At 33.9% G+C, this 115,343-nt stretch carries 106 protein-coding genes, 16 tRNA genes, 6 rRNA genes, 1 other RNA gene, 4 pseudogenes, 1 riboswitch and 3 other annotated features (1 of these 137 running past the window's edge); of the genes and pseudogenes, 114 read left to right on the top strand and 19 right to left on the bottom strand.

What is annotated here, in order from left to right:
* The 33 genes and pseudogenes from dnaA to ACYUJ6_RS00165 all read left to right on the top strand — a co-directional run bounded on the left by dnaA (position 1) and on the right by ACYUJ6_RS00165 (position 28,836).
* Positions 1-1,353 carry a chromosomal replication initiator protein DnaA gene (gene dnaA, locus ACYUJ6_RS00005; protein ID WP_461843897.1) on the top strand — a complete coding sequence of 451 codons (1,353 nt, stop codon included), beginning with the start codon at positions 1-3 and terminating at the stop codon, positions 1,351-1,353.
* 259 nt (positions 1,354-1,612) lie between these two features.
* Entirely contained in the window at positions 1,613-2,716 is a 1,104-nt protein-coding gene (gene dnaN, locus ACYUJ6_RS00010; RefSeq protein ID WP_461843898.1) for a DNA polymerase III subunit beta, read from the top strand.
* A gap of 27 nt (positions 2,717-2,743) precedes the next feature.
* On the top strand, positions 2,744-2,950 hold the full coding sequence (yaaA, locus tag ACYUJ6_RS00015; protein WP_461843899.1) for a S4 domain-containing protein YaaA: 207 nt from the start codon (positions 2,744-2,746) through the stop codon (positions 2,948-2,950).
* A gap of 69 nt (positions 2,951-3,019) precedes the next feature.
* A complete protein-coding gene (gene recF / locus ACYUJ6_RS00020; protein WP_461843900.1) occupies positions 3,020-4,111 on the top strand; it encodes a DNA replication/repair protein RecF in 1,092 nt (363 codons plus the stop codon).
* A gap of 20 nt (positions 4,112-4,131) precedes the next feature.
* A complete protein-coding gene (gene remB / locus ACYUJ6_RS00025; protein WP_369704615.1) occupies positions 4,132-4,395 on the top strand; it encodes an extracellular matrix regulator RemB in 264 nt (87 codons plus the stop codon).
* 19 nt (positions 4,396-4,414) lie between these two features.
* The gene (gene gyrB / locus ACYUJ6_RS00030; RefSeq protein ID WP_461843901.1) at positions 4,415-6,328 is read left to right on the top strand and encodes a DNA topoisomerase (ATP-hydrolyzing) subunit B; all 1,914 of its coding nucleotides are present in this window, start codon (positions 4,415-4,417) and stop codon (positions 6,326-6,328) included.
* A 16-nt stretch (positions 6,329-6,344) separates the two neighbouring features.
* A complete protein-coding gene (gyrA, locus tag ACYUJ6_RS00035; RefSeq protein WP_461843902.1) occupies positions 6,345-8,786 on the top strand; it encodes a DNA gyrase subunit A in 2,442 nt (813 codons plus the stop codon).
* Positions 8,787-9,519: 733 nt separating this feature from the next.
* A 16S ribosomal RNA gene (locus tag ACYUJ6_RS00040) occupies positions 9,520-11,030 on the top strand.
* 15 nt (positions 11,031-11,045) lie between these two features.
* Positions 11,046-11,171 carry a hypothetical protein gene (locus ACYUJ6_RS00045; protein ID WP_461843903.1) on the top strand — a complete coding sequence of 42 codons (126 nt, stop codon included), beginning with the start codon at positions 11,046-11,048 and terminating at the stop codon, positions 11,169-11,171.
* A gap of 93 nt (positions 11,172-11,264) precedes the next feature.
* Positions 11,265-11,340, top strand: a tRNA-Ala gene (locus ACYUJ6_RS00050).
* A gap of 3 nt (positions 11,341-11,343) precedes the next feature.
* Positions 11,344-11,420, top strand: a tRNA-Ile gene (locus tag ACYUJ6_RS00055).
* Between the two features lie 529 nt (positions 11,421-11,949).
* Positions 11,950-14,845, top strand: a 23S ribosomal RNA gene (locus ACYUJ6_RS00060).
* 396 nt (positions 14,846-15,241) lie between these two features.
* A 5S ribosomal RNA gene (gene rrf / locus ACYUJ6_RS00065) occupies positions 15,242-15,358 on the top strand.
* Together the 16S, 23S and 5S rRNA genes with 4 tRNA genes alongside form the textbook arrangement of a ribosomal RNA operon.
* An 8-nt stretch (positions 15,359-15,366) precedes the next feature.
* Positions 15,367-15,443 (top strand) — tRNA-Ile (locus ACYUJ6_RS00070).
* Between the two features lie 3 nt (positions 15,444-15,446).
* Positions 15,447-15,522, top strand: a tRNA-Ala gene (locus tag ACYUJ6_RS00075).
* Between the two features lie 103 nt (positions 15,523-15,625).
* Positions 15,626-16,126, top strand: coding sequence for an HD domain-containing protein (locus ACYUJ6_RS00080; protein WP_461843904.1), 501 nt, complete (start codon positions 15,626-15,628; stop codon positions 16,124-16,126).
* A 132-nt stretch (positions 16,127-16,258) separates the two neighbouring features.
* Entirely contained in the window at positions 16,259-16,774 is a 516-nt protein-coding gene (locus ACYUJ6_RS00085) for a 3H domain-containing protein (protein WP_461843905.1), read from the top strand.
* A gap of 104 nt (positions 16,775-16,878) precedes the next feature.
* Complete coding sequence (locus tag ACYUJ6_RS00090; RefSeq protein WP_461843906.1) at positions 16,879-19,593, top strand: UPF0182 family protein; 2,715 nt, start codon at positions 16,879-16,881, stop codon at positions 19,591-19,593.
* A gap of 54 nt (positions 19,594-19,647) precedes the next feature.
* Positions 19,648-21,039 (top strand): FAD-dependent oxidoreductase, encoded by a 1,392-nt coding sequence (locus ACYUJ6_RS00095; RefSeq protein WP_461843907.1) that lies wholly within the window; start codon positions 19,648-19,650, stop codon positions 21,037-21,039.
* Positions 21,040-21,057: 18 nt separating this feature from the next.
* A complete protein-coding gene (locus ACYUJ6_RS00100) occupies positions 21,058-21,423 on the top strand; it encodes a DUF1667 domain-containing protein (RefSeq protein WP_461843908.1) in 366 nt (121 codons plus the stop codon).
* Positions 21,424-21,538: 115 nt separating this feature from the next.
* Positions 21,539-21,737, top strand: a binding site (T-box leader).
* 59 nt (positions 21,738-21,796) lie between these two features.
* The gene (gene serS / locus ACYUJ6_RS00105; protein WP_461843909.1) at positions 21,797-23,077 is read left to right on the top strand and encodes a serine--tRNA ligase; all 1,281 of its coding nucleotides are present in this window, start codon (positions 21,797-21,799) and stop codon (positions 23,075-23,077) included.
* Between the two features lie 168 nt (positions 23,078-23,245).
* Entirely contained in the window at positions 23,246-23,413 is a 168-nt protein-coding gene (locus ACYUJ6_RS00110) for a hypothetical protein (protein ID WP_461843910.1), read from the top strand.
* 98 nt (positions 23,414-23,511) lie between these two features.
* Positions 23,512-23,712, top strand: coding sequence for a hypothetical protein (locus ACYUJ6_RS00115; protein WP_461843911.1), 201 nt, complete (start codon positions 23,512-23,514; stop codon positions 23,710-23,712).
* Between the two features lie 125 nt (positions 23,713-23,837).
* A pseudogene (locus ACYUJ6_RS00120) lies at positions 23,838-24,221 on the top strand (hypothetical protein).
* A gap of 59 nt (positions 24,222-24,280) precedes the next feature.
* Positions 24,281-24,457, top strand: a complete 177-nt coding sequence (locus ACYUJ6_RS00125; protein WP_461845395.1) for a hypothetical protein — start codon at positions 24,281-24,283, stop codon at positions 24,455-24,457.
* A gap of 52 nt (positions 24,458-24,509) precedes the next feature.
* Entirely contained in the window at positions 24,510-25,907 is a 1,398-nt protein-coding gene (locus tag ACYUJ6_RS00130) for an amino acid permease (protein ID WP_461843912.1), read from the top strand.
* 221 nt (positions 25,908-26,128) lie between these two features.
* Positions 26,129-26,602, top strand: a complete 474-nt coding sequence (locus tag ACYUJ6_RS00135; RefSeq protein WP_461845396.1) for a transposase — start codon at positions 26,129-26,131, stop codon at positions 26,600-26,602.
* Positions 26,592-26,759 (top strand): transposase, encoded by a 168-nt coding sequence (locus ACYUJ6_RS00140; protein ID WP_461843295.1) that lies wholly within the window; start codon positions 26,592-26,594, stop codon positions 26,757-26,759. The genes ACYUJ6_RS00135 and ACYUJ6_RS00140 overlap by 11 nt, the downstream gene beginning before the upstream one ends.
* A gap of 410 nt (positions 26,760-27,169) precedes the next feature.
* Positions 27,170-27,260: transfer RNA gene (locus ACYUJ6_RS00145), tRNA-Ser, on the top strand.
* Positions 27,261-27,284: 24 nt separating this feature from the next.
* Positions 27,285-27,375, top strand: a tRNA-Ser gene (locus ACYUJ6_RS00150).
* Between the two features lie 381 nt (positions 27,376-27,756).
* The gene (locus ACYUJ6_RS00155; RefSeq protein ID WP_461843913.1) at positions 27,757-28,194 is read left to right on the top strand and encodes a hypothetical protein; all 438 of its coding nucleotides are present in this window, start codon (positions 27,757-27,759) and stop codon (positions 28,192-28,194) included.
* Positions 28,148-28,498 carry a hypothetical protein gene (locus tag ACYUJ6_RS00160; protein ID WP_461843914.1) on the top strand — a complete coding sequence of 117 codons (351 nt, stop codon included), beginning with the start codon at positions 28,148-28,150 and terminating at the stop codon, positions 28,496-28,498. Before ACYUJ6_RS00155 ends, ACYUJ6_RS00160 begins: the two co-directional genes overlap by 47 nt.
* Positions 28,498-28,836: a transposase gene (locus tag ACYUJ6_RS00165; protein ID WP_461843915.1), complete on the top strand. Its 339-nt coding sequence runs from the start codon at positions 28,498-28,500 to the stop codon at positions 28,834-28,836. The genes ACYUJ6_RS00160 and ACYUJ6_RS00165 overlap by 1 nt, the downstream gene beginning before the upstream one ends.
* A 274-nt stretch (positions 28,837-29,110) precedes the next feature.
* Here ACYUJ6_RS00165 and ACYUJ6_RS00170 read toward each other — a convergent pair whose 3' ends face one another.
* On the bottom strand, positions 29,111-30,223 hold the full coding sequence (locus ACYUJ6_RS00170; protein WP_461843916.1) for a hypothetical protein: 1,113 nt from the start codon (positions 30,221-30,223) through the stop codon (positions 29,111-29,113).
* 170 nt (positions 30,224-30,393) lie between these two features.
* On the bottom strand, positions 30,394-31,785 hold the full coding sequence (locus ACYUJ6_RS00175; RefSeq protein ID WP_461843917.1) for a transposase: 1,392 nt from the start codon (positions 31,783-31,785) through the stop codon (positions 30,394-30,396).
* A 230-nt stretch (positions 31,786-32,015) separates the two neighbouring features.
* Between ACYUJ6_RS00175 and ACYUJ6_RS00180 the strand changes: the two genes are divergently transcribed.
* The 12 genes and pseudogenes from ACYUJ6_RS00180 to ACYUJ6_RS00235 all read left to right on the top strand — a co-directional run bounded on the left by ACYUJ6_RS00180 (position 32,016) and on the right by ACYUJ6_RS00235 (position 39,596).
* On the top strand, positions 32,016-33,179 hold the full coding sequence (locus tag ACYUJ6_RS00180) for an MFS transporter (RefSeq protein ID WP_461843918.1): 1,164 nt from the start codon (positions 32,016-32,018) through the stop codon (positions 33,177-33,179).
* An 11-nt stretch (positions 33,180-33,190) separates the two neighbouring features.
* Positions 33,191-33,748, top strand: coding sequence for a TetR/AcrR family transcriptional regulator (locus tag ACYUJ6_RS00185; protein ID WP_461843919.1), 558 nt, complete (start codon positions 33,191-33,193; stop codon positions 33,746-33,748).
* Between the two features lie 919 nt (positions 33,749-34,667).
* The gene (locus ACYUJ6_RS00190; protein WP_461843920.1) at positions 34,668-34,841 is read left to right on the top strand and encodes an aspartyl-phosphate phosphatase Spo0E family protein; all 174 of its coding nucleotides are present in this window, start codon (positions 34,668-34,670) and stop codon (positions 34,839-34,841) included.
* Positions 34,842-35,042: 201 nt separating this feature from the next.
* On the top strand, positions 35,043-35,231 hold the full coding sequence (locus ACYUJ6_RS00195; RefSeq protein WP_461843921.1) for a hypothetical protein: 189 nt from the start codon (positions 35,043-35,045) through the stop codon (positions 35,229-35,231).
* Positions 35,232-35,407: 176 nt separating this feature from the next.
* The gene (gene splB / locus ACYUJ6_RS00200) at positions 35,408-36,415 is read left to right on the top strand and encodes a spore photoproduct lyase (RefSeq protein ID WP_461843922.1); all 1,008 of its coding nucleotides are present in this window, start codon (positions 35,408-35,410) and stop codon (positions 36,413-36,415) included.
* Positions 36,416-37,106: 691 nt separating this feature from the next.
* On the top strand, positions 37,107-37,661 hold the full coding sequence (locus tag ACYUJ6_RS00205; RefSeq protein ID WP_461843923.1) for a hypothetical protein: 555 nt from the start codon (positions 37,107-37,109) through the stop codon (positions 37,659-37,661).
* A 143-nt stretch (positions 37,662-37,804) separates the two neighbouring features.
* A complete protein-coding gene (locus ACYUJ6_RS00210) occupies positions 37,805-38,620 on the top strand; it encodes an alpha/beta fold hydrolase (protein ID WP_461843925.1) in 816 nt (271 codons plus the stop codon).
* 44 nt (positions 38,621-38,664) lie between these two features.
* A pseudogene (locus tag ACYUJ6_RS00215) lies at positions 38,665-38,805 on the top strand (GNAT family N-acetyltransferase); the annotation flags it as partial.
* A complete protein-coding gene (locus tag ACYUJ6_RS00220; RefSeq protein ID WP_461843926.1) occupies positions 38,795-39,049 on the top strand; it encodes a UPF0236 family transposase-like protein in 255 nt (84 codons plus the stop codon). The pseudogene ACYUJ6_RS00215 and the gene ACYUJ6_RS00220, both read left to right, overlap by 11 nt.
* A 30-nt stretch (positions 39,050-39,079) precedes the next feature.
* A pseudogene (locus ACYUJ6_RS00225) lies at positions 39,080-39,167 on the top strand (hypothetical protein); the annotation flags it as partial.
* Positions 39,167-39,400, top strand: a complete 234-nt coding sequence (locus ACYUJ6_RS00230) for a hypothetical protein (RefSeq protein WP_461843927.1) — start codon at positions 39,167-39,169, stop codon at positions 39,398-39,400. The pseudogene ACYUJ6_RS00225 and the gene ACYUJ6_RS00230, both read left to right, overlap by 1 nt.
* A 119-nt stretch (positions 39,401-39,519) precedes the next feature.
* A tRNA-Arg gene (locus ACYUJ6_RS00235) sits at positions 39,520-39,596 on the top strand.
* 139 nt (positions 39,597-39,735) lie between these two features.
* Here the strand turns inward: ACYUJ6_RS00235 and ACYUJ6_RS00240 are convergent.
* The 3 genes and pseudogenes from ACYUJ6_RS00240 to ACYUJ6_RS00250 all read right to left on the bottom strand — a co-directional run.
* Positions 39,736-39,957: pseudogene (locus ACYUJ6_RS00240) on the bottom strand (tyrosine-type recombinase/integrase); the annotation flags it as partial.
* Between the two features lie 18 nt (positions 39,958-39,975).
* Positions 39,976-40,179, bottom strand: coding sequence for a hypothetical protein (locus tag ACYUJ6_RS00245; RefSeq protein ID WP_461843928.1), 204 nt, complete (start codon positions 40,177-40,179; stop codon positions 39,976-39,978).
* 392 nt (positions 40,180-40,571) lie between these two features.
* A complete protein-coding gene (locus tag ACYUJ6_RS00250) occupies positions 40,572-41,066 on the bottom strand; it encodes a hypothetical protein (protein WP_461843929.1) in 495 nt (164 codons plus the stop codon).
* 212 nt (positions 41,067-41,278) lie between these two features.
* Between ACYUJ6_RS00250 and ACYUJ6_RS00255 the strand changes: the two genes are divergently transcribed.
* Complete coding sequence (locus ACYUJ6_RS00255; protein WP_461843930.1) at positions 41,279-41,533, top strand: polysaccharide deacetylase family protein; 255 nt, start codon at positions 41,279-41,281, stop codon at positions 41,531-41,533.
* A 207-nt stretch (positions 41,534-41,740) separates the two neighbouring features.
* Here ACYUJ6_RS00255 and ACYUJ6_RS00260 read toward each other — a convergent pair whose 3' ends face one another.
* A complete protein-coding gene (locus ACYUJ6_RS00260; protein WP_461843931.1) occupies positions 41,741-41,992 on the bottom strand; it encodes a hypothetical protein in 252 nt (83 codons plus the stop codon).
* 463 nt (positions 41,993-42,455) lie between these two features.
* Positions 42,456-43,346: a phosphatidylserine decarboxylase gene (locus ACYUJ6_RS00265; protein ID WP_461843932.1), complete on the bottom strand. Its 891-nt coding sequence runs from the start codon at positions 43,344-43,346 to the stop codon at positions 42,456-42,458.
* Between the two features lie 304 nt (positions 43,347-43,650).
* Here ACYUJ6_RS00265 and ACYUJ6_RS00270 point away from each other — a divergent pair, with 304 nt between their 5' ends.
* Positions 43,651-44,235, top strand: a complete 585-nt coding sequence (locus ACYUJ6_RS00270) for a TetR/AcrR family transcriptional regulator (RefSeq protein WP_461843933.1) — start codon at positions 43,651-43,653, stop codon at positions 44,233-44,235.
* A 7-nt stretch (positions 44,236-44,242) separates the two neighbouring features.
* On the opposite strand, the gene ACYUJ6_RS00275 is transcribed toward ACYUJ6_RS00270, so the two are convergent.
* The gene (locus ACYUJ6_RS00275; protein WP_461843934.1) at positions 44,243-45,808 is read right to left on the bottom strand and encodes an ABC1 kinase family protein; all 1,566 of its coding nucleotides are present in this window, start codon (positions 45,806-45,808) and stop codon (positions 44,243-44,245) included.
* Between the two features lie 67 nt (positions 45,809-45,875).
* Entirely contained in the window at positions 45,876-46,181 is a 306-nt protein-coding gene (locus ACYUJ6_RS00280) for a phasin family protein (RefSeq protein ID WP_461843935.1), read from the bottom strand.
* Between the two features lie 170 nt (positions 46,182-46,351).
* Here ACYUJ6_RS00280 and ACYUJ6_RS00285 point away from each other — a divergent pair.
* From ACYUJ6_RS00285 to tnpA, 5 genes are all read left to right on the top strand, one after another.
* Positions 46,352-46,428, top strand: a tRNA-Arg gene (locus tag ACYUJ6_RS00285).
* A gap of 196 nt (positions 46,429-46,624) precedes the next feature.
* Entirely contained in the window at positions 46,625-47,062 is a 438-nt protein-coding gene (locus ACYUJ6_RS00290; protein WP_461843936.1) for a nucleoside deaminase, read from the top strand.
* 20 nt (positions 47,063-47,082) lie between these two features.
* Positions 47,083-47,176: transfer RNA gene (locus ACYUJ6_RS00295), tRNA-Ser, on the top strand.
* A 47-nt stretch (positions 47,177-47,223) separates the two neighbouring features.
* A tRNA-Val gene (locus tag ACYUJ6_RS00300) sits at positions 47,224-47,300 on the top strand.
* 182 nt (positions 47,301-47,482) lie between these two features.
* Positions 47,483-47,956, top strand: a complete 474-nt coding sequence (gene tnpA, locus ACYUJ6_RS00305) for an IS200/IS605 family transposase (RefSeq protein ID WP_461843937.1) — start codon at positions 47,483-47,485, stop codon at positions 47,954-47,956.
* A 548-nt stretch (positions 47,957-48,504) separates the two neighbouring features.
* Positions 48,505-48,592: riboswitch (cyclic di-GMP riboswitch) on the bottom strand.
* Between the two features lie 47 nt (positions 48,593-48,639).
* Here tnpA and ACYUJ6_RS00310 read toward each other — a convergent pair.
* The 8 genes from ACYUJ6_RS00310 to ACYUJ6_RS00345 form a co-directional block, all read right to left on the bottom strand.
* Positions 48,640-49,503, bottom strand: a complete 864-nt coding sequence (locus ACYUJ6_RS00310; RefSeq protein WP_461843938.1) for an SDR family NAD(P)-dependent oxidoreductase — start codon at positions 49,501-49,503, stop codon at positions 48,640-48,642.
* 167 nt (positions 49,504-49,670) lie between these two features.
* Positions 49,671-50,219, bottom strand: a complete 549-nt coding sequence (locus tag ACYUJ6_RS00315) for an RICIN domain-containing protein (protein WP_461843939.1) — start codon at positions 50,217-50,219, stop codon at positions 49,671-49,673.
* Between the two features lie 4 nt (positions 50,220-50,223).
* Entirely contained in the window at positions 50,224-50,982 is a 759-nt protein-coding gene (locus tag ACYUJ6_RS00320) for an EFR1 family ferrodoxin (protein WP_461843940.1), read from the bottom strand.
* Between the two features lie 413 nt (positions 50,983-51,395).
* Positions 51,396-52,265: an SDR family NAD(P)-dependent oxidoreductase gene (locus tag ACYUJ6_RS00325; RefSeq protein ID WP_461843941.1), complete on the bottom strand. Its 870-nt coding sequence runs from the start codon at positions 52,263-52,265 to the stop codon at positions 51,396-51,398.
* Between the two features lie 111 nt (positions 52,266-52,376).
* Positions 52,377-52,910, bottom strand: a complete 534-nt coding sequence (locus ACYUJ6_RS00330) for an RICIN domain-containing protein (RefSeq protein ID WP_461843942.1) — start codon at positions 52,908-52,910, stop codon at positions 52,377-52,379.
* Between the two features lie 107 nt (positions 52,911-53,017).
* Complete coding sequence (locus ACYUJ6_RS00335; RefSeq protein ID WP_461843943.1) at positions 53,018-53,536, bottom strand: Rossmann-fold NAD(P)-binding domain-containing protein; 519 nt, start codon at positions 53,534-53,536, stop codon at positions 53,018-53,020.
* Positions 53,496-53,876 carry an SDR family NAD(P)-dependent oxidoreductase gene (locus ACYUJ6_RS00340; RefSeq protein ID WP_461845397.1) on the bottom strand — a complete coding sequence of 127 codons (381 nt, stop codon included), beginning with the start codon at positions 53,874-53,876 and terminating at the stop codon, positions 53,496-53,498. The genes ACYUJ6_RS00335 and ACYUJ6_RS00340 overlap by 41 nt, the downstream gene beginning before the upstream one ends.
* A gap of 122 nt (positions 53,877-53,998) precedes the next feature.
* Positions 53,999-54,571, bottom strand: coding sequence for a TetR/AcrR family transcriptional regulator (locus ACYUJ6_RS00345; RefSeq protein ID WP_461843944.1), 573 nt, complete (start codon positions 54,569-54,571; stop codon positions 53,999-54,001).
* 202 nt (positions 54,572-54,773) lie between these two features.
* Here ACYUJ6_RS00345 and ACYUJ6_RS00350 point away from each other — a divergent pair, with 202 nt between their 5' ends.
* Positions 54,774-56,489: an IS1634 family transposase gene (locus ACYUJ6_RS00350; RefSeq protein WP_461843945.1), complete on the top strand. Its 1,716-nt coding sequence runs from the start codon at positions 54,774-54,776 to the stop codon at positions 56,487-56,489.
* A 623-nt stretch (positions 56,490-57,112) separates the two neighbouring features.
* Here ACYUJ6_RS00350 and ACYUJ6_RS00355 read toward each other — a convergent pair.
* A complete protein-coding gene (locus ACYUJ6_RS00355) occupies positions 57,113-57,274 on the bottom strand; it encodes a hypothetical protein (RefSeq protein ID WP_461843946.1) in 162 nt (53 codons plus the stop codon).
* A 310-nt stretch (positions 57,275-57,584) separates the two neighbouring features.
* On the opposite strand from ACYUJ6_RS00355, the gene ACYUJ6_RS00360 reads away from it, so the two are divergent.
* The 39 genes from ACYUJ6_RS00360 to disA all read left to right on the top strand — a co-directional run bounded on the left by ACYUJ6_RS00360 (position 57,585) and on the right by disA (position 94,672).
* Complete coding sequence (locus tag ACYUJ6_RS00360) at positions 57,585-57,914, top strand: iron-containing alcohol dehydrogenase (RefSeq protein WP_461845398.1); 330 nt, start codon at positions 57,585-57,587, stop codon at positions 57,912-57,914.
* A 504-nt stretch (positions 57,915-58,418) separates the two neighbouring features.
* Positions 58,419-59,537, top strand: a complete 1,119-nt coding sequence (locus ACYUJ6_RS00365) for an ISAs1 family transposase (RefSeq protein WP_461843947.1) — start codon at positions 58,419-58,421, stop codon at positions 59,535-59,537.
* A 282-nt stretch (positions 59,538-59,819) separates the two neighbouring features.
* Positions 59,820-60,029: a hypothetical protein gene (locus ACYUJ6_RS00370; protein ID WP_461843948.1), complete on the top strand. Its 210-nt coding sequence runs from the start codon at positions 59,820-59,822 to the stop codon at positions 60,027-60,029.
* A gap of 204 nt (positions 60,030-60,233) precedes the next feature.
* Positions 60,234-60,323: transfer RNA gene (locus ACYUJ6_RS00375), tRNA-Ser, on the top strand.
* A gap of 11 nt (positions 60,324-60,334) precedes the next feature.
* Positions 60,335-60,600: signal recognition particle sRNA large type (gene ffs, locus ACYUJ6_RS00380), an RNA gene on the top strand.
* Between the two features lie 91 nt (positions 60,601-60,691).
* On the top strand, positions 60,692-62,350 hold the full coding sequence (gene dnaX / locus ACYUJ6_RS00385; RefSeq protein ID WP_461843949.1) for a DNA polymerase III subunit gamma/tau: 1,659 nt from the start codon (positions 60,692-60,694) through the stop codon (positions 62,348-62,350).
* Positions 62,351-62,454: 104 nt separating this feature from the next.
* Entirely contained in the window at positions 62,455-62,799 is a 345-nt protein-coding gene (locus ACYUJ6_RS00390) for a YbaB/EbfC family nucleoid-associated protein (protein WP_461843950.1), read from the top strand.
* Positions 62,800-62,849: 50 nt separating this feature from the next.
* Positions 62,850-63,446, top strand: a complete 597-nt coding sequence (gene recR / locus ACYUJ6_RS00395) for a recombination mediator RecR (protein WP_461843951.1) — start codon at positions 62,850-62,852, stop codon at positions 63,444-63,446.
* 89 nt (positions 63,447-63,535) lie between these two features.
* Positions 63,536-63,823 (top strand): DUF2508 family protein, encoded by a 288-nt coding sequence (locus ACYUJ6_RS00400; RefSeq protein ID WP_461843952.1) that lies wholly within the window; start codon positions 63,536-63,538, stop codon positions 63,821-63,823.
* Positions 63,824-63,933: 110 nt separating this feature from the next.
* The gene (locus ACYUJ6_RS00405; protein WP_461843953.1) at positions 63,934-64,194 is read left to right on the top strand and encodes a pro-sigmaK processing inhibitor BofA family protein; all 261 of its coding nucleotides are present in this window, start codon (positions 63,934-63,936) and stop codon (positions 64,192-64,194) included.
* Positions 64,195-64,263: 69 nt separating this feature from the next.
* Positions 64,264-64,956, top strand: a complete 693-nt coding sequence (gene sfsA / locus ACYUJ6_RS00410; protein ID WP_461843954.1) for a DNA/RNA nuclease SfsA — start codon at positions 64,264-64,266, stop codon at positions 64,954-64,956.
* Positions 64,957-65,373: 417 nt separating this feature from the next.
* Entirely contained in the window at positions 65,374-65,925 is a 552-nt protein-coding gene (locus ACYUJ6_RS00415; protein ID WP_461843955.1) for an NAD(+) diphosphatase, read from the top strand.
* Between the two features lie 56 nt (positions 65,926-65,981).
* Positions 65,982-66,665, top strand: coding sequence for a beta/alpha barrel domain-containing protein (locus ACYUJ6_RS00420; protein WP_461843956.1), 684 nt, complete (start codon positions 65,982-65,984; stop codon positions 66,663-66,665).
* A 102-nt stretch (positions 66,666-66,767) separates the two neighbouring features.
* Complete coding sequence (locus tag ACYUJ6_RS00425; RefSeq protein ID WP_461843957.1) at positions 66,768-67,538, top strand: EFR1 family ferrodoxin; 771 nt, start codon at positions 66,768-66,770, stop codon at positions 67,536-67,538.
* 114 nt (positions 67,539-67,652) lie between these two features.
* Positions 67,653-67,838: a hypothetical protein gene (locus ACYUJ6_RS00430; RefSeq protein WP_461843958.1), complete on the top strand. Its 186-nt coding sequence runs from the start codon at positions 67,653-67,655 to the stop codon at positions 67,836-67,838.
* Positions 67,839-67,864: 26 nt separating this feature from the next.
* Positions 67,865-68,053 (top strand): hypothetical protein, encoded by a 189-nt coding sequence (locus tag ACYUJ6_RS00435; RefSeq protein ID WP_461843959.1) that lies wholly within the window; start codon positions 67,865-67,867, stop codon positions 68,051-68,053.
* Positions 68,054-68,228: 175 nt separating this feature from the next.
* Positions 68,229-68,430, top strand: a binding site (T-box leader).
* Between the two features lie 81 nt (positions 68,431-68,511).
* Positions 68,512-68,709, top strand: a binding site (T-box leader).
* Positions 68,710-68,797: 88 nt separating this feature from the next.
* Positions 68,798-69,868 (top strand): pyridoxal-phosphate-dependent aminotransferase family protein, encoded by a 1,071-nt coding sequence (locus ACYUJ6_RS00440; protein WP_461843960.1) that lies wholly within the window; start codon positions 68,798-68,800, stop codon positions 69,866-69,868.
* Between the two features lie 19 nt (positions 69,869-69,887).
* Positions 69,888-70,814 carry a D-2-hydroxyacid dehydrogenase gene (locus ACYUJ6_RS00445; RefSeq protein WP_461843961.1) on the top strand — a complete coding sequence of 309 codons (927 nt, stop codon included), beginning with the start codon at positions 69,888-69,890 and terminating at the stop codon, positions 70,812-70,814.
* Positions 70,815-70,825: 11 nt separating this feature from the next.
* Positions 70,826-72,073 (top strand): DUF1015 domain-containing protein, encoded by a 1,248-nt coding sequence (locus tag ACYUJ6_RS00450; RefSeq protein WP_461843962.1) that lies wholly within the window; start codon positions 70,826-70,828, stop codon positions 72,071-72,073.
* A gap of 223 nt (positions 72,074-72,296) precedes the next feature.
* The gene (locus tag ACYUJ6_RS00455) at positions 72,297-73,232 is read left to right on the top strand and encodes a GNAT family N-acetyltransferase (protein WP_461843963.1); all 936 of its coding nucleotides are present in this window, start codon (positions 72,297-72,299) and stop codon (positions 73,230-73,232) included.
* Between the two features lie 727 nt (positions 73,233-73,959).
* A 16S ribosomal RNA gene (locus tag ACYUJ6_RS00460) occupies positions 73,960-75,470 on the top strand.
* A gap of 734 nt (positions 75,471-76,204) precedes the next feature.
* A 23S ribosomal RNA gene (locus ACYUJ6_RS00465) occupies positions 76,205-79,100 on the top strand.
* A 423-nt stretch (positions 79,101-79,523) separates the two neighbouring features.
* Entirely contained in the window at positions 79,524-80,669 is a 1,146-nt protein-coding gene (locus ACYUJ6_RS00470) for an amidohydrolase (protein ID WP_461843964.1), read from the top strand.
* A 76-nt stretch (positions 80,670-80,745) separates the two neighbouring features.
* Complete coding sequence (locus ACYUJ6_RS00475; RefSeq protein ID WP_461843965.1) at positions 80,746-81,774, top strand: methionine ABC transporter ATP-binding protein; 1,029 nt, start codon at positions 80,746-80,748, stop codon at positions 81,772-81,774.
* Positions 81,775-82,428, top strand: coding sequence for a methionine ABC transporter permease (locus tag ACYUJ6_RS00480; RefSeq protein WP_461843966.1), 654 nt, complete (start codon positions 81,775-81,777; stop codon positions 82,426-82,428).
* 23 nt (positions 82,429-82,451) lie between these two features.
* A complete protein-coding gene (locus tag ACYUJ6_RS00485) occupies positions 82,452-83,291 on the top strand; it encodes a MetQ/NlpA family ABC transporter substrate-binding protein (RefSeq protein WP_461843967.1) in 840 nt (279 codons plus the stop codon).
* 162 nt (positions 83,292-83,453) lie between these two features.
* A 5S ribosomal RNA gene (gene rrf, locus ACYUJ6_RS00490) occupies positions 83,454-83,570 on the top strand.
* Positions 83,571-83,577: 7 nt separating this feature from the next.
* Positions 83,578-83,654: transfer RNA gene (locus tag ACYUJ6_RS00495), tRNA-Ile, on the top strand.
* 3 nt (positions 83,655-83,657) lie between these two features.
* Positions 83,658-83,733: transfer RNA gene (locus tag ACYUJ6_RS00500), tRNA-Ala, on the top strand.
* 57 nt (positions 83,734-83,790) lie between these two features.
* A tRNA-Asn gene (locus ACYUJ6_RS00505) sits at positions 83,791-83,865 on the top strand.
* A gap of 189 nt (positions 83,866-84,054) precedes the next feature.
* The gene (fusA, locus tag ACYUJ6_RS00510; protein ID WP_461843968.1) at positions 84,055-86,145 is read left to right on the top strand and encodes an elongation factor G; all 2,091 of its coding nucleotides are present in this window, start codon (positions 84,055-84,057) and stop codon (positions 86,143-86,145) included.
* A gap of 118 nt (positions 86,146-86,263) precedes the next feature.
* On the top strand, positions 86,264-86,503 hold the full coding sequence (locus ACYUJ6_RS00515) for a hypothetical protein (RefSeq protein WP_461843969.1): 240 nt from the start codon (positions 86,264-86,266) through the stop codon (positions 86,501-86,503).
* Between the two features lie 91 nt (positions 86,504-86,594).
* Positions 86,595-87,227, top strand: a complete 633-nt coding sequence (locus tag ACYUJ6_RS00520; RefSeq protein ID WP_461843970.1) for a histidine phosphatase family protein — start codon at positions 86,595-86,597, stop codon at positions 87,225-87,227.
* A gap of 171 nt (positions 87,228-87,398) precedes the next feature.
* On the top strand, positions 87,399-87,881 hold the full coding sequence (locus ACYUJ6_RS00525) for a CtsR family transcriptional regulator (RefSeq protein ID WP_461843971.1): 483 nt from the start codon (positions 87,399-87,401) through the stop codon (positions 87,879-87,881).
* Between the two features lie 61 nt (positions 87,882-87,942).
* Entirely contained in the window at positions 87,943-88,491 is a 549-nt protein-coding gene (locus ACYUJ6_RS00530; RefSeq protein WP_461843972.1) for a UvrB/UvrC motif-containing protein, read from the top strand.
* 8 nt (positions 88,492-88,499) lie between these two features.
* Positions 88,500-89,537: a protein arginine kinase gene (locus ACYUJ6_RS00535; protein ID WP_461845399.1), complete on the top strand. Its 1,038-nt coding sequence runs from the start codon at positions 88,500-88,502 to the stop codon at positions 89,535-89,537.
* Between the two features lie 19 nt (positions 89,538-89,556).
* Positions 89,557-92,019 (top strand): ATP-dependent Clp protease ATP-binding subunit, encoded by a 2,463-nt coding sequence (locus ACYUJ6_RS00540; protein WP_461843973.1) that lies wholly within the window; start codon positions 89,557-89,559, stop codon positions 92,017-92,019.
* Between the two features lie 218 nt (positions 92,020-92,237).
* Complete coding sequence (gene radA, locus ACYUJ6_RS00545; RefSeq protein ID WP_461843974.1) at positions 92,238-93,593, top strand: DNA repair protein RadA; 1,356 nt, start codon at positions 92,238-92,240, stop codon at positions 93,591-93,593.
* A gap of 14 nt (positions 93,594-93,607) precedes the next feature.
* Positions 93,608-94,672 (top strand): DNA integrity scanning diadenylate cyclase DisA, encoded by a 1,065-nt coding sequence (gene disA / locus ACYUJ6_RS00550; protein ID WP_461843975.1) that lies wholly within the window; start codon positions 93,608-93,610, stop codon positions 94,670-94,672.
* 37 nt (positions 94,673-94,709) lie between these two features.
* On the opposite strand, the gene ACYUJ6_RS00555 is transcribed toward disA, so the two are convergent.
* Positions 94,710-95,111, bottom strand: a complete 402-nt coding sequence (locus tag ACYUJ6_RS00555; protein WP_461843976.1) for a DUF1573 domain-containing protein — start codon at positions 95,109-95,111, stop codon at positions 94,710-94,712.
* Positions 95,112-95,431: 320 nt separating this feature from the next.
* Here ACYUJ6_RS00555 and ACYUJ6_RS00560 point away from each other — a divergent pair, with 320 nt between their 5' ends.
* The 22 genes from ACYUJ6_RS00560 to fusA (ACYUJ6_RS00665) form a co-directional block, all read left to right on the top strand.
* Positions 95,432-96,535, top strand: a complete 1,104-nt coding sequence (locus ACYUJ6_RS00560) for a PIN domain-containing protein (RefSeq protein ID WP_461843977.1) — start codon at positions 95,432-95,434, stop codon at positions 96,533-96,535.
* Between the two features lie 3 nt (positions 96,536-96,538).
* Positions 96,539-97,234, top strand: coding sequence for a 2-C-methyl-D-erythritol 4-phosphate cytidylyltransferase (gene ispD / locus ACYUJ6_RS00565; protein WP_461843978.1), 696 nt, complete (start codon positions 96,539-96,541; stop codon positions 97,232-97,234).
* A 69-nt stretch (positions 97,235-97,303) separates the two neighbouring features.
* A complete protein-coding gene (locus ACYUJ6_RS00570; RefSeq protein ID WP_461843979.1) occupies positions 97,304-97,729 on the top strand; it encodes a Mini-ribonuclease 3 in 426 nt (141 codons plus the stop codon).
* Positions 97,730-97,942: 213 nt separating this feature from the next.
* The gene (gene rlmB, locus ACYUJ6_RS00575) at positions 97,943-98,722 is read left to right on the top strand and encodes a 23S rRNA (guanosine(2251)-2'-O)-methyltransferase RlmB (protein ID WP_461845400.1); all 780 of its coding nucleotides are present in this window, start codon (positions 97,943-97,945) and stop codon (positions 98,720-98,722) included.
* The gene (locus tag ACYUJ6_RS00580; protein ID WP_461843980.1) at positions 98,719-99,231 is read left to right on the top strand and encodes an NYN domain-containing protein; all 513 of its coding nucleotides are present in this window, start codon (positions 98,719-98,721) and stop codon (positions 99,229-99,231) included. The genes rlmB and ACYUJ6_RS00580 overlap by 4 nt, the downstream gene beginning before the upstream one ends.
* A gap of 83 nt (positions 99,232-99,314) precedes the next feature.
* Positions 99,315-99,947 (top strand): RNA polymerase sporulation sigma factor SigH, encoded by a 633-nt coding sequence (sigH, locus tag ACYUJ6_RS00585; protein ID WP_461845401.1) that lies wholly within the window; start codon positions 99,315-99,317, stop codon positions 99,945-99,947.
* 83 nt (positions 99,948-100,030) lie between these two features.
* A tRNA-Gly gene (locus ACYUJ6_RS00590) sits at positions 100,031-100,105 on the top strand.
* A gap of 9 nt (positions 100,106-100,114) precedes the next feature.
* Positions 100,115-100,190, top strand: a tRNA-Thr gene (locus ACYUJ6_RS00595).
* Positions 100,191-100,269: 79 nt separating this feature from the next.
* Positions 100,270-101,463, top strand: coding sequence for an elongation factor Tu (tuf, locus tag ACYUJ6_RS00600; protein WP_369705927.1), 1,194 nt, complete (start codon positions 100,270-100,272; stop codon positions 101,461-101,463).
* 180 nt (positions 101,464-101,643) lie between these two features.
* On the top strand, positions 101,644-101,793 hold the full coding sequence (gene rpmG / locus ACYUJ6_RS00605) for a 50S ribosomal protein L33 (RefSeq protein WP_461843981.1): 150 nt from the start codon (positions 101,644-101,646) through the stop codon (positions 101,791-101,793).
* A gap of 42 nt (positions 101,794-101,835) precedes the next feature.
* Positions 101,836-102,066: a preprotein translocase subunit SecE gene (gene secE / locus ACYUJ6_RS00610; RefSeq protein WP_369705839.1), complete on the top strand. Its 231-nt coding sequence runs from the start codon at positions 101,836-101,838 to the stop codon at positions 102,064-102,066.
* A gap of 46 nt (positions 102,067-102,112) precedes the next feature.
* Complete coding sequence (gene nusG / locus ACYUJ6_RS00615) at positions 102,113-102,634, top strand: transcription termination/antitermination protein NusG (protein WP_369705838.1); 522 nt, start codon at positions 102,113-102,115, stop codon at positions 102,632-102,634.
* A gap of 73 nt (positions 102,635-102,707) precedes the next feature.
* Entirely contained in the window at positions 102,708-103,133 is a 426-nt protein-coding gene (gene rplK / locus ACYUJ6_RS00620; protein WP_461843982.1) for a 50S ribosomal protein L11, read from the top strand.
* Between the two features lie 55 nt (positions 103,134-103,188).
* Entirely contained in the window at positions 103,189-103,878 is a 690-nt protein-coding gene (gene rplA / locus ACYUJ6_RS00625) for a 50S ribosomal protein L1 (protein WP_461843983.1), read from the top strand.
* Positions 103,879-104,075: 197 nt separating this feature from the next.
* A complete protein-coding gene (gene rplJ, locus ACYUJ6_RS00630; protein ID WP_461843984.1) occupies positions 104,076-104,576 on the top strand; it encodes a 50S ribosomal protein L10 in 501 nt (166 codons plus the stop codon).
* A 28-nt stretch (positions 104,577-104,604) separates the two neighbouring features.
* Entirely contained in the window at positions 104,605-104,976 is a 372-nt protein-coding gene (gene rplL, locus ACYUJ6_RS00635) for a 50S ribosomal protein L7/L12 (RefSeq protein ID WP_461843985.1), read from the top strand.
* A 413-nt stretch (positions 104,977-105,389) separates the two neighbouring features.
* Positions 105,390-109,118, top strand: coding sequence for a DNA-directed RNA polymerase subunit beta (rpoB, locus tag ACYUJ6_RS00640; RefSeq protein ID WP_461843986.1), 3,729 nt, complete (start codon positions 105,390-105,392; stop codon positions 109,116-109,118).
* Positions 109,119-109,135: 17 nt separating this feature from the next.
* Positions 109,136-112,663: a DNA-directed RNA polymerase subunit beta' gene (rpoC, locus tag ACYUJ6_RS00645; RefSeq protein ID WP_461843987.1), complete on the top strand. Its 3,528-nt coding sequence runs from the start codon at positions 109,136-109,138 to the stop codon at positions 112,661-112,663.
* A 124-nt stretch (positions 112,664-112,787) separates the two neighbouring features.
* Positions 112,788-113,030 carry a ribosomal L7Ae/L30e/S12e/Gadd45 family protein gene (locus tag ACYUJ6_RS00650; protein ID WP_461845402.1) on the top strand — a complete coding sequence of 81 codons (243 nt, stop codon included), beginning with the start codon at positions 112,788-112,790 and terminating at the stop codon, positions 113,028-113,030.
* A 73-nt stretch (positions 113,031-113,103) separates the two neighbouring features.
* A complete protein-coding gene (gene rpsL / locus ACYUJ6_RS00655) occupies positions 113,104-113,481 on the top strand; it encodes a 30S ribosomal protein S12 (protein ID WP_461843988.1) in 378 nt (125 codons plus the stop codon).
* A 149-nt stretch (positions 113,482-113,630) separates the two neighbouring features.
* Positions 113,631-114,101: a 30S ribosomal protein S7 gene (gene rpsG / locus ACYUJ6_RS00660; protein WP_461843989.1), complete on the top strand. Its 471-nt coding sequence runs from the start codon at positions 113,631-113,633 to the stop codon at positions 114,099-114,101.
* Positions 114,102-114,179: 78 nt separating this feature from the next.
* A protein-coding gene (fusA, locus tag ACYUJ6_RS00665) for an elongation factor G (protein WP_461843990.1) crosses the window boundary here: on the top strand, positions 114,180-115,343 show its 5' portion. The gene runs 906 nt beyond the window's last position; the window shows 1,164 of its 2,070 coding nt (coding positions 1-1,164); its start codon is at positions 114,180-114,182; its stop codon lies beyond the right edge, outside the window.

The following is a 115,343-nucleotide window of genomic DNA, read 5'->3' on the forward strand; positions in this document are numbered from 1 at the left end:
ATGAATGCCCATCCAAAAGAAATATGGGAAAAATCTTTAAATATAATAAAAGGTGAAATTACCGAAGTAAGTTTTAACACATGGATTAAAAGTATTACTCCTGTATCCATTGAAAATGACACTTTTATATTAAGCGTACCAAATGATTTAACTAAAGGAATATTATCTAGTAAATATACAAATTTAATATCAAATGCATTAAAATTAATTACTTCAAAAAAATATAGTATTAAATTTTTAGTTTTATCTCAATCTGAAGAAGCTTTAACATCAGATGATAAACCTAAAAGATATAACAAGAAATCTGTATTGATAAATGACGAAATGTCTACCATGTTAAACCCCAAATATACTTTTGATTCTTTCGTTATAGGAAACAGCAATAGATTCGCCCACGCTGCATCTCTTGCTGTAGCTGAATCTCCTGCTAAAGCATATAATCCATTATTTATATATGGAGGAGTAGGTCTGGGAAAAACCCATTTAATGCACGCTATAGGCCACTATGTATTAGATAATGATAATAAATCTAAAGTAACTTACGTTTCATCTGAAAAATTTACAAATGAACTTATAAACTCAATAAAAGATGATAAAAATGTAGAATTCAGAAACAAATACAGAAATGTAGATGTTCTATTAATAGACGATATTCAGTTTATAGCAGGTAAAGAAAGAACTCAGGAAGAGTTCTTCCATACTTTTAATGCCTTATATGAAGCAAATAAACAAATAATACTATCAAGCGACAGGCCACCAAAAGAAATTCCTACACTGGAAGACAGACTTAGATCCAGATTCGAATGGGGACTTATAGCAGATATTCAACCACCAGATTTTGAAACTAGAATGGCTATATTAAAAAAGAAAGCTGATGTAGAAAAATTAAACATCCCAAATGAAGTTATGGTATATATAGCTACAAAAATTAAATCAAATATCAGAGAACTAGAAGGTGCCTTAATACGTATAGTTGCCTTTTCTTCACTTACAAACAAAGAAATAAGCATAGATCTAGCTATAGAAGCATTAAAAGATATAATTTCAAGTAAACAGTCGAAACAAGTTACAGTAGATCTAATACAAGATGTAGTGGCAAATTACTACAACTTAAAAGTATCTGATTTCAAATCAGCCAGAAGGACCAGAAATGTAGCTTTTCCACGACAAATAGCAATGTATTTATGTAGAAAACTTACAGATATGTCTCTACCCAAAATAGGAGAAGAATTTGGAGGTAGAGATCATACTACTGTAATACACGCTTATGAAAAAATATCAAGTAATCTAAAACAAGATGAAAGTCTACAAAATGCTGTAAGTGACTTAACAAAGCGTCTAAATCAAAAATAATTATCAACAGATGTTATTAATTATTTTATGATACATTGTTGATATTATGATATATTTATTATTTTTTTTTATCATGTGGATAATGTTATTTTTCAATACTTATTTATCCACAGTTATTTTTTTCATTTTTTTCAGTGATATTAACGCTTTTATGACTTATCAACATACTAACAGCCTCTACTACTATTATTACTAATAATAAGTTAATTATCTATCTCTATCTAGAAAATATATTGTTAATAAAGGAGATGCTATAAAAATGAAAATCATATGCAATAAAACATATTTACAAGAAGCTATATTTATAGCTCAAAAAGCAATAACTGGAAAATCCAGTATGCCTATTCTGAACGGATTAAAAATAACTGCCTCTAACAACCAAATTACATTAATAGGATCAGATATAGATTTAAGTATAGAAACTAAAATAAATGCAGAAGTTGAAGAAGAAGGAACAATCGTAATTGACGCCAGATTATTTGGAGAAATTATAAGAAAATTACCTGATGACAATATAAGTATCTCAACTATAGAAAATAATTCTATAGAAATATTATGCCAAAAATCAAAGTTTAATCTCATACATATGAATGCTGAAGATTTTCCTGAAATACCTAATATAAATGAAAATATGATTTTTTCAGTACCTCAAAAAATATTAAAAAATATGATAAAAAGTGTTATATTTGCTACAGCTCAAGATGAAACAAGGCCTATTCTTACAGGGGTCTTATTTGAAATAAAAAATAAAAAATTAAATTTAGTAGCTTTAGATGGATATAGGTTGGCTTTAAAATCAGAGTATTTAAATACCGACAATATAATAAATGCTGTGATTCCGGGAAAAACACTTAATGAAGTCTCTAAAATCTTGGAGGATAATGAAAAAGATGTGAATATAACATTTACACCCAATCATATACTTTTTAATTTAGTTAATACAAAAATTATATCCAGACTTTTAGAAGGTGAGTTTATAAAATATAATTCCATAATTCCTGAAGAATTTAATATGATAGCTACTGCTAAGAAAGATGAACTTTTAAATTGTATTGAAAGGGCATCTTTAATGGCTAAAGACAGCAATACTAATTTAGTAAAATTCCAATTGGAAGAAAATACCATGATAATAACATCTAATTCTCAATTGGGAATGGTAAGAGAGGAGTTAAATATAATTTTGCAGGGAGATAATTTACAAATTGCATTTAACTCAAAATACTTAATGGATGTTTTAAAAATAATGGATGAAGAAGAAATTGTATTGGAATTTTCAAGCAGTGTAAGCCCATGCATAATTAAAAATAAAATTAAAGATAATTGTACTTACCTAGTTTTGCCGGTTAGACTTTTAAATAGTTAAAAATAAATAAATTGGAGATAATAGAAAATGGATGAAATTAAAATTAATACAGAAGTAATAAGATTAGACTCATTTTTAAAATGGTGTGGGGCGGTTTCACAAGGATCTGAAGCTAAGCTTTTTATAAAAGAAGGTATGGTAAGGGTAAATGGAGAAGTGGAAACAAGGCGGAGTAAAAAACTTTATAAAGGATTTACCGTTGAATTTAAAAAGGAAACTTATAAAATTATTTAACTGCACTAAAAATTTATTATTAATTGTATATGACATATTGTGATATAATTATAAATAGGTGTTTTTTAAATGTATATTAAATATTTAAAACTTAGAAATTTTAGAAATTATAAAAACCTGGATATTGAATTCAGTAAAGGTGTGAATATATTTACAGGAGATAATGCCCAAGGAAAAACAAATTTACTTGAAAGTATATATTACTGCAGTATAGGTAAATCTCCCAGGACAAACAAAGATAAGGAATTAATAAATTGGGAAGGCAAAGAAACTTATATAGAAGCTTATATAGAAAAAAAATCACTGGATAAGAATATAGAAATAAAGATATTTAAAGAAGGTAAAAAGGGAATAAATATAAATTCTATAAAAGTAAATAAGTTGTCTCAACTTATGGGAGTTTTTAATGTAGTAATGTTCTCTCCTGAAGATTTAAAAATAGTAAAAGAATCGCCGGTTTTTAGAAGAAAATTTTTAGATATCGAGCTTTGTAAATTCAGTAAAAAATATTATTTTAATTTGGTTCAATACAATAAGACTTTAAATGAAAGAAATACTTTACTTAAAAAGTGGAGAAATTACAATGATGATATTCTTCAGGTATATGACAGACAATTATCTAAATATGGTGGAATTATAATAGATATGAGAAATAAATATATAAAAAGGCTTAGTGAAAAAGGAAAAGTTATTCATAATGACATAACTTCTGGAGCTGAAGATATAGAATTTAAATATATAACACCTTTAGAAAATTTAAATAAAACAGAAGATAATTTATTTAAAATATTAAAAATTAATAGAAAAAATGATATAGATAGAGGTACTACACTTTATGGTCCACATAGGGATGATTTTGTTACAACAATAAATGGTATTAATGTTAGAAACTTTGGTTCTCAAGGCCAACAGAAAACATCAGTGTTAACTATAAAATTTGCTTCTCTTGAGATAATAAAGGAAATTATAGGTGAATATCCTGTTTTGCTATTAGATGATGTTTTATCTGAATTGGATGCAAATAGACAAAGATATATACTAGGATCTATAAATAAAATACAAACATTTATAACTTGTACAGGAATTGATGACATTAAAAAGGATTCTAAGGATAAGGCATGTTTGTTTGTTGTAAAGAATGGTAAAGTAATTATGACTTAGTTTTTGAAAGGAGATTATTTATGTTTTTACATTTAGGTGAAAATATAGTTGTTCCAATAAAGGATGTAATAGGAATATTTGATGTTGAAACTTCAACATATAACTCTGATACAACTCAATTTTTAAGGATGGCTGAAGAAGATGGATTTGTTCAGAAGATCACAAAAGATAAACCTAAATCTTTTATCATTGCTGAAGTAAATAAAAAGAGTAAAATTTATTTATCGCCTATATCTTCATCAACGTTAACTAAAAGATCAAAAGCTTTAGATTATAGACTTTAAGATAAATAGGAGGATAGGTATGCTACAAGAAAAAAAACAAGTTTATGATGAAAATCAAATACAGGTATTAGAAGGTTTGGAAGCTGTTAGAAAAAGACCCGGAATGTATATTGGAAGTACCAGTTCAAGGGGACTTCATCATTTAGTATATGAGATAGTTGATAATAGTATAGATGAAGCATTGGCAGGATACTGTGATAGAATAGAAGTAACTATACATGAGGATAATTCTATAACAGTTATTGATAACGGTAGGGGAATGCCTGTTGGAATCCATCATAAAATGAAAAAACCAACGGTAGAAGTAATAATGACTATACTTCATGCAGGAGGAAAGTTTGGCGGCGGCGGATACAAAGTTTCAGGAGGACTTCATGGAGTAGGTGCATCAGTTGTAAATGCCTTATCTGAGATTTGTGAGGTTGAAGTAAAAAGAGAAGGTCATATATGGAAACAGGTATTTAAAAAGGGGAAAGTAGTAACTGGATTAGATATTATAGGTAATAGTGAAGAAAGTGGGACAAAAATACATTTTAAACCTGATTCAGAAATATTTGATGAAGTAGAATTTGATTTTGACGTATTATCTCAAAGACTTAGAGAACTGGCCTTTTTAAATAAGGGAATAAAGATATCTTTAAAAGATAGAAGAGATGATAGAGAAGAGATTTTCCACTATGAAGGTGGAATAAAATCATTTGTGACTTATCTTAACAGAAATAAGCAGACAATTCATAAAGATCCCATATATGTGGAAGGTAAAAAAGATGACTACTCTGTAGAAATTGCTATTCAATATAATGATGGATATAATGAAAATATTTTTTCCTTTGCCAATAACATAGATACAGTAGAAGGGGGAACTCATTTAGCTGGATTTAAATCTGCATTAACTAGAGTTTTTAATGATTATGCAAAAAAATTTGGCATATTAAAAGAAAATGATAAAAATTTGTCAGGTGAGGACATAAGAGAAGGACTTACTGCTGTTATATCTATAAAACTTATAGATCCCCAATTTGAAGGTCAAACAAAAACAAAGCTTGGAAATAGTGAGGTACGTGGTATAGTTGATAGTATAATGGGAGAAGCGCTTAATAATTTTCTACAGGAAAATCCCCAAATAGCAAAATTAATATTGGATAAATCATTAATGGCTTCTCGTGCTAGAGAAGCAGCAAGAAAGGCAAGAGAATTAACGAGACGTAAATCTATACTTGAGAATACATCTCTTCCAGGAAAACTTGCAGATTGCTCATCTAAAGATTCATCTGAATGTGAGATATATTTGGTAGAGGGTGATTCAGCAGGCGGATCGGCTAAACAGGGCAGGGATAGAAAGTTTCAGGCCATACTTCCACTTAGAGGAAAAATAATGAATGTGGAGAAACAGAGATTGGATAAAATACTTGGATATGAGGAAATAAGGGCTATGATAACAGCCTTTGGAGCAGGTATAGGAAAAGAATTTGATATTACTAAAATAAGGTACAACAAAATAATAATAATGACAGATGCAGATGTAGACGGAGCACATATAAGAACATTATTGCTTACGTTTTTTTATAGATATATGCAGGAATTAGTTGAAAAATGTCATGTTTATATAGCTCAACCACCCTTATATAAGATATCTAAAAGTAAAAAAGAATATTATGCATATTCAGATAAGGAACTAGAAGTGTTGTTGAATGAAATAGGAGGAAAAGATAATAATGTTGACATTCAAAGATATAAGGGGCTTGGAGAAATGGATTCTGAACAGCTTTGGGATACTACAATGAACCCTGAAACTAGGACACTTATTCAAGTAAATGTAGATGATGCCATGGCTGCTGATGAAATTTTCACTATACTTATGGGCGATAAAGTAGAACCTCGTAGAGAATTTATACAGCAAAATGCTAAAAAGGTTGTAAACTTAGATATATAGTAAAGAGGTGTAGTTGATGTTTGATGAAGGTAAAATTTTACCAGTAGACATAAGCAAGGAAATGAAAAAAAGTTATATAGATTATGCTATGAGCGTTATTGTAAGCCGTGCACTTCCAGATGTACGTGATGGGTTAAAGCCAGTTCATAGAAGAATATTATTTTCTATGTATGAATTGGGATTGACTCCTGAAAAAGGATATAGGAAATGTGCAAGAATTGTTGGAGATGTATTAGGTAAATATCATCCGCATGGTGATACTGCTGTTTATGATGCTTTAGTTAGAATGGCACAGGAATTTTCAATTAGATACACTTTAGTTGATGGTCATGGAAATTTTGGTTCAGTAGACGGAGATAGTGCTGCAGCTATGAGGTATACTGAAGCTAAAATGAATAAAATAACCCTTGAAATGTTAAGGGATATAAATAAAAATACGGTAGATTTTGTTCCAAATTTTGATGGTGAAGAAAAAGAACCTTCGGTTCTTCCATCTAGATTTCCGAATTTGCTTGTAAATGGATCTGCTGGAATAGCTGTTGGTATGGCTACCAATATACCACCTCATAATTTAACTGAAGTTGTAAATGGCGTGATAATGATAATAGATAATCCGCAAGTTACAATTGATGAACTTATGACATGTATAAAAGGTCCGGATTTTCCAACAGCAGGATTAATAATTGGTACATCTGGTATAAAAAGTGCTTATGAAACTGGCAGAGGAAAGATATTAGTAAGAGCAAAAACTGAAATTGAAGAGATAAGTGGAAGAAATAGAATATTGATAACTGAAATTCCATATCAAGTTAATAAGTCAAAACTTATAGAAAATATGGCTGAACTTGTGAAAAATAAAAAAATAGATGGAATATCAGATATTAGAGATGAATCAGATAGAGATGGAATGAGGGTTGTTATTGAATTAAAAAGGGATGCAAATCCCAATGTAACTCTCAATCAATTATATAAACATACAAGAATGCAGGATACTTTTGGAATCATAATGCTGACTCTTGTAAATAATGAACCTAAGGTATTAAATTTAAAGCAGATACTTGTGTATTACCTGCAGTTTCAAGAAGAGATTATAACAAGAAGGACTAGATTTAATTTAGATAAGGCTCAAGCTAGAGCTCATATTCTTGAGGGATTAAAAATAGCATTAGATCATATTGATGAAGTAATAAATTTAATAAGGGCATCTAAAACTACAGAAAATGCTAGAAATGGTTTAATGACTAAATTTAATCTTTCAGAAAAACAGGCTCAAGCCATCTTGGATATGAGACTCCAAAGGCTTACTGGACTTGAAAGAGAGAAAATTGAAAATGAATATAACGAATTGATGGAAACAATAAAACATCTTAATGAAATCTTGGAAAATAAGTCTCTTTTGTTGGGTATAATTAGAGATGAATTAATTGAAATAAGGAATAAATATGGCGATGAAAGAAAAACTGAGATACAAATAAGCAATGATGATTTAAATATTGAAGATCTTATTGAAGAAAAAGAAGTGGTAATAACTTTAACCCATGAGGGATACATAAAGAGAATTTCTGCTGATACCTACTCTTCACAAAGAAGAGGAGGAAGAGGAATACAGGCCATGGCTACAAAAGAAGATGATTTTGTTGAACATATATTTATCACTTCAACTCATAGTCATATTTTGTTTTTTACCAATAAGGGTAAAGTATATAAATTAAAAGGATACGAGATCCCAGAAGCAGGTAGAACCGCTAAAGGTACAAATTTAGTTAATTTACTGCCTTTAGATGTAAGTGAAAAGATCCAGGCTGTTATAGCTTTTAAAGAAATTGACCAAGATAAAGATAATTATTTTATAATGGCAACTAAAAATGGTTTGATTAAAAAAACTAAAATAAGCCAATATGCTTCTATAAGAAAAAGCGGTTTAAATGCTATAAATTTAAAAGATGAAGATGAACTTATACAAGTTAAAATGACTACTGGACAGAGTGAAATACTTGTTTTTACTAAAAATGGATATGCAATAAGATTTAGTGAAAAAGATGTAAGATCTACAAGTAGAAATACTACAGGCGTAAAGGCCATAACTTTGAGGCATGGAGATATAGCTGTTTCTATGGATATTGTAGATGAAAGTCAGGATGTTCTTGTTATAAGTGAAAATGGATTTGGTAAGAGAACTCCTATAGGTGAATACACTATCCATAGAAGAGGTGGAAAAGGTATTATAACTTATAAGGTTACAGAAAAAACAGGATTAATGGTTGGGGCTAGAATTGTAAAGGATGAAGATGAAATTATGCTTATAAATAGCAGTAATGTAGCTATAAGGCTCAATGTATCCGAAGTATCAACTACAAGTAGAAATACTATGGGTGTTACACTTATGAAAACAGGAGAGGAACAAAGAGTTGTTGCAATTGCTAAAATAAATTGTAGCGATGAAATTAAAGATGAATAATTTTTTACAATAATAATAAAAATAGCTTGTTTAATAGTGAAATATTTTAACTTTATTAAAATATTTCACTATTTATTTTTGAGTGTAAAAATTCATCTGTAAATCAGGATGATCAACTTTTAAAATTAATACAAATAAATCAAAAAATATGTTGACTCCACTTAATTAAGGTGATAGAATATAAAAGCTGTATAAATTAAAACTTTGTTAAAAGTTTGTGTTTATAAGGTATTGATAATCTTAAACTAATGTGGTAAACTAAAATAGTTCTTAATTATTGAAGGTGATCCTTGAAAATTAAACAGAATAAAATATAAGGAAAACTTATATAAGAATAAACCAGCAATTCTTTTGAGCTGCAGCAGCAGCAAAGAAAGTAATTTCGTAATATTTTGTATGTTATGTTCAGCAGTAAAGCATCATTTATGATGTTATACATACTTAGCGTAATGTATCTAAAATTAATAATAACGAGCAGTTCCAGGAAAACCTTGAGCCAGGAGCAGAGTTTACTTAAGTAAATGAGCACCGCAGGGTCGGGTTTGACGAAGAAATGCGAAGTTAGTATTAATTTTCTAAAGAGGCAATAAGCCTGAAATTGGCAGTAACGAGTACAGCAAGGAAAAGGCTGAATGAGGAGCAGAGTTTACTTACGTAAATGAGCACCGGAATGAAGCATTTGACGCAGCTGGACGAAGTTAATGGCAATTTTAAACAGAGCCATATAAACTTTTAAATTAAGAGTTTGATCCTGGCTCAGGACGAACGCTGGCGGCGTGCTTAACACATGCAAGTCGAGCGATGAAGCTCCTTCGGGAGTGGATTAGCGGCGGACGGGTGAGTAACACGTGGGTAACCTGCCTCAAAGAGGGGGATAGCCTCCCGAAAGGGAGATTAATACCGCATAACAAGTATGATTCACATGGATGGTACTTTAAAGGAGCAATCCGCTTTGAGATGGACCCGCGGCGCATTAGCTAGTTGGTAGGGCAACGGCCTACCAAGGCAACGATGCGTAGCCGACCTGAGAGGGTGATCGGCCACATTGGAACTGAGAGACGGTCCAGACTCCTACGGGAGGCAGCAGTGGGGAATATTGCACAATGGGCGAAAGCCTGATGCAGCAACGCCGCGTGAGTGAAGAAGGTTTTCGGATTGTAAAGCTCTGTCATCTGGGACGATAATGACGGTACCAGATGAGGAAGCCACGGCTAACTACGTGCCAGCAGCCGCGGTAATACGTAGGTGGCAAGCGTTGTCCGGAATTACTGGGCGTAAAGGGTGCGCAGGCGGACATTTAAGTGAGATGTGAAATACCCGGGCTTAACCCGGGCAGTGCATTTCAAACTGGGTGTCTGGAGTGCAGGAGAGGAGAACGGAATTCCTAGTGTAGCGGTGAAATGCGTAGAGATTAGGAAGAACACCAGTGGCGAAGGCGGTTCTCTGGACTGTAACTGACGCTGAGGCACGAAAGCGTGGGTAGCAAACAGGATTAGATACCCTGGTAGTCCACGCCGTAAACGATGAGTACTAGGTGTAGGAGGTATCGACCCCTTCTGTGCCGCAGTAAACACAATAAGTACTCCGCCTGGGAAGTACGATCGCAAGATTAAAACTCAAAGGAATTGACGGGGGCCCGCACAAGCAGCGGAGCATGTGGTTTAATTCGAAGCAACGCGAAGAACCTTACCTGGACTTGACATCCCCTGAATATCTTAGAGATAAGAGAAGCCCTTCGGGGCAGGGAGACAGGTGGTGCATGGTTGTCGTCAGCTCGTGTCGTGAGATGTTAGGTTAAGTCCTGCAACGAGCGCAACCCCTGTTGTTAGTTGCTAACAGTAAGATGAGCACTCTAACAAGACTGCCGCGGTTAACGCGGAGGAAGGTGGGGATGACGTCAAATCATCATGCCCCTTATGTCCAGGGCAACACACGTGCTACAATGGGTAGGAACAACGAGACGCAAGACCGCAAGGTGGAGCAAACCTCAAAAACTACTCTCAGTTCGGATTGCAGGCTGAAACCCGCCTGCATGAAGCTGGAGTTGCTAGTAATCGCGAATCAGCATGTCGCGGTGAATACGTTCCCGGGCCTTGTACACACCGCCCGTCACACCATGAGAGCTGGCAACACCCGAAGTCCGTAGTCTAACGAAAGAGGACGCGGCCGAAGGTGGGGTTAGTGATTGGGGTGAAGTCGTAACAAGGTAGCCGTAGGAGAACCTGCGGCTGGATCACCTCCTTTCTAGGGAGTCGAAAGATGATTGTAATGATTGTCTTAAAAAAAATTGGTAGTAACGAGCAGATCAAGGAAAGGCTTGAGCGAGGAGCAGAGCTTACTAGTGTAAGTGAGCACCACAGCGAAAGACTTGACGAAGAAATGTGAAGTTAATAGCGATTTTTGATGGTTTAACTTATAGAAGTAATCCAGTTTATTCTGTTTAATTTTGAGGGATCATCCTCAAAAATTTAATGTCTTGGGGGTATAGCTCAGCTGGGAGAGCATCTGCCTTGCACGCAGAGGGTCAAGAGTTCGAATCTCTTTATCTCCACCATAAGGGCTTATAGCTCAGCTGGTTAGAGCGCACGCCTGATAAGCGTGAGGTCGATGGTTCGAGTCCATTTAAGCCCACCATTAATCAATTGTAGAATGCACAATGTACATTTCACAATTGAATTTCTGTTCCAAATTGTACAGTGCAAGCTGTAATTGTGAACAGAAAAAAAATTGTCCTTTGAAAATTGCACAGTAAATAAGAAATAAAAAATTGGTAGTAACGAGCAGAAATGTGAAGTTAATATCAATTTTAGAAACAAAGCTAAGGTTAGAAATAACCTTTGTAGTATATAAGTATAACTAGTTTATACTTATTTGTAAGTTATGACGTAAGTTATAACTGAGAACCAATGTAATTAAAATTAATAGCAGCGAACAAGACAAGGAAAAACCTGAGTGAGGAGCAGAGTTTACTAATGTAAATGAGCACCGGAGAGAAGGTTTTGACGCAGTATTGTGAAGCTGATAGTAATTTTTAAGAAAATTGATAGTAACGAGTACAGCAAGGAAAATACCGAAGGAGGAACGGAGTTTACTAGTGTAAATGAGTACCGGAGTGAGGTATTTGACGCAGCTGGACGAAGTTAATGGCAATTTTAAAACTAAAGGTCAAGCTACAAAGGGCGCATGGAGGATGCCTTGGCACCAGGAGCCTAAGAAGGACGCGATAAGCTGCGAAAAGCTCTGGGTAGGCGCAAATAGCCAGTGAACCAGAGATATCCAAATGGGGAAACCCACCCAGACAACGCTGGGTACTGCATGTTGAATAAATAGATATGCAGAGGCAGACCCGGGGAACTGAAACATCTAAGTACCCGGAGGAAGAGAAAGAAACATCGATTTTCCAAGTAGCGGCGAGCGAAAGGGAAAGAGCCCAAACCAGAAACTTGTTTCTGGGGTTGAGGTCAGGTCATAAAAGCAGGGAAGACTTAATTGAATACAACTGGAAAGTTGAGCCGCAGAAGGTAACAGCCCTGTAAGTGAAAAGGAAGAACTGCGAGACCTGAACCAGAGTACCACGAGACACGAGAAACCTTGTGGGAAGCAGGGAGGACCACCTCCCAAGGCTAAATACTACCTGGTGACCGATAGAGAAGAAGTACCGTGAGGGAAAGGTGAAAAGAACCCCGGGAGGGGAGTGAAATAGAATCTGAAACCGTGTGTCCACAAATAGTCGAAGTACGATAAAGTACGACGGCGTGCTTTTTGTAGAACGAGCCAGCGAGTTACGATATGCAGCAAGGTTAAGTACTTAAGGTATGGAGCCGGAGGGAAACCGAGTCTGAAGAGGGCGAGAAGTTGTATGTTGTAGACCCGAAACCGGGTGACCTATCCATGGCCAGGTTGAAGCGGAAGTAAAATTTCGTGGAGGACCGAACCACAATGGTGTTGAAAAACCATGGGATGAGCTGTGGATAGCGGAGAAATTCCAATCGAACCCGGAGATAGCTGGTTCTCCTCGAAATAGCTTTAGGGCTAGCGTTGAGAGTGAGTAATGGAGGTAGAGCACTGAATGGGGTAGGGGCTGACAACAGTTACTGAACCTTATCAAACTCCGAATGCCATAAACTTGAATCTCAGCAGTCAGACTGCGAATGATAAGATCCGTGGTCAAAAGGGAAAAAGCCCAGACCACCAGCTAAGGTCCCGAAGTGTAAGTTAAGTGGAAAAGGAAGTGTGATCTCTAAGACAACTAGGATGTTGGCTCAGAAGCAGCCACTCATTTAAAGAGTGCGTAATAGCTCACTAGTCAAGAGGTCATGCGCCGAAGATGTCCGGGGCTAAAACTTACCACCGAAGCTGTGGGCTTGAAAGAGCGGTAGAGGAGCATGCTGTCCAGGGAGAAGCCGTACCGGAAGGAGCGGTGGACAGGACAGGAGAGAGAATGCTGGCATAAGTAGCGAGAAATAAGTGAGAATCTTATTGGTCGAAAACCTAAGGTTTCCTGAGGAAGGTTCGTCCACTCAGGGTAAGTCGGGACCTAAGCCGAGGCCGAAAGGCGTAGGTGATGGACAATCGGTTGAAATTCCGATACCGCATATAGATGAAAAAGACCAGAAGGGATGACGCAGGAGGATAGGATGTGCATACTGTTGGAGGTATGTCTAAGCAGTGAGTGAGAATACAGAGGGAAAACCATGTATTCAATTGCGAGCTGTTATGGGGAATCCGAAAGGAGAAGTATCTGATATCACACTGCCAAGAAAAGTCTCTATGGAATTTATGTGTGCCCGTACCGCAAACCGACACAGGTAGGTGAGGAGAGAATCCTAAGACCATCGGAAGAATTGTTGTTAAGGAACTCGGCAAATTGACTCCGTAACTTAGGGAGAAGGAGTGCCTCGAAAGAGGCCGCAGAGAAAAGGCTCAAGCAACTGTTTATCAAAAACACAGGTTTCTGCTAAAGCGAAAGCTGAAGTATAGGAGCTGACGCCTGCCCGGTGCTGGAAGGTTAAGGGGAATACTAAGCAGCAATGCGAAGGTAAGAACTTAAGCCCCAGTAAACGGCGGCCGTAACTATAACGGTCCTAAGGTAGCGAAATTCCTTGTCGGGTAAGTTCCGACCCGCACGAATGGCGTAATGATTTGAGCACTGTCTCGACAACAAATCCGGCGAAATTGAAATGCAAGTGAAGATGCTTGCTACCCGCGATTGGACGGAAAGACCCCGTAGAGCTTTACTGTAGCTTATCACTGAATTTCGGTATTGTCTGTACAGGATAGGTGGGAGACATGGAAGGAGTGGCGTCAGCCATTTTGGAGTCGATGTTGGGATACCACCCTGACAGTACTGGAATTCTAACCGGGTGCCATGAAACTGGCAACGGGACAATGTTAGGTGGGCAGTTTGACTGGGGCGGTCGCCTCCAAAAGAGTAACGGAGGCGTACAAAGGTTTCCTCAGAAGGGTTGGAAATTCTTCGGAGAGTGCAAAGGCATAAGGGAGCCTGACTGCGACACATACAGGTGGAGCAGGGACGAAAGTCGGTCTTAGTGATCCGGTGGTACCTCGTGGGAGGGCCATCGCTCAACGGATAAAAGCTACCTCGGGGATAACAGGCTGATCTCCCCCAAGAGTTCACATCGACGGGGAGGTTTGGCACCTCGATGTCGGCTCGTCGCATCCTGGGGCTGAAGTAGGTCCCAAGGGTTGGGCTGTTCGCCCATTAAAGCGGCACGCGAGCTGGGTTCAGAACGTCGTGAGACAGTTCGGTCCCTATCCGTCGCGGGCGCAGGAAATTTGAGAGGAGCTGTCCTTAGTACGAGAGGACCGGGATGGACTGACCTCTGGTGAACCAGTTGTTCCGCCAGGAGCACAGCTGGGTAGCTAAGTCGGGAAGGGATAAACACTGAAAGCATCTAAGTGTGAAGCCCCCCTCAAGACAAGATTTCCCACAGCGAAAGCTGGTAAGACCCCTTGAAGAACACAAGGTGATAGGTCAGAGGTGTAAGCGTGGCAACATGTTAAGCTGACTGATACTAATAGGTCGAGGGCTTGACCAAAAACAATATGGATAAATATTTACTGTGCAATTTTCAGAGGATATGAATTTTATGTAGTGTAGAGTTGAAATCAAATAGAAATTTTAACGAAACTATATGAATCTCATAGAAAAAATAATAATAAGTTTTCAATAAAGTATTGACACTTTATTGAAAGCAAAGTATAATATAAAACTGTGATGAAAAATTAGTGAATTTGCTCAGCTAAAGCTGAGGAGTACTGATTTGTTACCAAAATCAAAGATTTTTATAAAGTAATATGATAAGAAAATTGGTAATAACGAGCAGTTCAAGAAAAGGCTTGAGTGAGGAGCGAAAATTACTTATGTAATTGAGCACCGTAGTGAAAAACTTGATGCAGAAATGCGAAGTTAGTAGCAATTTTCGATAATAATATCTGGTGGCAATAACGTGAAGGCAACACCCCTTACCATTTCGAACAGGAAGGTTAAGCTTCACAGTGCCCATGGTACTGCAGGGGAGGCCCTGTGGGAGAACAGGTCGTCGCCAGGTAAACATATGGATCTTTAGCTCAGTTGGTTAGAGCAACCGGCTCATAACCGGTTGGTCCGGGGTTCGAGTCCCTGAAGGTCCACCATACGGGGGTATAGCTCAGCTGGGAGAGCATCTGCCTTGCACGCAGAGGGTCAAGAGTTCGAATCTCTTTATCTCCACCATAAGCATAAAAGAACTACATTATAATGTAGTTCTTTTATTATATAAAATATTATTTTAATTTATATTTATGAATAATACATTGAATTGAAAGGTGAAAGAAAAATGGCACTTTACAGGATAAAGCAATTTTATTGGGCTCTTACAGCTAAAATTAGTAAAGATGATGTTAATTTTACAAATTATATTTTAAATATAAAAGAATTAAAGTTATTTAACAAGTTGTCTGTACAGGAACAAAAACATTCTGTAAAAGTAGCTTATGATGTACAAAATATTTGCAATAATAAATATGAGAGAGTAAATACAAATTTATTGTTAAAGGCAGCACTTTTGCATGATATAGGTAAGATATATAGTAGGTTGAATATAATAGATAAGTCTATTATGGTGTTAGGAGATAAGTTTTCTAGAGGCAGGTTAAAAAAGTTTTCAAATAATAAAAAGATAAATATATATTATAACCATGCTATATTGGGAAAAGAGTTATTGAGAAAAATAGAAACGGATGACAGATTACTTTATTTAGTAGAAAATCATCATAATGAAAAAATAATTAATGATCTAGAGCTTGATATACTTAGATATTGTGACAGAAGGAATTAAGATATAAAGAATAATTTTAATTATATTTTAAGTAGTTTCTTTTAATTGTCTATAAAGTTATTCCAGTTTTTATGATATAATGGTAATATGAATATAATTGCTTGCTTTAAAAATGTGTTATTGGAGGTTAGTATGAACTCAGAAGACAGAAGAATATGTATTAAGGAAATTCTTGAAAAAAGTTATAAACCTCAAAAAGGCCATATTTTAGCTGAAAAACTAGGTGTTACCAGACAGATAATAGTTAAGGATATAGCAATCTTAAGGGCTGAAGGTAAAAGTATAATAGCTACTCCTGACGGATATTTAATTCCCAAAATAGAAAGGAAACTAGTTAGGAAGGTAATTGCTGTTTCACATAAAACAAATGAAATAGAGGATGAACTTAAGACTATAGTAAAATTTGGAGGAAAAATAGAAGATGTTATAGTAGAGCATCCTTTATATGGTGAGATAAAAGGAATGCTTATGATAAAAAATTTATATGATGTAGACAATTTTGTAGATAAAATAAATAAGTATGAGGCTGAACCTTTATTGATATTGACAGGAGGTGTGCATTTGCATACCATAGTTGCGGATACTTATGATATATTGCATAATATAATAAGTAAATTGGAAGAAAGAAATTATATAATTTCTGATTAAATTATAATTTTAAGTTCAATGGATGTTTGCATATTTAATATGCTTCCTGTTTTTATCAGTAGCTATATTTGGAGATTATTTATATTTGTAAAGAGGTGATTGATATGAAAAAAAAGAGACTGGTATTTGGTATATTAATTTTAGTTCTTGTTTTATGTATTTTATTTTTAAGTAAAATTGTAAATTTTGTAATCAATGTAGAGTGGTATAAAGAAGTAGGATATCTATCAGTTTATTTTACAAAAATTGTAGCCATGTGCAAGCTTATACTGCCTTTATTTGTAATAAGTTTTATAGGTATATGGTTATACTATAAAAGCCTTCGAATAAGTATCATAAAATATAGAAAAGTTATTGAAGTAAACAGTAATAAAGATAAAATTGAAAAAAGAGTAGTTTTAATAGTAGATTTAATTATTTCATTTATAGTTTCATACATATTTGCATCAACTTATTGGTATAGGATTTTACAGTTTACAAACTCTGTACCCTTTAATGTAAAAGATCCAATTTTAAATTTGGACGTTTCTTTTTATGTATTTAAATTGCCACTTATACAATCGTTATACAGTACATTTTTAGGATTGATAATTTTTTTGAGTTTGATAACTTTTTTTACATATTTTTTATTAAATATAAAAGATAGATTTGCTTCAAAAAGCTTTAAAAAGGGTTTTGGTAAAATAGATATTTTAAATAACAATATTACAAGATTTGCAGGAAAACAACTAGCGGTTTTAGCCGCTCTTATAATGATTTTTATATCAATAGGATATATTTTAAAGTGTATTGGACTCGTATACAGCCAAAATGGTGTAGCATTTGGAGCAAGTTATACTGATGTTCATGTAAGTTTATTGTTTTATAAAATTATTGCAGTGGCATCTATCATTGCAGCTGTAGTTATATTTATAAGTATAATTAAAGCCAGATTTAAGTTTATTATAATTTCAATAGTTGTAATAGCAGTTCTAGTTATAATCAAAAGTGTGTCCTATTTTGTAGTTCAGAATTTTATTGTAAAATCCAATCAAAAAACTTTAGAACAGCCATATATAAAATATAATATAGATTATACGCGTAAGGCATATAATATTGACAATGTGGCTACTACTTCTTTTCAGGTAAAAAATGATTTGACTGCAGAAGATGTAAAAAATAATATGGATACTATAGACAATATAAGAGTTAATTCTTTTAATCCCACTCTTGAATTTTACAATCAAGTTCAGATTATAAGATATTATTATCAATTTAATAATATTGATGTGGATAGATATTATATAGATGGAAAATTCAATCAAGTATTTATAGGAGCAAGGGAAATAAACAGCAAGGCAATAGATCCTAATACATGGCAGAACAGGCATCTTGTATACACCCATGGATATGGCGTAGTAATGAATAAGGTAAATTCCGTAACTTCAGAAGGACAGCCCAATTTTGTTATAAAGGATATGCCTCCTCAAAATTCTACAGATATAAAATTAGTTAATCCAAGAATATATTTTGGAGAGAAAACGGACAATTATGCAGTTGTAAATACTAAATTGGATGAGTTTGATTATCCAAAAGGAAGTGACAATGCAACTAATAATTACAATGGCACTGCTGGAATAAAGCTGGGAATCATCAATAGAATTTTGTTTGCAATAAATCAAAAGGATATAAATTTTCTTCTATCTAGAGATATAACTAAGGAAAGTAAGATATTGATAAATAGAAATATAAAGGATAGAGTTAATAAGATTGCACCTTTTTTAAATTATGAGTCCGATCCATATATAATTATGAGTGGTGGTAAGCTATATTGGATATTAGATGGCTATACATTTTCAAATGAATATCCTTTTTCACAACCGCAAAACGGTTTGAATTATATAAGAAATTCCGTAAAAGTTGTTATGGATGCTGAAAATGGAAATGTGAAATTTTACATTATGGATAAAAATGATCCTATAATCAAAAGCTATGCAAAAATATTTCCCGGGTTATTTAAAGATATAAATAAGTTGTCACCAGACATAATTCAACATTTTAAATATCCAAAGGACTTGTTTAATGTTCAGTGTAGTATACTTGGAAAGTATCATGTAACAAATCCAGGGGTATTTTATAGCGGTGAAGATTTATGGGAAGTAGCTGCAAATCAGAAGGAAGTTAGTGGAGAAAAAAATTTAATTGAATCACCTTATGTGGTTATGAAACCTACAGGTGCCTCAAAGGAAGAAATGATATTATTACAGTATTTCAATATGAGAGATAAAGATAATATGGTTGCTTTATTTGGAGCTAGGATGGATGGAAATAATTACGGAAAACTTATTCTTTATAAATTTCCACCTGAAAAAACTGTTTACAGCCCTTATCTGTTTAAACAAAAATTAAATCAGGATACAACTATATCTCAGCAATTGTCTCTTTGGAATAAAAATGGATCAACAGTTCAATTTGGTGATACAATGATAGTTCCTATAAAAAATTCTCTGTTATACGTAGAACCTATGTATTTAAGAGCCAACGGGAAAGACAGTATACCGGAAATGAAAAGAGTTATAGTATCTTATGGAGATAAGATGATATTAGCTCAAAGTATAGATGATGCTTTAAATCAAATATTTAATTACAATCAGGACTCTAGTGGTGAAAGTACTGATAATTCCCAAAATCAAACGGCACCTTCTGCTAATAATGATCAGATTGAAAAAGCAAAAACTTTATATGAAAATGCATTGAATTCACAGAAAAATGGTGATTGGGCAAAATATGGAGAGTATATTCAAGAACTTGGTAAAGTAATAGATTCTTTAGGTAAATAGAATACTTTAAACTATATAAGGATTTGTTTAGTTACCTTGAAAGGAAGATTTAACATGGATTATGATGTAATTATATTGGGTGGGGGAATAGTAGGATGTGCGGTTTCCTACGAACTCTCCAAATATAATTTAAATATAGCACTGATTGAAAAAGACTATGATATAGCTGATGATGTAGCACTGATAAATTCCTCTATAGTTTATGACGGATTGGAATGTGAAGATACATTATTGGCTAAATTAGAACTCATGGGTAATAGACTTATGCCAGGATTAGCCTCTAAGTTTAATATTTGTTTTAAAAAAAAAGGATATTTGCTTGTAGCAAATAGTGAAAAAAGTGAAGAAAAGTTAATTAGAATATATGAGAGAGCCTTAAAAAGAGAGATAAAAAATATATATTTACTCAATTCTTCTGATATACATGAAATAGAACCAGATTTAAATGAAAATGTGAGAAAAGCTATTTATTCTAAAAATACTGGAATTATATCACCCTATGATCTAGCAATTTCCTATGGTGAAATTGCATTTGACAATGGAGTTAACTTTAAATTAGGAGAAGAGGTATTGGATATACAAAATATATCCAGGGGATTTAAGGTTGTAACTAATAAAAATAAATTTACTTGTAATATGGTGCTAAATACAACTCCGGGAGAGAATTACAGTATAGATAGTGAAAACAAAGTAAATAAAGATAGAAAATATTTAAAATATTTTCTTGTAGAAGAAAATACTAAAAGAGATTATAAAAATATAATTTCTATGGTGGAGGAAGATAATGAGAAGATATATACTATGCCTACTAGAAAAAATGGATTGTTGGTAGGCATAAAAAATGATAAAAAAATAAGTTGTGAAAAGGCTTTACAAAAAATTAAGTATTTTATAAAGGATATATCTGAGGAGAACATTGAAGAATTCTATGAATCTTTGTTTTATAATGATTCTTTAATTATAGATGACAGTTTAATTGACAAGGGTTATATTAAAGTGGCCGGTAAGCATTATGGTCAGATTACAATGACTCCTGTAATTGCAAATATAGTGTGTGAAACTATAGTGAATAATTTGAATTGTGTTTTGAAAAAGGATTTTGTAGATAGGCGAAGGGAATTTTACAGGTTTAGAGATTTGTCTAATGAGGATAGAAAAAATATAATTAAGTTAAATAAAAATTATGGCAGGGTAATATGCTATTGTGAGAAGATAACAGAAGGGGAGATAATAGATGCTATACGGAGACCTCTAGGTGCACGTACTATAGAAGGGATAAAAAGAAGGACAGGTGCTGCATTGGGAAATTGTAAGGGTTCTCAGTGTCTTTGCAAAATTGCATCAATTCTTTCTAGGGAAATAAATAAGGATATGATATATATAGTAAAGGATTCTAAGAACTCCAATATTATTACAGGCAGAATAAAGGAGTTTGACGAAATGTAGTTATGGGGGAGTTACAGATTGATTAAAGAGGTTATTTGTAATAAGTGCAGCAAAAAGTGTATACTTGATATAGATAGATACGAAGATACAGTAGAAGTTAAAGGTAATTTATGCGACATGGGAATAAAATATGCAAAACTGGAAATAGATAATAAAAGTGATATATTTACTACTGTTGTGAGAATAAAAGGTTCCGATTATAATGTAGTCCCTGTAAAAAGTTCAAAACCTTTGGACAAAGGTTTGTGGATAGAGTGTTCTAAGGTCTTAAGCAGAATACACGCTGGGGCTCCTATAAAAATGGGAAGTATAGTATGTAAAAATATTTTAAACACAAGAGTAGATATAATTTGTACTAAAAGCATTGATAAAAATGCCAAATAGATTTCAAATTTTACTTTATTATTTTTAAAGTATTGGTTACAATAGATATGTCTGTGAAGTTGATATGTACTTAGTTTATTGACAGTGGAAGAGTATGTATATATAATTGAATTAAAATTAGCTGATGAAAAGGGTAGTAGCTTTATTATGATTTAAGAGAATCAGTGGCTGGTGTAAGCTGATATCATGATATTGTGAATCCACCTTGGAGGTACTGTTAGACACAGTTCGGTGATACCGTTATAATCTTAAAGAGAATTAATATATTATATTGATTAATTAGGGTGGCAACACGGAGTCTTTTCGTCCCTTTGGGATAAAAAAGGCTCTTTTTTATATATAATTACATATATTACCAAGGAGGATTATAATTATGTTGGATTTAAAGAAAATAAGAAACAATCCAGAAGAAATAAAAAAACAGCTTACAAATAGAGGAGAAGATTTTGATTTATCAGATATTGATAAGGTAATATCTTTAGATGAAAAAAGAAGAAAAATTTTAGTTGAGGTAGAGTCTTTAAAAAATAAAAGAAATCAGGATTCATCAGAAATAGCCAAATTAAAAAGAAATGGTGGGAATGCGGACAATTTAGTAACTGAAATGAAAGAGGTTTCAGATAAGATAAAGCAGTATGATGTCCAGCTGTCAGAGGTTAATGATAAAATAGAATATATAATGCTCAGGATACCTAATATACCAAACCCTGCAGTTCCAGAGGGAAAAACAGATGAGGACAATGTTGAAATCAGAAGATGGTCGGAGCCTACTAAGTTTGACTTTGAGCCAAAAGCTCACTGGGATATAGGTACGGATCTCAATATACTTGATTTTGAAAGGGGTGGAAAAGTATCAGGATCGAGGTTTACATTTTATAGAGGATTAGGAGCAAGGCTTGAAAGAGCTGTAATAACTTATTATTTGGATTTTCATACAGAGAAACATGGATATGAAGAGCTATTTCCTCCTTATATGGTAAATAGAACTAGTATGATAGGTACAGGGCAGCTTCCTAAATTTGAAGAAGATGCTTTTAGAGTAGCTAATAATGACTTTTTCTTAATTCCAACTGCAGAGGTGCCCGTGACTAATTTTTATAGAAATGAGGTATTAAAGGGAGAGGATTTACCAATAAAACATGTTGCATACAGTGCTTGTTTTAGAGCTGAGGCTGGTTCAGCAGGAAGGGATACACGGGGAATTATAAGACAACATCAGTTTAATAAAGTGGAAATGGTAAAGTTCACAAAGCCTGAACAGTCTTATGAAGAGCTTGAAAAGCTGACTAATGATGCTGAGGATGTGCTTAAAGGTCTTAAACTTCCTTATAGGGTGGTTAGAATATGTAAAGGTGACTTGGGATTTACAGCAGCACTTAAGTATGATATAGAAGTTTGGATGCCTAGCTACAATAGATATGTTGAGATATCCAGTTGTAGTAATTTTGAAGATTTCCAGGCAAGACGTGCTAATATTAAATATAAGGAAACTCCAAAGGATAAGCCAAAATATGTGCATACTTTAAATGGTTCTGGAGTAGCAATAGGAAGAACAGTTGCAGCTATTTTGGAGAATTACCAGCAGGCAGATGGAAGTGTAGTAATTCCTGAATTGCTGAGACCATATATGGGTGGAAAAGAAGTCATCAAATAATTATAGATATTAAAAAACAACAACTTTTTAGCAGTAACAATGCTTAATAAAAGTTGTTGTTTTTTATTTTCCCAATTAAAACCACTGGTTCTTACCCCCGAATTGCATAGATCTGTGTATCGGATTTACTGGCTCAAAACCGCCCGGAATATTTATTTAGGAAGACTTGTGGAATTAAAGAAAAATATTATGAAAGTTTTTGATATGGATCTTCCTATAATTTCAGGAGGAAATTCCAGTAGCCTTTATATGGTTATGGATGGTACAATATCAGAGGGAATTAATCAATTGAGGATTGGAGAAGGTATAGTATTAGGTAGGGAGACTTCTTTTTGAGGTTATATAGCTAATTGCTACGATGATGCTTTTATACTTAAAGGTGAGATTATAGAGATAAAAGAGAAACCTACCGTTCCTATGTAGGTGCTATTGATATGGATCCTTGTAAAGCAGGAAAAAAACTTTATGAAGTTTTAGGTACAGATGCTAATGAAGATAATAATTGTATAGTTGTAAAAGATGCAGATGAAGTTATAAAATCTCAATTTGCTGATATGTGCATGATTGCCACAGCTTCTTTTACAAAGGTTGTGTTTCCATTTATAAAAAAGCTGCAGATGCAGGTATGGATGTGATAACAACTGCTGAGGAGATGTGTTATCCAAAAGTTTTAGATCCGGAGATATCGGAAGAAATGGATAGGATAGCAAAAGAAAACAGGGTTTCAATATTGGGCACAGGTGCAAATCCAGGTTTTATAATGGATTTAATAGTTATTGCATTAACTGGAGTTTGTAACAAAGTGGACAGTTTAAATGTAATAAGAGTTAATGATTTGGCTTGATTTGGCAAGGCAGTTATGGAAGAATAGGGAATAGGATTAAGGCCAGAAGAATTTAGAGAGGGGGTTAAAAATAATAAAGTAGCAGGACATGTTGGATTTTTACAATCATTTGGAATGTTTACAGAAGCATTTAATGTTAAATTTAGTGATGTAAGACAGGAAAAATGGCCTATTGTCACAAAGGTAGAGCGTTCTACAGATACCGTTTCAGTAAATCGGGGAGATGTAGCTGGATGCAGACAATTGGGTTTTGCAGATTTAGGAGATAGACAATTCATTAGAATGGAGCATCTGCAGTAGGTAAGGCCAGAATTAGAAAATGTAGAAACTGGGGATTATATAAATATAAAGGGCCGGATATTAATCTTAGGATAAAACCAGAAATTCCAGGAGGGACTGCGACAATTGCCATATGTGTTAACATGATTCCGCTTATAATAAATTCTACTCCAGGATTGAAAACCATGTTGGATTTACTATTGCCAAGGGCAATAATTGGAGATGTCAGAAATTTAGTAAAAGACATAAGTAACTGATTCTTGAAGAGGTAATTTTCCTATATTAAAATTAAGGGGATTGATGTTTAGTATGAATTTATTTAGAAAAAAAAGTATGGACGGTTTTAAAGATACAGTTTCCAAAACCGATCTTAAAAAAGGATTGACTTCTTTTGATATAGCAGCCATGGGAATTGGATCAGTAGTAGGTACTGGTATATTTGTTGCAACTGGGCAAGGCGCTCATATGGCGGGCCCAGCAATTACAGTATCTTATATAATAGCAGCAATAACAGCTGTATTATGTGCTCTTACTTATGCAGAACTAGCTACTATGTTTCCAATTGCCGGAAGTACTTATTCTTATTGCTATATAGCCTTTGGTGAAATTATAGCATGGATTATAGCTTGGAATTTAATACTTGAGTATCTTGTAGTTGCAGCTACTATTGCTACAGGCTGGTCTTCCACCTTTGTAGGAGTTTTGGCTACATATAATATACATCTATCTGAAATGCTTACAAAATCTCCACTAGCTGGTGGAATAGTGGATTTGCCTGCTGTTTTAATTGTTGCACTTATAACGTGGATTTTATATATTGGGGTTTCGGAAAGCGCAAAAGTGAATAATATCATAGTTGCTATAAAAATAACTGTAATAGCTGTATTTATAATAGTTGGTGCAGGTCACATAAATATTGCTAACTACCATCCTTTTGCTCCTTTTGGATTTAAGGGAGTAATGTCGGCAGCATCAATTATATTTTTCGCATTCATCGGGTTTGATGCGGTTTCTACTGCAGCAGAAGAGACAGTTAACCCCAAAAGAGATATTCCATTGGGATTGGGCATTTGCATGATTGTAATTGTTATATTGTATATAGGAGTGTCATTAGTTCTTACAGGAATAGTACCTTATAAATTAATAGATGTAAATAATGCACTGCCAGCTTCTCTAGCACATATTGGAATAAATTGGGGTTCTGCGTTAGTTGGTGTAGGAGCTATTATAGGAATGATTTCCACCCTTTTAGTAACCGTATATGGACAAGTTAGAATATTTATGAGTATGTCTAGAGATGGATTGCTGCCTAAATCTTTTGCCACTATATCCAAGATTCATAATACACCAGGACGCTGTACTATAATAACAGGAGCTGCAACGGCAATTATAGGAGGATTTTTACCGCTTTCAGTACTTATTGAATTGTGTAATATAGGAACTCTATCTGCTTTTTTAGCTGTGTCTGTAGGAGTTATTGTTTTAAGAAAAACTATGCCTGACATTGAGAGAAGGTTTAAGTGTCCAGGGGTTCCATTTACACCAGTATTGACTATATTTTTCTGCTTATATCTTATGATGAGCTTGCCAGCTGTTACTTGGATTAGATTCTTAATATGGACAATAGTTGGTGTTTTAATTTATTTTCTATATGGAGCAAAACACAGTACATTAAATGAATTTCCTTTAAAAGATAAGAGCATTTAACATATTAATAGGTTAGGGGAGGGTACTGTAATCCAGTAACTTTCCCTTTATGTACTTAACCCGAATTATTCACAATATACAAAAAGCCATGCTGAACATGGCTAAAACACTAAATTTATAAAATTTTTAATTTTCACCTAAAAAGTGATAAAAAAGTATTAAATTTCAATAGAAAAATTAAAATAGATTTTGAAGGTGGAGATTTAACTTCCGATGCGGGTATTTTATTATACAAGGAATTTGATGAAAAGATAGGCTTCAGTCAAATTATCAAAGAAAATCTTTCTGTCCAAGACAGTTCAGCAGAATCTAGAACCCACAAAAATGAAGATGTTGTGGTTCAAAAAATATACCAAAGAATTGCGGGTTATGTTACCGATGATGCTGCTGATGAATTACGACATGACCCTACTTTCATAGAGGTTTTGGATAAAGAAGATTTGGTTTCCCAGCCTACTATTTCAAGATTTAACAATAGAGTATCTGTTGAAACATTAAAGAGCTATCAAAAAATCAATGAACTTTTATTGGATAAAATGTATTCTTTGGAAATACCAGAACATATTATTTTTGATATAGATTCTACCAATTTTGAGACCTATGGTATGCAGTATGGCTCAGATTACAATTCTCACTATGGTTCCAACGGATACCACCCATTACTTATGTTTGATGGATTGACTAATGAAATCTAGGACAATTGAAACAATTCGTATGAAGCTAATAAAGGTTGCAGCTAAGATAGTGAAAGGCGGAAGATATCTGAAATTTAGATTATGCAGCAGTTATCCATATAAAAAACTGTTTTTTAAAATACTTGACAGCATAGGAAATATTCCTATCACGTTCTAAATGAACGTATGATTTAAAAGCAAAATATTGCAGGGTTTATATTTAATGTCAGGGGGGTAGTTTACCATTTTTGGGGATATGTACTTTTAGGTTACATCCTTTTTGCTTAATTTTAAGGTCAAGATAGGTTTTGAACTAATACAAAAAATTAAAAATTCAAATCCTATCATTAAATTTACAATAATAACCATAGAAATTGAGCTCATGAATAATTCGGGATTAACTTTATCAGCCCACTCTTTATAGTCTATACAATATTAGTATTTTATCAAGTTAATATTAAGGTAACATTATTACAAGTTAACAATATTTTTTAAACTTTGGGTTGACAGTAAATATATATCATGATATAGTATATTAGTAATCGCTAGGCATACGAAGGTGAAAAGTTATTTGAAATGACTTTATGCGGAAAGATGGTCGAGTTGGTTTAAGGCACCGGTCTTGAAAACCGGCGTACGGGTGACCGTACCAAGGGTTCGAATCCCTTTCTTTCCGCCACATAAAATATTAAAGGTAGGACATGGAGAAATACTCAAGTGGCTGAAGAGGCGCCCCTGCTAAGGGCGTAGGTCGAGTGATCGGCGCGAGGGTTCAAATCCCTCTTTCTCCGCCATAGATTTCATTAAGATGCATTAAGTTTCAAAGTTCACTTAAAATAGGATCTTTAAGAAATTTAAATTTTATTAAGAGTCATTAAAATGAAGTACAACTGTGGTAATTGATGTAGTCAATCAAAGAAGTTATCCATTAAATTGGTTGCTTCTTTTTTTACTTTATTGAGTAAGCTCAGTAGTTTACTGTATTTTCCAGAAGTTTAGCACTTGGGAAATTTTTAAGACGATAGTCCTTTGGGTTATAAAGTTTCATGAGTATTTGCAGTAGAATTAATAGATTCCGATTTTTACTGGAAATTATATAGAAAAAATTTGCATAATAAAAGCATCCTTTTTATAATAGTTTTGCTAGAAATTTTTCAAAAAAGGATGCTGATAAAATGAGCAAAAGTTATTTGAAACAGTTACTCACTTATATTAACAGGGTATATGATGTAGGTAAAAAAATCAATACCTTGAAAGATAAAAGAGCAAAATCTCCAGTAAAAATTTCAATAATTACTTTTGTAGTATTATTTGGATTCATGCTTCAAATAAGAAGTTTTAATAGATTGAAGCACTGGATTGAAAAGAATAAATTTAAAAAAGTTCTGCCTAAAAAAAATAAAATACCGGGTATTGATGCCATTAGGCGCTGTTTGAATAACTTTGATATTGATGGCTTAAAAAATATTAACGAGCATGTAATAAAATCCACTATAAAAAATAAGGCATTTAGAAATGGTACTATTGACGGTTTGAAGGTGGCCGCCATAGATGGTGTAGAACTATTTGACAGTGTTAAAAAATGTTGTGACAACTGCCCTTACAAGGGTTGATAAAAATGGTATAATGCATTATTTTCACAGATCAGTAGTTTGTGCAATGGTTGGTTCTGATCCACATACTGTTTTAGATCAGGAAATGCTTGAGCCCAAAAAAGACAGTTTAGGTAAAGATGAACGTCTTCACATTGTAAAAGACGCATTAGGTTTATTTAAGTGCCGTGAGGCGGATAAAAACTGGATTGTAAAAAAGAGTACAAATATTTACACAAAGATTAAGGCTTGGGAAGATGATAATTTTGAAATGTCTGACAAGAATATAAAAGTGTGGAAGAAATTCATACTGGAGATAAAATAATGATTAAAGAAGGATCGATCATAACAACAGATAAATTTATAACGGCGGAAACGCTGTGGAGAATAATGCATAAAAGATGGGACATTGAAAATAACGTATTTCATCAATTAAAAACAGAATGGCATGTAGATCATTGTTTTCTCCACAGCCCTGCGGGCATAGAGACAGTTCTAATGTTTATAATAATAGCATTTAATTTGATGCAATTATACTTTTTTAGATGTATAAAAGGTTTTAGAAAGAAGAATATGCTTCAAATAGATGTTATAGAAGATATAAAAGATGAAAGATTTACTATAGAAGATAATTGGGATAACCCACTATTTATAAAGGTATAAATTCAAAATAAAGCTGGGAATTTTTTTGCTGGGATTCTGGGGAAAAGGGTAGGTTTAGCTATTTTTATGACTTGACGGCCTACAGATTTACCAGCCTTTTAAGTAAATGCAATATAATACAATTCCAGTAAAAACAAAATTTTTACTGGAATTTAAGTTCTAAACCTCTGTATATTTTCTTAGATAATTGACAGGGTCATAAGGAAGCGTATAAGTGACAAACAGCCTTTTTTATTACTTCAATTCGTAATTTGGGTGTAGCCCTCCAATCCTGCTATACTAGAGCCAAGGTTGGATCAAGAAGTTTCCTTACTTCTGCGGAACAACCAGCATACAACTGAATAAATTCAATAAAGGAAAATACACCAAAATATTGACCAGAATATATTATAACGGATTTTTGCTTATCTTTTTTATCATGCACAACACAGGCACATAAATCAACATCACTGCTGGATTTATCACTTTGCCACATCAAGCCTAAGTGTTTAACCAGGTGTATTTCTTGAGTTTTTCGTTTTTTATTAGGATGTTTCTGCCATTTGTTTTCGAGGACAGCTATTTTTACAGCTTCTTCGTATATTGTCATGCTCTTTTTTGCAGGTATATATGTATCTACACCTTTTTCGAGTTTTAACGAATTTATAACATCACGTGAAATAAATCCCCTGTCATTTATGAGAATATCACCCTTCTTTAAACATTTACTGTTTAAAAGCATATATCTACAAAGCTCTAAATCATGAGGTTTAATAGAGTCAAAAACTATTTCTTCAATAATGCCTGAATCATCCATGAGTCCCCGCAAAGTTCCAAGTTTGTAACCACGTACAGATTCTCCATCAATTTTTATAACTCCTGAATTTTCATAATTTGCATTATCTAAGTTTACCTTTATTTTAGTACAATCAAGAATATGTATTGAGGGAGATATATTAAGAGATGGAAGTACAACATTTTGAGTGTAGTGATTATAGGATTTTATGAATTCATTTTTTTCAGTAAATCCATATTTGTCAATTAAGTTTCTCATAACGCCTTCGGCAAATAAACCTTCTTCAAGATTTCTATCTGTATCCCACATATTCCATCCAAGTTCTGATAATAATTCACAATCAGTTACAGCAAAAGCAACATCAGTCAAGCTAGTTTTATGTTTCATCTTGGCTGTAATTGCTAATGCAATAAGTATATTAAAAGGAATATGTTTATTTTGCTTTCTTTTATCTTTAAAGCTTTCATCTAACTTGCTTATAAGTCCAATATTTTTCATTTTTAGAATTATTGTATCTATAAGGTTAGGAAAACTTACATCAGCAGCATCGATGTTTTCTGATTTTATGGATTCTAATACTTTGCTTTTATCATTTTTGCTTAATTGTAACATGTAAAATATCTTCTTTAATTATTATTACTTTAGATATTATAATTCTATAAAGGGTTTTAAAATCATTTTTTTTAAGCAAATATTATAGCACTTATTTTTAAATATTTTCATATTACTTATTAAAGTTTTATTACTTCAATTCGTAATTTGGGTGTAGCCCTCCAACCCTGCTATACTAGAGCCAAGGTTGGATCAAGAAGTTTCCTTACTTCTGCGGAACAACCAGCATACAACTGAATAAATTGAATAAAGGAAAATACACCAAAATATTGACCAGAATATATTATAACGGATTTTTGCTTATCTTCTTTATAGTTCTTAATAGCTACTGGGAGGGACTTGCCTGAATACTTACTTCCCTCCTGCATATTTTTAAACACTTGAAAATACATATAGCCAATAAGTGTCATGACTATATGAAAAGTTATAAAATTGTATTTTGTACTCTTAAAGTCTTCTAATTTCCAAAAGTCCTTTATTTGCCTATAATCTTCCTCTATTTCTGGCCTTAATTCATAAATATTTATTATTTGTTTTGCAGTTTTATTTGTGTCTGTAGTTAAAAACACGTAATATTCATCATCTTTTTTATCATGCACAACACAGGCACATAAATCAACATCACTGCTGGATTTATCACTTTGCCACATCAAGCCTAAGTGTTTAACCAGGTGTATTTCTTGAGCTTTTCGTTTTTTATTAGGATGTTTCTGCCATTTATTTTCGAGGACAGCTATTTTTACAGCTTCTTCGTATATTGTCATGCTCTTTTTTGCAGGTATATATGTATCTACACCTTTTTCGAGTTTTAACGAATTTATAACATCACGTGAAATAAATCCCCTGTCATTTATGAGAATATCACCCTTCTTTAAACATTTACTGTTTAAAAGCATATATCTACAAAGCTCTAAATCATGAGGTTTAATAGAGTCAAAAACTATTTCTTCAATAATGCCTGAATCATCCATGAGTCCCCGCAAAGTTCCAAGTTTGTAACCACGTACAGATTCTCCATCAATTTTTATAACTTCTGAATTTTCATAATTTGCATTATCTAAGTTTACCTTTATTTTAGTACAATCAAGAATATGTATTGAGGGAGATATATTAAGAGATGGAAGTACAACATTTTGAGTGTAGTGATTATAGGATTTTATGAATTCATTTTTTTCGGTAGATCCATATTTGTCAATTAAGTTTCTCATAACGCCTTCGGCAAATAAACCTTCTTCAAGATTTCTATCTGTATCCCACATATTCCATCCAAGCTCTGATAATAATTCACAATCAGTTACAGCAAAAGCAACATCAGTCAAGCTAGTTTTAAGTTTCATCTTGGCTGTAATTGCTAATGCAATAAGTATATCAAAAGGAATATGTTTATTTTGCTTTCTTTTATCTTTAAAGCTTTCAGCTAACTTGCTTATAAGTCCAATATTTTTCATTTTTAGAATTATTGTATCTATAAGGTTAGGAAAATTTACATCAGCAGCATCGATGTTTCCTGATTTTATGGCTCCTAATACTTTGCTTTTATCATTTTTGCTTAATTGTAACATGTAAAATATCTCCTTTAATTATTATTACTTCAGATATTATAATTCTATAAAGAGTTTTAAAATCTTTTTTTTAAGCAAATATTATATCACTTATTTTTAAATATTTTCATATTACTTATTGAAGTTTTATTATTTTACCCTTGACAAATAAATTGAGCTGAGATAATATATAAAATATTGGTACTCAAGAAACTAAAACAGTTTACTCAATTCAATAAGGAGGTGCCAATTTGGATAAAAAGGTAAATAACATAATGTTTCCGGTAGTGATGCTTAGCCTAGCACTTGGTCTGCGGCAAATATCCATGACTATTGTAACTCCATTTATTTCTACTTATTGCAAAAATTTAATCGGTTATACTCCTTTATTGGCCGGATTGGCAGTAGGTGCGTTTGGACTCATGCAAGCGATTTTCCAGATTCCTTTTGGTATCCTCAGCGACCGCTTCGGCAATAAAAAGATAATGATCGGTGGACTTAGTTTGGTGGTCGTTGGTTTGGTCCTTGCATACTTTGCAAATAATATCGGTCTCTTAATATTTGCGCGCGCTTTACAGGGAAGCGGAGCCGTGATAGGCGTGGGATATTCATGGATTGCCGGTTTAGCGGACGATAGCAACCGGACAAAAGCCATGAGCATAATGGGAGCGTTTATTTCAGCGGCAGCGGCTCTTGCATTTGGGGTCGGCCCCCTGCTTCGCGGGGTCATGTCTGTGAGTTGGATGTTTATGGCCGGTGCAATCCTGCTTTTCGCCAATGAATTGTATATCCTGTTCTTTATCAAAGACACAAAGAGTTCAGATAATAACAATATTCCCCAAGGCAATGATTTTCACATTCTATTAAAAAACAAGACTTTTGTGATCATGAATCTTGTAGCGTTTATTAATAACTTTATGATGATGTCTGTTTTTTATGCTGTGCCATATTATATCGATACTGTTACAGGGCAAGCCGGTATGTGGAAAATATTTATCCCTGCTATTGCCGCCGCCATAATTGTAATGAAATTTTCAACCAAATGGGCTGATAAAGGCCATCTTAATACGGTATTAATTGGCGCATTTTTGATTTCCTGTGTCGGTATACTTTTCTTCTTTGAGAAAAATTTATATATTTTTCTTTTGATAGGGACGACTTTATTCATGTGCGGTTATATTTCAATTGCTACGATTGTTGCCACGGATGTCAATAATATTGTCGAAGATCGGTATCGGGGCACCGCCAACGGAATTTTTAATTCATTTCAATACGTAGGTAATTTTGCTGGCGCACTTGTTACGGGAGCAGTTTGGTCCGTATCGCAAACTCTTGCATGGATTCTGCTGTTTTGCGTTGGAATCGTCGGTTTGCTGATGATCGTTTTCGGCAAGCCCCAAGAAAATAAAAATTAGGAGGTAATCAGATGAAAGAGGCAATTCTAGATGAAGCCGTGCGGCTCATTCAGCTTTATGGACTTAAGAAATTCAAAGTCGATGAAATTGCCGAGGAACTTAAAATAAGTAAAAGAACAATTTATCAGCATTTCCGCGGGAAGGACGAAATCATCCAAGAATATTTTTCAGCTGTGGTTACGAGCGATAAAAACAGCGTTTTGAAGACGTTGGACAGTCGGAAAAACATCATTGAAAAAATTCACAAAATCGTATATTCCAGTCACCAATACAAACTCCCAGTCTTGGTTCTAAGTGAAGCAAAAAAATTCTATCCAAATGAATGGGAGAAAATCGAAGAACTGAAACAATTTAAACTAGATGTACTCAAGAAGCTTTTGGAACAGGGTTCACGCGAAGGCATGGTAAAATCGGACATTCACTTTGGTGTCCTATCTAAGATGCTTGAAGAAATAAGCAATATGTTCACTGATTATGACTTTTTGCTGGATAATAAATTGAAAACAACAGAAGCAATTGAGGAAGCATTGCAAATTATTTTTAATGGAGTTTTAGCAGAAAAAAAGTAGAGTCACATTTACGGCCAGGCTTACAAAAAATGTAAGTTTGGCTGACTACTATTTATACTTATTTTCACCTCAAAACTTGCGGTTTGAAGGATTTTTCATGCCTATTAAATTTTTCACAAATACCATTCGGTCGTTTATAAACCATCGGGTGTGACCAGTGGAATTCAAGCTCTACCTTTATGCTTTGTGGGACACCCTCCCATTGGGCATTTTTAGCCTTCGGCAACAACAAGTTTTTGCGTAACTTCGGGTCAACCTGGCCCGAAGTCCGGTCCCGTTGCCGATCCCCGCTGCGCTCCGTCTCCATTGACAATCCATCTAAAAACCGGAATCCTGCGGGTAAGTGTGGAATTTCGGCTTTTGTCAACGGACTTTTGCGGTATATGATTCGTCGCTGTGCTCTGTTCGCTATTCCACGTTCCCATTCGCCCTGAGGGTATACACCCCTGTTTCTGTTCCTTGGTTGAGCCGGGGGCACAGCGGCCTAATTGCCGGACAGTTTCATGTCACAATATTGCGTTTTTTCACAGCCCCCAAACCCGTATAGATACTGGTTTTTTTCCTTTAACTTATTCCCGTTTTGAGGGGGGTACATGGTTTTATACATCTACCCTTGAAAATCAGACAAAAAGCTAACGGACGCATTTTTACCCTCAACTTTGAAAGCAGAGGATTCACATTAGTTATGATTTAGTGGGTATTCTGCAGGAACTGAACGCACCAGTAGACGAAAGAATGGCATAGCTTTTTGCACCATTCTTCCAAGTCCGATTCAATACTGTTTTGCGAAGGACTGCCTTTTAGGGTGCTTATTTTATTTATTATAATAATTGAACAATGTGAGTTTATTTCCATTAAATTAATATTTATAGAATTTCACTTCTTTTTTATACTTATTTTAAGGAAGGAATGAAATAATATGTTTGAGATAGATAATATACTATTACAAATAGAATCTTTAAAAAGAAATCTTGACAATTTAATTACGCAGAAAGATAGTCTATTGGATTCAGAAATAATTGTTGCCAGTCAGATGTTAGATTTAATGTTAAATGAATATAGCAAAATAGTTAAGGGGAAAATGGATAAATGAAAAGCAGCCGAGAAACATGAAACAATAAGAGCAGAAAAAGGATGAAAACCAAATAAGGAAAGTATATGTAACCGGCGGATATAAGAATATTATACATAAGTATGACTTTGAGTAAAAAATAAGTAGAATAATGGCTAATGAAAGTTAGAGGATATTAACTCCTTTTGTTGAAATGTTAGAGAAAAGGGAGATGATATATGTATGCCAATATATAGAAGTGATGCTGTCGAAATTAAGGGGGTATATGGAAATACATTAAAAAGCCTAGAAGCTAAAGTTAAGGATGTTCTTGAAGTGGATCTAAAAAATAAAATGATAATTGATATAAAATATGCGCAAACACAGAATGAGTATACAGCACTAATTATTTATGATAAGGGAATAAATTAATAAAGTCTTATTAAGAGTACTATAGAGAGCCTTTAAGTAACAGGGCTCTTTATTAAATTTCAAACCAAATGAATAGGAAGGTGGTGACAATGTGGATATGCTAAGAGACAGATTAATAATATATTTAAAGTATTATTTTTAATTATAATCACATAATATTCTTGAGGTGAAGTATATTGTTTCAGCCTAAAAGAGTTATATTTCAAAATGCAGCATTGGAATATGAAAAAGGAAAGGAAATAATGAAATATTTTAAGGATAAAGACATAGAATTAATATATTCTAAAAGTGGAAGGATAACACAGATACCAGGAAATACAAACTTCAAAATGTATTTTGAGGGTAAAAGTACATTAGTAGTAGGGGTTAGAAAATCTTGTGAATTTCAATCATGCAAACCATCGGCTCATTATCAATTACCATTGGTAAGTGGTTGTATGGGAATGTGTGAATATTGTTATCTTAATACTCAGATGGGTAAAAAACCTTATACAAAAGTTTATGTAAATATAGAGGAGATATTAAATAAATCAGATGAGTATATTAAGGAGAGATTACCGAGTATAACAATATTTGAAGGGGCGGCAACTTCTGATCCAATTCCGGTTGAACCTTATACGGGAAATTTAGAGAAATCTATACTGCATTTTGGAAGAAGCAAAGCTGGATATTTTAAATTTGTAACTAAATTTACTGATGTAGATACTCTTCTTCACTTAGATCATAATGGAAAAACTATTGTAAGGTTTAGTGTAAACACAAATAGAATAATAAATGAATTTGAACATGGGACTCCTAAATTTGAGGACAGAATGAAAGCAGCCAGGAGAGTTTTAAAGGCTGGATATAATCTGGGATTTATAATTGCACCGGTATTTTTATATCCTAATTGGGAAACTGAATATGGGGATGTTATAGATAAAATAGGGAGTAGCTTCACTAATTCAGATATTTCTTTTGAAATAATATCTCATAGGTTTACTAAAAGGGCAAAAAAAAATATTTTAACAGTATACCCTAAAACAATGTTGCCTATGGAAGAAGAAATAAGAAAATTTAAGTATGGTCAGTTTGGATATGGAAAGTATGTATATAAAGATGATGAATTAGATTATATGAAGAAATTTTTTAGAAAAAATATAGAAAAATATTTTGATGAATCAAATATAAAGTATATAATATAGTGAATTAAATATAGGCTTCCTTATAGCTGTTACATTAATTTAATGCATCGCTTTTTAGTTTGTAGTATAATATAAATAAATTTTAATTATTTATAGATGAGCATCTGTCATTCGGGTAAAAGATAAAGGTTTAAGACTAAGACATTATTGTTAATAGATATATGCAGTCGATTCAATTATACTAAGGCTTAGCAAAATAAGGATTACATCTTCATAAAAAATTTAAAACCGTTACAATTGTGTTAGAAGGTTTTATAGATGATTCAGATACTTACGGTATTATTTGGTTGACCAACAATACAGAAAATAGTAATTTTGTAAAGAAAAATCAAGATATGAAACTTTGAATGATTAATAGGAAGAAGTAAATTATATGTTATTTAATATAGATATATAATGTAAGATTTAAACACTGGGGATTCACCATCCCCAGCATAAATTAAGTATCAACATATTGAAGGGCAATTTTTAGTTTATACAAAATTAAATATTTAATAACTTTAATATATTGATAGCTTTATGATAATAGAATATGTTTAATTTAAATTATTATACTGGAAGTTTAATGCAAATAATATATAAGGTTGGGGATCTTAAACAGATAAATATCTGAAATTGATTATAAATTATAAAAAAGATGATAAACTTAATGTGGAAAGATGTGAATAAAAAGGTATGGGAGGTATAAATAATGAAAATAGAAAATTTGAAAGTATATGATTTGGAAGAAAGTATAAGAGCAAGTAAGTACCCCATGGCGGTAGATACTAATAAATGCAATTCAAATATTACAGATACAGTTAAAAGTTTAGCTAAATCACCTAAAGGTGAAGCTCATGATCAATTTTTATCTGGAATACGAGTTGCTTTTGATTTAACTTTTAGTAATAAAGCATGGGTTGAATTGGAAAGATATAGATTTATTACTTTTGTGAGTAGTCAGAGTACAATGCATAGAATAGCAAAATTTGATTTATTTAAGCAGTATAATAAATATGTAGATAAAAGAATTATTGATATTATGGAAGAATTAAAGGATGTTTATAATAAAACCCAAAGTAAAGAAGATTATCTAAAGCTTTTGTATTCTAATCCGGCAGGATTTGAACTTACTGCAAGATTGACTACTAATTATAGATGCTTAAAAGGTGTGTATAGTCAGAGAAAAAATCACAGGTTACCGGAATGGCGGGAATTTTGCAAATGGATTGAAACATTACCTTTTTTCAAAGAATTAATAATTTAAACTAGAAGAGATACCTTTAATTGTATCTCTTTTTTAATTATAAGAATGGTGGTGTGGATGATATAAGTTTATGTTTCATACATGTATTTGATTTTATGAGAATAAATTTATAATAAAGGAATTTTGTTAAAAGGGGTATTTGTATGGGATATTATGTTAAGGTAGAATCAGGTGTAAAAATTTATATAGAGGATCTCAATCCAAAAGGTGAAAAGACAATTTTATTTTTACATGGGTGGCCCGGAAACCATAAATTGTTTGAGTATCAGTTTAATAAATTGCCCAAGATGGGGTACAGATGTATAGGGATGGATCAAAGGGGATTTGGTGAATCAGATAAACCCTTTACAGGATATTGCTATGATCGATTATCGGACGATGTTAGAGATGTGGTGGAGGCACTTAAATTGAAGGATTTCACATTAGCTGGACACTCCACAGGAGGCGCAATTGCTATTAGGTATATGGCAAGGCATAATGAATATGGAGTATCTAAACTTGCTCTTTTTGCAGCAGCAGCACCTAGTCTTATCCAACGTTCATATTTTCAATATGGGCTAACAAAAGAAACCGTAAATGAAATTATTCAGGAAACGTATAATGACCGCCCTAAAATGCTGAGAGGATTTGGAGATATATTTTTTTTTCAGTATATAAGCAAACCATTTTCAGATTGGTTTTTCCAATTGGGATTACAGGCGGCAGGCTGGGCTACTGCATCAATTGCTAAAGTTTGGTTAGATGAAGAAAAGCTATTCTCTGATATAAAAAAGATAAGCGTTCCGACTTTGATTCTGCAGGGTATTCATGACAAAGTATGTCTATTTCCACTGGCAGAAGCACAAAGACAGGGTATTAAAAATTCTAAGCTTGTTGCATTCAAATATAGTGGTCATGGATTATTTTATGATGAGCGGGATAAGTTTAATAAAGAATTAATGCAATTTATTGAAGAATAAGTTTTACCATTTTCATTTGTACTTTACGTGGCGTAATCGTTGTTGTGTTTGCTTTTGATAATGATAAGCTAATTGGATTTGGCCGTGCAATTTCAGATGGAATTCGTCAAGCTGTAATTTATGATATAGCTGTATTACCTGAATATCAAGGTAAAAACATAGGTAGAACAATTGTTGGCTATATCTAAATGTAATTTTATATTAGAATTAAAAAAGAAACTTGATATCTTGGGTGTTGAAATATGTAAAATTGCTCTTGAATCAGCTGATGAGGCTGTGAAATTGGAACCAAACCGTAAAACTGAGTGGATAGTTGATAGAAAAGACGCTAAAACTTTATTAATAGTGTTTGGTGAAGTTAAATATAAAAGGACTTATTATAGATCTAAAAGTACAGGGGAGCATAAATATTTGTCAGATGAGTTTTAAGGTATTGTTAATTATTATAACTATGACAAAGTTGTAGGCTGCAGTGCAGAAGGGCATGTAAGCCATATCCTGTCGGATGGACTGAGCAGCAGACCACTTGGATGGAGTGTAAAAGGAGTGTATCAAATAGCACGACTTAGAGCTTATACTGCAAACGGAGGAAAAGTTTATAATCTTTTTAAAGAAGCAGCAGATAAAAAGAAAAGAGGAAAGTATTTTTATTTATCCAAGAAATCTACAGTATCCTTTATTAAAAATGGTTGTCTGGAAAAATTTAATAATATAGAAGTATTGAATATTGGCAAAAAAACACGTTTAAGTATTATGCTCAAAGCTCTTAGAGGAGCATAGGTTAAAGTATATTACAGGGAAAGTCCGTAGTTTTTTAACCCACAGTAAATTGACACAATCCTTTTTTTCGGTAAAATTGATTTTAGATTTTATTTATGTTAAAATAATTATGTTAATATGCGTCAGTAGCTCAGTTGGATAGAGCAGTTGGCTACGAACCAGCGTGCCGGGGGTTCGAATCCTCTCTGACGCACCACACATATTGATATAAGCGGGTTTCCAGAGATGGAAATTTGCTTATATTTTTAATTTAACGTATTTTTAACACATTAGTTATTCATAGCAAGTAATTTCTATTCAAATGGGTCATTTAGAGTTTCTACTGTATCTACTTTTTATTTATGCATGACATGGGTATATATATTTGCAGTTATGGAACTTTGACTATGACTCGGGAGCTTCTGAACTGTTCCTATGTTCAAATAATTTAGTAACATATGCCTTAGAGAATGAAAATTGCGATAAGGTATTTGGGCTTTCTTTAAAGCACGTGAATATGCTCTAATTAAGTTTCTTGAATCTATGATATTTCCAGTTGATGTAGTAAAAACATAATTATTCTCATTATTATATGATTAACCAGCTGATAATTTTTCTATATCCTGTTGTGATTTATGTTTTTTAAGTATTGTTATCAATGCTGAAGGTATAGTAACTGTCCTTATGCTGCTCTGTGATTTTGGATCTTGTTCTATTGTTTTGTAGGATCTTACATTATCACTTTCTATGACGTTTACCTTTTTTATTGACTTTTTCACATAAAGTTCTTTTTTATCCATATCAATGCCATCCCATTTAAGGCTAATAATTCATCTTGTCTTAATCCAGTATCAAGATCAAGTAAAAATTATGCTTTTAGATGATTACCATCCAATGATTTTTGTAATCTGTGTATTCCTGTATATGTCAATAACTTTATGGTTCTTTCCGAAGATAGTTGATATTAAAACATATTTGCTATTATTTGTGCAATAGACTTTATTTATTTAAAGAACCATTTTTATGTTAGTATAAACAGCTGAAAATGTTTAATTGGAACAGACTATTGCTAGTATACAAAACACTGTAGCTTTTGCACAAAGTGTATCTACAGGACCAACACAGAAATAAAAACCGGACATTTGGTGTCCGGTTATAATTATTACCCCGGGAAACCGAGGCTTTAACTTTGTTATATTGTATTAATATAGTAATATGCAGTTTTGTGAGTAACAACTGTATCAGTGGATTTATCGTTATTAAATTGGATAACGTCTATTTTATGTTTGCCTGTTTTGATGTCATTGCCCTTTAATTCCATATTTGTTTTGCTGCTTGATAATTGTTTTTTAGAGTTAAAAGCACCATCTATAAATATATAGCTTAGATATTTATTGTTAAATTCACTTGGAACTATCTCAACTTTTTGAGATGAAGTATTTTTCTTGATGCTTATAATTGGAATATCTCCATTTTTAAATGTATTAGATGATGGTGATACATAAAATTTGCCTGGACCCATATCAGTCTTCAAATTTTTAGGTAATTGTGCTAAGTCGTTTTCGGCTTTTTTTTCTACATTTTGTGTTCCATTTTTAACATTATTAGTTTGTTGTCGAGTTCCACAGCCTACTAAGTTTATTGTAATCAGTAAAGATGCCATGATTATATAAAAAAATTTTTTCATCTAAATCACTCCTATAATTTAAAATAAAGATTTGTATAGTTACAACAATATATTATTTCTCTTTTTAATATATCTTATTCAAATACAAATATACCATCAGAAATTAGATATGAAATCATGTGATGAACATATTAATAGCTATTATATTAAATTTTTTGCTAATACTAACTGATGTGTGTCTATATAATTTAACAATTTAGAGGGTGTGTAAATTGAAATCTAAAAAGCAATATTTTGTAATTTTTGTGATGCTTATAATTGTTTTATCAGAAATAAATTGTATGAATTATAGTTATGCAGCAAAGTCAAATGTAGCTAAAAATGAAAAAATAATATATTTGACTTTTGATGAGGGGCCTGGCCCAATTACCAATAAAATTCTTGATATTTTAAAAGAAAAAGATGTTAAAGCAACATTTTTTCTAATAGGAAATCAAATTAAAGAAAATGAACTTATTGTAAAATAGTTTATTTACATAGATCTCCTTAAAAATAGTGATAATTACCGAATTTGTGTCTGTGGTTACAGGGCACATTAAACTGAAATGTAACCGCCAAAGTATAGGTATTTAAATTGTTGTCCCCTAAAGTTATATTATAAAAAATAAGAACCTGTTATTTAAGGTTCTTATTTTTATTAGTATTTTAAATTCTACCTGTAAGTGTGAACGGTATTATTTTGTGCAATTGTATATTGATCCATTGATGCCTGTACAAATAGATTGAATAAGTTTTGAGCAATCATATTTTGCACCGTTAATAGTTACACAATTATTTGATTTTACTGATTTACAAGATGTTTTATAGGTTGTACACGATTTGTTATTTACAGAACTTGCATGAACTGTTGTAACTACTCCTGCATTTAGTAATAATGGTGCCGAAATTATTAAAGATGAAAGTAATTTATGTCTGATTTTTAACATTTTAACTCCTCCTAAATTTTGTTATATTGTATATTTTTTTAGTTCACTTTTTATTTATATGACATTAAAGTGAGTTTAGAAAGTATAATTAATAACTTATGCTTATCAGCTCCTTGATTATATTTTGGGGAATTTAGGCTTGCTTATAGTCTAACAGTATTTATGAGATATATCATTATTAAATTAATGGTTGTAATAGTATTAAAATACTTTAAAACAAGTTTGAGCATTATATAGAATAAATATCATATAAAATCAGTCTAAAGGCTAAATAAACTAAAATAATCATGATTTATTATTTTAGTTCTAATAAAGCACAAAAGCTTGTTAAATTTATAAAAACTATGCTTAAAACTGTAGGGAAGACTCCCAAAGAGTACAAAGAATTGAAACTTACAGAAGTTAAAATAAAAGTTAATACGAAAGTTATTTTAACTGTATAAATGGAATGTGAATAAAAAATTTAATTATTATAATTAATCCCGATTTTTTCTCCCATTAGTACCTTCGTTTCATAACCATTTTTTGTCTGGACAAGTATATCCTTATCAACTATAGCTCTATTTTCTTCAAAGAATAGCACTACAGTTGATCCACCGAATTTAAAGTAACCTTTTTCATCTCCCTTAGAAATATTTTTTCCAGGAGAATAGGTTTGTATTATGGAACCTACACAAGTAGCACCTATTTCTATATAAAGTATATCTCCAAAATTATTGGAATGGAAAATACTCCATTCTCTTTTGTTTTTGCAAAAAACATTGGGAATATTTTTTAAAGCTATTGGATTTACAGAATAATAATATCCTTTAATTTTATTAGAAGATTCACATATACCCCAGTCTATAAAATGAAATCTATGATAATCTGTTGGACAAAGCCTGAATATTAAACAAGTACCATTATTAAATTTTTTAGAGGCTTTACTATTTATCAAATCAGATAAACTATATGTAAATCCTTTAATTTGAACAATCTTATTTAAATTTATATGTTCGTATGCCGTCAATCTTCCATCAACAGGGGATATTAAGATGTTTTTATTCACACTAAAGGGTCTGGCATTTTGTTTAAGAGATCTTGAAAAAAAATCATTAAAGCATTCAAAATCATTATAGTTCATGGAACATTCATCCATGTTTATATTAAAATCTTTTATAAAAGGGTGAATTTTTATTTTACTATATTTAGTATTGCAAAATAAGCCGTATAGTCTAGAAAATATTTTTTTTTTCACTATAGCCTCCAAAAATTTCATTCCTAGAGGAGAAGAATATATCCATTTCAAATAGGTATCTCCTGCTACTTTTTCTATTTCATATTTTTTTGCTTTTCTATTAAAATATTTAATCATTTTTCCTGTCCTTTAATTAATAATTTAAGTAATTTAGTTTACAGTTAGTATCTTAGTAATAATTTTCAAAATACTATGTATTGATAGATATTTTATCACAAGTAACTGATTTTTAAATTTGTTTATTACTTATTTTAGCACTATAATAATCAGATAGAAATAGTTTTACGGTCTTTTGATTTTTAAATATCGTTTGAGGGGCAAATTGATAAAAAACTATTGAGTTATTTTAATAAGATAGTATAATGAATATAATTATACTGACCAGTCAATAATTATGTAATAAAAATCTGGAGTGGTATTTATGAATAATACAAAAAGAACAATTTTTGAATCTGCTATAAAAGTTTTTTCTAAAAATGGGTATAGCGGTGCAACAATGGATGCTATAGCAGCTGATGCTGGTGTGGCAAAAGGAACATTATACTATCATTTTAAAAGTAAAGAAGAAATATTTAAATATATAGTACAAGAAGGAATGAATGTACTGAAGGAAAAAATAGAAAGTGGCTCTAAAAATATAAATAATTCTTTAGATAAAATAAAAATTCTATGTAAGGTTCAATGGGGATTGGTTTATGAAAGCAGAGATTTTATTAAGGTAATAATGAGTCAACTTTGGGGCCAGGAAATAAGACAATTAGAATTAAGGAAATGTATAAGATCATACATAATCTATATACAGGATTATTTAAAAGAAGCTATGGACGATGGCAGTATAAAAAAATGTAATTTATCCTTTTTAGCCTATACCTTATTTGGAACCATCTGTTCTATTGCTGTTTACGAATTGATAAATGAAGATAAAAAAGATTTGGATGATATGATAGAAAACCTTATGAGTTATATTTTAAATGGAATAAAGGTAGAGAAGGAGAATAAGATTTAATCTCCCTTTAAAGTCTACCGGATCTAATTATGGAGATTATTAGTATAATACCGATGAATATAAAAAATATAAAATTTATAATACCTATTAAAGGCACGTTATAGAATTTAGGTCCTATATTAAAATTTGAAATTAAAGAAGAACTTATAATTATAGAACATGTTATTAAAGAAATTGACAGCCTGTTTACCATTTTATTTAGTTGATTTATGGAATCATCAATTTTATTAAACTTTAATTGAATTTTAGCTCTTCCACTTAGTATGCAGTCTATTAGTTCTACCGTTTTTATGGGAAGCTTTGAAAGGTTTTTTGTAAAGTTATAAGAATCAATGAATGCACTTTCCAAGTCAATATGATCAAAATAATAAAATTTATTGATGTTTTTGACAAAGGGCACTGCTATATCTAGAATATCAATTTCAGGTGATATTTCTGTTACTAAACCTTCCACTATAATTAAACTCTTTACCAGCAATATTAAATTTTTAGGTAAGATAATATTGTTATTTTTTGCACATTTGAAAATTTCTGTGAGCAATACTGAGATCTTTATATTTTTAAGGGAAGTAGATAAATAGTTTACTAAAAACAGCTCCACATCTTCATATAAGTCATTCCTATTTATAAGACTTTTTTTTATACCTATTGATATAATTATAGATACAAGTTTATCTGTATCTTTAGATACCATGGACATAATAGCTTCATTTAAAAGCAGCTTAAGTCTAGGTGAAATAGTACCTACTATTCCGAAATCTAAAAAACATATCTTTTTATTGTATATCATTAAATTTCCAGGATGGGGATCGGCATGAAAAAAACCATCAGTAAATACCTGTTTAAAAAAAGATAAAGCTAGTTTCTCACCTATATCCTGTAAGTCGTACTTTTCTTTTTCTAACTTTTCCATATTATTTATTTTGAATCCATAAATTTTTTCCATAGTTAATACTTTGGTACCAGATAATTCATTTACTACATAGGGGACATAGCAGAAACCTACATTTTTATTTAATTCTTTGAATTTTAACATATTTTCAGCTTCTAAATTAAAATCTAATTCCTGTTTAGTTGAAAAAAGTAATTCGTCTAAAGCTTCCTCAGGGTCAATTAATGCTTCTTTGAATTTGATTTTAGTAAGTTTTATAATTCTATACAATATGTATATATCTGTTTCCATCTTTTCTTTTATATCAGGTCTTTGTATTTTTACAATGACATTTCTCCCGTCTTTTAAGACTGCATTGTGTACTTGTGCAATAGAGCCTGAGGCCAGGGGAATCTTTTCAAAATTCAAGAAACAATCTTCTATATTTTTACTGAATTCATCAAAAAATACGTTGTTTATATTTTCATGCTTTTCTGGAAGTACATCATCTTGAAGCTTTGAGAGTTCTTCAATATATTGTGAAGGTAGTATATCTGGTCTTGAACTTAATATTTGACCTATCTTTATAAAAGTAGGTCCAAGTTCTTCAAAAGCTCTTCTTAGATTTTCAGGAGATTTTTCTTTATTATGATTTTTAGTATATACTAAAAACTTAAAACCATATTTGGCTAGTACCTTCATTATTTCTTTAAATCTTTTTGAGTATCGGTTTTGCATGGCATATATTTAACGACTAAAGCTTTAAGCTTTAGTCATCTCCATTACTTATTTTATTTTCAAGTTTGGTTAATCTCTCATTTATTGATGATATATCTTCTTTAGAAGCAAGATTCATACTGTCCAATATTGACAGCAAATCAGTTTTGCTTATGGGTTTTATCTCTTCTTTTTTAGCTATGACTGTTTTTTTTAATTCTTCGGATAATTGTTTCCCCTCATCTACTGTTATTTTTCCCTTTTGGACCATTTCCTCAATTAATTTTACTGATTTTTCATAAGTATATGCAGCTGAACCTATGCCTGCCAAAAATAAATTTTTTAATTCATTAATCATATTTGTTCCTCCTCCATAAATTTAAATTTATAAATAAATCATCTTATAATCCACATGATTGAAAATCAGTAGGATTTTAGATGTTATTAAAACTCTTTCTGATAAAATTTGCGAAAAAAATTGACAATTTTCATAAATTATAATAGAATATGAGGGTAGCAACTATATATGCGCTCGTAGCTCAGTAGGATAGAGCAGCGGTTTCCTAAACCGCGTGCCGGAGGTTCGACTCCTCTCGGGCGCACCATAAAGTCTTGTGAATACGGTATTTACAGGGCATTTGTTTTATAAAAATTATTATCTGTTTTAAATAGTATATCCTTATTCTATATTTATATTTTATTTATCAATATTGATTTATATGTTTGTTTGAAATAATAAAATATTTTAGTTTAAGCTTGAATAGAAAATAACTTGAAATATTTAGTTTTTGAGGTATCTATATGATGGATTTCATGCTTGAAGCTATAAAACAAGCCAGAATAGCATTAGAGTTAGGTGAAGTTCCAGTAGGGGCTGTTATAACAAAAAATCAGAAGCTTATATCAAAAGCATGTAACTTAAAAGAAACATTGAAGGATTCTACTGCTCATGCAGAAATTATTGCTATAAAAGGTGCTTCAAAAATACTTAAAAATTGGAGATTAAAAGACTGCAGCATGTATGTTACTTTGGAACCGTGTCCTATGTGTGCAGGAGCTATACTGCAGTGCAGAATTAGTAAATTGTATATAGGAACATTTGATCCAAATGCAGGAGCCTGTGGTTCTGTAGTGAATGTAGTGCAAAATAAATATCTAAACCATTGGACTAATATTCAATGGGATTATAATGAAGAATGCAGCAATATATTGGATGAGTTTTTTAAAAAAAGAAGATGAGAATTTCTGAAATTTTATATGGAGACGTATCGAAGAGGTCATAACGAGAACGACTCGAAATCGTTTGAGCGGTGTTGAGCCGCTCCGTGGGTTCGAATCCCACCGTCTCCGCCATATATAAAATTTAGTTTGTTTCAAAAATAGGTAAGCTAATACATTTTGGAGGCATAGCTCAGCTGGTTAGAGCGTACGGTTCACATCCGTAAGGTCGAGGGTTCGAGCCCCCCTGTTTCCACCAAAGAATTTATAAAAACTGTCGTATTAGAAATAATGCGGCGGCTTTTTTGTATTCAGAATACCACAGGTTTTACCTGTGGTTCTAAAAAGCTTATAGCTATGAGTAGAAAAAAGAAAAACTCCAATATAAAATAGAAGTGGGTTTGCCAACCACAACTAAAATATATTGGAGGTGTGTCCGAAATGGACAATAATAGTTTAGCACACAGCAAATGGAATTGTAAATATCACATAGTTTTTGCACCAAAGTATAGAAGACAGATAATATATGGAAAGATAAAGTCAGATATAGGAGTAATACTAAGAAAATTGTGTGAACATGAGGATGTAGAAATTATTGAGGCAAATGCATGTAAGGATCACATACATATGCTTGTAAGTATACCGCCTAAATTAAGTGTATCACAGTTTATGGGATATCTTAAAGGTAAAAGTTCATTAATGATTTTTGATAGACATGCAAATTTAAAATATGGATATGGCAATAGGCAATTTTGGTGTAAAGGGTACTACGTTGATACTGTAGGAAGGAATAAAAAAATTATAGAAGAATATATAAAAAATCAAATACAAGAAGATTTAACATACGAACAAATGAGTTTAAAAGAATATATTGACCCATTTACGGGTGACAAAATAAAAAAAAGCAAGAAATAAAGCACCTTTTAGGTGCAGCCTGTGAAGGCATGCGGTTGGCAGACCGTTCAGTGTGCGAGTAGCACTGCCAGTAACATGCCCTTATAGGGCTTGAGCAAGCCACCTCTTTTAGGGGTGGTTATGATTCGATATTCTTTTTTCTCTGTCATATGGCTTGTCCTCCGTTTTCTGATTTTTGATGGCGGATCAAAAGTCAGAAGCGGAGGAGATCGGCAGCGCGGTTTGACAGGAACGCTACTGTCAAGCTCCAAATATAGGATTATATGTAAAACAAGTAGGAAATTTGTCGAAAAAAATAAGTCAGCACTATGCCCATAGCAAAATGCTGACTTTTTTAGCTTTGCAAGATTAAATTGTTGGGGTGAAGGGGGGTATGTACAGGTTGCTCTGTCTCTATTTACACCTCGAAAAGGGATAAAAGCGGAATATCTTCATATGGATACCTCTCTTGCCATAGCCCAGCGAAAGCCGGTATCCTGATACCTGAAGCATTTGTTAAAAGCCACAAAAGCCTGCCCTTCAAGTTGAAGGGCAGGCTTCGCTTAACTTTTAGTAGCCAGACTATCATAGCACATGAAGTGCATTAGACCCTCGGCTTTGCGTCCCCGCTTTTTAGTGGGTTTGCCCTTGGCTATATTTATTTTGCATTAAATCAAGTCTTATTTAATTTTCTCTTAATACTATTATCTCAGGTACTGCTCACATGCTTTTGAGCAGTAATCCCAGATAACCTTTTGTCCTTCCTCCGAGAACCACTTTGGATCGATATTCTTCTCCTTACAATCTCCATAAAATTTACCGGTCACGCCCTCTACTTCGGGAGATGTCATCATGTAAATGCCGCATTCCGCAGCCTTGGCGATCGGCCAGGAATAATCTCGGTACTGCTCCATCAAGGCCTTCATCTCAGGTATCTCTCCTGACACTCTCTGCAAACCAGTATCAAGTGCGGTGCCCGGCTCTGTGCAGTTTACCGTTACATTTTTAATTCCCTTTTTCTGAATATTCTCGTTTAGCTGCCGCATGGTCCACCAGACGTAAAGCTTTGACAGGCCATAGGCCGCATAAAGAGAGTAATGGTTTTCGAGCTCAATATCGTCCAGAATCGGATCACCGCCCTGCTGATAGGATTCGGAAGACTGTGCAACGATTCTTGCGGATTCGCTCTTCTCAAGAAGCGGGAGAAGTAGGCTTGCCAAAAGGAATGGCGAGAGGGTATTAATGGCAAATGTCTTCTCATGCCCTTCTGCTGTAACCTCACGTTCATTTCCGAACTGCCCTCCGGCATTGTTGTAAAGGATGTCAATATGGTCCGTACAGTCCTTTACATTATCAGCAAAACGCTTTACCTCTGACATAAGTGAAAAATCTGCCGTCAACATCGTAATCTTCTGATTACCGGTTTCCTTGATGATCTCATCATAAACAGCTTTTGTTCTTTCCTGATTTCTTCCGTGGATGATCAGCTGATATCCTTGCTTTGCCATCTTCATTGCCGTGTACTTGCCAATTCCGTTTGATGCTCCTGTGATTAGTATTGTTTTCATTTGATTTTCCTTTCTACCCGGTTCGGGTTTTAAATTTTTGAAATTTCCTCAGTTATCATTTATTTATAATAATGTCACACTGGTTATAGTAAATGAGATATACCATATGGATAATTGAAATAAAATCAATCTTTAAAGTCTCGTCCTATCTCCAGTGTTTCTTATTATCAATGCCGGGGATACTGTTCAATCAATTTCCAATGCTGCTTATTTGGATGTTCATGCGGCATAAGGACAATAGCTGAATTTGTTTTTTTAGACGATACGGTAATGTACAATTCAGTTTTCTTTAGCCGTATAGCATAGGTTCCGTCCGGCTGCTCGATAAACTCCCATTGGGGGCTTTCTTCATTTAATGGCTGCTGCCACAGGGCAACGCCAGCTTCGGGAGTAGATTTAGGTTCAAGGGTTTTCTGTGTGTATATATTTTGTAGCTGATATGTCGTTCCCTCAATATGATTAAATTGCCAAGTCAGGCACTTCCACTTGTGATGAGGATATAAAATAATATCATTTCCATTGGACACATCGGCGTTGTGCGGCCTTAGGTTTTTTCCTGTTTCAATATTATGTATGGCAAAAGAACCACTGATTATCTGCATAGCATCATCAACCTTCTTTTCTTGTGAGGCAGTATTGATATAGGCGAATACTCCTACTACACATAAAAGTGCGAATATAATAATAAACGATACGTGTTTTCTCGTGATGCCCATAACGCTAAGCACCACAACGATTATTAGCGTTTATTATTTCTTTCAAGGTAACGTCAGGATTAAGCCAACGCTTACCGCTTTTTTCATTTTTAAGGTGTATGGCGTTTTGTGGGCAAAGGTGCAAGCAAGCATAGCAACTTGCGCAGTGGTCACTGAACTGAACCATATTTTTAACTTCGATGTTTTGGGTGGGACATACTTTGGCGCAGGTACCGCACTGGTTACATTGCTCGTTTACGATGTATTTCAATGCACCCTTTTCATTATTAGGCAGTTTGCTGACGACTGAGGTCAGTGCCCTTGTTCCTATTGAAGCTCTGGCTTGCCGATGCCTTCGAGCTTGAACATCTGCTGCAATTTTCGCTGTCATTTCCTCAACTTTTTTCTGCGGCAGTTTTTCGATTTCAGCCCCTATCTCAAAAACAGGAAGATAATTGTCCAGCATAAACAAATCATTTACATAATCGAAGCGATAACCGTTCTTTTCCGCCAGCTTTTGCACATTCCGCATGACCGCACCAGGCATATTGCCGTAAGTACCAATGGCAAAAGTATAATTTGCTTCTAACTTCACCTTTTCAATAAACTGCTGCACCATTTTAGGTGGGGCAAGGCTATATACCGGAAAAATTACACCGATTGTATCATCTTTATAGTTCTGATTTGGCAAATCAATAACCTGTGGGATAGAAATCAAGGTTCCTCCAATACGTTTTGCTACTGCCAAAGAATTGCCTGTTGATGTAAAATAAAATATTGTCATAAAATATCCTCACCTACCTATACTGCGTTAATTTGTATCTGTTTCTTTTTTCGCGCAAATCGAAACAGCGAAATACCAATCAGGAGTTGCCAGAACATCATTGGATAGATTGCGACCCTTTCAGCAAGTCCCTGATATTGCATATTATTTGTCGCTAATGAGGAAACAATCATCATTCCAACAAAGCCTAAATTCATTATAGCGAATATTGGAGATTCAATTGTTCATCCCTGAAATTCTGTAACCACTGGAATGCCCAAATCACTGATATAATTATGCAAATAACCATATGCCGAGTTAGTCCAGGCTGGCCGTATATAGTTCAAAGACAAAAAATATAAGTGGCGCAAGAATAAAGAGGATAGCACTTACCCTTAGTTTATTTCAGCTTACATTGTCAATAGGTATCCTCCTCAATTATTCATGAAGGGTGCACAAACCTTCATACAGTAATCCCATACGATTTGTTCGCCCTCTTGGGAAATCCATTTAGGCTTTATTACTTTTTCCTTGCAGTTTCCATAAAATTTGCCTGTAACGCCTTTGACCTCATCAGATGTTGCCAAGTAAATACTGGTTGCCGCTGCTTTTTCTATTGACCACATCATAACCTTCCAAGCAGTATAAATCACTTTTGCCAAAGTGTTTTGTGTCGAGATCCTCCCCAAGTCGGTATCCGCAGAGCCGGGTTCACAGGTATTGAATGTGACATTAGAGATGCCGCGCTTTTTAGCTTCTTCCACAAAGCGGCGCATAATCCAAAAAACATAAAGCTTTGATAGTCCGTAAACTCTTGTAAAAGCATAATTATCTTTCAGCTCAATATCATTTAAAAATGGTTTGCCACCTTGCCTGTATGATTCCGACGAAACGGTTACAACCCGCGCAGCGGGGATTTTTGTCAGAGTATCAAGCAGCAAATGGGTCAAGAGGAATGGCGCAAAGAGATTAATTGCCATCGTTTTTTCGCGGCCTTCTTCTGTAATCTCTCTTTTGTTGCCGAATTGCCCACCAGCATTATTAATCAGAACATCTAAGCGGTCATATTTAGCTTTTACCTTTTCCGCAAACGCCTTAACCTCGGACATTAAGGATAAGTCCGCAGTTATCATATCAAGGTTGTTATTGTTTGTTGCTTTTTGAATTTCATTAAACACAGCCTTTGTTTTCTCCACATCTCTACCGTGGATAATTACAGTGTGACCTTGTTTTGCCAAAGTGAGCGCAGTTTCCTTGCCAATTCCGCTTGACGCTCCTGTGACAAGAATTACTTTCTTTTTCATAAAGATACCTCCATATCTTGTGTATTTGTTAAAAATTATTATTTATAACGTTTTCGCATAGGCATTGCGAAGATGTTCTAAAATTAATGCAACCTCTTTTTTTGCTGCTTCCTAAACAATGGGGTGCTGTTCAACCAGTTTCCACTGTTGATCTTTTGATTCCTGCATTGGCATCAACACAAGAGGTGCGTTATTCTTATCTGAAGCAGGAGTAATATAGAGTTGCGTCCCTTTTAACCGAATATAATAAGTTTCATCAGACAGCTTTATAAACTCCCAATATTGAAGGCTATTTGCCTCAAGTGGTTGCTGCCATAATTGGACGTTCTCTTCGGGCGACGAGGAAGGTTGAAAAGTCTTATGTGTCCACAGATTTTTAAGCAGATATGAACCGTCCTCTGTTTTGATGAATTGCCAAGTCATACATTCCCAGTTCGCATGTTTATACTGAATGATTTTTGTTTCATCAGCGATACTGGCATTATATACTCTGATATCCATACCTGTTTTAACATTTTGTATCGCATAGGTATTAACTGTTTCTCGTTTTTTTTGAATATTATGGTAAGTACGTTGCCCAAAAATGAGCAGATACACCAATAATGCTATACCAATACCAATCATTATCCCAATAAATATATTCATTATCTTACTCCTTTTCATAAATACCCTGACCTATACATTGCATTTTTCAAAATCATCATATTTCCCATTCCAATCTAAGCCGATAGATTAATGACAGTGTATCACTGTCAACTTAAATATGCTTTTGTCACCTTTTTGCAGTAATTCCATAGCTTCTGCTCATTCTCAGCAGAGTAATATTTGTCGTTTGGCTTATCTTCTTTACACTTATGGCTAAAAAATTTACCGGATACACCTTCTACCTTAGGAGAGGATGCGAGATAGATTTCTGACTTTGCACCATCTTCCGGCTTTGACATAAACAGTAATCCAACCTTATAAATAATATCTATCATAAGGCCCTTCTTTTCATTCTGACCAAAGGTTGTAGCAACAGCACCGGGATGCGTGATATTAAAGGTAACATTATGAATACCCTTTTCCTTCAATTCTTTTGCAAAACGCTGTCCCATCCAGATTGCATATAATTTAGACAGACTGTAATTAGGCTGTGCTCCATATTTTTTCTCTGACTTTATATCGTCAAAATCCGGTTTCCTCGATGCCGCATGTGCCGAAGATGCTTCAATAATGATTCTTGCAGATTTACTCTTTTGGAGTGCCGGAAGAAGAAGATGCGTCAACAAGAAGGGGGGAAAACACATTCAACTGAAAGGTTCTCTCTTCTCCATCTTCTGTTAATACTCTTTCCTTAGAGAAAACTGCTTCTGCATTGTTGATCAGAACATCCAGATGATCATGCTTTTTATAAAATTCATCTGTCATTCTTTTGATATTCTTGAAGGAGAGAAGATTACATAAAAGCATATCAACATCTGCACCTTTCGTTTCTGCTTTTATTTCCTCCACTACAGCCTTTGTCTTTTTTTCATTTCTACCATGAATAATAACGTGAAAGCCCTTTTTTGTTAAAGACTTAGCTGTTTCCCTACCAATACCATCTGTTGCTCCTGTTATTAAAACAATTTTTTTTCCATAATTTAATCCTCGCTTTCAATTGGTTTCAATCTTTTAAGTTCTTCTTTCAACATTTTAAACGAATGTACGTTTATTAAAGCTTTTAAAGATAAGCACTCATTTTTGAGTACTTATCTCTTTATGGCATCCCAGCACATTTCAAAAACCACTTCATAATCAATGGCACCAAATGTATCCTTTTGATGACAGCTATCTTTATATAGCTGTGTAATCGGATAAACACAGAACCCACTTAATAAGGCTGGTGAAACATTTTTTAAGATTCCTTCCTTGATTCCACGTTCAAATGGCCAGCAAGCCTTTTGAATAAGTTTTAAGAGTTCCTGACTTTTAGCTGTCAAAATCACTGGTGAATCGCCCGCTTGCCCAATAAAGAGGAAATAATCTTCATACTCTTTTGCAAAATTTAAAACGTTCTCACAAAACTTTCGAACAGACTGTTTGACTGGTTCAGTATCGTTAATTCCTTTCATACTGGCGTTAAGCATCTGCGTCTTTACATCAATATATATCTTCTTAAACATATCCTCCTTATTTTCGTAATAGATGTAAATAGTAGATGCAGATACTCCTGCTGCCTTTGCAATTTTAGACATGGAAATATTAGTGAACCCGATTTCATTAATCATTTTTATGGTCGCTGATAAAATAGCATCTTTTTTGTTTTCATCTTTTACTCTCATACACTCTATTATAAACGAACATTCTGTTATAGTCAACGATATTTTCCACAGTTTTGCAGCAACTTTTTACTTAACTTAACCTGGATTCATTGATTTTACTGGCAAATTCGGGGATTTTTATTTTCGTTTTTCGTCATATTTTACTAGCGCTTTATGTAGTATTGTGATATAATTAGTATTATATGTGTGGAGATGATTGTTTATGTACCTAAAAAAGACTCCTTCTAGCAATGGCAGAATTCGATTATCCATTGTAGATAGTTACTATGATAAAACTAAAAAATGTTCCCGGCAGATAACTGTGGAATCTTTAGGATTTCTCGACGAATTAGAAAAAGAATATGATGATCCAATCTCTTTCTTCTCTGCACGTGTTGAACAATTAAAGGAAGAAAAGAAATGTAAAAAAGCTCCAATCACTTTTGTATTTCATGATGCTGATACAATCGAGCAAGATGTTACCTTGCGTAAAAATTTTGGATATACTGCGTTAAGCAAGATTTATCATGAGCTTGGCATACACACTTTCCTTACCAACAGACAACGTCATACTAAGGACAATTATGATGCTGATACAATCATGAAACTCCTTGTTTATTCAAGGCTTTTGAATCCTGCTTCAAAAAAGAAAACTTTTGAGAATAAAGATTGGTTCTTTGAAAAAGATAACTATTCTCTTGATGATGTTTATCGTTGCCTTACCTTTTTTAACAAGCATAAAGAGAGTCTCCAATTTTGGATCAACAATAAAATCAAAGAACTCTATGGAAGAGATACCAGTCTTATTTACTATGATGTAACCAACTACTACTTTGAAACTGATAAAATGGACAACCTCAGAAAAAAGGGAGTATCGAAAGAACACCGACCAAATCCAATTGTACAAATGGGGTTATTTATAGACAACAAAGGGCTTCCCATTACCTATGAGCTATTTTCAGGAAACACTAATGACTGCCTTACCTATCGACCTAATTTTGCACGTATCAAGAAGGAATATAATCTTGGCAGGGTAATAACGGTGGCAGACAAAGGCGTGACTACTGGCGACAACATTTGGTATACGACTCATACTCCTACAAAAGATGGGTATGTATTCAGTATGTCTGTTCGCGGTTCTGACAAAGAATTAAAACAGTATGTATTAGCAAAAGAAGGATATGAATGGCTAGGCACAGAATACAAGAGAAAATCTAGATTATACCCAAGAACAATTCAGATAACATCATCTAACGGAAAAAAATTAAAAAAAGTAGTACATGAAAAACAGGTAGTATTCTACAGCGAAAAATATGATAAACGTGCTAAGGCTGAGCGTGCTGCCGCACTTGCAAAAGCACAGGACTTAATCGCAAATTCGGATTCTTATACAAGGGTTACTTCCTATGGTGCAGCTAAATATATAAAAAACATTAACTTCGATAAAGAAACTGGAGAAATCTTGAAACCAACACAACTTCTAAAATTAGACATGGACAAACTAGAGGAAGAAGAAGCTTTGGATGGTTACTATGTCATTGTAACTAGTGAATATAAAGAATCTGATGATAAAATCATTGATATGTACCGAGGGTTATGGAAGATTGAAGAATCTTTCCGAGTAACTAAAAGTGACTTAGAGGCAAGACCAGTTTTTGTATCCACCCAAGGGCATATAGAAGCACATTTTTTAATCTGTTTCGTTGCTCTGGTGATTGCAAGGATACTTGAGATGAAAACAGGAAACAAATATAGTATTGGAAAACTACTAGAAACTTTGTCAAAAGCTGAATGCAGCTATGTTCAGCAGAATTATTACATGTTTGATTATTTCAATGATATATTAAATGAAATTGGAGTTATTTCTAACATTGACTACTCCAAAAAGATACGAAGTTTAGGTGAGATAAAAAAAGTTTTAGCATCTACCAAAAAATGATTTATAACGCTATGATTCTCTGACAAAAAAGAATACCCGCTAACCAGCATGTTTACTGGTCTAACGGGTATTTTTTATTCGTTTTTGCTGCAAAACTTAGGTTATAAACGAACATTCTGTTATAGTCAACGATATTTTTTACAAATTAGACTACTCACAGGTATATGCAAACACTTTCCTTATTGTGAAATCATGGAGAATCGTGCACTTGTTAAAAGAAATAAAGCATTGCCATCCGGTAATACGCTACAAGAATATATGCTATAATTTTACTCGGACATTGTTTTTCTCGATAGCGGACAATGGCGTACTTTTATATATGCTATAATCCTATAATACTGTGTTCTTTTTCTGTAATAAATATTCTTAGAGTGAGAGATTCCAGTGGGTTCACAACAAACCGCACCTCGGTCCACCAAAAAAACGGAAAATTCCCTTGGCGGGAAATCCATTTTTTCGGGTTTGCCTCAGCTTGCTGTTTTCTTAAAATGAAACGATTGGAGGTGTTGCTCCCGTTCTCTCGATAACGTGGTTCCTTTTCAATGAGCCCCGCTTTGACCAAATCGTGCAGGTCACGCTTGACGGTACTGCGGGCGAGGCGGTATAAATGTGGTTGAAGTAGCTCATGGAATGGATGCCGGTTTTTCATCACTATAAAGTTGCCATTTGGAATGGATTTCAATTCGTCCGGTAATAGCTGGAACTGACTTTTCCTCTTTACCTTGCTGGGTGCCAGCAAGTCCTGAAACCACTATGCAGACGGCTTTGCACAGTAGAAAAGTCACCGCTGTGATCCATCTGCCGGTACTCCCTCATAGCGGCAGCCATAGAGAGGCAGCATATCTCTCGCAGACAATCGTCCGTCTGCTTCGAAAAATTGTCCCCAATGCAGATGGGTTCGGGATTTTACGAGCAAGGTCGACAGGGTGTCTGCGGAGCAGTTGGATTTTACAGTCATTGCCGTTTCGTTAAGCTCCCGGCAAATTTCATCCCGGATTAAATGCTGGGGATGTTCCTCGGCAGGGATGCCGGATCGCAGCTATCCACATTTCCCTTGAAGCCGGTTCCCTCGGTATAGAGCCCTCGCTTGTGGGCATGACAAAAATATTATTAGTAACGGATAAGAAAATTTTAGAAATTGGTTATGCAGAAAAAGCAGTTGATGGTATTGTAGGGCTTGGTGGTGGTAGTACGCTAGACAGTGCAAAAGCTATTGCAGCAGTAATTCCAAATGGTGATGCAGTTAGAAAGTTGTGTAAAGAAATTCAAATTCCTTCTTTCAAAGAGCAAGGATTTACAAAGGAACAGATATTAGCGGCAAAACCAATGATTTATAAGGAACCTTTATGTATGTCATTTGGTGGAACAATTACAGAACAGGATGTAGTTACAACATTAGAAATGTTATATGACGACTACCAATAAAATCCACTACTTTCTTTAAATTTTGTATGCATAGTAAAGAAAAACGCTCGATTGAATAAAATGTAACCTATAGAGTAGACAATATAAAAAAGTCTATCTATGGGGTATTTTTATGTATAATAGAATAAATAACATTAGGAGCGGATACGATGGGTAAAAAACTATTTACAAAATAAGAAGTCAGAATTATATACTCATATATTTCCTATAGTTCCAATAAAAATATTTTGAATTTTAAATCAAGTCCATATAAAATAAAGTTATAAGACTATATTCTATGAAAGGGTGTTTATTTATATTTTGGGACATAAGGAAAAAATGTACCCCATGGTGTACAAAACTATTATTTAAAAATAATGTAGAAAATGAGCAGGGTTAACGCATGAGTAAACAAAGTGTTAAAATGCCTAAAATAGTAAGTTTGGAGCTTCTTTTAAACATATTATTGTGGTATTATAAATCATATAAATTTATATGATTTATAATACCATGGTAAAACGTAAAATGTTAACACATTATTTTGGACTTATAACAGATCAAAGACAGGATACAAAAATTAAACATAACCTAACATCAATATTATTCATAGCTGTAGTTGCAACATTAGCAAATTGTGACAGCTGGGTGGCTATAGAAGATTTTGCAAACGACAGGATCGATTTCTTCAAAAAATATCTGACTTTGCCATATGGGATACCTTCTCATGATACCTTGCAAAGAGTTTTTGAATGGATTGACCCAAAAGAATTTAGAAGTAGTTTTATGAAATGGATAGAAGAAATATCAGCAAGTTTGAATGGATCTATTATAGCGATTGATGGAAAGACTGTATGCGGAGCACGTAATATAGCTGAAGAAAAATCAGCAATACATATAGTAAGTGCATGGGCAAGTAAATATAGAATAGTTATAGGACAGGTAAAAACTGCCGAAAAAAGTAATGAAATTACGGCTATTCCAGAACTTCTAAAATTACTAGATATTAATGGATGTATTGTAACTACTGATGCAATGGGATGTCAGAAAGATATAGTAAAAGCGATAGTGGATAAGAATTCTGATTATGTGCTTGCACTAAAAGGAAACCAGAAGCTTTTTTATGAAGAAGTTAAAGAATATTTAGATGATGCAGTAGAAACGGGCTTTAAAGGTATTCCATACAATTATACAATGACAGTAGATAAGGGACATGGAAGAAATGAAGTACGAAAATACTACATTACAGAAAGTATAGATTGGCTCAGTACACGCAGTGAATGGAAAAGTTTAAAAAGTATAGGAATAGCTGTACGAAAGAGTGAAGAAAAAGGGAAAATAACAATAGAGAAAAGATACTATATAAGTTCTCTACCGGCTGATGCTGTAAAATTTTCAAATGCTGTGCGTAAGCACTGGGGAATTGAAAGTATGCATTGGGTACTTGATGTAGTGTTTAATGAAGATTCTAACAGGACAAGAAAGGAACACAGTCCAGAGAATCTATCATTACTTAGGAAGTTTGCACTTAATATACTTAGAAATATAGAAACAGAAAAACCTATGAGTGGCCCAAGGAAAAGGGCTAAAGCAATGACAAATGAAGATTTTCTTGATTCAATTGTAAAGCATACATTTTTGGCTTGATAAAATAGGGCTTATTTTTGATGTCACGGAATATGTCCAATAACAAGGACTATCTGGTTAATTAAAAAAAGAGCTATTGGTTCATACCAACATGTGTGAAAATTTAGCAATGATAGAATTTACTCCAGAGTTTATCTGGGACATAAGAGATTATAACTTTTCATGCGTTTGCCCTGAGAAAATGAGATAAAAACATTGTCAAAGTGTTGTATAAAGTGTTATTATAAAAACATTGGGATAAAATAAGTGCTTAAATTAAAAATATAAAAAAGGAGAAATGACATGCTAAGTAGCTCAGGAAACCCAACAATATATATTGGCGGCAGGCCTAAAGGAAATTACACTGATATATCAACAACATATGTTGATGAAACTCTTAGGGAAATGGATTTGGATAAAGATAAAAATAGTAGAATATCAAATAAGGAAAAGGATTCCAATTATAAATATAAAAGGGACAAGCATCTTTTAATTTATGATATTGAAAGATAATCTTAGTGAAGTTGAAAAGACTATCTAAAATGTTTTGTTATAAAAGGACATTGCAGTAGCAGTTATTTTTGGGTAGTTATTTTTTATAATAAAAAATTTCATAAAACTATTGAAGTTTTATAATTTTAATAGTATAATATTGCTTGTTCTGATAGCGTTTAAGCTATAAATTGAATATGAATTTATTTTCATGAGTAAACCTATGGAGAGATGTCCGAGAGGTTGAAGGAGCACGCCTGGAAAGCGTGTGTAGGGGAAACTCTACCGGGGGTTCGAATCCCCCTCTCTCCGCCATTTAAACTTTGTCGTGCTAGATGGGGAGTTAGCGGTGCCCTGTAGCCTGCAATCCGCTATAGCAGGGTTGAATTCCTAGATTAGGCTGTAAAATGTGAGGCCTGGCCCATAAAAGTGGCGTTGAGAACTTGATCCCACGCAACGGAAACTCATGAACCCCGTCAGATCCGGAAGGAAGCAGCGGTAAGTGAATATTTTCGTGTGCCGTGGATAAATCTAGTTTGAGTTAACTATATGGGTAACGCTTATAGTTTATCAGACAAAGCTAGGTGCACGACTTTAATATTAAGTTGAATTAAAAAGATACCATGTGGTATCTTTTTTGTTATACAAAAGGGTATAATATATATATAAAAGAAGGTGATAACATGGCTTATACTGCACTATATAGAGAATGGAGGCCCAAGACCTTTTCAGATGTAGTAGGTCAGGATCATATAACAGTTACACTTAAAAATCAAATATTAAACCATAGAGTAGCACATGCATATTTATTTTCGGGAACAAGAGGTACAGGAAAAACTTCAATGGCCAAGATATTAGCTAAAGCAGTAAATTGCCTGGATTTAAAAAATGGGGAACCTTGTAATCAATGTGAAATGTGTAAAAAAATAAATGAAGGAATTTCTATGGATGTAATAGAAATGGATGCAGCCTCTAAACGACGTCTGGAAGATATAAAAGATGTAATTGAAAATGTAAAATACCCTCCTCAGGAAGGAAAATACAAAGTTTATATCATGGATGAAGTGCACATGCTTACACAGGAAGCAGTAAATGCATTTTTAAAAACCTTAGAAGAGCCTCCCTTAAATGTAATATTTATACTTGCTACTACTGATCCTCAAAAGCTTCCGGTTACTATACTTTCCAGATGCCAGGAATTTGATTTTAGAAGAATAAAAAGTTCAGATGTATTTAACAGACTCAGATGCATAGTAGATAAACAAGGAATTTTTGCTGATGATAGAAGTTTGAATTTAATATCCAGAATGTGTGACGGTGCCATGAGAGATGCCCTTAGTATACTGGATCAAGCAATATCCATGGGGGATGGAAAGGTTCAATACAGCAATGTAGTCGACATGCTGGGGCTAGTTACAAATGAGAATTTATTTCGACTTACAAATAGTATAATAGAAAAAAATGTAGAGTCATCTATGAGGATAATTGATGATATAGTTCTAAGTGGAAAAGATATATATAATTTTATTAGGGATATGATAATTCATTTGAGAGATCTTTTAATGGTAAAAGTTTCTAACAGCCCTGAAGATGTATTGGATATGTCCGAAGAGAATATAAACCTTGTAAAAGAACAAGCTCAGAAAATACGTGTAGAAGAAATAATGAGAAATATAAGAATACTCCAGGATGCACAGGAGCAATCCAAATGGGTTAAACAGAGTAGAATTTATCTAGAGCTTGCAGTAATAAAAATGTGCAAAATAGAATATGATACATCTAAAGAAGTAATTCTTGCCAGATTAAATAGATTGGAGCAGGCATTTAAGCAGGGTGAAATTAAGGTATCTTGTGAAAGGATAGTTCCTAAAGCTTCCCAGGCAAAGATGAATATATCAGAAAAAGCAGGAAGTAACTTAAAAGATAATAATTTCAATAAATCAAAACAGGATTCATTGGAAGATTTAAAACCCATAAAGGAAGAAAACATATATTCAAAAATTACATTGGATACGGTAAAAAAAAGCTGGAAAGATATCCTTGAATCATTTAAAAGCAAGCATCAGATGGTATTATTTGCAGCACTTACTACAGGAAAGGCAGTAAAATGTGAAAGAGGGATAATAACTATAGAATATGGAAAAGATTATTCTTTTCATAAACAGAGGTTAGAAAGAGATGAAAATAGAAAAATAGTTGAACAAGTTTTTTCGGATATACTAAAGGAAAAAGTTACTATTAAGTATATTATAGAAGATGAAGTCGATCATACCTCTCAATCTAAGGAGCAATTGTTAAAGGATACTTTCGGTGAAGATATGGTAGAAATACTTGATGAATAGGATATGAAGTGATTCTTCAGTAAGGTTTTGCCCATATGGAATTTCATAAAGATATGATATAATTAAAATTATGTTAGTTAATTTGATTGAGGAGGAAATATATTATGGCAAAAGGTGGATTCCCCAACTTCGGTGGCGGGGGAAATATGAATAATTTAATGAAACAAGCTCAAAAGTTCCAAAAACAGATGGCAGATATGCAATCAGAGCTTGAAGATAAGGAATTTAGTGCTACTGTTGGCGGTGGAGCAGTAACTGTAATAGTAAATGGCAAAAAACAGATAGTGAATATACAGATTAAACCGGAGGTTGTTGATCCCGAGGACGTGGAAATGCTTCAGGACCTGGTTTTAACTGCATGTAATGAGGCATTAAAAAATGCAGAAGATGAGACTGCTTCTGAAATGAAAAAATTAACTGGTGGACTTAATATTCCAGGAATGTTTTAAGATTACAAGCCCCATCTATTTAAGATGGGGTTTTAAATTGAGGTGATATTATGGATTTTTATCCTGTTTCTATCGAAAAATTAATAGAGGAATTTGCTAAATTACCGGGAATAGGCTATAAGACAGCACAGAGACTTACAATTTATGTATTAAATCTGCCTGAAAATGAGGTAAGGGAATTTGCGCAGGCCTTAATCAAGGCAAGAGGCACCATAAGATATTGTTCTGTTTGTGGAAATTTTACGGAGTCGGATCCCTGTGCTATATGTTCAAACCCCAATAGAGATAAAAGCACTATATGTGTAGTTGAAGAACCTAAGGATATAATGGCTATGGAAAGAATAAAAGAATATAATGGAGTCTATCATGTTCTACATGGTAATATATCCCCTATGGCAGGAAGAGGACCTGAGGATATAAAGCTGAAGGAACTTATAAGAAGAATAAATGGAGATGTAAAAGAAGTTATAGTTGCTACCAATCCTAATGTAGAGGGAGAAGCTACTGCCATGTATATATCTAAAATATTAAAACATCTTGGAGTAAAAGTAACTAGGATAGCCCATGGTATTCCTGTGGGTGGTAATTTAGAATATGCAGATGAAATTACCTTGTCAAAAGCATTGGAAGGCAGAATAGAAATATAACCATATTTAGCTGGTTGTGGGCTGTGTATATTACTCTTAATTTGTGTCAATTATTAAAATAATGTGTAAATTAGGAGGGTATATATTTTATGAATAAGTATAATATAGTTAAAAATTTGGTTATGAAGAATTACAAATATACATTACATCAGAAAAGACTGTTGGATGATATAGAAAAAGCCAGAGAAGAGTTGGAAAGATGCAGAATATATTTTGATTCTGTAAAAGATCCTCATTTGGTAGATTACGCAATATATATGGAGGAGGCAGCAAAATCAAAGTATATGTATCTTTTGAATGAAGTTAAGAAAGATGGATTAAAAGTAGATTATAAAAACGTATTTCCAAATTTTGATGAAAATAAAAAGCCATCTTAAAAAATAGAATTTTTAGGCTTATTCTTTGTATTAATATTTTTTTATTGTTAGAATATAAATTAAATAGTATTGATATATAATCTAGAAGTTAAATTATAGGAGGAATAAGCATGATGTTTGAATATATAGGATATTTTTTAATTGCTATAGTGGGATTATATGTATTGGTAAAGGTATTTTCATGGCCTTTAAAAATATTATTCAAACTTTTTATAAATGCTGTGCTGGGTGTTATCCTTTTAATTGTAGTAAATTTAATAGGAAAATACTTTGGATTTAGTATAGGTATTAATGCTGTCACTTCGCTTATTGCTGGTTTTTTTGGAATACCTGGAGTGATATTTCTTATAATATTTAAATTATTTCTTTAGCTTTGAAAAAGTTGAAGGATGTGAAAAATTGCAGCTATTGTATAAATTGGTTTTACCGGAGATGATGTATTGATATTTGATAAAAATATAGTAAAAGCTAAATTTATTAGCAGACCTAATAGATTTCAAGCTTATGCATATATAAATAATTCAAAAACAATGATTCATGTGCCTAATACGGGAAGATGTAAAGAAATACTTTTACCTGGTGCTACAGTAATTTTAAGAGAAGAAAATAACCCAACAAGGAAAACAAAATATGATTTAATAGCAGGCTATAAGGGAAATAGGTTAATTAATATAGACTCACAAATTCCCAATAAAGTTGTGGATGAAGCTCTAAAGCAGAAAAAAATAGATTATTTTAAAAGGTATATTAAAATAGAAAGAGAAAAGACATTTGGAAACAGTAGATTTGACTTTAAGTTAGGGGATAGGGAGGATAAGAGGTGTTACCTTGAAGTGAAAGGAGTTACTCTGGAGAAACACGGAATAACTATGTTTCCAGATGCCCCTACAGAAAGGGGAAGAAAACATTTACTAGAGTTAGTGAAGGTGAAAAAGCTAGGTCTGGATGCTGCAGTTTTATTTTTAATTCAAATGAGAGGTGTAAGATATTTTACACCTTATGATGAAATGGATGAAAAATTTGGAGAAGCTCTTAGATATGCAAAACAAAATAATGTAAAGATTTTTGCCTATGACTGTGATGTAGGCGAGTATTTTATAACTTTAAGAGATGAAGTGAGAGTACAATTATGAAGTAATTCCTAGATCCAACTGGAATTCGCCTATAAGGACTTTTTTACCATATGGATCCAGGTGCCATCGCTGCTTAGGTTCAGTTTTTAAGGGGCTATGGGTGATAACATTAATAGCCATGGTGTAAAAAATCTAGTACATGTTTTATTATATGTATTTTATAATGTATTTATAAGTTTTATAATATAGGTAAGGATGTTTATTAGCGGCGTCAAATGATTCTTAGGTTCAGATGAAGTTTGTCTGTAAAGAATGCTTTTCTTATCTGAACATTAGAAGAATTCATTCAGGATGTAGCAGTGCTTAGTTTATTATATCCACATTGAAAATTTGTGGGTGGCAGCAATGAATAGCCATGGTATAAAATTTATTTGGTGGAAGTTAAGGGGGTGTGACTGCTTTATTAGCAGTATATGTATGAAGTTTAAATATTGTCCTATATGTGGAGGAAAATTAGAGGAGAAGTATAGTTGGGATGAAGGAGGGGTACCATATTGTCCGAAAGATGATATAATGTATTTTGATACCCCTAGACCTTGTGTAATAGTTGCAGTAGTAAAGAAAGATCAGATATTATTATTAAAACAGAGTTATATATTTAAAAACTCTAAGGTGCTTTTATCAGGATATGTGACAAATGGTGAAACTGTGGAAGAAACTGTACATAGAGAAGTATTTGAAGAGTCAGGTCTTAAAGTAAGGGACTTAAAATACTTGGGAAGTGAATATGTCAGTAGTAATAAAAAGGAGATAATAATGCTTACATTCATGGCGAATTATGATGGAGGAGACATAAAAAAATCTTCTGAAGTAGAATGGGTAAATTGGAGCCATATAGATGATGCATTATGTGAAATGAGTGAAGATGAAGTTGGCAAAAGGATAGTTAGAAAGGTTTTAAAAGAGATAAATTATAGTGGGGAAAAGGCCTATAGATGTGATAATGATAGTTGTAGTAGAGATATTTAGACATAGAACTGAATTTCAAAAAGTGATTGCATTTAATTTAAAAGAGGAGGTAAAAAATGGCTAAGAACATACCGGAAATAAAGGGAATTCCCAAAAGACATATGATTAAAGTACCTGAAATTATTAGAGAAGCAAGTGGAATAAGGATATTTGGTAAAAGGTTGAAGTCTCTGTTGTTTACCACAGATGTAGCAGTTATAAAAAATACCAATGCAGATGCCATTATTGCAGTGTATCCATTTACACCGCAGCCTCTCATAACACAAGCAATTCTTTTATCTGCGGATATACCAGTATTCTGTGGAGTTGGTGGAAGGCTTACAACTGGAAGAAGAGTTGTAAATTTAGCTTTGGATGCTGAATTTAAAGGAGCTATGGGAGTTGTAGTAAATAGTACCATTCCAAATGAAGTTATACGACAGATAAGAGATACTATAGATATACCTATAATAGTAACAATAGTATCTGAGTATGAAAATATAAAAGATAGGGTAGAATCAGGAGCTACTATAATAAATGTATCTGGTTCTAAAGAAACTACTAATATAGTAAAAAAAGTTAGAGATGAATATCCTAGTTTCCCTATAATAGCTACAGGAGGGCCTATAGAATCCAGTATAAGGGATACTATACTAGCGGGGGCTAATGCAATAGCATTTACTCCACCTACACCAGCTGAAATTTTAAGTAAAATTATGTTTGAAAACAGAAAAAAATATGCTCAGGAAAAACAAGATTAAATATTCAATTGAAAAATTGAATTATAATTTTAGAGAGGAGTAACTGTTTCCATTTTTCATATGTTTAAGGGAAATGAAAATACTATTATTATGAAGGGTGTTTTGTATTATTTTAGTGGTACAGGAAATACTAAATGGGTAGCAGATAGATTTAAGGAAAATTTTGCACTGAATAATATAAATATAGATTTAGTAAACATAGAATCTGTAGAAGATAATAAATTAAAAGAATATGATTTTTTAATTATAGGCTCACCAGTTTATGCTGAATTCCCATCTAAAATTGTAACTGATTTTTTAAATAAATTTGACGATTCAAAAAAAAAGGTGAAGATAATAGTGTATTCCACACAGGCGGCTTCCTCATCTTCAGCTTCCTGTCTTATGGCAAAGCATCTCAGAAAAAAAGGATATCTGCCATTAATACAGATTAGCATAAAAATGCCGAATAATTATTATTTTTTTATAGGGAAGAAACCTGATAAGAATGAAATAACAGAGTTACTATTAAGAGCAAATAGAAAAGTGAAATATGCAGTAAAAAGTTTTATAAATGAAGAACCTGTTATAGAGACAGCTTCATTTATTAGGATTCAATTTAGTAAAGTGGTTTACAATATATTTAAAAGTAGAATACCTAAAGTATCTAAGAACATATCTTCTACAAAAGAATGTGGTAAATGTGGGTTATGTTTGAGAAATTGTCCTCAAGGGAATATAACATTTGAAGAGGGACATGCAATTTTTCATAGTAAATGCATTTTATGTTTAAGATGTATATATATATGTCCCATAAATGTGGTGAGATATAAGGGTAAAAAAATAGAGCAAACTCAAAGTGACATAATAAGAGTACTTGATTTAAATAGATAAAGTTTCATATTGTGTTGAAAGCCTCCAGCGATTTTTAATTTTGGAGGCTTTTTTAGAATTAAATTTTTAATTTTGGAAATACTAAAAATACAATATTTTTCAGGAGTGAGTTTTATGATTTCAATTCAAGATAAGATGATTGTTGCAGAAAATTGTAAAGAGTATGAATCTAAAAATTATACAGTTGGATTAAAGGCCAGTTATCTTTCAAATAGCTGCAGTAATTGTGTGAATTTTGTAAATGAGCAATGCAGTAAAAAGTTATTTGATGAAATTGAGGGAATAGTAAATATGAATTAAATTTAAGAATGGAAGGAGTAGTATTAATGTCAAGCAGTCAGGAAATGAAACATGTTGGTGGTTTATGTCCCGGGTACGAGCCAGATGATTTTGGATTTCAGTCCAGTACCGGAGAAGCTAATTATAAAAGCTGTACCAATTGTAGAAATTTACAAGATGGGAAATGTGTAAAGGATCTTTATGATAAGGTGTTGGCGGGTTCGGATCAATCTTAATTTAAAGAAAAATAGATTATTTCTACAACTAAATAGTTTTCAGATTATTTTGGTAAATGAAAAATAAGCTTCCTGCAGTCCTATAAAATAAATAATATAAATATTTGAAATAAGTATTGACATATCCAAAGTTAAATCATATAATAGTTAACAAATCCTAAATAAATTAATTTAATATTATCTTATGAAGAGAAGAGTAACATTAGTTAGGTAAAAGAGAATCAGTGGTTGGTGTGAACTGATACCGATGCTTTTGTGAATCCACCTCAGAGGATTATTATGATGAATAATACGGAAAAAAGCCGTTAGATCAAATGAGAGGATTATACTTTTGTATAATCAATTAAGGGTGGTAACGCGAGCCAATCGTCCCTGTAGGGATTGGATTGGCTCTTTTATTTTACAATTTTGTACAAAAACATTAATTTTAATTGCTATAGCTGTAGTTTAAAATTTAATATTACTCAATGAAAAGAATAGTAGCATAAGTTAAATAAAAGAGAATCAGTGGTTGGTGTGAACTGATATTGATACTTTTGTGAATCCATCTTGGAGAATTATTATGATGAATAATACGGAAAACCGTTAAATTAAATGAGAGGATTATACTTTTGTATAATTAATAAGGGTGGCAACGCGAGTCAATCGTCCCTAAGGGGATTGGATTGACTTTTATTTTATGACTATAACTTTAGCGATGTACAACTGTGAACTATTAAACATAAATTTATTGGAGGTAGAGATATGCATAAAAAATTATTTATTCCAGGTCCGGTGGAAGTGAAAAAAGATGTATTAGAAAAGATGGCAACGCCAATGATAGGACATAGAAGTAAAGATGCTTCAAAACTTCAAAGAGATATTAGCGATAAAATGAGGAAGGTGTTTCATACAAAAGAAGAAATTTTACTTTCAACATCTTCGGGAACAGGTCTTTTAGAGGGTGCAATAAGATGCAGTACGGCAAAAAGAGCAGCAATTTTTTCAATAGGTGCTTTTGGAAAAAGATGGCATCAGATTGCAGAATGCAATAATGTACCAGCAGATTTATTTGAAGAGGATTGGGGAAAAGCTGTAGATGTAGATAAAATTGATAAAGCTTTAGCTACAGGTAAATATGATTCGCTTTGTGTTACTCATAATGAAACTTCTACAGGGGTTATGAATCCAGTGGAGGATATAGCAGAAGTAATGAAAAAATATCCTGAAGTTGTATGGTGCTTGGATACAGTTAGTTCCATGGCAGGTGTCAAGATAGAAGTAGATAAACTTGGTGTAGATATATGTTTAACATCCAGCCAGAAAGCTTTAGGACTTCCTCCGGGAATGGCAATATGTTCTTTTTCACAGAAAGCAGTGGAAAGAGCTAAAAAAGTAAAGTTCAGGGGGTATTATTTAGATTTGCTTTCCCTTTATAATTATATACAAAAGAAAGATTATCAATATCCTTCAACACCATCCATTTCACATATGTTTGCTATGGATTATCAGCTGGATAGAATACTGGAAGAAGGGCTTGAAAATAGATATAAAAGGCATTTGGAGATGGCTGAGTATGTCAGAAATTGGGCTAGAGAATATTTTGAACTGTTTGCGGATGAAAGATATCTTTCCAATACTCTTACTAATATAAAAAATACCAGGAATATAAATGTGGGTCAATTAAACAAGGATTTGGGCGAGAGAGGATTTCAAATATCCAATGGTTACGGAAAATTAAAGGAAAAAGCTTTCAGAATAGCTCATATGGCTGACTTCAATATTTCTGATATAAAAGAACTTTTAGATACTATTAATTATATATTAAAATTATAATGGGGAGGATTTGATACTCATGAGAATATTAGTTAGTGATGGAGTGGAAAAAAATGCTTTCGATAAGCTTATAGAAAATGGATACGAGGTTTTAGATAAACATTTTGAAGATGAAGAATTAAAACAAAAAATAAAAGAATTTGATATTATAATAGTAAGATCTGCAACTAAAATTAGAAAGCCGCTTATAGATGCAGCTAAAGGTGGAAAGTTAAAACTTATAATAAGAGCTGGAGTAGGAGTAGACAATATAGATGTAGATTATGCAGCTCAAAATGGAATAATGGTTAAAAATACTCCTAATGCCAGCACTATTTCAGTTGCAGAGCTGACATTAGCCCATATGTTTGCAATATCAAGATATGTTAATATATCTAATGTAACCATGAGAAATGGAAAGTGGGAGAAAAAGAAATATAAGGGAGTAGAATTATATGGTAAGACATTAGGACTCATAGGTTTTGGAAGAATTGCAAAAGAAGTTGCAAAAAGAGCTTATGCCATGGGAATGAATATAATATATTATGATAAACTTGGTATGGCAAAAGGATATAACAATTATGAGTTTTGTGAGTTCCAGCCACTGTTGATGAAAGCAGATTATATATCACTTCATATTCCCTTTGACAAAAAGCAGGGTGCTGTAATAGGTGAAAAAGAACTTGATATGATGAGAGATGGAGTTTATATAATAAATTGTGCAAGAGGTGGTGTAATAGATGAAAAAGCATTGATTGCTGGATTGAATGAGGGAAAAGTAGCAGGGGTAGGAATAGATGTGTTTGAGAATGAACCTGAACCTTGCAGACAACTTGTAGATAATGACAGGGTTTCAGTAACGCCTCATATAGGAGGATCAACTGTTGAAGCTCAAAAAAGAATAGGAATGGAAATAGTGAATATAATTGATAGATATTGTTTAGATAAAAATTTAATCAATGTATAAGGAGGGATAAAATGGCAGTCCTAAAAGCTTTTAAGGCAATACGGCCTAGAAAAGATATGGCCAGTAAGGTGGCTGAACTTCCATATGATGTTATGAACAGTGAAGAAGCAAGGGAAATAGCTAAAGACAATGTTTATTCTTTCTTGCATGTGGATAAAGCTGAAATTGATTTGGATAAGAATATAAATCCGTATGATAAAAAAGTATATGAAAAAGCAAATGAGAACCTAAATAAAATGATTGCTAACGATATATTGGTACAAGACCAGGAAAACAATCTTTATATTTATAGATTAACAATGAATGGGAAAAGCCAAACAGGCATAGTTGGATGTACTTCCATAGATGATTATATTAAGAATAAAATAAAAAAGCATGAATATACAAGGAAAGACAAAGAGCAGGATCGAATAAATCATGTAGATATTTGTGATGCAAATACAGGACCAATTTTTTTAACTTATAGATATAATGATAAAATTAATAATATAATAAATATATGGACTGAGAAAGAACCTGTTTATGATTTTACTGCTGATGATGGAGTCAGGCATCAGGTATGGATTATAGACAGTGATGAAACAGTAAAGAACATTTGTGATTTGTTTAAAAATATAGACAGTCTCTATATAGCAGACGGACATCACAGGGCGGCTTCTGCTGTAAAAGTAGGTATTAAAAGAAGAAAAGAAAATCCAAATTATTCTGGACATGAGGAGTTTAATTTCTTTCTATCTGTACTTTTTCCACATTCGGATTTGAACATTATAGATTACAACAGGGTTGTTAAAGATCTCAATGGCCTTTCATCTGAGGAATATATAGTCAAGGTTTCAGAAAAATTTAATGTAGATGTATATGAAGGAGAGGGGGCGTATAAGCCATTTTATAAGGGTACCTACGGCATGTATTTAAACGGAAAATGGTATAAACTTGCTGCAAAGAAGGGAACGTACAATTGTGATGATCCTGTTGATAAATTAGATGTATCTATTCTCCAAAATAATTTATTAGCCCCTATTTTAGGAATAAATGATCCGCGTACAAATGAAAGGATTAGCTTTGTGGGTGGAATAAGAGGACTTGGCGAATTAGAGAAGAGAGTAAAAAAAGAAGATATGGGAGTTGCTTTTTCTATGTATCCTACTACTCTAGAAGAACTAATGAATATTGCAGATGCTGGAAAGGTAATGCCTCCCAAATCTACCTGGTTTGAACCAAAATTAAGAAGTGGGTTATTTATTCACAAATTAAAGTAAATAGTAATTTTAAGATTTTATTGCAATAGGATCCTCGTGATTTTCACGGGGATTTTGTGTTTTAGATGGAATATTTTATCCTTGATTTTATGATATAATATACTTGAAACTATACTTAAATTTAAGTCTTGGGATAATAAATTTAATATAACCGTATCCCATTGAAAAAGTTTGAATTTTAGGTGGTTTGTATTGTTATAATGTACAATTGGGAGCGATGGGAATGCTGAAGGAACAACTTGTATCCATTGATTTAGTTAAGGGCAGCAATAGTGAATATATAATAAGAGATAATTTAGGTATTACTATAGGAAGAATATTTATGATTGAACTTTCCACTATAAATAAATATGGTATGCTCAGGATAAAATTTTATAAATGGGGGGAGTGCAGCTATAAGTTACTTAAAAATACCATTGAAGGTTTTGTACAAATGCTTCTTAGAAAAGTTGATTTAAATAAAATAAATATAATAGCACATGAAGATATAAATATATCAGCATTCACTGATTTGGGTTTTGAACTTGAAGGTATAATATCAAGGAGTATAAAGGTTGATTCCCAATACAAAAATGAAATATTGTTTGGATTAGACTTTGACAAAATTAAAAATATAAATAGGGGATTACACATAAAAGGCAGAAACATAACACTTTCTATATTGACTCCGGAAAATGCAGTGGATACATTGAATTATTATATAAAAAACAAGATGCACTTAAGCAAATTTGAACCAGAGCGTGAGAAGAGTTTTTATACATTGGAAATGCAAAAAAGAAATCTGATGGAAAGTTACAAACAATTTTTATGTGGTAAAAATGCTAATTTTGGTATATATAAAAATAAGAAGTTTATAGGCAAGATACAAATTTCAAATATAGTAATAGGGGTATTTAAAAGTGCATTTATAGGATATTCTATAGATGAAGATGAGCAGGGTAAAGGCTACATGAAAGAAGCATTGAAGTTAGTTTTAGATTATGCTTTTAATGAACTAAATCTGCATAGAGTAGAAGCTTCTACTTTGGTAGATAATATGAGATCTCAAAGAGTGCTTAAAAGTTGTGGATTTAAAGAACTTGGAGTAAATGAAAAATACTTATTTATAAATGGAAGATGGAGAGATCATATAACTTTCTATAAAATTACTTCTATTTAAATAAACATATCCTTGCGTGTCCACATATGTAAGAGTTAGGAACTGACAGAATATATGAGAAAGTAAAAAATAAAGCTATAATTTGAAGATACATATATATTGTAGAAACTAAATCTGTGGTATAATAAATTTTGTTGTCTTCAAGAAGAAGTCAGCAGTACCAGCTCAAATCAACAAACTTTAAATCCTGAAAAAATAAGGTTAAAAACATGTTGACAAAGAGAAATACAGATGATATACTATAAAAGCTGTCTAAAGAGATGGCAGGTAATTGAAGATGATCCTTGAAAATTAAACAGAATAAAATATAAGGAAAACTTATATAAGAATAAACCAGCAATTCTTTTGAGCTGCAGCAGCAGCAAAGAAAGTAATTTCGTAATATTTTGTATGTTATGTTCAGTAGTAAAGCATCATTTATGATGTTATACATACTTAGCGTAATGTATCTAAAATTAATAATAACGAGCAGTTCCAGGAAAACCTTGAGCCAGGAGCGGAGTTTACTTAAGTAAATGAGCACCGCAGGGTCGGGTTTGACGAAGAAATGCGAAGTTAGTATTAATTTTCTAAAGAGGCAATAAGCCTGAAATTGGCAGTAACGAGTACAGCAAGGAAAAGGCTGAATGAGGAGCAGAGTTTACTTACGTAAATGAGCACCGGAATGAAGCATTTGACGCAGCTGGACGAAGTTAATGGCAATTTTAAACAGAGCCATATAAACTTTTAAATTAAGAGTTTGATCCTGGCTCAGGACGAACGCTGGCGGCGTGCTTAACACATGCAAGTCGAGCGATGAAGCTCCTTCGGGAGTGGATTAGCGGCGGACGGGTGAGTAACACGTGGGTAACCTGCCTCAAAGAGGGGGATAGCCTCCCGAAAGGGAGATTAATACCGCATAACAAGTATGATTCACATGGATGGTACTTTAAAGGAGCAATCCGCTTTGAGATGGACCCGCGGCGCATTAGCTAGTTGGTAGGGCAACGGCCTACCAAGGCAACGATGCGTAGCCGACCTGAGAGGGTGATCGGCCACATTGGAACTGAGAGACGGTCCAGACTCCTACGGGAGGCAGCAGTGGGGAATATTGCACAATGGGCGAAAGCCTGATGCAGCAACGCCGCGTGAGTGAAGAAGGTTTTCGGATTGTAAAGCTCTGTCATCTGGGACGATAATGACGGTACCAGATGAGGAAGCCACGGCTAACTACGTGCCAGCAGCCGCGGTAATACGTAGGTGGCAAGCGTTGTCCGGAATTACTGGGCGTAAAGGGTGCGCAGGCGGACATTTAAGTGAGATGTGAAATACCCGGGCTTAACCCGGGCAGTGCATTTCAAACTGGGTGTCTGGAGTGCAGGAGAGGAGAACGGAATTCCTAGTGTAGCGGTGAAATGCGTAGAGATTAGGAAGAACACCAGTGGCGAAGGCGGTTCTCTGGACTGTAACTGACGCTGAGGCACGAAAGCGTGGGTAGCAAACAGGATTAGATACCCTGGTAGTCCACGCCGTAAACGATGAGTACTAGGTGTAGGAGGTATCGACCCCTTCTGTGCCGCAGTAAACACAATAAGTACTCCGCCTGGGAAGTACGATCGCAAGATTAAAACTCAAAGGAATTGACGGGGGCCCGCACAAGCAGCGGAGCATGTGGTTTAATTCGAAGCAACGCGAAGAACCTTACCTGGACTTGACATCCCCTGAATATCTTAGAGATAAGAGAAGCCCTTCGGGGCAGGGAGACAGGTGGTGCATGGTTGTCGTCAGCTCGTGTCGTGAGATGTTAGGTTAAGTCCTGCAACGAGCGCAACCCCTGTTGTTAGTTGCTAACAGTAAGATGAGCACTCTAACAAGACTGCCGCGGTTAACGCGGAGGAAGGTGGGGATGACGTCAAATCATCATGCCCCTTATGTCCAGGGCAACACACGTGCTACAATGGGTAGGAACAACGAGACGCAAGACCGCAAGGTGGAGCAAACCTCAAAAACTACTCTCAGTTCGGATTGCAGGCTGAAACCCGCCTGCATGAAGCTGGAGTTGCTAGTAATCGCGAATCAGCATGTCGCGGTGAATACGTTCCCGGGCCTTGTACACACCGCCCGTCACACCATGAGAGCTGGCAACACCCGAAGTCCGTAGTCTAACGAAAGAGGACGCGGCCGAAGGTGGGGTTAGTGATTGGGGTGAAGTCGTAACAAGGTAGCCGTAGGAGAACCTGCGGCTGGATCACCTCCTTTCTAGGGAGTCGAAAGATGATTGTAATGATTGTCTTAAAAAAATTGGTAGTAATGAGCAGATCAAGGAAAGGCTTGAGCGAGGAGCAGAGCTTACTAGTGTAAGTGAGCACCACAGTGAAAGACTTGACGAAGAAATGCGAAGTTAATAGCGATTTTTAATGGTTTAATCTATGTAAGGTAATCCTGTTTATTCTGTTTAATTTTGAAGGATCATAAGTCAGTTGACAATTAAGAATTGACAGTTGAATTCTTTAATTCAATTGTGCAGTGCAAATTGTACACTGCGAATTGAAAAAAATTTGTCCTTTGAAAATTGCACAGTAAATAAGAAATAAAAATTGGTAGTAACGAGCAGAAATGTGAGGTTAATATCAATTTTAGAAACAAAGCTAAGGTTAGAAATAACCTTTGTAGTATATAAGTATAACTAGTTTATACTTATTTGTAAGTTATGACGCAGGTTATAACTGAGAACCAATGTAATTAAAATTAATAGCAGCGGACAAGACAAGGAAAAACCTGAGTGAGGAGCAGAGTTTACTAATGTAAATGAGCACCGGAGGGAAGGTTTTAACGCAGTATTGTGAAGCTGATAGTAATTTTTAAGAAAATTGATAGTAACGAGTACAGCAAGGAAAATACCGAAGGAGGAACGGAGTTTACTAGTGTAAATGAGTACCGGAGTGAGGTATTTGACGCAGCTGGACGAAGTTAATGGCAATTTTAAAACTAAAGGTCAAGCTACAAAGGGCGCATGGAGGATGCCTTGGCACCAGGAGCCTAAGAAGGACGCGATAAGCTGCGAAAAGCTCTGGGTAGGCGCAAATAGCCAGTGAACCAGAGATATCCAAATGGGGAAACCCACCCAGACAACGCTGGGTACTGCATGTTGAATAAATAGATATGCAGAGGCAGACCCGGGGAACTGAAACATCTAAGTACCCGGAGGAAGAGAAAGAAACATCGATTTTCCAAGTAGCGGCGAGCGAAAGGGAAAGAGCCCAAACCAGAAACTTGTTTCTGGGGTTGAGGTCAGGTCATAAAAGCAGGGAAGACTTAATTGAATACAACTGGAAAGTTGAGCCGCAGAAGGTAACAGCCCTGTAAGTGAAAAGGAAGAACTGCGAGACCTGAACCAGAGTACCACGAGACACGAGAAACCTTGTGGGAAGCAGGGAGGACCACCTCCCAAGGCTAAATACTACCTGGTGACCGATAGAGAAGAAGTACCGTGAGGGAAAGGTGAAAAGAACCCCGGGAGGGGAGTGAAATAGAATCTGAAACCGTGTGTCCACAAATAGTCGAAGTACGATAAAGTACGACGGCGTGCTTTTTGTAGAACGAGCCAGCGAGTTACGATATGCAGCAAGGTTAAGTACTTAAGGTATGGAGCCGGAGGGAAACCGAGTCTGAAGAGGGCGAGAAGTTGTATGTTGTAGACCCGAAACCGGGTGACCTATCCATGGCCAGGTTGAAGCGGAAGTAAAATTTCGTGGAGGACCGAACCACAATGGTGTTGAAAAACCATGGGATGAGCTGTGGATAGCGGAGAAATTCCAATCGAACCCGGAGATAGCTGGTTCTCCTCGAAATAGCTTTAGGGCTAGCGTTGAGAGTGAGTAATGGAGGTAGAGCACTGAATGGGGTAGGGGCTGACAACAGTTACTGAACCTTATCAAACTCCGAATGCCATAAACTTGAATCTCAGCAGTCAGACTGCGAATGATAAGATCCGTGGTCAAAAGGGAAAAAGCCCAGACCACCAGCTAAGGTCCCGAAGTGTAAGTTAAGTGGAAAAGGAAGTGTGATCTCTAAGACAACTAGGATGTTGGCTCAGAAGCAGCCACTCATTTAAAGAGTGCGTAATAGCTCACTAGTCAAGAGGTCATGCGCCGAAGATGTCCGGGGCTAAAACTTACCACCGAAGCTGTGGGCTTGAAAGAGCGGTAGAGGAGCATGCTGTCCAGGGAGAAGCCGTACCGGAAGGAGCGGTGGACAGGACAGGAGAGAGAATGCTGGCATAAGTAGCGAGAAATAAGTGAGAATCTTATTGGTCGAAAACCTAAGGTTTCCTGAGGAAGGTTCGTCCACTCAGGGTAAGTCGGGACCTAAGCCGAGGCCGAAAGGCGTAGGTGATGGACAATCGGTTGAAATTCCGATACCGCATATAGATGAAAAAGACCAGAAGGGATGACGCAGGAGGATAGGATGTGCATACTGTTGGAGGTATGTCTAAGCAGTGAGTGAGAATACAGAGGGAAAACCATGTATTCAATTGCGAGCTGTTATGGGGAATCCGAAAGGAGAAGTATCTGATATCACACTGCCAAGAAAAGTCTCTATGGAATTTATGTGTGCCCGTACCGCAAACCGACACAGGTAGGTGAGGAGAGAATCCTAAGACCATCGGAAGAATTGTTGTTAAGGAACTCGGCAAATTGACTCCGTAACTTAGGGAGAAGGAGTGCCTCGAAAGAGGCCGCAGAGAAAAGGCTCAAGCAACTGTTTATCAAAAACACAGGTTTCTGCTAAAGCGAAAGCTGAAGTATAGGAGCTGACGCCTGCCCGGTGCTGGAAGGTTAAGGGGAATACTAAGCAGCAATGCGAAGGTAAGAACTTAAGCCCCAGTAAACGGCGGCCGTAACTATAACGGTCCTAAGGTAGCGAAATTCCTTGTCGGGTAAGTTCCGACCCGCACGAATGGCGTAATGATTTGAGCACTGTCTCGACAACAAATCCGGCGAAATTGAAATGCAAGTGAAGATGCTTGCTACCCGCGATTGGACGGAAAGACCCCGTAGAGCTTTACTGTAGCTTATCACTGAATTTCGGTATTGTCTGTACAGGATAGGTGGGAGACATGGAAGGAGTGGCGTCAGCCATTTTGGAGTCGATGTTGGGATACCACCCTGACAGTACTGGAATTCTAACCGGGTGCCATGAAACTGGCAACGGGACAATGTTAGGTGGGCAGTTTGACTGGGGCGGTCGCCTCCAAAAGAGTAACGGAGGCGTACAAAGGTTTCCTCAGAAGGGTTGGAAATTCTTCGGAGAGTGCAAAGGCATAAGGGAGCCTGACTGCGACACATACAGGTGGAGCAGGGACGAAAGTCGGTCTTAGTGATCCGGTGGTACCTCGTGGGAGGGCCATCGCTCAACGGATAAAAGCTACCTCGGGGATAACAGGCTGATCTCCCCCAAGAGTTCACATCGACGGGGAGGTTTGGCACCTCGATGTCGGCTCGTCGCATCCTGGGGCTGAAGTAGGTCCCAAGGGTTGGGCTGTTCGCCCATTAAAGCGGCACGCGAGCTGGGTTCAGAACGTCGTGAGACAGTTCGGTCCCTATCCGTCGCGGGCGCAGGAAATTTGAGAGGAGCTGTCCTTAGTACGAGAGGACCGGGATGGACTGACCTCTGGTGAACCAGTTGTTCCGCCAGGAGCACAGCTGGGTAGCTAAGTCGGGAAGGGATAAACACTGAAAGCATCTAAGTGTGAAGCCCCCCTCAAGACAAGATTTCCCACAGCGAAAGCTGGTAAGACCCCTTGAAGAACACAAGGTGATAGGTCAGAGGTGTAAGCGTGGCAACATGTTAAGCTGACTGATACTAATAGGTCGAGGGCTTGACCAAAAACAATATGGATAAATATTTACTGTGCAATTTTCAGAGGATATAGGTTAATTCTTATGAAATAGTATGCAAAAATAATGATAAAATTTCATAAAATATTAGCACTTAAATGGAAAGTGTAGTATAATATGAATTATAGTACTGTGAAGAGAAAAGTAAGTTAACTGTATCATTAAAGAGAGTCCTGGATGATGTGAATGGATATGAGAGGTTTTCTGAATTTGCACTTGGAGTTTAGAAGTTGATATTGTAGGCTTCTACGTTACCATACGTTATAATGGTAGAGTATTATCAATTAATTTGAAGTACTTTATAAGGTATGAGCCGTGAGGTTTATATGAAGTTGGGTGGATATCACGAAGGCTTTCGTCCCTTTTTAAGGGAGAAGGCCTTTTTTTATTGTAAAAAAGGAGTCTTGCTATTATGTCACAAAAAGAATTTGAGAAGAAATTGAAACAAATATTTGAATACTTTCATCAGACACCAGAATTATCTTATGAAGAATATAATACCACAGATAAATTGGCTGAGCTTCTTAAAGCAGCCAATATAGATATACTTGATTTACCACTAAAAACAGGTATTGTAGCTGAAATTAAAGGAAAAAAAGAGGGGCCTATAGTTGCAATAAGAACGGATATAGATGCTTTACCTGTTACTGAAGAAACAAATTTGTCATATAAATCTAAAAATCAGGGTAAGATGCATGCCTGTGGTCACGACTTTCATATGACAACTATACTTGGAGCTGCATATCTATTAAAAAGAGATGAAAAGAATCTTCAGGGAACTGTTAAAATTCTATTTCAGCCTGCTGAAGAATCTAGCCATGGTGCGGAGGAAATTATTAAAACTAAGGCTCTGGAAAACGTTCAGGCAATATTTGGCTTACACACCGCTCCGGATTTGGATGTAGGGACACTTGGAACAAATGTAGGTGCCCTGACAGCTGCTGTTGATAGATTTGAGGTTGAAGTTACAGGTGCAGGCACACATGCAGCACATCCTGATTTAGGTATAGATCCTATAGTTGTTATTTCAAATATAGTAATGGCATTACAGACAATTGTAAGTAGAAATATTCATCCTTTTGATCCTGCAATAGTGAGCGTAACTCACATAGAAAGCGGACATACATGGAATGTAATACCTGAGAAGGCTTATATTGAGGGTACAGTGAGAACACTTAATGAAGAAGATAGGAGTTTGATACCAAGGAATATAAAAACACTTGCACAAAATATTGCCAAGTCTTATGGTGCCAGGGCTGACTTCAGATGGTATGAAGGACCTCCGGCAACTAATAACGATAAAGCGTGGACAGAAGTGGCAATTAGGGTTGCCAAGGATACTGGTTATAAAGTGAAAATTATACCTCCTAAACTTGGGGGAGAAGATTTTGCCTATTATCAGAAAAAGTTGCCGGGTGCTTTTGTAGATATAGGGGTAGGGATAGGAGAGTCTCTTCATAGTCCCAAATTTAGAGCAGATGAGTCCGCCCTCCTAAAAAGCTCAGAATATTTTAGGAACCTTGCGGAGCAAGCACTGATTGTAATAAAAAAAGGTTAAGTACCTTATCTCATGGATGCTATTGCTAGCACTGGTTTTTTAAAATGAAAAATAAGTAGTAAGGAGGATTCCTTAAGTGATTGATTTAAAAGATGTATACAAAACATTTGATCAAAATGGGACAAAAATTCAAGCCCTGAAAGGGATAAATATAAATGTGGACAAAGGAGATATATATGGAGTTATAGGATTTAGTGGAGCAGGAAAAAGTACACTTTTAAGAATGGTTAATTTTCTTGAAAGGCCCACTTCTGGAACTGTAATAGTTAATGGAAAGGATATTGGAAAACTCAATAAAAAGCAGCTTATAAATATTAGAAAGCAAATAGGCATGATATTTCAACACTTCAATCTTTTGAATTCTAAGACTGTATTTGATAATGTGGCGATTCCATTAGTGCTTGATCATACACCTAAAAATAAAATATTAAAAAGGGTAGAAGAGCTTCTTAACTTTGTAGGACTGGAAAACAAATCAAAAAGTTATCCTGATGAACTATCAGGTGGACAAAAGCAGAGAGTGGGTATTGCAAGAGCACTTGCAACAAATCCTCATATACTTTTATGTGATGAAGCTACATCGGCTTTGGATCCACAAACAACTGAATCAATACTTGAACTTTTAAAAAAGATAAATCGAGAATATGATATTACAATTTTATTAATAACTCATCAGATGAATGTAATACAAAAAATTTGCAATAAAGTGGCTGTAATGGAAAAAGGTAAGATAATTGAAAAGGGAAGTGTAATAGATGTATTTGGAAATCCAAGGGAAAAAGTTACAAAAGATTTTGTTTATAGTGTAACTAATGATGATATTCCCATAAGCATATTAAAGCTTATTGAGAATAATAAGCAAGATGTAAAAAGCAGAAGACTTTTAAGACTGAAATTTATAGGGAATTCTGCATTGATACCAATGATATCCATAATAACAAAAAAATTTGATATTGAAATAAATATCCTAAATGCAAGTGTAACAGAGCTTCAGGATACACCTATGGTAAATATGATAATAGAATTTGAAAGTGATTGTGATTTAGTTAAAAAAATCAGTGATTATATTAAAAAACAGAATATTTTTGTAGAGGAGGTGGTATAAATGCAGACCATAGATATGTCTCAGATTTACACAGCAATACTGCAGACCTTATATATGATTTTCATACCTCTGTTGATAGGGTCTGTCTTAGGAACCGTTTTAGGAATATTAATGGTGACAACAAGGCCTGGAGGAATATTAGAGAACAAATATCTCTACAATATTTTGAATCCTATTGTAAATATATTTCGTTCTCTGCCTTTTATAATTTTGATGGTTGCAATAGTACCTTTTACTAAACTTATAGTTGGATCATCTATAGGCACAAGTGCTGCATTGGTACCTCTTACCGTTTTTATTATTCCGTATATTTCCAGGCTTGTAGAAAACTCACTTCTAGAAGTGGATAGTGGAACTATAGAAGCTGCAGAAGCAATGGGAGCAACATCTTTTCAGATAATATGGTATTTTTTACTTCCAGAGGCTATGGGTTCACTTGTTCTGTCACTTACTACTGCAACAATAGGGCTTGTAGGAGCTACTGCAATGGCAGGAACTATAGGTGGGGGAGGAATAGGAGATGTAGCGATATCCTATGGATATGAGAGATTTGATACTGAAGTAATGATTATTACAGTAATCCTGCTTATAGTATTTGTTCAACTTATACAAACAATAGGCAATACGCTTTCTAGAAAAGTTAGAAGACATTAAAAAATTTTAAGGGGGAAAATATAATGATGAAAAAAATACTAAAACCTACTATAGCATTACTGATTGTATTTATATCGGCAGTAGGCTTGGCGGGATGCGGATCAAAGAATGGTGCGGATTCCAGTACAAAGAAAGAGATAAAACTAGGGGTTTCTCCAGGGCCTTACAATGATCTTTTTAATGCAGGTGTAAAACCGATTCTTGAAAAAGAAGGTTATAAAGTCACACTAGTGAATTTCTCGGATCTTCTTCAATCAGAAGTGGCATTGACAGAAGGAAGTCTGGATTTTAATGTTGCACAGCACAATGCTTATGTTAAGGCATATAACAAGGAAAAGAAGGCAGACCTTGTGTCCATAGTAAAAATTCCCACAGTAAGGGCAGGAATTTTTTCTAATAAACATGCATCAATAAATGAGGTCAAACAAGGAGATACAATATTTATTCCTAAAGATCCATCAAATGCGGCAAGAGCTTATTCACTACTTGAAAAAGCTGGATGGATTAAGATAAAAGAGGGGGTAGTAAAAACTCTTGCAACTCAAAAGGATATAGCAGAAAATAAATATAATCTTAAAATAGTTGAAATGGATTCTTCACAAATACCACGTTCTCTTAATGAAGCAGATTATGCAGTGCTTCCAGGAGCTATTGTGTATATGGCAAAGATAGATGCAACTAAGGCACTTCTCTCTGAGACGCTTGTAGATGATCTTTATATAACTGTTGCAGTAGATGGCAAGAATAAAAATGCAAAATGGGCACAGGATATAGTAAAAGCTTATAAATCACAGGAATTTAAAAACTATTTAAAGGCAAATAATTCTAAAGGATATTGGGTCTTGCCAGGTGATCTCAAATAAATATAAAGTTTCCTAGTATTATATTATACCAATTAGAAAAGAAGGTTTATAAAACTTCTTTTCTAATTGGCTATTCCAATAAGAAAAAATTATTTTAAAAAGGTATTGACAATCAATCAAAAACACAGTATAATATTAAACTGTAGTGCAAATGAAAAAATATCTGGTGGTAATAACGTGAAGGCAACACCCCTTACCATTTCGAACAGGAAGGTTAAGCTTCACAGTGCCCATGGTACTGCAGGGGAGGCCCTGTGGAAGAGCAGGTCATCGCCAGGTAATATATGGATCTTTAGCTCAGTTGGTTAGAGCAACCGGCTCATAACCGGTTGGTCCGGGGTTCGAGTCCCTGAAGGTCCACCATACGGGGGTATAGCTCAGCTGGGAGAGCATCTGCCTTGCACGCAGAGGGTCAAGAGTTCGAATCTCTTTATCTCCACCAAATGAGTAACAATTTGTTACTCGTTTTTTATAGAAATTTATGTTTTGTGTGAATTATTCCGTGGTAGCTCAATGGTTGAGCATTCGGCTGTTAACCGAAGGGTTGGAGGTTCGAGCCCTCTCCACGGAGCCATTTAATTATATAGATAGTTTAGAAGAGAACTAAAAGTCGTGCTGACTTTTAGTTTATTTTTTTGTCTATTGTTATGTGTAGTATATTAAGTATAATCAAATTATTGCGAAAATTTACTTGATTTTAGAAGGGATTTTAATTTATAAGTAGAATATATAATTAAGCGCAAAGTAAGAGGAGGAATTGCTTATGAAAAAATATTCAACAAAGCATTTAAGAAATGTGGGGATCATTGGTCATAGTGGATCCGGAAAGACTACATTAACAGAAGCAATACTTTACTATACAAAGGCTATAGATAGATTTGGGAAAATTGAAGATGGAAATACTGTCAGCGATTATGACACTGAAGAAAAAAAGAGAAAAATATCTTTATCTGCATCAGTAGCTTCGTGTGAGCATAATGATGTAAAGATAAATTTAGTTGATATGCCGGGATATTTTGATTTTATAGGAGAAACTATGGAAGGATTAAGAGCCATTGATATAGCTATGATTGTTGTGTCAGGTGTATCTGGGATTCAGGTAGGAACTGAGAAGTCCTGGAATTATGTGAATAGAGATAATCTTCCCAGAGCTTTTTACGTAAATAAATTGGATAGGGAAAACTCCGATTTTGGCAAAGTACTGGAGGAGTTAAAAGAAAAGTTTGGTATATCTGTGGTACCTGTTCAATATCCAATAGGTAAAGAAAACGGTTTTAGAGGCGTTGTAAATGTAATATCAAGAAAAGCTAGAATATTTGACAACAAAAGTAAATCCATGATAGAGGCAGATATACCACAAGATATTTTAGAAAAAGTAGATGAATGTAAAAACATGATTATGGAAGCTGTAGCAGAAACAGACGAAGAACTTTTAGACAAATACTTCAACGAAGGTACTTTAAGTGATGAGGATATATATACGGGACTAATAAATGGATGTTCAAAAGGTGAGGTGGTGCCTGTAATGTGTGGTTCTGCTTTAACTGGAATAGGGATAGAAACCTTAATTGAAGATATAATTGAATGTTTTCCTTCACCTGAAAATTTAGAGTTGGTTAATGCCAAAAATATAGAGGATGATTCTGAACTTAGTGTGAGAATAAATGAAAGAGAACCTTTTTCGGCTTTTGTTTTTAAAACTATAGCAGATCCTTTTGTAGGAAAATTATCCTTATTCAGAGTTATAACAGGAAAGTTAAAATCTGATATGACAGTATATAATGTTAAAAAGAATAAAAATGAGAAAATAGGTGTCATGTACTTTTTAAAGGGCAAGCAGCAGATTCCTACCTCTGAAATAACAGCAGGGGATCTAGGTGCTGTAGCTAAACTACAATTTACAAATACGGGAGATACTTTATGTTATCCTCAATCTTCTATAATATTTGAAGATATTAATTTTCCCCAGCCGGTAATTTCAATGGCAGTTTTACCTAAATCTAAAAATGATGAAGATAAAATATTAAGTGGATTAAATAAGTTAATAGAAGAAGATCCTACTTTTAAGATATCAAGAGACATAGAAAATGCGGAAGCAATAATATGGGGTTTAGGCGAAACACATATTGATGTAATATCATGTAAATTAAAATCTAAATTTGGTGTAGAAGTTATTCTGCAAGAGCCCAAGGTACCTTATAGAGAAACTGTAAAGAAAACTTCAGACGTTCAGGGAAAACATAAAAAACAATCAGGTGGACATGGTCAATATGGTGATGTAAAAATTAAATTTGAACCAAGAAGTGACGGAGAAGATGACTTGGAATTTGTAGATAAAGTAGTGGGGGGAGTAGTGCCAAGACAATATATACCGGCAGTGGAAAAGGGATTGAGGGAGTGCATTAATCATGGAGTTCTGGCTGGTTATCCCGTAATAAGATTAAAGGCCACCCTGCATGATGGTTCCTATCATCCTGTAGATTCTTCAGAAATGGCATTTAAGGTAGCTGCCTCCTTAGCATATAAGAAGGGACTTTTAGAAGCAGAACCTATATTATTAGAACCAATTGAACATATAGAAATATTCGTGCCTGAATATTATATGGGAGATATAATCGGTGATATCAATAAAAAAAGAGGAAGAGTACTGGGAATGGAGAGTTCTGAGGAAAAACAGGTAATAATAGCTGAAATACCTCAAGCTGAAATGTTTAAATATGCTACGGATTTAAGATCTATGACTCAGGCTAGAGGAGATTTTACAATGAGGTTTGAGAGATATGAGGAAGTACCAAGTTCTGAGGTCAATAAGATAATAGAAAATAAGAATAAAGTGAAGATTAAAGAAGAATAAAATTAAAGAAGCTGCCCCAAGATAAAATTTGGAGGCGGCTTCTTTAATTTATGTATATTTCTAGTGGTTAAAATAAATAATAATTTCATAAATAATTATTTATTTGAGGAGATAATTTATGTCTGAATACAAAATGAATATAAAAGGAAAGATTGATTTGGAGGATTACAGCAGCATATATGATTATATGTCCATAATAGGAGAAAATGATAATTTAACTATAGAAATAAATGATGATGAAAATAAAAATGAGGAAATCATATGCAGCATGTTGAAAAATAAAAGATTCATTATCAGTTTAAATAAAGCTTATGCTGGAAATAAATATTGTATCAAGGCGTTTAAAAATATGGATTAGATTAAAAAAGTATTGTTTATATGTTATAATAAAAAATTATAAGGACCATATTGTAAATGTATATTCAACTTTTTAATAAGGGGAGAAATGTATGATTAAATTATATATAACAAGGCATGGAGAAACGTTATGGAATACTGAAATGAGAATGCAGGGCAGGAAGGATTCACCGCTCACTGAAAGAGGAATTCAACAAGCCAATCTGTTAAAAAAAAGGCTGGAAAATATAGATTTTAGTGTAATATATTCCAGCCCATTAGGTAGAACAGTAAAAACTTCAAAGATATTAGCAGGCCAAAGAAATATACCAATAATAAAAGATGATAGGCTTATGGAAATAGACTTGGGAAAATGGGAGGGCTTTAATCAAAAAGAAATTGAAGAGAAAAATTCAAAGCAGCTTCATAATTTTTGGACTAACCCCAAAGTTTATGAGCCGGATAATGGTGAAAGGTTTGAGCAGGTAAGAGCACGGATAATACCTTTAATAAAAGAGGTTATAAACAAATATGAAGGCAAGAATGTATTATTTGTAACTCACACTATAACTTTAAAGATTATAATGTCATACTTTGAGGATAGGCCTTTAGAGAAATTTTGGGATACACCCCATGTTCATCAGGCAAGTCTAAGTGAAGTGGATATACAAAATGGACAAGCTACTGTTATATTATACGGGGATTCATCACATTTAGGAGATGTAGAAAAAATAGAAACAGTATGATTAAAGAAATAAAATTAGAGTATATTTTAGAAAAATGGATAAAATGTTAGGTATATTAAGTATTTAACTGTAAAATACTTAATGTGGATGAATACAAGAGTTGATTAAAAATGAAGTTAATAATATTATTAAATAAAGGTCAAAGAAAGTCAAAGTCAAGAAGGTGATGAAGTGGCAAGATTATCAGATATAATAGAAGAATTTATAAAAGATATGTTTAATAACAGTGATGAAACTCAACTTCAGATTGGAAGAAATGATTTAGCCAACCATTTTAGCTGTGCTCCTTCTCAGATAAACTATGTTTTAACTACTAGGTTTACTGCTGATAAAGGCTATTATATAGAGAGTAAAAGGGGAGGCGGCGGATGTATAATTATAAGAAAGATGGAATTTAACTGCAATAGAAATTTACTCAAAACTATAGTTGAAAAAATAGGAGACAGTATAACTTATAATTCTGCTGTACAGCTTATAGAGGGACTATTTGAGGAAGAAGTAATAACAGAAAGAGAAGATATGATATTGAAGACTGTGGTAAATGATAGAGTATTAAATGTTTCACTTGAAAATAAAAATAAGTTGAGGGCAGATATATTAAAAGCTGTTATGGTGATTGTGTTTAATGCACCTAAATTTGTTATTAATAGATAAATTTATGATATAATAGGGAATATATTATAAGTGACTAAAACATGTGTATGGGAGTGATAATGTGCTTTGTGATATATGTAAGAAAAATGAAGCTACAGTTCATATAACAAAAATAATAAATGGTTCTAAGCAGGATATTAATTTATGTGAAAAATGTGCTATGGAGAAAGGAGAACTTAATTTTGTACCCCAGATAGATTTCGTATCTCCATTTAGTTTTCAGAATATATTGAGTGGGATTATGGATTATATGATAAATGCCAATGATGAGCAATATAAGAGTTTTGATATATCCTGTAAAAATTGTGGAACTTCCTATAGCGAATTTAAGAAAACTGGTCTTTTAGGATGCAGTGAATGCTATAAGAGCTTCAGCAGTATTTTAGGACCGATAATTAAAAGGGTTCAGGCAAATTTGGATCATACAGGGAAAATACCAAAACGAGCTGGTGAGGATATAATTGAAAAGAAAAAACTTTTGAAATTAAAAGCAGATCTTCAAAAAGCAGTATCATTAGAACAATATGAAAAGGCAGCGACGATAAGGGATATGATAAAGCAGATTAATGTACAGACTGAACAAAATAAAGATGACAAAAAGGAGGGTTAGCTATGGCTATGGACAATTGGATGACTGCTTGTAATAATGACGAAGATTTAGTTATAAGCAGTAGAATGAGGTTGGCAAGAAATCTGGCTAAAATTCCTTTCCCTCACAAATTAAGTGTAGAAAAAAGTAGAGAAGTAATTAAACGTGTAGAAAATGCATTTTATGCTTCTTCAAATACTGAACAGGGATTTAGGACTAATTATTTATGGGAAAAGAATAACAATGAAAGGCAGCTTTATTTGGAAAAACATCTTATAAGTAAAAATTTAATAGACAACAGTGATAAAACGGCTTTTATTCTTAACAATAAGGAAACCGTAAGCATTATGATAAATGAGGAAGATCATGTAAGAATCCAGTGCATAACATCAGGGCTAAATTTAGAAGAAGTATATGATTTAAGTGATAAAATAGATGATTTTCTGGAGGAAAATCTTGAATATGCATTTGATGAGAAGCTGGGATATTTAACAGCATGTCCTACCAATATAGGTACAGGATTGAGAGCATCTGTTATGATGCATCTGCCCGCACTTTCCTTAAACAATCAAATGAATGGACTGTTAAATGCTCTAGCTCAAGTTGGAATGACTGTCAGGGGATTGTACGGCGAGGGTTCTAAACCCGTAGGGAATATATATCAGATTTCTAATCAGGTGACTTTGGGACGTAATGAAGAAGAGATATTAAGCAATTTAAAGGCCATAGTTATTCAGGTTATGAATGAAGAAAAAATTTGCAGGGAAAATCTTATGAAAAAATATAAAAATGAATTAGAGGATAGAATTTACAGGGCACTTGGTATATTGAGATCAGCTGTGCTTTTAAATTCAAATGAATGCCTCAAACTCTTATCTGATGTAAGATTAGGAGTTGAGATGGGAATAGTTAAAGATGTAAATAAAGTGACATTGAATAATCTTCTAGTAAATACACAATCAGCTGCAATACAGAAAAAGTATGGTAAGGATTTATCAAGTAGTGAAAAAGACTTTGATAGAGCAAAACTTGTTAGAGAAAATTTAGCTGTAAATACAGTTCAATAAAAAGGAAGGTGAAATGATTATGATGTTTGGAAGGTTTACAGAAAGGGCACAAAAAGTATTGATTTATGCACAAGAAGAGGCACAGGCACTTCAGCATGGGTATGTGGGAACGGAACATGTACTTTTGGGAATATTAAAAGAAGATGGAATAGCTAAAAATCTTTTGAATAATATGAATATCACTATTGAAGCGGTAAGAAGTTTCATAGAGGAATATGAAGGCAGAGGGGAAATAGATTTATATAATAAGGAAATACCGCTTACGCCTAGAACAAAAAGACTCTTGGAATTAAGTCTGTTTGAGGCTAGAAATTTAAATCATAATTATATTAGTCCGGAGCATATTTTACTTGCTTTAATTAGAGAATCAGAGGGGGTGGCCTTTACTATCCTGAATAATTTAGGAGCTGATTTCAATAAGCTGAGAAAAGAACTTGTAGATGCACTTTCAGGAGAACAATCCTCAAATTCAAATGGAATCAAAAAAGAAAATGGAGAGCCTACTCCAACTTTGGATCAGTTTGGAAGGGATCTAACGGATATGGCAAGAGAAGGAAAGTTAGATCCTGTTATAGGCAGGGAGAAAGAGACTCAAAGGGTATTGGAGATATTAAGCAGAAGAACTAAAAACAATCCTTGTTTAATAGGTGATCCGGGAGTTGGAAAGACTGCTATAGCAGAGGGATTGGCAGAAAAGATAGTTTCAGCCAATATTCCAGAACTTTTAAAGGGAAAAAGAGTAGTTACACTGGATCTTTCTTCAATGATAGCAGGTTCAAAATATAGAGGAGAATTTGAGGAAAGACTTAAAAAGGTTATGGAAGAAATAAAAAAGTCAGGCAATGTAATATTGTTTATAGACGAAGTCCATACTATAATAGGGGCAGGAGCAGCAGAGGGAGCTATAGATGCTTCCAATATATTAAAGCCAGCTTTGGCTAGAGGAGAAATACAATGTATTGGAGCTACAACAATAGATGAGTATAGGAAGTATATTGAAAAGGATGCTGCCCTTGAGAGAAGATTCCAGCCTATACTAGTAGGGGAACCTAATAAAGAAGAGGCTGTTTTAATATTGAAAGGTTTAAGAGATAAGTATGAGGCTCATCATAGAGTAAAGATAATAGATGAAGCTATTAATGCCGCAGTAAATTTATCAGATAGATATATTACAGATAGATATTTACCGGATAAAGCTATAGATTTAATTGATGAAGCAGCTGCTAAAGTGAGAATACAAAATTTAATTGCTCCACCGGATTTAAAAAATTTGGAGGGGGAACTTGAAAAGACAACTAAAGAAAAAGAAGATTCTATTAGAGTTCAGGATTTTGAAAAAGCAGCTAAATTAAGAGATGAGGAAAAGGAATTAAAGGATAAATTAGAAGGATTGAAAACCAATTGGAAAACTAAAAAAGAGGTATCTACCCTTATAGTGGGAGAACCACAAATTGCATCAGTTGTATCTCAATGGACTAATATTCCCATAGAAAAGCTTACTGAAAAGGAATCACAGAGACTCCTAAATTTAGAGACAATTCTCCATAAAAGGGTAATAGGTCAGGATGAGGCGGTTAAGTCTATATCAAGAGCAGTGAGAAGAGCTAGGGTGGGACTTAAGGATCCTAAAAGACCTATAGGTTCATTTATATTTTTGGGGCCTACTGGTGTGGGAAAAACTGAACTTTCAAAAGCATTAGCTGAAGCTATGTTTGGTGATGAAAATAATATGATAAGAATCGATATGTCCGAATACATGGAGAAACATACCGTATCCAGACTTATAGGATCTCCACCAGGATATGTAGGGTATGATGAAGGTGGCCAGCTTACTGAAAAGGTAAGACGAAATCCATATTCAGTAGTATTGTTTGATGAAATAGAAAAAGCACATCCCGAAGTATTCAATATATTATTACAAATACTTGAGGATGGAAGATTAACGGATGGTAAGGGAAAAACTATAAATTTCAAAAATACTATAATAATAATGACATCCAATGTGGGGGCATCTACTATAAGAAAACAAAGATCTATGGGATTTGCTCTTGCAAATGGGAATGAACAGGAAAATCAGTATGAAAAAATGAAGGATAATATAATGGAAGAGCTCAAAGAGTCCTTTAGACCTGAATTTTTAAATAGAATTGATGATATAATAGTTTTTCACCAGTTGCAGAAAAAAGATTTGATACAGATAGTAAAACTCATGCTAAGAGATGTTTCGACAAGACTCAAGGTTCAAGATATAGAAATTAATTTCAATGAAGATGCTCAAAAGTTATTGGCCAAAGAAGGATTTGATATAACTTATGGTGCAAGACCGCTTAGGAGGGCCATAACTAAAACTGTAGAAGATAAACTTTCAGAAGAGATGCTGAAGGGAAATATTAAAAGAGGAGATAAAGTAGAAGTAGTGGTAAATGGTGAAGAATTATCCTTCAATAAAGTGAATTCAAGTGATTCTTGGGCTCAGGTGTAACTTGCACATAAGGAAAGTTTTCATCTGAACACTGGGAAAACTTATCCAAGTGCATAGCAGTGCTGCTCTACGTGGTGCTGGCAATGATAGTCATGAGATAAAATTAAACTTTATGCTTTACGGGCATAAAGCTTAATTTTTATTGAAATTCAAATATTCTTCACAAAATTGCATCATAATATTGTATAATAATATCTTATACGGGAGGAGATAATTGAGTGGTAAGGAAGAAAACTGTTTTTACATGCCAGAAATGTGGATATGAATCTCCAAAATGGATGGGAAAGTGTCCAAATTGCAATAGCTGGAACAGTATGCTGGAAGAAATTAAATCTCCTCATACAGCATCTTTTCAACATACGGGATTTAGCAGCACACCAAAAAGTATAAATAATATAAAATCCGGTGAATATGAAAGGCTTGATACTGGTATAATGGAGTTGAATAGAGTTGTTGGCGGGGGAATTGTAAGAGGATCCATTACTCTTATATCAGGTGCTCCGGGAATAGGAAAATCCACTTTGCTTTTACAAACTGCCAGTAATATCGCTGAAAAATATGGGAAAGTATTATATGTTTCAGGAGAGGAATCAGAAGAACAAATAAAAATGAGGGGGGATAGACTTGAAGCATTATCTGATGATCTCTTTATAGTTTCAGAAACTAATTTGGATAAGATAGAAGAACATATAGAAAAAAATAAACCTGTATTTGTAGTGGTAGATTCTATACAGACTTTGTTTAAAGAATGTATCAGCTCAGCACCAGGCAGTGTATCTCAAGTAAGGGAAACTTCTAACGATATTATGCGTATAGGCAAAGAAAATAATATATCCTTTTTTATAGTAGCTCATATTACTAAACAAGGAGAATTAGCGGGTCCGAGAGTACTTGAGCATATGGTGGATACTGTGTTGTCTTTTGAGGGAGAAAGAACAGAGGAATTTAGAATACTTAGAACTATTAAAAATCGTTTTGGTACTACCAGTGAAATTGGTGTGTTCGAAATGATAGAAAATGGACTCAGAGAGATAATGAATCCTTCTGCAGTATTTTTAGAGGAAAGAGCATTTCAAAAAGAAGGTTCTATAGTTATAGGGATAATGGAAGGCAAAAGACCTATTTTAGTTGAAATACAGGCTTTGGTCAGTCAAACTAGGGCTGTTATTCCAAGAAGAACAGTAGTTGGAGTAGATATTTCCAGGTTGAATTTAATTTTAGCGGTGTTGGAGAAAAAACTTAAAATACCATTTTATAATTGTGATGTTTATGTAAATGTGGTAGGAGGACTTAAAATAGATGGTACTTTTGGGGATTTAGGACTTGCAGTTGCCCTCATATCCAGTGCTAAATCTAAAGAAATAGTACTAGATAATTTTTTGGCCATAGGCGAAGTCGGCCTTACGGGGGAGGTCAGGCCTGTATCATATTGCGGTAGAATTGTAAATGAAGCAGAAAAAATGGGATTTAAAAATATAATAGTACCAGACAGGAATAAAGAAAAAATAAATGCTAAGGAAATAAATGTTATAGGTGTATCTTCTCTGAAAGAGGTATTAAATAAAGTTTTTTAATTAGGGTGATAATTTTGAGATTGGAAAAGGAAAAAGAACTTAAAAGCATATTGAAACTTTTAGCGCCAGGGACTCAGCTTAGGGAGGGACTCAGGAATATATTAAAAGCTAAAACGGGTGGACTTATAGTTTTGGGAGACAGTGAACAGATATTAAAAATTGTAGATGGTGGATTTACTATTAATTCAGAGTATAGTCCATCATATATATATGAACTTGCAAAAATGGACGGTGCCATAATACTCAGCAGTGATTTGAAAAAGATATTGTATGCAAATACTCAGCTCATTCCGGACTCCAGCATTCCAACTTTTGAAACTGGTACGAGACATAGGACAGCAGACAGGGTGGCCAAACAGACTGGAGCTGTAGTTATAGCAATTTCCCAAAGAAGAAATGTTATAACTATATATAAAGGTTATATTAAATATGTACTTAGGGATAGCAGCGTTATGTTAGGAAGAGCTAATCAGGCCCTTCAGACCCTGGAAAAATATGTATCGGTATTGGATAGGGTAGTCAGCAATCTGAATATTCTTGAATTTCAAGATATAGTTACGCTATTTGATGTAATGACAGCTATTCAGAGAACTGAAATGGTAATGAGAATTGTATCTGAAATCGAAATATACATATGTGAACTTGGCAATGAGGGAAGATTAATTTCAATGCAGTTAAATGAACTTATTAAGAGCATTGAGCGGGATGGTATATTGATGATAAGAGATTATTGTCAAAGCAATATGGATTATGATGATATATATAAACAAATTCAAGGAATAACTCAAGACGAATTATTAAACCTTGATTTTATTTCTAAAGCATTGGGATATGTAGGAGTACCGCTTGTGGATACCTTAATATCACCAAGAGGATATAGAATGTTAAGCAAGATTCCCAGAATACCATCTAATGTAATAGATAATTTAGTAAAAAACTTTAAAGAACTTAAAGGTGTTATGGAGGCATCTTATGAAGAACTTGATAAGGTTGAAGGTATAGGTGAAGCTAGAGCTAGAGCTATAAAAAATGGACTTAGAAGACTTAGAGAACAGATTATGATAGATAATAAGCTTTAGCACAAAATAGTATATTAATATTATTTTGTGCTAAAGATTATCTAAAAGAGTATTTGCCAAGAGTATTTATTTTATCATATTCCTTTAAAAGTATGTCATATAAATTTAAATCCAGTGCATTACATAGGGATGTAAGATAAAATAAATTATTACCTATCTCATCTTGTATTACATCTCTGCAATTATCACATAATGTTCCTTTTATTTGTGTGCTTAAACAGGTTTTTAATGATTCAATATCCAGATTGGTGTTTTCAAATGTATTTTGCTTTTTGGCACGAACTTCTATACAACCGCAATTTGTAATGGATTTTACAATTGCTCTATTTATTCGGGCATTTGATTCTTGAAGTTTAGTTATTATATCTAAAATACTTTTATGTCTTAATAACGATTCATTTACATTATTTTGGAAATCATCAAATATTACATCTTTCATCAAGTTCAACTCCTTATATAAATTTAGCATATTATCTACAAGCTTTAAATGGTTTCATAAGCAAAAATTATTCTATTTATATAATAAACCAAGAATAATTTTATGAATAGGGGGATTAGTATGCAAAAAATGGACAAAATTTGTTTATGAACTTTATTTTTTGGTATAATTATGTAAAGGATACTAAATTAAATTATTTATATTAAGTAAATAATTTATTAAATAAGATTAATTTTATTGAAAAAACTATTTTCTTAATATATATTAGATGTAAAAAGAAAGCAAATATTAATTTATTAATTATAGAGGAGGTGAGTCTATTGTTAAAAAAAATACTTAGAGGTCTCTTTACAATAATAGGCTTAATATTAGGGTATTTAGTGGGAAAGAGTGCTATAGATTCCACTTATTTTTCTAAAATAATTTACTTAAGCAATGGTCCTATAAAAAGAATTTTATTTTTAATTGTGTTGACTATACTTTTTGGAATTATAATGTTTTTAATATCACCTTGGATTAATTCGATTATAATGAGGGTAATGGATTATATTGAGAAAAGTCTTCAAAAACTTCCCGCAACTGAGATTTTATTTGGAGTTGTAGGGGCACTAATAGGACTTCTTGTATCGGCGGTATTTCTTGATTTATTGTCTAAAGTGCCAATTGTAGGTGTTATACTGGCAGTAGTGGTAGCTGTACTTATGGCTGCAATAGGTGCTAATATTGCTATACGAAAAAGAGAAGAGGTTATGTCGTTACTTTCTAATATAGGTTCTCGAAGACTTCAGGGCACTAAAGAAAAAAAGAACAGAAATGAACATAAAGGATATCCTAAGGTTTTAGATACATCGGTAATAATAGATGGAAGGATATTTGATATATGTCAGACAGGATTTGTAGAAGGACCCCTTGTTATACCTAATTTTGTACTTGCAGAGCTTAGGCATATAGCTGATTCTTCAGATGGATTAAAAAGAACTAGAGGAAGAAGAGGATTGGATATATTGAACAAGATACAAAAAGAATTAAATATTGATGTAATGATATATGAAAAAGATTTTCCTGATATAGGTGAAGTTGACAGCAAGCTTTTAAAACTCTCTCAGGTTTTAAATGGTAAAGTAGTTACTAATGATTATAATTTGAATAAGGTTGCAGAATTTCAGGGAGTTCCAGTCCTGAATATAAATGAACTGGCAAATGCAGTAAAACCCGTTGTACTTCCAGGAGAAGAAATGAATGTGCAGATAATTAAAGATGGCAAGGAATCAGGTCAGGGCATAGCTTATCTGGATGATGGTACAATGATAGTTATAGAAGGAGGAAAAAAATCTATAGGAGAAACAAAAGATGTAGTTGTCACATCTGTTTTACAAACAGCAGCAGGAAGAATGATATTTGCAAGACAAAAAGGGGAGTCATAACTTATGAGCAATAATTGTGCTATTATTGTGGCAGCTGGTAAAGGGAAGAGAATGAAAAGTAATATTAATAAACAATTTATTAATATTGAAGGTAAACCAGTATTATATTATTCAATTGATGCATTTAATAGGAATTCTTTAATAGACAGGATTGTAGTGGTTTGTGGGAGAGATGAAATTGAGTACTGCAGGAAAAATGTGGTTGAAAAATATGGGCTGTATAAGGTTGTGAAGATAGTTGAGGGAGGACTGGAACGTCAGGATTCAGTATTTAATGGATTAAAGGCCTTAAAAAACTGTGATGTTGTTTTAATACATGATGGTGCAAGACCATTGGTTACAAAAAAAATTATTGAGGATGGAATAAGATACTGTAATATATATGGGGCATGTGCCTGTGGAATGAAACCCAAGGATACAATAAAAATTAAAGGTGAAAATGGATTTTCACGCACTACCTTGAATAGGGAAGAACTTTTTTTAGTTCAAACTCCCCAATGTTTTAAATATGATTTAATTTATAACTGCCATAAAAAAGTTGTTGAAGAGAAAATTCATGTTACTGATGATACTATGGCAGTGGAGCATTGTGGAAATAAAGTTTATTTATATGAAGGAAGCTATGACAATATAAAGATAACCACACCTGAGGATTTAAATATAGCCGAAATTATGATGAAAGGTATGGGTGTAAAATAAAAATATGGGTTATATGAATTAATATAACATAAAAGACATAATTATTTATAACTTAAATGGGAGAGTAAAATGGAAAATGATTTATTTAATATAAAATTGGACAATACTAGGGTAAGACAAATGAGTCCTCTGACACTTGCTTTTATAGGAGATGCAGTATACGAAACATTTGTACGGACATATTTAGTAAATAAGTACAGAAATATGCAGGTACATAATCTTCATGTGGAAACCATAAAATTTGTAAAGGCTCATTCCCAGAGTGAAATTATAAAAAAATTGGAGAAGAAATTGTCTGATGAGGAATTGTACTTTTTTAAAAGAGGCAGAAATGCTAAATCTGGAACGATACCTAAGAATGCAGATGTGCAGGAATATAGATTTGCCACTGGATTTGAAGCTTTGGTGGGTTTTTTATATTTAACTGGAGAAGTTGATAGATTGAATTTCTTATTCAAATCCATAATTATATTAAAAAAGAAAGGGGAATTTTAAATAACTTTAAAGGTAAAACTAATTAGATATATTCCAATTCTGAGAGAGTTGTATCAACTGTGGTGAAGTTTTTCAAAGAAAAAGGGATCTGTGATTGATGTGGTAAGGTCAGGAAAGTGTATAAGGTGAATAAAAATAAAAATTTAGAATAGAAAAGGTAAGATTATGAAAAATAAAACTGATGTTGTAAAATACAAAAATAAAAATAATCAGATGAATTTAAAAAATGCAAGTGAATCCAGGGAAGATTTAATAGAAGGAAGAAATGCAGTTATTGAAGCTTTGAAATCTGATAATAACAAGACTATAGAACAAATTTTTATTGCAGAAGGAAGTATATCAGGATCCTCAAAAGTAATAATGGCAATAGCAAAAGAGAAAAATATAGTGGTAAAGAAAGTGGATAGAAAGAAGTTGGATAAGATCTCTGAAACAGGAGCTCATCAGGGAGTAATTGCCCAAATAACTCCTTATAAGTATTATGAAGTTGATGATGTATTAGAATATGCTGAAAAAAAGGGAGAGTCCCCTTTTATAATTATATTGGACGAAATAGAGGATCCACATAATTTTGGCTCTATAATAAGAACTGCTGAAATATGTGGAGTACATGGAATTATAATTCCTAAAAGAAGAAATGTAGGCGTTACACCAACGGTTTATAAATCCTCTGCAGGAGCGATAGAATATATGAGAATATGTAAGGTCACGAATTTAAATAACACAATAGAAAAGCTAAAAGAGAAAAATATATGGATATATGGAGCTGATATGAACGGGCAGAGCTATTGTTTTGATATTGATTTTAGTGGAGCTGTTGCATTAGTTATAGGAAGCGAGGGAAAAGGACTATCAAAATTAATCAAAGAAAAATGCGACATGTTGGTGAAGATACCTATGCTGGGAAATATAGCCTCGTTGAATGCTTCTGTGGCAGGTGGCATACTTATGTATGAGATACTGAAACAAAAAATAAAAAGTGATGGAAATTGAGAAATATTTTTGTAGATGGATATAATGTAATAAATAGCTGGCCCGAATTGAATAATATAAAGAAGTATAGTTTTGAATCCTCACGACATGAACTTATAGAAATGTTGAGTAATTATGCAGTTTACAAAGGATATAAGATTTTTGTAGTTTTTGATGCACATATGGTAATGGGGAGTTTGGAAAAAAAGGAAAAAATCAATAAAAATGTTATAGTGGTGTTTACCAAGGAAAATGAAACAGCAGATTCATTTATAGAAAAAACAGTAAATAATATAGGACGTAAAAATGAAGTTTTTGTAGTTACTTCTGATTCTCTAGAGCAGCAGGTTACTTTTCAAAGAGGTGCAGTGAGAATGTCTTCCATTGAATTTTATCATGAAGTTAAAAATATAGAGTCAAAAATAAAAAATAGGATTCAAAAAAAATACTCAGAAAAAAAACATACTTTAGAGGATAGGATAGAAAAGGGTACGTTGGAAAAACTTGAAAAGATTCGCAAAAGTCGTTAAAATCTATTGACTATAAATTTACTTCTAATGTATAATTGAAATGTGTGATTTACATTTGTTTTGGAGGGGATATCTTGGAGAGCATGGGTCTTAATAGTAAACAAATTTCCCCCTTTGTAGAAAAATTAGATGAGGAGGTAATTGTTGAAGCAAAAAAAGGGGATGTAAGAGCTCAAGAATATTTAATAAGTAAATATGAGAATTTTGTTAAATCTAAAGCAAAATCATATTTCCTGATTGGAGCAGATAAAGAAGATATTTATCAGGAAGGCATGATAGGTTTGTATAAAGCTATAAGAGATTTTAAATCGGATAAACTATCGTCTTTTAAAGCTTTTGCTGAACTTTGTGTAACTCGTCAGATAATAACAGCTATAAAGACTGCTACTAGACAGAAGCATATTCCATTAAATACATATGTTTCTTTAAATAAGCCTATATATGATGAGGAATCTGATAGAACACTGCTGGATGTTTTATCAGAGGCTAAAGTGGCGGATCCAGAAGAGCTTATAATTAGCAGAGAAGAATTAAATCACATACAAAGTGAAATAGGTGAGGTATTATCAAGTTTGGAAATGGAAGTGCTTATGTCATATCTAGATGGTAAATCTTATCAGGAAATTGCATGTGATTTAGATAGGCATGCTAAATCTATAGACAATGCATTGCAGAGAGTTAAAAGAAAACTAGAAAAATGTTTAATTAATAAATAAAAATTACATATTGACAAAAAAACATACTTGTATTAAAATTGATAATCGGTATATGACTTTTGATATATAATAAGAATTTATGGGCGGAAGTAGTTCAGTGGTAGAACACCAGCTTCCCAAGCTGGCCGTCGCGGGTTCGAGTCCCGTTTTCCGCTCCAAATTAAATTGCCCATGTAGCTCAGTAGGCAGAGCGTCACCTTGGTAAGGTGGAGGTCACCAGTTCAATCCTGGTCATGGGCTCCAATAATGCATGAGAATTTTCACAACACACCAGGATGGGTTTACTTAAATAAAATGTGTTATAAACAAGGAGGAAGAAGCAATGTCAAAAGAGAAATTTGAAAGAACAAAACCACACGTAAATATAGGGACGATAGGACACGTAGACCATGGTAAGACTACATTGACAGCAGCAATAACGATGGTTTTATCAAAAGAAGGAAAGGCATCTGCAACAAAATATGATGAGATAGATAAAGCACCGGAAGAAAAAGAAAGAGGAATAACCATAAATACAGCACATGTTGAATATGAGACAGACAAGAGACATTATGCACATGTGGACTGTCCAGGGCATGCAGATTATGTAAAGAACATGATAACAGGTGCAGCACAGATGGATGGAGCAATATTGGTAGTAAGTGCAGCAGATGGGCCTATGCCGCAGACAAGAGAACATATACTACTGGCAAGCAGAGTAGGAGTACAATATATAGTAGTATTTTTAAATAAGGCAGATCAGGTAGATGATCCGGAATTATTGGAATTAGTAGAGATGGAAGTAAGGGAATTGTTAAGTGAATATGGTTTCCCGGGAGACGAAGTTCCAATAATAGTGGGAAGTGCATTAAAGGCACTGGAAAATCCAGATGATCCGGAAGCTACAAAATGCATACATGAATTAATGGATGCAGTAGACAATTATATACCTACACCAGACAGACCAACAGACAAACCATTTTTAATGCCGATAGAAGATGTATTTACGATTACAGGAAGAGGAACAGTAGCAACAGGAAGAGTAGAAAGTGGAGTATTAAAAATAGGAGACGAACTAGAGATAGTAGGATTAAAGGAAGAGAGCAAGAAGACAGTATGTACAGGGGTGGAAATGTTCAGAAAGCTTCTTGATCAGGCAATGGCAGGAGATAATATAGGAGCACTTTTAAGAGGCATACAGAGAGACGAAGTAGAGAGAGGCCAGGTACTTGCAAAACCGGGGACAGTACATCCTCACAAGAAATTTGTAGGTCAGGTTTATGTGCTTAAGAAAGAAGAAGGCGGAAGGCATACACCGTTTTTTAATGGATACAGGCCACAATTTTATTTTAGAACAACAGACGTAACAGGCTCCATTGCACTGCCAGAAGGTGTAGAGATGGTAATGCCGGGAGATCATATAGATATGAATGTAGAACTTATAACACCGGTAGCAATGCATGAGGGATTGAGATTTGCAATAAGAGAAGGCGGAAGAACAGTTGGTTCCGGTGTTGTAACTAAAATAGTTCAGTAATGGTTAAGGACTGGGTTCGTGAACCTAGTCCTTTTAGAAGTGAATAATTCCATCCATGTTTTTTAGTGTTATTGACATAAAAACTAAGTTGTGATAAATTAAATAAGTAATGCATAATTTTAAAAATGTAAAAATTAAATTGATTATATACTTGAACTATACGTAGGAGGTGTGAAAGCAATGAGAGTAAAAGTAACACTGGCATGTACGGATTGTAAACAGAGAAATTATAACACAACTAAAAATAAAAAGAATGATCCGGATAGGTTAGAAATGAAAAAGTATTGCCCATTTTGTCATAAACATACAGTTCACAAGGAAACCAAATAAAGTAGAGGGGCATATATTAAAATATTTGAGGATGTGAATAAAATGGCTGCACGTGATGACGCAAAAAAGGTTAGAAAGCAGGTCACACCTGAAGGCGGGTTCTTTAACTTTTTTAAAGGATTGGTAGCTGAATTTAAACGAATAACATGGCCCTCTAAAGAAGACTTAAAAAAAGTGACAATATCAGTTATTGCGTTTTGTGGTGTTTATGTGATAATTGTTGGGGTAATAGATTTTGGATTTAATTCTTTAGTTAAAACTATTCTGAAATAAGAATAAAAAAGGAGGCAGGGACTTTAAGTATATTGTCCCTAGGATTATGGCAGATAAAGCTAAGTGGTATGTAGTTCATACATATTCTGGTTATGAAAATAAAGTCAAGGCTAATCTTGAGAAAACTATAGAAAATAGAGAACTATATGATTGGATAGATGATGTTCAGGTACCTATGGAAGAACAGGTTGAGATTAAAGACGGCAAAAAGAAAATAACATTAAAAAAGGTATTTCCAGGATATGTTTTGATACATATGATAATGACTGATGATTCCTGGTATATAGTTAGAAATACCAGGGGGGTCACAGGTTTTGTTGGACCTGGTTCCAAACCTGTTCCACTTACTGATGAAGAAGTAAAAGATATGGGAATTAATGAAAAGCCTGTAAATGTAGATGTATCGGTGGGTGAAAATATAAAAGTAAAATCTGGACCACTTGAGAACTTTTTAGCTGTTATCCAAGAAATAAATACTGAAAAGAAGAAAATTAAGGCTTTAGTCAACATGTTTGGCAGGGAAACTCCTGTTGAACTTGATTTTAATCAAATAGAAAAGATAGATTAATCTAGAGCAATAAAAGTTTTAATAAGCGGAAGAACATAATTCCGTATAACTACATTATAGGAGGTGTATATTTATGGCTAAAAAAGTAGTAGGAATGATAAAACTTCAGCTTGCTGCAGGAAAAGCTACACCAGCTCCACCGGTTGGACCGGCACTTGGACAGCATGGTGTGAATATTATGGGTTTTTGTAAAGAATTTAATGCTAAGACTGCAAGTCAGGCAGGCTTAATAATTCCAGTAGTAATTACTGTATATCAGGACAGATCTTTTAGTTTTATACTAAAGACTCCTCCAGCAGCAGTATTACTTAAGAAGGCAGTGGGAATAGAAAGCGGTTCTGGAGTGCCTAACAAGACTAAAGTTGCAAAGGTAACTAAAGAGCAGCTTAAACAAATTGCTGAAACAAAAATGCCGGATTTAAATGCTGGCTCTATTGAAACTGCTATGAAAATGATAGCAGGTACTGCAAGAAGTATGGGAATAACTGTAGAAGAATAATGACTTAAATATGTGGGAGGTGTAATGCCGTTATTACCACCTAGGAGGATTTGAAATGGGAAAAAAATATGTGGAAAGCGTTAAGCTTATTGATAGAAATACATTATATACACCATCAGAAGCTATAGATCTTACTTTAAAAACATCTAAGGCAAAATTTGATGAAACCATAGAATTAGCATTGAAGCTTGGGGTAGATCCGAGGCATGCAGATCAACAGGTGAGAGGAGCAGTAGTTCTTCCTCATGGAACTGGTAAAAAAGTAAGGGTATTGGTATTTGCTAAAGGTGCTAAGGTCAATGAAGCACAAGAGGCAGGAGCTGATTATGTAGGATCAGATGAATATGTTAAGAAGATTCAAAATGAAAACTGGTTTGATTTCGATGTGGTTGTAGCCACACCTGATATGATGGGAATTGTAGGTAGATTAGGTAGAATACTTGGGCCTAAAGGATTAATGCCAAATCCAAAATCCGGTACGGTTACATTTGATGTTGCAAAAGCAATAGAAGAAATTAAAGCAGGTAAAGTTGAATATAGGGTTGACAAAACTTCTATAATTCATGTCCCAATAGGAAAGAAATCCTTTGAAGCAGAAAAATTGCTGAGGAATTTTCATGCATTAATGGAAGCTGTAGTAAAGGCAAAACCTGCAGCAGCTAAAGGTCAATATTTAAGATCTGTAGTAATATCAAGTACTATGGGACCTGGGATAAAAATAAATTCAACAAAGGTTCTTGAATAATATTGACTTAAATAATTAATTCGTATATAATACTAACAGTTTAATAAGTAAATACTCCATAGACTATAGGTGCAGAAGCGTAACGGGAAACCAACCTATTCAGGATTCCAATATAAAATTGTTTGGTCTCTCTGGGTCTAAGGAGAGGCTTTTATTTATATATGTTGTAAGTTAAACTGTGAGGAGGTGGATACACAGTGGGAAAAAATAGAGAAATTAAAGAAGCTAAGGTTAGAGAAATCAAAGAAAAAATGGAGAAAGCTCAAAGTATAATATTTGCTAAGTATCAAGGATTAACTGTGGAAGAAGATACAAAACTTAGAAAGAATCTAAGAGAAGCAGGTGTAGAATATAAGGTTTACAAAAACACATTAGCTACACTGGCTGCAAAACAATTGGGATTTGATAAGACAGAAAGCGTTTTTTCAGGACCAATATCAATAGCATTTGGATATGATGATCCAGCTGCACCAGCAAGAGTTCTCAATGATTTTTCAAAGACTCATAATATGTTGGAATTAAAGGGTGGAATTGTTCAGGGAGAAATGTTTGACTTGGATAAAGTTAAATATCTTGCTACAATACCGCCGAAGGATGTTCTTATTGCAAAATTACTTGGAAGTTTCAAAGCTCCATTATCAAATTTTGTATATTTATTAGATGCAATTACAGAAAAACAAAAATCACAAGAAGATTAATTTAGAGAAATTTTGGAGGTGTTCATTAATGAGTAAAGAAGAAATCATTGAAGCTATAAAAGGAATGAGTGTTTTAGAATTAAATGAATTAGTAAAAGCATGTGAAGAAGAATTTGGAGTAAGCGCAGCAGCTCCAGTAGCAGTAGCAGGTGCAGGTGCTGCAGGAGCAGCAGATTCAGCAGAAGAGAAAACTGAATTTGATGTAATACTTAAAGCAGCAGGTCAAGAAAAGATTAAAGTTATAAAAGCAGTTAGAGAAGTAACAGGATTGGGATTAAAGGATGCCAAAGGTTTGGTTGATGGTGCGCCTAAGCCATTAAAAGAAGCAGTAAGCAAAGATGATGCTGAAGCTTTAAAAACTAAGTTTGAAGAAATCGGTGCTGAAATAGAATTAAAGTAAACATTGAAAAATATTTACATAAAGAGGTACTTTTTAAGTTAAAGTACCTCTTTATAATTCTTATAAAAATTTAAAGGCATTTAACATTCCGGCAATTAGTAATTACCGGTTTTTTATACATATAAATAAATTTAATTTTTTATGAAATAAAGGCTGTTAGGTTATTTCAAAAACTTTTTATACTTATTTTAGAAATTTATTATTGACAAATTATCTATATTATGATAACATGATAAATTGCATTGATTAGTTACGGGATTAATGTAAAATGTATTATATTTAGAAAAATTTGAATTAATTATAAAAAAAAGGTTATAATAATTTGATGGCAATAAATAAATCCATAAACATACATATATAGATAAAATGAATGTTTTTGGTTATTTTTAGTTTATACAAGGGGTGAAAAATCAATGGTACATCCTGTCCAGGTTGGTAAAAGAACGAGAATGAGCTTTTCCAGACTTAAAGAAATAGGGCATATGCCTAATTTAATTGAGGTACAGTTAGATTCTTACAATTGGTTTTTGAAAGAAGGCTTACAAGAGGTATTTGATGATATTAATCCTATTCAAGATTATACTGCAAATCTTAATTTGGAGTTTGTAGGATATAAATTAGATATGGACAATATCAAATATTCTGTAGAAGAATGCAAAGAGAGAGATGCAACTTATGCGGCACCTTTAAAGGTGAAAGTAAGATTACTTAACAAGGAAACCGGTGAAGTTAAAGAGCAGGAAGTTTTTATGGGAGACTTTCCTCTTATGACAGAACAAGGAACTTTTATAATTAATGGAGCAGAGAGAGTTATAGTTAGTCAGCTTGTGAGATCTCCAGGTGTATACTATGATATGTCTGTTGATAAAACAGGTAAAAATCTTTTTTCTTCCACGGTAATACCTAACAGGGGGGCCTGGTTAGAATATGAAACTGATTCTAACAACATAATATACGTTAGAATAGACAAAACCAGAAAGCTGCCTATAACCATTCTTGTCAGAGCTATGGGTTACAGCACTGATGCAGAGATTAATAATTTCTTTGGAGAGGATGAAAGATTAAAGGCTACAATTGAAAAGGATAATACTAAAACACATGAAGAAGCCTTGCTTGAGATATACAAAAGGCTGAGACCGGGGGAACCACCTACAGTGGATAGCGCTCAATCACTTATTGATTCTTTATTTTTTGATCCTAAAAGGTATGATCTTTCTAGAGTGGGAAGATATAAATTTAATAAAAAACTATCACTGCACCTAAGAATAACTAACCAAATAGCAGCGCAGGATGTAGTTAATCCACAGACAGGTGAAATACTTGTACAAAAGGGTGAAAGAATAAACAGAGAAAAAGCTGTAGAAATTCAACAATGTGGAATAAATATAGTAGACATTCAGGTTGAGGATTCAGTGCTTAGAATTATAAGTAATCATTTTGTAGATATACGTAATTTCGTTGATTTCAATATAGATGATTTAAATATAAAAGAAAATGTACATTATCCAACATTGAAAGAAATCTTAGACAATTACAGTGATGAAGAAAGTATCAGAGAACAGATAGCAAAACATATCCATGATTTAATTCCTAAACATATAATTAAAGACGATATTTATGCTACCGTCAGCTATGAGTTGGGATTAGCCTATGGAGTTGGCAACACTGATGATATAGATCATCTGGGCAACAGAAGACTTAGATCTGTGGGGGAATTACTTCAAAATCAATTCAGAATAGGTCTTTCAAGAATGGAAAGAGTAGTTAAAGAAAGAATGACTATACAGGATCAGGAGGTTATAACACCTCAGGCATTAATAAACATAAGACCTGTAGCAGCAGCAATAAAAGAGTTTTTTGGAAGCTCTCAGCTTTCTCAATTTATGGATCAAACTAATCCACTTTCAGAACTTACACATAAAAGAAGATTATCAGCTTTGGGTCCAGGTGGACTTTCCAGAGAAAGGGCCGGTTTTGAAGTTAGGGATGTTCATCATTCACATTATGGAAGAATGTGTCCAATAGAAACACCAGAAGGTCCAAATATAGGGCTTATTAACTCCCTTGCATCTTATGCAAAAGTTAATGAGTATGGTTTTATAGAAACTCCCTATAGAAAGGTAGATAAAAAGAATAAACTAGTTACAAATAAAATTGTATATATGACAGCAGATGAAGAAGATCAGTACTTGATAGGTCGTGCTAATGAACCTATTGAGGAAGATGGCAGATTTATAGACAATAAAGTTACAGTTAGAGATAAGGAAGATGTTATCGTAGTACCGGCTGAAGATGTGGATTATATGGATGTATCTCCAAGACAATTGGTTTCAGTTGCAACTGCTATGATACCATTCCTTGAAAATGATGATGCAAGCCGTGCACTTATGGGATCAAATATGCAAAGACAGGCAGTTCCACTTTTAAAACCTCAAGCTCCCATTGTAGGAACGGGTATTGAATACAAAGCGGCTGTAGATTCAGGGGTGCTTCCTAAAGCTAGAAATGCGGGCATAGTTTCATATGTATGTGCTAATGAAGTAAGAGTTAAAAGAGATTCAGATGGAGGAACGGATATTTACAGACTTCTTAAATTTCAGAGATCTAATCAGGGTACATGTATAAATCAAAGACCTATAGTTGAAAAAGGAGAAGTTGTTCAAAAAGGAACAGTTCTGGCAGATGGACCTTCTACGGATCTTGGTGAAATAGCTCTTGGCAAAAATATCAGAATGGGATTTACTACATGGGAAGGATATAATTATGAAGATGCAATGCTCATATCTGAGGAACTTGTTAAGAAAGATGTGTTTACTTCAATTCATATTGAAGAATATGAATCTGAGGCCAGAGATACAAAACTTGGGCCTGAAGAAATTACGAGAGACATACCCAATGTAGGAGAAGATGCATTAAAAGATATAGATGAAAGAGGAATTATACGAATAGGTGCTGAAGTTAGAGATGGCGATATATTGGTAGGGAAGGTGACACCTAAGGGTGAAACTGAACTTACAGCAGAAGAAAGACTTTTAAGAGCTATATTTGGAGAAAAGGCCAGAGAAGTGAGGGATACTTCTCTTAGGGTACCTCATGGAGAATCAGGTATAATTGTAGATGTTAAGGTATTTACAAGGGAAAATGGAGATGAACTTTCACCAGGGGTTAATAAGCTTGTTAGATGCTATATAGCCCAAAAGCGTAAAATATCTGTTGGAGATAAGATGGCAGGAAGACATGGTAACAAAGGTGTTATATCAAGGGTATTGCCTGAGGAAGATATGCCTTTCTTACCAGACGGCAGGCCACTACAAATATGTTTGAACCCACTTGGAGTACCTTCCCGTATGAATATAGGTCAGGTGCTTGAAGTCCATTTGGGTCTGGCTGCCAGTGAATTAGGATGGCATATAGCGACTCCGGTGTTTGATGGAGCAACAGAAGAGGATATAATAGGCTGTCTTAAAAAAGCAGGATATAAAGAAGATGGAAAAACTGTATTGTATGACGGCAGAACAGGAGATCCATTTAATCGACCTATAACAATAGGATATATGTATATATTAAAGCTGGCACATTTGGTTGATGATAAAATACATGCTAGATCTACAGGACCATATTCCTTGGTAACTCAGCAGCCTTTAGGGGGTAAAGCTCAGTTTGGAGGGCAAAGATTTGGTGAAATGGAAGTTTGGGCTTTAGAAGCATATGGAGCAGCACATACCCTTCAAGAGATATTGACAGTTAAATCCGACGACGTAGTTGGAAGGGTTAAAACCTATGAATCTATTGTAAAGGGTGAAAATATACCAGAACCCGGCTTGCCAGAATCCTTTAAGGTACTTATAAAAGAACTGCAGGCTTTGTGTTTGGATGTGAAAGTGCTAAATGATGACAAACAGGAAATTAAACTTAGGGAATCTGTAGATGATGAAATGGAAAATCTGGATGTTAACATAGAGGGAAATGAAGATATTGCATCGCCGTCTCAAGATAATCACAATAAGAAAAGTCAGACAGACGAAAATGACAATAATAGTGAGGATAGCGATAATGGTGATAGTGATGAGGAGTTAGATTTGGATTATGAGGATCTAACCTTAGATGACTTGGAAATAGATGATTTTAATGATGAACATTAGGAAGGGAGGATGTACCCTTGTTTGAATTAAATAACTTTGATGCACTGCAAATAGGTTTGGCTTCACCGGAAAAGATAAGAGAATGGTCAAGAGGTGAAGTAAAAAAACCTGAAACAATAAATTATAGGACATTAAAACCTGAAAGAGATGGTTTGTTTTGTGAAAGAATTTTTGGACCGACTAAAGACTGGGAATGTCACTGTGGTAAATATAAGAGAATCAGATACAAAGGCATAGTTTGCGATAGGTGTGGTGTTGAAGTAACTAAGGCAAAGGTTAGACGTGAAAGAATGGGGCATATAGAACTTGCAGCTCCAGTATCACACATATGGTATTTTAAGGGGATACCATCCCGTATGGGACTCATTTTAGACATGTCACCAAGAGCTCTGGAAAAGGTATTGTATTTTGCATCATATGTAGTTTTAGAACCTAAGGAAACTCAACTTTTAAAAAAGCAGCTGCTAACTGAAAAAGAGTACAGAGAAGCTGTAGATAAGTATGGTGAGCAAAACTTCACAGCAGGTATGGGAGCAGAATCAGTTAAAAAGCTCTTAGAGGAAATAAATCTTGATGAAATGTCTGCTGGGTTAAAAGAGGACTTAAAAACTAGTACAGGACAAAAAAGGGTAAGGATAATAAGAAGACTTGAAGTTGTTGAATCTTTTAGAAAGTCAGGCAATAAGCCTGATTGGATGATAATAGATGTAATACCTGTAATACCACCGGATTTAAGGCCTATGGTTCAATTAGACGGAGGAAGATTTGCCACATCAGATTTGAATGATCTTTATAGAAGAGTTATAAACAGAAACAACAGGCTTAAAAAGTTGTTGGATTTAGGGGCTCCAGATATAATAGTTAGAAATGAAAAAAGGATGCTTCAGGAAGCTGTAGATGCACTTATAGACAATGGAAGAAGAGGAAGACCTGTAACAGGACCAGGTAATAGACCTTTAAAATCATTGTCTGACATGTTAAAGGGTAAACAAGGTAGGTTTAGACAAAACTTGCTTGGAAAACGTGTGGATTATTCAGGGCGTTCTGTTATAGTAGTTGGACCTGAACTTAAAATGTATCAATGCGGATTACCTAAAGAAATGGCTCTTGAACTATTTAAGCCCTTTGTAATGAAAAAATTAGTGGGAAGCGGTTTGGCACATAATATTAAAAGTGCGAAGAGAATGGTGGAAAGAGTACAGACCCAGGTGTGGGATGTATTAGAAGAAGTAATATCTGATCATCCAGTACTTTTAAATCGTGCACCAACACTTCACAGATTGGGAATTCAGGCATTTCAGCCTGTACTTATAGAGGGCAGGGCCATAAAACTCCATCCACTTGCTTGTACAGCATACAATGCAGATTTTGATGGAGATCAGATGGCAGTGCATGTCCCACTTTCAGTTGAAGCTCAAGCTGAAGCTAGATTTTTAATGCTTGCTGCCCACAATATATTGAAACCTTCAGATGGAAAACCAGTGGTTGTTCCTACACAGGATATGGTACTTGGATCTTATTATCTCACAGTAGAGAAAGATGGTGCCAAAGGAGAAGGCAGAATATTTTCTTCACCGGATGAAGTAATAATGGCATATCAGTTAAAACAAATTGATATTAATGCTAAGATAAAGGTAAGGATGAGGAAAGTTAAAGACGGAAAGGATATTAGTGGAATAATTGATACTACACCAGGAAAAGTAATATTTAATGAATCTATACCACAGGATTTGGGATTTGTAGATAGAAGTATACCTGGAAACGAATTTAAATTGGAAGTTGATTTTCTTGTTGCTAAGAAAAATTTAGGTAAGATAATAAATAAATGCTATATGAAGCATGGAGCTACCCAGACATCTATAATGCTGGATAAAATAAAGGCAAGAGGATATCATTATTCAACTATAAGCGGTATCACAGTTTCCACTTCAGATATGGTAGTGCCGGAAGCTAAAAAAAGGCTTCTGAATGAATCAGATGAGGCTGTAGATAAAATAGAAAAAATGTATAGAAGAGGATTTATATCTGAAGAAGAAAGATATCAAAGGGTTATAGAGAGATGGACTAAGACTACAGAAGATGTGGCAGATGCACTGATGGATAATCTGGATAAGTTTAATCCAATATTTATGATGGCAGATTCAGGAGCAAGGGGATCTAAAAGTCAGATTAAGCAGCTTGCAGGTATGAGAGGACTTATGGCAAATCCTTCAGGAAAAATAATAGAACTTCCAATAAGAGCCTCCTTTAGAGAGGGATTGGATGTACTTGAATATTTTATATCAACTCATGGAGCAAGGAAAGGAAATGCAGATACTGCTTTGAAAACTGCGGATTCTGGATATCTAACAAGACGACTTGTAGATGTAAGCCAGGATGTTATAGTAAGGGAAGAGGACTGTGGAACTCATGAGGGATATGATATATCGGAAATAAAAGAAGGAAATGAAGTTATAGAGAGCTTATCAGAAAGACTTACAGGAAGATATTCTGCAGAGGATATTAAAGATCCCAAAACGGGAGAAATATTACTGCCAAGAGATACTTACATGGATTCTGCAATAGCACATAAGATAGAGGATTCAGGGATAAAAAAAGTGAAAATCAGATCTGTATTTACCTGCAGATCACGCCATGGAGTATGTTCAAAATGTTATGGCATGAATATGGCTACCGCCAAGAAAATTGATATAGGAGAGTCAGTAGGTATAATAGCAGCACAGAGTATAGGGGAACCCGGTACACAGTTAACAATGAGAACTTTCCATACTGGCGGAGTTGCAGGATCTGATATAACTCAAGGTCTTCCAAGAGTTGAAGAATTATTTGAAGCAAGAAAACCAAAAGGGCTGGCTATAGTAAGTGAAGTTTCAGGAACTGTAAAGATGGAGGAAACTAAGAAAAAGAGAAGTGTTTCCGTAATTACAGAAACAGGGGAAGAAGTAGTTTATGATATACCATTTGGATCAAGGCTTAAAGTATCAAATGGAGATACAATAAGTGCTGGAGATGAAATAACGGAAGGATCAGTAAATCCCCATGATATATTGAGAATAAAAGGAGTTCAGGGTGTTAAGAATTATCTTTTATCTGAAGTACAAAAAGTTTATAGACTCCAGGGTGTTGATATAAACGACAAACATCTTGAAGTGGTAATAAGACAGATGACAAGAAAGATCAAAATAGAGGACTCAGGAGATACAGAATTACTTCCGGGAACTATGATTGATGTATTTGATTTTGAAGATGAAAATTTAAGAGTTGAAAAAAATGGTGGGAAACCTGCTCAAGGCAGAGTGGCACTTTTGGGTATAACCAAAGCAGCTTTAGCAACGGAATCTTTTCTTTCAGCAGCTTCATTTCAGGAAACTACAAGAGTTCTTACAGATGCAGCTATAAAAGGGAAAACAGATCCTCTTTTAGGATTAAAGGAAAATGTACTTATAGGTAAACTTATACCGGCAGGAACTGGAATGACCAGGTATAGATCCATAAAAATCAATACGGAAAATGAAACTGAAGAAAAGATGTTAAAAAATGAATAGAAAAGTAAGAAGATTAATTTATTGACATAGTAATATTAAAATGATAAAATACATCTGTATGTTTTTAAAGAGGCAGGGGCTTGCATACCTTGCCCTTGAAATATTGTAGGAGGGAATGGAAATAATGATTTACAGACTTACAGGAAATAAAGTTGTTGGTGTAAAGCAGACAGTCAAAGCTATAAAAAACAACAAAGCAAAAACTGTATATATAGCTAAAGACGCTGATGATAAGTTAATACAGTCAGTAAAAGTGTTAATTGATGATAATTCCCAGAAATTAATTTATATAGACACCATGAAAGAATTAGGAAAATTATGTGGTATAGATGTAGGTGCTGCTACAGCAGCTGTATTAAAAGATTAACTTATCCATTTAAAAAGCTTTCAAGAATAAATTAATATAAATTTCAACTTATTATTTAGAAGGAGGTGTAAACATGCCAACAATAAGCCAATTAGTAAGAAAAGGCAGAAAGACAATAAGCACAAAATCAACAGCCCCAGCATTAAAGGAATGTCCTCAAAAAAGAGGGGTTTGTACAGTAGTAAAAACTACTACTCCTAAGAAGCCAAATTCTGCACTTAGAAAAGTTGCAAGAGTTAGGTTGGTAAATGGCTATGAGGTAAGTGCATATATACCAGGTATAGGACATAACTTACAAGAACATAGCGTTGTCCTTATAAGGGGAGGAAGAGTTAAAGATCTTCCAGGTGTTAGGTATCATATAGTAAGAGGAGCACTGGATTCGGCAGGAGTTACTGACAGATTGCAGTCAAGATCAAAATATGGTTCTAAAAAACCAAAACAAAAATAATTTTATTAAGTTAAGTTGATGAAGTTAGTGCGATGTCTTCAGCGTTTATATATATTTTGTGAAATTCTGCAGGAGTACAAAGCACTTTGCGGCTATTTATAGTCGAGTACCGATGAACTTAAATTTTAATTGTTAAGGAGGGAAGAAAAGTGGCAAGAAAAGGGCATATAGGAAAAAGGGATGTATTACCAGATCCAGTGTATAACAGTAAGGTTATTACAAAACTGATAAATAATATAATGGAAGATGGTAAAAAAGGAGTAGCTCAAAAGATATGTTATGGAGCATTTGACATAATTGGTAAAAAGACAAATAAAGAACCAATGGAGATCTTTGAGGCAGCCATGAATAACATAATGCCTCTTTTAGAGGTAAAGGCAAGAAGAATTGGTGGTGCAACATATCAAGTCCCGATAGAAGTTAGACCAGAGAGAAGACAGACTTTAGGGATAAGGTGGCTTCTTATAGCATCAAGAAAACGAGGAGAAAAATATATGAGAGAAAGACTTGCTTCTGAACTAATGGATGCAGCAAACAATACAGGTGCAGCTGTTAAGAAGAGGGAAGATACTCATAAAATGGCTGAGGCTAATAAAGCTTTTGCACATTATAGATATTAATATTAAAAACTGTTTTGGTATTCTTACTAAAGCAGTTTTATCGAATTTTAAATTTACACTTGCGAGGAGGAAAATTAAGTGGGAAGAGAATATCCGCTGGAGAAGTTCCGTAACATAGGAATAATGGCACATATAGATGCTGGGAAAACTACTACTACGGAACGTATACTTTTCTATACAGGAAGGACTCATAAAATAGGAGAAGTACATGATGGTGAGGCAACTATGGACTGGATGACACAGGAGCAAGAGAGAGGAATAACTATAACCTCGGCAGCTACCTTCTGTAAATGGAAAGGGTATGCAATAAATATAATAGATACACCAGGGCACGTGGATTTTACTGTGGAAGTAGAAAGATCACTTAGAGTTCTTGATGGTGCAGTTACTGTCTTGGACGCTAAAAGCGGAGTTGAACCACAAACAGAAACTGTTTGGAGACAGGCAGATAATTATGGAGTACCAAGACTGGTTTATGTAAATAAGATGGATTCAGTCGGAGCAGATTTTTATATGTGCATAAATACTTTAAGAGAAAGGCTCCATTGTAATGCAGTACCTATTCAGATTCCAATAGGTGCGGAAGATAAGTTTAAAGGTATAGTAGATCTTATAAAAAATGAGGCTATAATATATGAAGATGATTTGGGTACGGTAATGGATGAAGTTGCAATACCTGATGATTTAAAAGATAAGGCAGCAGAATATAGAACTCAGCTAATTGAATCAGTAGCTGAGCTTGATGAAGATTTGATGATGAAGTATTTAGACGGAGAAGAACTTACTAATGAGGAACTGGTAGCTGGAATTAGAAAAGGTGTTATTGCAAATGAACTAGTACCGGTTTTATGTGGTTCATCTTATAAAAATAAAGGTGTACAGCCAATGATAGATGCAGTAGTTGATTTTATGCCATCACCACTTGATATACCACCTATAAAAGGAACTGATACTGAGACTGGTGAAGAAATTGAAAGAAAAGCTGATGATAATGAACCATTATCTGCACTGGCATTTAAGATTGCTACAGATCCATTCGTAGGAAGACTGGCATTTACAAGAGTTTATTCAGGAGTTATGAAAAGCGGTACTTATGTATACAATTCAACAAAAGGTAAAAAAGAGAGGATTGCAAGACTTGTAAAGATGCACTCCAATCACAGACAAGAAGTTGACGAACTCCGTGCAGGGGATTTGGGAGCTATAGTGGGTTTAAAAGATACCACTACAGGTAATACCCTT

The organism is Clostridium sp. JNZ X4-2 (genome assembly GCF_054889485.1).

What these genes read in the sequence shown, in the direction of transcription:
- ACYUJ6_RS00435 (WP_461843959.1), top strand. Translation starts at nt 67,865, where the DNA reads ATGTCAAGCAGTCAGGAAATGAAACATGTTGGTGGTTTATGTCCCGGG.
- ACYUJ6_RS00130 (WP_461843912.1), top strand. Translation starts at nt 24,510, where the DNA reads ATGAATTTATTTAGAAAAAAAAGTATGGACGGTTTTAAAGATACAGTT.
- ACYUJ6_RS00155 (WP_461843913.1), top strand. Translation starts at nt 27,757, where the DNA reads ATGAGCAAAAGTTATTTGAAACAGTTACTCACTTATATTAACAGGGTA.
- tnpA (WP_461843937.1), top strand. Translation starts at nt 47,483, where the DNA reads ATGGACAATAATAGTTTAGCACACAGCAAATGGAATTGTAAATATCAC.
- ACYUJ6_RS00440 (WP_461843960.1), top strand. Translation starts at nt 68,798, where the DNA reads ATGCATAAAAAATTATTTATTCCAGGTCCGGTGGAAGTGAAAAAAGAT.
- ACYUJ6_RS00310 (WP_461843938.1), bottom strand. Translation starts at nt 49,503, where the DNA reads ATGAAAACAATACTAATCACAGGAGCATCAAACGGAATTGGCAAGTAC.
- ACYUJ6_RS00430 (WP_461843958.1), top strand. Translation starts at nt 67,653, where the DNA reads ATGATTTCAATTCAAGATAAGATGATTGTTGCAGAAAATTGTAAAGAG.
- ACYUJ6_RS00540 (WP_461843973.1), top strand. Translation starts at nt 89,557, where the DNA reads ATGATGTTTGGAAGGTTTACAGAAAGGGCACAAAAAGTATTGATTTAT.
- dnaX (WP_461843949.1), top strand. Translation starts at nt 60,692, where the DNA reads ATGGCTTATACTGCACTATATAGAGAATGGAGGCCCAAGACCTTTTCA.
- ACYUJ6_RS00370 (WP_461843948.1), top strand. Translation starts at nt 59,820, where the DNA reads ATGCTAAGTAGCTCAGGAAACCCAACAATATATATTGGCGGCAGGCCT.
- secE (WP_369705839.1), top strand. Translation starts at nt 101,836, where the DNA reads ATGGCTGCACGTGATGACGCAAAAAAGGTTAGAAAGCAGGTCACACCT.
- ACYUJ6_RS00415 (WP_461843955.1), top strand. Translation starts at nt 65,374, where the DNA reads ATGAAGTTTAAATATTGTCCTATATGTGGAGGAAAATTAGAGGAGAAG.
- ACYUJ6_RS00420 (WP_461843956.1), top strand. Translation starts at nt 65,982, where the DNA reads ATGGCTAAGAACATACCGGAAATAAAGGGAATTCCCAAAAGACATATG.
- ACYUJ6_RS00140 (WP_461843295.1), top strand. Translation starts at nt 26,592, where the DNA reads ATGAAATCTAGGACAATTGAAACAATTCGTATGAAGCTAATAAAGGTT.
- ACYUJ6_RS00115 (WP_461843911.1), top strand. Translation starts at nt 23,512, where the DNA reads ATGGATCCTTGTAAAGCAGGAAAAAAACTTTATGAAGTTTTAGGTACA.
- ACYUJ6_RS00520 (WP_461843970.1), top strand. Translation starts at nt 86,595, where the DNA reads ATGATTAAATTATATATAACAAGGCATGGAGAAACGTTATGGAATACT.
- ACYUJ6_RS00045 (WP_461843903.1), top strand. Translation starts at nt 11,046, where the DNA reads ATGATTGTAATGATTGTCTTAAAAAAAATTGGTAGTAACGAGCAGATC.
- ACYUJ6_RS00290 (WP_461843936.1), top strand. Translation starts at nt 46,625, where the DNA reads ATGATGGATTTCATGCTTGAAGCTATAAAACAAGCCAGAATAGCATTA.
- ispD (WP_461843978.1), top strand. Translation starts at nt 96,539, where the DNA reads ATGAGCAATAATTGTGCTATTATTGTGGCAGCTGGTAAAGGGAAGAGA.
- dnaN (WP_461843898.1), top strand. Translation starts at nt 1,613, where the DNA reads ATGAAAATCATATGCAATAAAACATATTTACAAGAAGCTATATTTATA.
- ACYUJ6_RS00085 (WP_461843905.1), top strand. Translation starts at nt 16,259, where the DNA reads ATGAACTCAGAAGACAGAAGAATATGTATTAAGGAAATTCTTGAAAAA.
- ACYUJ6_RS00090 (WP_461843906.1), top strand. Translation starts at nt 16,879, where the DNA reads ATGAAAAAAAAGAGACTGGTATTTGGTATATTAATTTTAGTTCTTGTT.
- ACYUJ6_RS00650 (WP_461845402.1), top strand. Translation starts at nt 112,788, where the DNA reads ATGATTTACAGACTTACAGGAAATAAAGTTGTTGGTGTAAAGCAGACA.
- ACYUJ6_RS00315 (WP_461843939.1), bottom strand. Translation starts at nt 50,219, where the DNA reads ATGGGCATCACGAGAAAACACGTATCGTTTATTATTATATTCGCACTT.
- fusA (WP_461843968.1), top strand. Translation starts at nt 84,055, where the DNA reads ATGAAAAAATATTCAACAAAGCATTTAAGAAATGTGGGGATCATTGGT.
- ACYUJ6_RS00270 (WP_461843933.1), top strand. Translation starts at nt 43,651, where the DNA reads ATGAATAATACAAAAAGAACAATTTTTGAATCTGCTATAAAAGTTTTT.
- rplL (WP_461843985.1), top strand. Translation starts at nt 104,605, where the DNA reads ATGAGTAAAGAAGAAATCATTGAAGCTATAAAAGGAATGAGTGTTTTA.
- ACYUJ6_RS00195 (WP_461843921.1), top strand. Translation starts at nt 35,043, where the DNA reads ATGCCAATATATAGAAGTGATGCTGTCGAAATTAAGGGGGTATATGGA.
- ACYUJ6_RS00250 (WP_461843929.1), bottom strand. Translation starts at nt 41,066, where the DNA reads ATGAAAAAATTTTTTTATATAATCATGGCATCTTTACTGATTACAATA.
- ACYUJ6_RS00185 (WP_461843919.1), top strand. Translation starts at nt 33,191, where the DNA reads ATGAAAGAGGCAATTCTAGATGAAGCCGTGCGGCTCATTCAGCTTTAT.
- recR (WP_461843951.1), top strand. Translation starts at nt 62,850, where the DNA reads ATGGATTTTTATCCTGTTTCTATCGAAAAATTAATAGAGGAATTTGCT.
- ACYUJ6_RS00485 (WP_461843967.1), top strand. Translation starts at nt 82,452, where the DNA reads ATGATGAAAAAAATACTAAAACCTACTATAGCATTACTGATTGTATTT.
- ACYUJ6_RS00445 (WP_461843961.1), top strand. Translation starts at nt 69,888, where the DNA reads ATGAGAATATTAGTTAGTGATGGAGTGGAAAAAAATGCTTTCGATAAG.
- remB (WP_369704615.1), top strand. Translation starts at nt 4,132, where the DNA reads ATGTTTTTACATTTAGGTGAAAATATAGTTGTTCCAATAAAGGATGTA.
- ACYUJ6_RS00095 (WP_461843907.1), top strand. Translation starts at nt 19,648, where the DNA reads ATGGATTATGATGTAATTATATTGGGTGGGGGAATAGTAGGATGTGCG.
- ACYUJ6_RS00170 (WP_461843916.1), bottom strand. Translation starts at nt 30,223, where the DNA reads ATGTTACAATTAAGCAAAAATGATAAAAGCAAAGTATTAGAATCCATA.
- ACYUJ6_RS00400 (WP_461843952.1), top strand. Translation starts at nt 63,536, where the DNA reads ATGAATAAGTATAATATAGTTAAAAATTTGGTTATGAAGAATTACAAA.
- ACYUJ6_RS00555 (WP_461843976.1), bottom strand. Translation starts at nt 95,111, where the DNA reads ATGAAAGATGTAATATTTGATGATTTCCAAAATAATGTAAATGAATCG.
- ACYUJ6_RS00470 (WP_461843964.1), top strand. Translation starts at nt 79,524, where the DNA reads ATGTCACAAAAAGAATTTGAGAAGAAATTGAAACAAATATTTGAATAC.
- ACYUJ6_RS00365 (WP_461843947.1), top strand. Translation starts at nt 58,419, where the DNA reads ATGTTAACACATTATTTTGGACTTATAACAGATCAAAGACAGGATACA.
- ACYUJ6_RS00165 (WP_461843915.1), top strand. Translation starts at nt 28,498, where the DNA reads ATGATTAAAGAAGGATCGATCATAACAACAGATAAATTTATAACGGCG.
- ACYUJ6_RS00350 (WP_461843945.1), top strand. Translation starts at nt 54,774, where the DNA reads ATGTACCTAAAAAAGACTCCTTCTAGCAATGGCAGAATTCGATTATCC.
- serS (WP_461843909.1), top strand. Translation starts at nt 21,797, where the DNA reads ATGTTGGATTTAAAGAAAATAAGAAACAATCCAGAAGAAATAAAAAAA.
- yaaA (WP_461843899.1), top strand. Translation starts at nt 2,744, where the DNA reads ATGGATGAAATTAAAATTAATACAGAAGTAATAAGATTAGACTCATTT.
- nusG (WP_369705838.1), top strand. Translation starts at nt 102,113, where the DNA reads ATGGCAGATAAAGCTAAGTGGTATGTAGTTCATACATATTCTGGTTAT.
- ACYUJ6_RS00515 (WP_461843969.1), top strand. Translation starts at nt 86,264, where the DNA reads ATGTCTGAATACAAAATGAATATAAAAGGAAAGATTGATTTGGAGGAT.
- ACYUJ6_RS00455 (WP_461843963.1), top strand. Translation starts at nt 72,297, where the DNA reads ATGCTGAAGGAACAACTTGTATCCATTGATTTAGTTAAGGGCAGCAAT.
- ACYUJ6_RS00205 (WP_461843923.1), top strand. Translation starts at nt 37,107, where the DNA reads ATGAAAATAGAAAATTTGAAAGTATATGATTTGGAAGAAAGTATAAGA.
- ACYUJ6_RS00245 (WP_461843928.1), bottom strand. Translation starts at nt 40,179, where the DNA reads ATGGATAAAAAAGAACTTTATGTGAAAAAGTCAATAAAAAAGGTAAAC.
- rpoB (WP_461843986.1), top strand. Translation starts at nt 105,390, where the DNA reads ATGGTACATCCTGTCCAGGTTGGTAAAAGAACGAGAATGAGCTTTTCC.
- sigH (WP_461845401.1), top strand. Translation starts at nt 99,315, where the DNA reads ATGGGTCTTAATAGTAAACAAATTTCCCCCTTTGTAGAAAAATTAGAT.
- ACYUJ6_RS00345 (WP_461843944.1), bottom strand. Translation starts at nt 54,571, where the DNA reads ATGAGAGTAAAAGATGAAAACAAAAAAGATGCTATTTTATCAGCGACC.
- rpsL (WP_461843988.1), top strand. Translation starts at nt 113,104, where the DNA reads ATGCCAACAATAAGCCAATTAGTAAGAAAAGGCAGAAAGACAATAAGC.
- ACYUJ6_RS00265 (WP_461843932.1), bottom strand. Translation starts at nt 43,346, where the DNA reads ATGATTAAATATTTTAATAGAAAAGCAAAAAAATATGAAATAGAAAAA.
- dnaA (WP_461843897.1), top strand. Translation starts at nt 1, where the DNA reads ATGAATGCCCATCCAAAAGAAATATGGGAAAAATCTTTAAATATAATA.
- ACYUJ6_RS00210 (WP_461843925.1), top strand. Translation starts at nt 37,805, where the DNA reads ATGGGATATTATGTTAAGGTAGAATCAGGTGTAAAAATTTATATAGAG.
- ACYUJ6_RS00570 (WP_461843979.1), top strand. Translation starts at nt 97,304, where the DNA reads ATGGAAAATGATTTATTTAATATAAAATTGGACAATACTAGGGTAAGA.
- ACYUJ6_RS00390 (WP_461843950.1), top strand. Translation starts at nt 62,455, where the DNA reads ATGGCAAAAGGTGGATTCCCCAACTTCGGTGGCGGGGGAAATATGAAT.
- rplK (WP_461843982.1), top strand. Translation starts at nt 102,708, where the DNA reads ATGGCTAAAAAAGTAGTAGGAATGATAAAACTTCAGCTTGCTGCAGGA.
- gyrA (WP_461843902.1), top strand. Translation starts at nt 6,345, where the DNA reads ATGTTTGATGAAGGTAAAATTTTACCAGTAGACATAAGCAAGGAAATG.
- ACYUJ6_RS00330 (WP_461843942.1), bottom strand. Translation starts at nt 52,910, where the DNA reads ATGAATATATTTATTGGGATAATGATTGGTATTGGTATAGCATTATTG.
- ACYUJ6_RS00360 (WP_461845398.1), top strand. Translation starts at nt 57,585, where the DNA reads ATGACAAAAATATTATTAGTAACGGATAAGAAAATTTTAGAAATTGGT.
- ACYUJ6_RS00480 (WP_461843966.1), top strand. Translation starts at nt 81,775, where the DNA reads ATGCAGACCATAGATATGTCTCAGATTTACACAGCAATACTGCAGACC.
- ACYUJ6_RS00450 (WP_461843962.1), top strand. Translation starts at nt 70,826, where the DNA reads ATGGCAGTCCTAAAAGCTTTTAAGGCAATACGGCCTAGAAAAGATATG.
- ACYUJ6_RS00175 (WP_461843917.1), bottom strand. Translation starts at nt 31,785, where the DNA reads ATGTTACAATTAAGCAAAAATGATAAAAGCAAAGTATTAGGAGCCATA.
- ACYUJ6_RS00080 (WP_461843904.1), top strand. Translation starts at nt 15,626, where the DNA reads ATGGCACTTTACAGGATAAAGCAATTTTATTGGGCTCTTACAGCTAAA.
- ACYUJ6_RS00325 (WP_461843941.1), bottom strand. Translation starts at nt 52,265, where the DNA reads ATGAAAAAGAAAGTAATTCTTGTCACAGGAGCGTCAAGCGGAATTGGC.
- ACYUJ6_RS00535 (WP_461845399.1), top strand. Translation starts at nt 88,500, where the DNA reads ATGGACAATTGGATGACTGCTTGTAATAATGACGAAGATTTAGTTATA.
- rpmG (WP_461843981.1), top strand. Translation starts at nt 101,644, where the DNA reads ATGAGAGTAAAAGTAACACTGGCATGTACGGATTGTAAACAGAGAAAT.
- ACYUJ6_RS00320 (WP_461843940.1), bottom strand. Translation starts at nt 50,982, where the DNA reads ATGACAATATTTTATTTTACATCAACAGGCAATTCTTTGGCAGTAGCA.
- ACYUJ6_RS00405 (WP_461843953.1), top strand. Translation starts at nt 63,934, where the DNA reads ATGATGTTTGAATATATAGGATATTTTTTAATTGCTATAGTGGGATTA.
- ACYUJ6_RS00260 (WP_461843931.1), bottom strand. Translation starts at nt 41,992, where the DNA reads ATGTTAAAAATCAGACATAAATTACTTTCATCTTTAATAATTTCGGCA.
- tuf (WP_369705927.1), top strand. Translation starts at nt 100,270, where the DNA reads ATGTCAAAAGAGAAATTTGAAAGAACAAAACCACACGTAAATATAGGG.
- rplA (WP_461843983.1), top strand. Translation starts at nt 103,189, where the DNA reads ATGGGAAAAAAATATGTGGAAAGCGTTAAGCTTATTGATAGAAATACA.
- gyrB (WP_461843901.1), top strand. Translation starts at nt 4,415, where the DNA reads ATGCTACAAGAAAAAAAACAAGTTTATGATGAAAATCAAATACAGGTA.
- ACYUJ6_RS00190 (WP_461843920.1), top strand. Translation starts at nt 34,668, where the DNA reads ATGTTTGAGATAGATAATATACTATTACAAATAGAATCTTTAAAAAGA.
- ACYUJ6_RS00275 (WP_461843934.1), bottom strand. Translation starts at nt 45,808, where the DNA reads ATGAAGGTACTAGCCAAATATGGTTTTAAGTTTTTAGTATATACTAAA.
- ACYUJ6_RS00280 (WP_461843935.1), bottom strand. Translation starts at nt 46,181, where the DNA reads ATGATTAATGAATTAAAAAATTTATTTTTGGCAGGCATAGGTTCAGCT.
- rlmB (WP_461845400.1), top strand. Translation starts at nt 97,943, where the DNA reads ATGAATTTAAAAAATGCAAGTGAATCCAGGGAAGATTTAATAGAAGGA.
- recF (WP_461843900.1), top strand. Translation starts at nt 3,020, where the DNA reads ATGTATATTAAATATTTAAAACTTAGAAATTTTAGAAATTATAAAAAC.